The sequence below is a fragment of the Paenibacillus suaedae genome, assembly GCF_032337355.1.
GTDB classification, from domain to species: domain Bacteria; phylum Bacillota; class Bacilli; order Paenibacillales; family Paenibacillaceae; genus Paenibacillus_B; species Paenibacillus_B suaedae.
Map to the genome: position 1 here is coordinate 115,343 of NZ_JAVYAA010000001.1, position 115,343 is coordinate 230,685.

General features: G+C 47.0%; 104 protein-coding genes and 2 riboswitches (2 of these 106 running past the window's edge). Of the genes, 61 read left to right on the forward strand and 43 right to left on the reverse strand.

The annotated features are described in order from the left end of the window. The 3 genes from RQP50_RS00520 to RQP50_RS00530 form a co-directional block, all read left to right on the forward strand. Positions 1-592: the 3' portion of a methionine ABC transporter permease gene (locus tag RQP50_RS00520; protein WP_072727524.1), read on the forward strand. Its footprint begins 74 nt before the window's first position; 592 of the gene's 666 nt are visible here — the last part of the coding sequence; the start codon falls outside the window, past its left edge; it ends in the stop codon at positions 590-592. Between the two features lie 167 nt (positions 593-759). Beyond that, positions 760-1,605: a MetQ/NlpA family ABC transporter substrate-binding protein gene (locus tag RQP50_RS00525; RefSeq protein WP_315742413.1), complete on the forward strand. Its 846-nt coding sequence runs from the start codon at positions 760-762 to the stop codon at positions 1,603-1,605. A gap of 5 nt (positions 1,606-1,610) precedes the next feature. After that, the gene (locus tag RQP50_RS00530) at positions 1,611-2,708 is read left to right on the forward strand and encodes an iron-containing alcohol dehydrogenase family protein (RefSeq protein ID WP_315742415.1); all 1,098 of its coding nucleotides are present in this window, start codon (positions 1,611-1,613) and stop codon (positions 2,706-2,708) included. A gap of 112 nt (positions 2,709-2,820) precedes the next feature. Here RQP50_RS00530 and RQP50_RS00535 read toward each other — a convergent pair whose 3' ends face one another. From RQP50_RS00535 to RQP50_RS00545, 3 genes are all read right to left on the reverse strand, one after another. Further along, complete coding sequence (locus tag RQP50_RS00535; protein ID WP_315742417.1) at positions 2,821-3,993, reverse strand: YhgE/Pip domain-containing protein; 1,173 nt, start codon at positions 3,991-3,993, stop codon at positions 2,821-2,823. Positions 3,994-4,099: 106 nt separating this feature from the next. Then, positions 4,100-4,621: a TetR/AcrR family transcriptional regulator gene (locus RQP50_RS00540; protein WP_315742419.1), complete on the reverse strand. Its 522-nt coding sequence runs from the start codon at positions 4,619-4,621 to the stop codon at positions 4,100-4,102. 234 nt (positions 4,622-4,855) lie between these two features. Next, positions 4,856-6,307 carry an FAD-dependent oxidoreductase gene (locus tag RQP50_RS00545; RefSeq protein WP_315742421.1) on the reverse strand — a complete coding sequence of 484 codons (1,452 nt, stop codon included), beginning with the start codon at positions 6,305-6,307 and terminating at the stop codon, positions 4,856-4,858. A gap of 576 nt (positions 6,308-6,883) precedes the next feature. Here RQP50_RS00545 and thrS point away from each other — a divergent pair. From thrS to RQP50_RS00565, 4 genes are all read left to right on the forward strand, one after another. Continuing rightward, positions 6,884-8,797, forward strand: a complete 1,914-nt coding sequence (gene thrS / locus RQP50_RS00550) for a threonine--tRNA ligase (protein ID WP_315742423.1) — start codon at positions 6,884-6,886, stop codon at positions 8,795-8,797. A gap of 48 nt (positions 8,798-8,845) precedes the next feature. After that, entirely contained in the window at positions 8,846-9,781 is a 936-nt protein-coding gene (locus RQP50_RS00555; RefSeq protein ID WP_315742425.1) for a GNAT family N-acetyltransferase, read from the forward strand. Positions 9,782-10,048: 267 nt separating this feature from the next. Then, positions 10,049-10,636, forward strand: coding sequence for a YkoP family protein (locus tag RQP50_RS00560; protein ID WP_072727760.1), 588 nt, complete (start codon positions 10,049-10,051; stop codon positions 10,634-10,636). Between the two features lie 10 nt (positions 10,637-10,646). Next, positions 10,647-11,375: a polysaccharide deacetylase family protein gene (locus RQP50_RS00565; protein ID WP_072727516.1), complete on the forward strand. Its 729-nt coding sequence runs from the start codon at positions 10,647-10,649 to the stop codon at positions 11,373-11,375. A gap of 274 nt (positions 11,376-11,649) precedes the next feature. On the opposite strand, the gene thiE is transcribed toward RQP50_RS00565, so the two are convergent. Genes thiE through tenA form a run of 4 tightly spaced genes read right to left on the reverse strand, consistent with a single transcriptional unit; the run spans position 11,650 to position 14,688 of the window. Continuing rightward, positions 11,650-12,333 carry a thiamine phosphate synthase gene (gene thiE, locus RQP50_RS00570; protein ID WP_315742431.1) on the reverse strand — a complete coding sequence of 228 codons (684 nt, stop codon included), beginning with the start codon at positions 12,331-12,333 and terminating at the stop codon, positions 11,650-11,652. Then, on the reverse strand, positions 12,330-13,154 hold the full coding sequence (thiD, locus tag RQP50_RS00575; RefSeq protein ID WP_394358336.1) for a bifunctional hydroxymethylpyrimidine kinase/phosphomethylpyrimidine kinase: 825 nt from the start codon (positions 13,152-13,154) through the stop codon (positions 12,330-12,332). Before thiD ends, thiE begins: the two co-directional genes overlap by 4 nt. After that, on the reverse strand, positions 13,145-13,990 hold the full coding sequence (gene thiM, locus RQP50_RS00580) for a hydroxyethylthiazole kinase (RefSeq protein ID WP_072727513.1): 846 nt from the start codon (positions 13,988-13,990) through the stop codon (positions 13,145-13,147). The genes thiD and thiM overlap by 10 nt, the downstream gene beginning before the upstream one ends. Next, positions 13,987-14,688 carry a thiaminase II gene (gene tenA / locus RQP50_RS00585; protein WP_315742440.1) on the reverse strand — a complete coding sequence of 234 codons (702 nt, stop codon included), beginning with the start codon at positions 14,686-14,688 and terminating at the stop codon, positions 13,987-13,989. The genes thiM and tenA overlap by 4 nt, the downstream gene beginning before the upstream one ends. A gap of 128 nt (positions 14,689-14,816) precedes the next feature. Next, positions 14,817-14,919, reverse strand: a riboswitch (TPP riboswitch). 200 nt (positions 14,920-15,119) lie between these two features. On the opposite strand from tenA, the gene RQP50_RS00590 reads away from it, so the two are divergent. Further along, positions 15,120-16,043, forward strand: coding sequence for a MerR family transcriptional regulator (locus RQP50_RS00590; protein WP_315742442.1), 924 nt, complete (start codon positions 15,120-15,122; stop codon positions 16,041-16,043). Between the two features lie 88 nt (positions 16,044-16,131). Here RQP50_RS00590 and RQP50_RS00595 read toward each other — a convergent pair whose 3' ends face one another. The 7 genes from RQP50_RS00595 to RQP50_RS00625 form a co-directional block, all read right to left on the reverse strand. After that, positions 16,132-17,148: a histidinol phosphate phosphatase domain-containing protein gene (locus RQP50_RS00595; protein ID WP_315742444.1), complete on the reverse strand. Its 1,017-nt coding sequence runs from the start codon at positions 17,146-17,148 to the stop codon at positions 16,132-16,134. Between the two features lie 87 nt (positions 17,149-17,235). Beyond that, a complete protein-coding gene (locus tag RQP50_RS00600; protein WP_065290123.1) occupies positions 17,236-18,021 on the reverse strand; it encodes a DeoR/GlpR family DNA-binding transcription regulator in 786 nt (261 codons plus the stop codon). Beyond that, on the reverse strand, positions 18,005-19,021 hold the full coding sequence (locus tag RQP50_RS00605) for an ABC transporter ATP-binding protein (RefSeq protein ID WP_072727510.1): 1,017 nt from the start codon (positions 19,019-19,021) through the stop codon (positions 18,005-18,007). Before RQP50_RS00605 ends, RQP50_RS00600 begins: the two co-directional genes overlap by 17 nt. Next, the gene (locus tag RQP50_RS00610) at positions 19,022-19,879 is read right to left on the reverse strand and encodes an ABC transporter permease (protein WP_315742447.1); all 858 of its coding nucleotides are present in this window, start codon (positions 19,877-19,879) and stop codon (positions 19,022-19,024) included. Continuing rightward, a complete protein-coding gene (locus RQP50_RS00615) occupies positions 19,876-20,721 on the reverse strand; it encodes an ABC transporter permease (RefSeq protein WP_315742449.1) in 846 nt (281 codons plus the stop codon). Before RQP50_RS00615 ends, RQP50_RS00610 begins: the two co-directional genes overlap by 4 nt. Positions 20,722-21,053: 332 nt before the next feature. Further along, complete coding sequence (locus RQP50_RS00620) at positions 21,054-21,914, reverse strand: alkaline phosphatase family protein (RefSeq protein ID WP_315742451.1); 861 nt, start codon at positions 21,912-21,914, stop codon at positions 21,054-21,056. Further along, positions 21,904-22,998, reverse strand: coding sequence for an ABC transporter substrate-binding protein (locus RQP50_RS00625; RefSeq protein ID WP_072727506.1), 1,095 nt, complete (start codon positions 22,996-22,998; stop codon positions 21,904-21,906). Before RQP50_RS00625 ends, RQP50_RS00620 begins: the two co-directional genes overlap by 11 nt. 251 nt (positions 22,999-23,249) lie before the next feature. Between RQP50_RS00625 and RQP50_RS00630 the strand changes: the two genes are divergently transcribed. The 5 genes from RQP50_RS00630 (at position 23,250) to RQP50_RS00650 (ending at position 27,563) form a co-directional block, all read left to right on the forward strand. Next, on the forward strand, positions 23,250-23,882 hold the full coding sequence (locus RQP50_RS00630) for an NAD(P)-dependent oxidoreductase (RefSeq protein ID WP_072727505.1): 633 nt from the start codon (positions 23,250-23,252) through the stop codon (positions 23,880-23,882). A gap of 117 nt (positions 23,883-23,999) precedes the next feature. After that, complete coding sequence (locus tag RQP50_RS00635) at positions 24,000-24,929, forward strand: manganese-dependent inorganic pyrophosphatase (RefSeq protein WP_315742457.1); 930 nt, start codon at positions 24,000-24,002, stop codon at positions 24,927-24,929. A gap of 215 nt (positions 24,930-25,144) precedes the next feature. Continuing rightward, the gene (locus tag RQP50_RS00640; RefSeq protein ID WP_315742459.1) at positions 25,145-25,984 is read left to right on the forward strand and encodes a DNA alkylation repair protein; all 840 of its coding nucleotides are present in this window, start codon (positions 25,145-25,147) and stop codon (positions 25,982-25,984) included. 510 nt (positions 25,985-26,494) lie between these two features. Then, the gene (locus RQP50_RS00645; protein WP_315742461.1) at positions 26,495-26,809 is read left to right on the forward strand and encodes a DUF4870 domain-containing protein; all 315 of its coding nucleotides are present in this window, start codon (positions 26,495-26,497) and stop codon (positions 26,807-26,809) included. Positions 26,810-26,828: 19 nt separating this feature from the next. Beyond that, the gene (locus RQP50_RS00650; protein WP_315742463.1) at positions 26,829-27,563 is read left to right on the forward strand and encodes a MerR family transcriptional regulator; all 735 of its coding nucleotides are present in this window, start codon (positions 26,829-26,831) and stop codon (positions 27,561-27,563) included. A 212-nt stretch (positions 27,564-27,775) separates the two neighbouring features. Here RQP50_RS00650 and RQP50_RS00655 read toward each other — a convergent pair whose 3' ends face one another. Then, positions 27,776-28,408: an endonuclease/exonuclease/phosphatase family protein gene (locus RQP50_RS00655; RefSeq protein ID WP_315742465.1), complete on the reverse strand. Its 633-nt coding sequence runs from the start codon at positions 28,406-28,408 to the stop codon at positions 27,776-27,778. A gap of 467 nt (positions 28,409-28,875) precedes the next feature. Here RQP50_RS00655 and RQP50_RS00660 point away from each other — a divergent pair, with 467 nt between their 5' ends. From RQP50_RS00660 to RQP50_RS00685, 6 genes are all read left to right on the forward strand, one after another. After that, positions 28,876-29,889, forward strand: coding sequence for a siderophore ABC transporter substrate-binding protein (locus tag RQP50_RS00660; RefSeq protein ID WP_072727500.1), 1,014 nt, complete (start codon positions 28,876-28,878; stop codon positions 29,887-29,889). Positions 29,890-29,923: 34 nt separating this feature from the next. Continuing rightward, entirely contained in the window at positions 29,924-30,934 is a 1,011-nt protein-coding gene (locus tag RQP50_RS00665; protein ID WP_370510394.1) for an ABC transporter permease, read from the forward strand. Further along, positions 30,931-31,995 (forward strand): iron chelate uptake ABC transporter family permease subunit, encoded by a 1,065-nt coding sequence (locus tag RQP50_RS00670; protein WP_021254780.1) that lies wholly within the window; start codon positions 30,931-30,933, stop codon positions 31,993-31,995. Before RQP50_RS00665 ends, RQP50_RS00670 begins: the two co-directional genes overlap by 4 nt. Next, positions 31,992-32,744 (forward strand): iron ABC transporter ATP-binding protein, encoded by a 753-nt coding sequence (locus tag RQP50_RS00675; RefSeq protein WP_021254779.1) that lies wholly within the window; start codon positions 31,992-31,994, stop codon positions 32,742-32,744. Before RQP50_RS00670 ends, RQP50_RS00675 begins: the two co-directional genes overlap by 4 nt. A gap of 574 nt (positions 32,745-33,318) precedes the next feature. Further along, a complete protein-coding gene (locus RQP50_RS00680; RefSeq protein WP_315742470.1) occupies positions 33,319-34,782 on the forward strand; it encodes a PAS domain S-box protein in 1,464 nt (487 codons plus the stop codon). Between the two features lie 135 nt (positions 34,783-34,917). After that, on the forward strand, positions 34,918-35,283 hold the full coding sequence (locus RQP50_RS00685; protein ID WP_021254776.1) for a YybH family protein: 366 nt from the start codon (positions 34,918-34,920) through the stop codon (positions 35,281-35,283). 68 nt (positions 35,284-35,351) lie between these two features. Here the strand turns inward: RQP50_RS00685 and pepV are convergent, their stop codons facing one another. After that, positions 35,352-36,782 (reverse strand): dipeptidase PepV, encoded by a 1,431-nt coding sequence (gene pepV, locus RQP50_RS00690; RefSeq protein WP_072727497.1) that lies wholly within the window; start codon positions 36,780-36,782, stop codon positions 35,352-35,354. Positions 36,783-37,354: 572 nt separating this feature from the next. On the opposite strand from pepV, the gene RQP50_RS00695 reads away from it, so the two are divergent. Further along, positions 37,355-38,386 (forward strand): polysaccharide biosynthesis protein, encoded by a 1,032-nt coding sequence (locus tag RQP50_RS00695; RefSeq protein ID WP_072727496.1) that lies wholly within the window; start codon positions 37,355-37,357, stop codon positions 38,384-38,386. Positions 38,387-38,464: 78 nt separating this feature from the next. Here RQP50_RS00695 and RQP50_RS00700 read toward each other — a convergent pair whose 3' ends face one another. The 3 genes from RQP50_RS00700 to RQP50_RS00710 all read right to left on the reverse strand — a co-directional run bounded on the left by RQP50_RS00700 (position 38,465) and on the right by RQP50_RS00710 (position 41,189). After that, positions 38,465-39,043, reverse strand: coding sequence for a thymidine kinase (locus tag RQP50_RS00700; RefSeq protein ID WP_021254773.1), 579 nt, complete (start codon positions 39,041-39,043; stop codon positions 38,465-38,467). 90 nt (positions 39,044-39,133) lie between these two features. Then, complete coding sequence (locus tag RQP50_RS00705) at positions 39,134-40,408, reverse strand: NUDIX hydrolase N-terminal domain-containing protein (protein ID WP_072727495.1); 1,275 nt, start codon at positions 40,406-40,408, stop codon at positions 39,134-39,136. A gap of 22 nt (positions 40,409-40,430) precedes the next feature. Then, on the reverse strand, positions 40,431-41,189 hold the full coding sequence (locus tag RQP50_RS00710) for a DeoR/GlpR family DNA-binding transcription regulator (protein ID WP_315742474.1): 759 nt from the start codon (positions 41,187-41,189) through the stop codon (positions 40,431-40,433). Between the two features lie 256 nt (positions 41,190-41,445). On the opposite strand from RQP50_RS00710, the gene RQP50_RS00715 reads away from it, so the two are divergent. From RQP50_RS00715 to pstA, 7 genes are all read left to right on the forward strand, one after another. Continuing rightward, the gene (locus tag RQP50_RS00715) at positions 41,446-42,051 is read left to right on the forward strand and encodes a TetR/AcrR family transcriptional regulator (RefSeq protein ID WP_072727493.1); all 606 of its coding nucleotides are present in this window, start codon (positions 41,446-41,448) and stop codon (positions 42,049-42,051) included. A gap of 128 nt (positions 42,052-42,179) precedes the next feature. Continuing rightward, the gene (locus RQP50_RS00720; protein ID WP_072727492.1) at positions 42,180-42,809 is read left to right on the forward strand and encodes an HXXEE domain-containing protein; all 630 of its coding nucleotides are present in this window, start codon (positions 42,180-42,182) and stop codon (positions 42,807-42,809) included. A 26-nt stretch (positions 42,810-42,835) separates the two neighbouring features. After that, the gene (locus RQP50_RS00725) at positions 42,836-43,549 is read left to right on the forward strand and encodes a methyltransferase domain-containing protein (protein WP_175560585.1); all 714 of its coding nucleotides are present in this window, start codon (positions 42,836-42,838) and stop codon (positions 43,547-43,549) included. A 287-nt stretch (positions 43,550-43,836) separates the two neighbouring features. Beyond that, entirely contained in the window at positions 43,837-45,279 is a 1,443-nt protein-coding gene (locus tag RQP50_RS00730) for a stalk domain-containing protein (protein ID WP_072727491.1), read from the forward strand. A gap of 26 nt (positions 45,280-45,305) precedes the next feature. After that, positions 45,306-46,169, forward strand: a complete 864-nt coding sequence (locus RQP50_RS00735) for a phosphate ABC transporter substrate-binding protein (RefSeq protein ID WP_072727490.1) — start codon at positions 45,306-45,308, stop codon at positions 46,167-46,169. A gap of 82 nt (positions 46,170-46,251) precedes the next feature. Further along, complete coding sequence (gene pstC / locus RQP50_RS00740) at positions 46,252-47,205, forward strand: phosphate ABC transporter permease subunit PstC (RefSeq protein ID WP_065292828.1); 954 nt, start codon at positions 46,252-46,254, stop codon at positions 47,203-47,205. Further along, entirely contained in the window at positions 47,202-48,083 is an 882-nt protein-coding gene (gene pstA / locus RQP50_RS00745; protein ID WP_072727489.1) for a phosphate ABC transporter permease PstA, read from the forward strand. The genes pstC and pstA overlap by 4 nt, the downstream gene beginning before the upstream one ends. Positions 48,084-48,230: 147 nt before the next feature. Here the strand turns inward: pstA and RQP50_RS00750 are convergent, their stop codons facing one another. Together RQP50_RS00750 and RQP50_RS00755 are read right to left on the reverse strand one after the other, a co-directional pair. Continuing rightward, the gene (locus tag RQP50_RS00750; RefSeq protein ID WP_072727488.1) at positions 48,231-48,857 is read right to left on the reverse strand and encodes a nitroreductase family protein; all 627 of its coding nucleotides are present in this window, start codon (positions 48,855-48,857) and stop codon (positions 48,231-48,233) included. 267 nt (positions 48,858-49,124) lie between these two features. Next, positions 49,125-50,045 (reverse strand): aldo/keto reductase, encoded by a 921-nt coding sequence (locus RQP50_RS00755; RefSeq protein ID WP_072727487.1) that lies wholly within the window; start codon positions 50,043-50,045, stop codon positions 49,125-49,127. A gap of 252 nt (positions 50,046-50,297) precedes the next feature. On the opposite strand from RQP50_RS00755, the gene RQP50_RS00760 reads away from it, so the two are divergent. Beyond that, positions 50,298-51,257: an MraY family glycosyltransferase gene (locus tag RQP50_RS00760; RefSeq protein WP_072727486.1), complete on the forward strand. Its 960-nt coding sequence runs from the start codon at positions 50,298-50,300 to the stop codon at positions 51,255-51,257. 176 nt (positions 51,258-51,433) lie between these two features. On the opposite strand, the gene maa is transcribed toward RQP50_RS00760, so the two are convergent. Then, a complete protein-coding gene (maa, locus tag RQP50_RS00765; RefSeq protein ID WP_315744506.1) occupies positions 51,434-52,000 on the reverse strand; it encodes a maltose O-acetyltransferase in 567 nt (188 codons plus the stop codon). Between the two features lie 166 nt (positions 52,001-52,166). Here maa and RQP50_RS00770 point away from each other — a divergent pair, with 166 nt between their 5' ends. The 3 genes from RQP50_RS00770 to RQP50_RS00780 all read left to right on the forward strand — a co-directional run bounded on the left by RQP50_RS00770 (position 52,167) and on the right by RQP50_RS00780 (position 54,660). Next, positions 52,167-52,832, forward strand: a complete 666-nt coding sequence (locus tag RQP50_RS00770; RefSeq protein WP_072727485.1) for a tetratricopeptide repeat protein — start codon at positions 52,167-52,169, stop codon at positions 52,830-52,832. A 330-nt stretch (positions 52,833-53,162) separates the two neighbouring features. Next, complete coding sequence (locus RQP50_RS00775; RefSeq protein ID WP_072727484.1) at positions 53,163-54,128, forward strand: copper amine oxidase N-terminal domain-containing protein; 966 nt, start codon at positions 53,163-53,165, stop codon at positions 54,126-54,128. A 13-nt stretch (positions 54,129-54,141) separates the two neighbouring features. Beyond that, complete coding sequence (locus RQP50_RS00780) at positions 54,142-54,660, forward strand: VanZ family protein (RefSeq protein ID WP_072727483.1); 519 nt, start codon at positions 54,142-54,144, stop codon at positions 54,658-54,660. Between the two features lie 52 nt (positions 54,661-54,712). Here the strand turns inward: RQP50_RS00780 and serS are convergent, their stop codons facing one another. The 5 genes from serS to RQP50_RS00805 all read right to left on the reverse strand — a co-directional run bounded on the left by serS (position 54,713) and on the right by RQP50_RS00805 (position 59,273). Next, the gene (serS, locus tag RQP50_RS00785; protein ID WP_072727482.1) at positions 54,713-55,996 is read right to left on the reverse strand and encodes a serine--tRNA ligase; all 1,284 of its coding nucleotides are present in this window, start codon (positions 55,994-55,996) and stop codon (positions 54,713-54,715) included. A gap of 321 nt (positions 55,997-56,317) precedes the next feature. Beyond that, entirely contained in the window at positions 56,318-56,794 is a 477-nt protein-coding gene (locus RQP50_RS00790) for a MarR family winged helix-turn-helix transcriptional regulator (protein WP_083544813.1), read from the reverse strand. Between the two features lie 21 nt (positions 56,795-56,815). Then, positions 56,816-57,295 (reverse strand): glutathione peroxidase, encoded by a 480-nt coding sequence (locus tag RQP50_RS00795; protein ID WP_021254754.1) that lies wholly within the window; start codon positions 57,293-57,295, stop codon positions 56,816-56,818. Between the two features lie 422 nt (positions 57,296-57,717). Continuing rightward, positions 57,718-58,443, reverse strand: a complete 726-nt coding sequence (locus tag RQP50_RS00800) for a TraX family protein (protein WP_315742491.1) — start codon at positions 58,441-58,443, stop codon at positions 57,718-57,720. 98 nt (positions 58,444-58,541) lie between these two features. Next, the gene (locus RQP50_RS00805; protein WP_072727480.1) at positions 58,542-59,273 is read right to left on the reverse strand and encodes a TraX family protein; all 732 of its coding nucleotides are present in this window, start codon (positions 59,271-59,273) and stop codon (positions 58,542-58,544) included. A gap of 134 nt (positions 59,274-59,407) precedes the next feature. Here RQP50_RS00805 and RQP50_RS00810 point away from each other — a divergent pair, with 134 nt between their 5' ends. The 3 genes from RQP50_RS00810 (at position 59,408) to RQP50_RS00820 (ending at position 63,523) form a co-directional block, all read left to right on the forward strand. Further along, entirely contained in the window at positions 59,408-61,555 is a 2,148-nt protein-coding gene (locus RQP50_RS00810; RefSeq protein WP_315742493.1) for a DNA topoisomerase III, read from the forward strand. 391 nt (positions 61,556-61,946) lie between these two features. Then, on the forward strand, positions 61,947-62,807 hold the full coding sequence (locus RQP50_RS00815) for a polysaccharide deacetylase family protein (protein WP_021254750.1): 861 nt from the start codon (positions 61,947-61,949) through the stop codon (positions 62,805-62,807). 23 nt (positions 62,808-62,830) lie between these two features. Then, a complete protein-coding gene (locus tag RQP50_RS00820; RefSeq protein ID WP_072727478.1) occupies positions 62,831-63,523 on the forward strand; it encodes a YkyA family protein in 693 nt (230 codons plus the stop codon). Between the two features lie 183 nt (positions 63,524-63,706). Here the strand turns inward: RQP50_RS00820 and RQP50_RS00825 are convergent, their stop codons facing one another. After that, positions 63,707-63,916 carry a hypothetical protein gene (locus tag RQP50_RS00825; protein WP_021254746.1) on the reverse strand — a complete coding sequence of 70 codons (210 nt, stop codon included), beginning with the start codon at positions 63,914-63,916 and terminating at the stop codon, positions 63,707-63,709. 402 nt (positions 63,917-64,318) lie between these two features. On the opposite strand from RQP50_RS00825, the gene RQP50_RS00830 reads away from it, so the two are divergent. The 4 genes from RQP50_RS00830 (at position 64,319) to RQP50_RS00845 (ending at position 68,586) form a co-directional block, all read left to right on the forward strand. Then, entirely contained in the window at positions 64,319-65,293 is a 975-nt protein-coding gene (locus tag RQP50_RS00830) for an ROK family protein (RefSeq protein ID WP_315744508.1), read from the forward strand. Between the two features lie 51 nt (positions 65,294-65,344). After that, a complete protein-coding gene (locus RQP50_RS00835) occupies positions 65,345-66,025 on the forward strand; it encodes a bifunctional 4-hydroxy-2-oxoglutarate aldolase/2-dehydro-3-deoxy-phosphogluconate aldolase (RefSeq protein ID WP_315742499.1) in 681 nt (226 codons plus the stop codon). Positions 66,026-66,139: 114 nt separating this feature from the next. Further along, positions 66,140-67,039, forward strand: coding sequence for an alpha/beta hydrolase (locus RQP50_RS00840; RefSeq protein ID WP_315742501.1), 900 nt, complete (start codon positions 66,140-66,142; stop codon positions 67,037-67,039). Positions 67,040-67,383: 344 nt separating this feature from the next. Beyond that, a complete protein-coding gene (locus tag RQP50_RS00845; protein ID WP_315742503.1) occupies positions 67,384-68,586 on the forward strand; it encodes a transglutaminase domain-containing protein in 1,203 nt (400 codons plus the stop codon). Positions 68,587-68,794: 208 nt separating this feature from the next. On the opposite strand, the gene RQP50_RS00850 is transcribed toward RQP50_RS00845, so the two are convergent. Continuing rightward, positions 68,795-70,243: an amino acid permease gene (locus tag RQP50_RS00850; protein WP_315742505.1), complete on the reverse strand. Its 1,449-nt coding sequence runs from the start codon at positions 70,241-70,243 to the stop codon at positions 68,795-68,797. Between the two features lie 110 nt (positions 70,244-70,353). Then, a riboswitch (Lysine riboswitch) is annotated at positions 70,354-70,545 on the reverse strand. A gap of 310 nt (positions 70,546-70,855) precedes the next feature. Here RQP50_RS00850 and RQP50_RS00855 point away from each other — a divergent pair. Further along, the gene (locus RQP50_RS00855; protein ID WP_072727472.1) at positions 70,856-72,142 is read left to right on the forward strand and encodes a Gfo/Idh/MocA family protein; all 1,287 of its coding nucleotides are present in this window, start codon (positions 70,856-70,858) and stop codon (positions 72,140-72,142) included. A 31-nt stretch (positions 72,143-72,173) separates the two neighbouring features. On the opposite strand, the gene RQP50_RS00860 is transcribed toward RQP50_RS00855, so the two are convergent. From RQP50_RS00860 to RQP50_RS00890, 7 genes are all read right to left on the reverse strand, one after another. After that, positions 72,174-72,563, reverse strand: a complete 390-nt coding sequence (locus RQP50_RS00860) for a hypothetical protein (RefSeq protein WP_072727471.1) — start codon at positions 72,561-72,563, stop codon at positions 72,174-72,176. A 253-nt stretch (positions 72,564-72,816) separates the two neighbouring features. Further along, positions 72,817-73,968 (reverse strand): ABC transporter permease, encoded by a 1,152-nt coding sequence (locus RQP50_RS00865; protein ID WP_315742508.1) that lies wholly within the window; start codon positions 73,966-73,968, stop codon positions 72,817-72,819. A 57-nt stretch (positions 73,969-74,025) separates the two neighbouring features. Next, positions 74,026-74,949 (reverse strand): ABC transporter ATP-binding protein, encoded by a 924-nt coding sequence (locus RQP50_RS00870; protein ID WP_315742510.1) that lies wholly within the window; start codon positions 74,947-74,949, stop codon positions 74,026-74,028. Positions 74,950-74,969: 20 nt separating this feature from the next. Beyond that, on the reverse strand, positions 74,970-75,716 hold the full coding sequence (locus RQP50_RS00875; protein WP_315742512.1) for an ABC transporter permease subunit: 747 nt from the start codon (positions 75,714-75,716) through the stop codon (positions 74,970-74,972). Positions 75,717-75,731: 15 nt separating this feature from the next. Beyond that, complete coding sequence (locus RQP50_RS00880) at positions 75,732-76,433, reverse strand: ABC transporter ATP-binding protein (protein WP_072727467.1); 702 nt, start codon at positions 76,431-76,433, stop codon at positions 75,732-75,734. After that, positions 76,430-76,822, reverse strand: a complete 393-nt coding sequence (locus tag RQP50_RS00885) for a GntR family transcriptional regulator (protein ID WP_065293918.1) — start codon at positions 76,820-76,822, stop codon at positions 76,430-76,432. Before RQP50_RS00885 ends, RQP50_RS00880 begins: the two co-directional genes overlap by 4 nt. A gap of 299 nt (positions 76,823-77,121) precedes the next feature. Further along, on the reverse strand, positions 77,122-78,267 hold the full coding sequence (locus tag RQP50_RS00890) for a virulence factor (protein WP_072727466.1): 1,146 nt from the start codon (positions 78,265-78,267) through the stop codon (positions 77,122-77,124). Between the two features lie 458 nt (positions 78,268-78,725). On the opposite strand from RQP50_RS00890, the gene RQP50_RS00895 reads away from it, so the two are divergent. Then, entirely contained in the window at positions 78,726-79,811 is a 1,086-nt protein-coding gene (locus tag RQP50_RS00895) for an MBL fold metallo-hydrolase (RefSeq protein WP_072727465.1), read from the forward strand. 259 nt (positions 79,812-80,070) lie between these two features. Here RQP50_RS00895 and rsgA read toward each other — a convergent pair whose 3' ends face one another. Continuing rightward, positions 80,071-81,186, reverse strand: coding sequence for a ribosome small subunit-dependent GTPase A (gene rsgA, locus RQP50_RS00900; protein ID WP_315742521.1), 1,116 nt, complete (start codon positions 81,184-81,186; stop codon positions 80,071-80,073). 889 nt (positions 81,187-82,075) lie between these two features. Between rsgA and RQP50_RS00905 the strand changes: the two genes are divergently transcribed. The 17 genes from RQP50_RS00905 (at position 82,076) to RQP50_RS00985 (ending at position 100,484) form a co-directional block, all read left to right on the forward strand. Continuing rightward, entirely contained in the window at positions 82,076-83,701 is a 1,626-nt protein-coding gene (locus RQP50_RS00905) for an ABC-F family ATP-binding cassette domain-containing protein (protein WP_072727464.1), read from the forward strand. 474 nt (positions 83,702-84,175) lie between these two features. After that, entirely contained in the window at positions 84,176-84,862 is a 687-nt protein-coding gene (locus RQP50_RS00910) for a hypothetical protein (RefSeq protein ID WP_072727463.1), read from the forward strand. Beyond that, the gene (locus tag RQP50_RS00915; RefSeq protein ID WP_315742525.1) at positions 84,846-86,261 is read left to right on the forward strand and encodes a phage baseplate assembly protein V; all 1,416 of its coding nucleotides are present in this window, start codon (positions 84,846-84,848) and stop codon (positions 86,259-86,261) included. The genes RQP50_RS00910 and RQP50_RS00915 overlap by 17 nt, the downstream gene beginning before the upstream one ends. 22 nt (positions 86,262-86,283) lie before the next feature. After that, positions 86,284-87,471, forward strand: a complete 1,188-nt coding sequence (locus tag RQP50_RS00920; RefSeq protein ID WP_315742527.1) for a pentapeptide repeat-containing protein — start codon at positions 86,284-86,286, stop codon at positions 87,469-87,471. Further along, positions 87,468-87,989: a serine protease gene (locus RQP50_RS00925; RefSeq protein ID WP_315742529.1), complete on the forward strand. Its 522-nt coding sequence runs from the start codon at positions 87,468-87,470 to the stop codon at positions 87,987-87,989. The genes RQP50_RS00920 and RQP50_RS00925 overlap by 4 nt, the downstream gene beginning before the upstream one ends. 51 nt (positions 87,990-88,040) lie before the next feature. Continuing rightward, positions 88,041-88,493 carry a DUF4280 domain-containing protein gene (locus tag RQP50_RS00930; RefSeq protein ID WP_315742531.1) on the forward strand — a complete coding sequence of 151 codons (453 nt, stop codon included), beginning with the start codon at positions 88,041-88,043 and terminating at the stop codon, positions 88,491-88,493. Between the two features lie 75 nt (positions 88,494-88,568). Continuing rightward, positions 88,569-91,775, forward strand: coding sequence for a contractile injection system protein, VgrG/Pvc8 family (locus tag RQP50_RS00935; protein ID WP_315742533.1), 3,207 nt, complete (start codon positions 88,569-88,571; stop codon positions 91,773-91,775). 17 nt (positions 91,776-91,792) lie between these two features. Then, positions 91,793-92,767: a hypothetical protein gene (locus RQP50_RS00940; protein ID WP_315742535.1), complete on the forward strand. Its 975-nt coding sequence runs from the start codon at positions 91,793-91,795 to the stop codon at positions 92,765-92,767. Positions 92,768-92,781: 14 nt separating this feature from the next. Further along, positions 92,782-93,237, forward strand: coding sequence for a DUF6630 family protein (locus tag RQP50_RS00945; RefSeq protein ID WP_315742537.1), 456 nt, complete (start codon positions 92,782-92,784; stop codon positions 93,235-93,237). Between the two features lie 360 nt (positions 93,238-93,597). Then, positions 93,598-94,530, forward strand: coding sequence for a hypothetical protein (locus RQP50_RS00950; RefSeq protein WP_315742538.1), 933 nt, complete (start codon positions 93,598-93,600; stop codon positions 94,528-94,530). 146 nt (positions 94,531-94,676) lie between these two features. Beyond that, complete coding sequence (locus RQP50_RS00955; RefSeq protein WP_315742539.1) at positions 94,677-95,156, forward strand: hypothetical protein; 480 nt, start codon at positions 94,677-94,679, stop codon at positions 95,154-95,156. A gap of 323 nt (positions 95,157-95,479) precedes the next feature. Then, a complete protein-coding gene (locus RQP50_RS00960; protein WP_315742540.1) occupies positions 95,480-96,517 on the forward strand; it encodes a colicin E3/pyocin S6 family cytotoxin in 1,038 nt (345 codons plus the stop codon). A 3-nt stretch (positions 96,518-96,520) separates the two neighbouring features. Next, positions 96,521-97,075 (forward strand): hypothetical protein, encoded by a 555-nt coding sequence (locus RQP50_RS00965; RefSeq protein WP_315742541.1) that lies wholly within the window; start codon positions 96,521-96,523, stop codon positions 97,073-97,075. Positions 97,076-97,469: 394 nt separating this feature from the next. Next, complete coding sequence (locus tag RQP50_RS00970; RefSeq protein WP_315742542.1) at positions 97,470-98,057, forward strand: hypothetical protein; 588 nt, start codon at positions 97,470-97,472, stop codon at positions 98,055-98,057. 2 nt (positions 98,058-98,059) lie between these two features. Beyond that, a complete protein-coding gene (locus tag RQP50_RS00975; protein ID WP_315742544.1) occupies positions 98,060-98,584 on the forward strand; it encodes a hypothetical protein in 525 nt (174 codons plus the stop codon). 323 nt (positions 98,585-98,907) lie between these two features. After that, positions 98,908-99,903, forward strand: coding sequence for a restriction endonuclease fold toxin (locus RQP50_RS00980; RefSeq protein ID WP_315742546.1), 996 nt, complete (start codon positions 98,908-98,910; stop codon positions 99,901-99,903). A 92-nt stretch (positions 99,904-99,995) separates the two neighbouring features. Next, positions 99,996-100,484, forward strand: coding sequence for a hypothetical protein (locus tag RQP50_RS00985; protein WP_315742548.1), 489 nt, complete (start codon positions 99,996-99,998; stop codon positions 100,482-100,484). A 234-nt stretch (positions 100,485-100,718) separates the two neighbouring features. Here RQP50_RS00985 and RQP50_RS00990 read toward each other — a convergent pair whose 3' ends face one another. From RQP50_RS00990 to RQP50_RS01000, 3 genes are all read right to left on the reverse strand, one after another. Further along, a complete protein-coding gene (locus RQP50_RS00990; RefSeq protein ID WP_315742550.1) occupies positions 100,719-101,396 on the reverse strand; it encodes an ABC transporter ATP-binding protein in 678 nt (225 codons plus the stop codon). Between the two features lie 12 nt (positions 101,397-101,408). Next, positions 101,409-102,833 (reverse strand): ABC transporter permease, encoded by a 1,425-nt coding sequence (locus RQP50_RS00995; protein ID WP_315742552.1) that lies wholly within the window; start codon positions 102,831-102,833, stop codon positions 101,409-101,411. A 218-nt stretch (positions 102,834-103,051) separates the two neighbouring features. After that, on the reverse strand, positions 103,052-104,029 hold the full coding sequence (locus RQP50_RS01000; RefSeq protein WP_315742554.1) for a hypothetical protein: 978 nt from the start codon (positions 104,027-104,029) through the stop codon (positions 103,052-103,054). A 161-nt stretch (positions 104,030-104,190) separates the two neighbouring features. Between RQP50_RS01000 and RQP50_RS01005 the strand changes: the two genes are divergently transcribed. The 3 genes from RQP50_RS01005 (at position 104,191) to RQP50_RS01015 (ending at position 107,157) form a co-directional block, all read left to right on the forward strand. Next, entirely contained in the window at positions 104,191-104,856 is a 666-nt protein-coding gene (locus RQP50_RS01005) for a response regulator transcription factor (protein ID WP_175560600.1), read from the forward strand. After that, positions 104,849-106,303 (forward strand): sensor histidine kinase, encoded by a 1,455-nt coding sequence (locus RQP50_RS01010; RefSeq protein ID WP_315744510.1) that lies wholly within the window; start codon positions 104,849-104,851, stop codon positions 106,301-106,303. The genes RQP50_RS01005 and RQP50_RS01010 overlap by 8 nt, the downstream gene beginning before the upstream one ends. Positions 106,304-106,485: 182 nt before the next feature. Continuing rightward, the gene (locus tag RQP50_RS01015) at positions 106,486-107,157 is read left to right on the forward strand and encodes a response regulator transcription factor (RefSeq protein WP_072727447.1); all 672 of its coding nucleotides are present in this window, start codon (positions 106,486-106,488) and stop codon (positions 107,155-107,157) included. A gap of 110 nt (positions 107,158-107,267) precedes the next feature. Here RQP50_RS01015 and RQP50_RS01020 read toward each other — a convergent pair whose 3' ends face one another. Together RQP50_RS01020 and RQP50_RS01025 are read right to left on the reverse strand one after the other, a co-directional pair. Beyond that, on the reverse strand, positions 107,268-108,494 hold the full coding sequence (locus tag RQP50_RS01020; RefSeq protein WP_072727446.1) for an MFS transporter: 1,227 nt from the start codon (positions 108,492-108,494) through the stop codon (positions 107,268-107,270). A 260-nt stretch (positions 108,495-108,754) separates the two neighbouring features. Further along, positions 108,755-110,791, reverse strand: coding sequence for a peptidoglycan D,D-transpeptidase FtsI family protein (locus RQP50_RS01025; RefSeq protein WP_315742558.1), 2,037 nt, complete (start codon positions 110,789-110,791; stop codon positions 108,755-108,757). Between the two features lie 350 nt (positions 110,792-111,141). On the opposite strand from RQP50_RS01025, the gene RQP50_RS01030 reads away from it, so the two are divergent. Further along, positions 111,142-111,906, forward strand: coding sequence for a TrmB family transcriptional regulator (locus tag RQP50_RS01030; RefSeq protein ID WP_021259512.1), 765 nt, complete (start codon positions 111,142-111,144; stop codon positions 111,904-111,906). A gap of 107 nt (positions 111,907-112,013) precedes the next feature. Here the strand turns inward: RQP50_RS01030 and RQP50_RS01035 are convergent, their stop codons facing one another. Then, positions 112,014-115,343: the 3' portion of a S8 family serine peptidase gene (locus RQP50_RS01035; protein WP_315742562.1), read on the reverse strand. Its footprint extends 1,773 nt past the window's final position; the window shows 3,330 of its 5,103 coding nt (coding positions 1,774-5,103); its start codon lies off the right edge, out of view; it ends in the stop codon at positions 112,014-112,016.

The window sequence follows — 115,343 nt, forward strand, 5'->3', positions numbered from 1 at the left end:
AATTTCGCTGTTTGCTGCCATAATTCTGGGTCTTCCCATTGGAATTCTATTATTTGTAACCGATAAGGGGCTATTCCTCGAAAATGCGTTTACGAAAAATGTGCTAGGCTTCATCGTCAACATGATTCGCTCAATTCCGTTCATCATCTTGTTGGTGACACTGCTGCCGCTGACGAAGCTCATTGTCGGTTCAACGATAGGCCCGACGGCTGCTTCGGTATCGCTCTCGATTGCGGCAATTCCGTTCTTCGCCCGCTTGGTAGAGACGGCGCTGCGCGAGATTGACAAAGGTGTCATCGAAGCGGCAATCTCCATTGGTGCAACACCGTGGATGATCATTAAGGATGTACTTCTCCCTGAAGCGAAGCCAGGCATCATTCAAGGCGTGAACATTACGGCAATCAGTCTTGTCGCTTATTCGGCAATGGCTGGTACAGTCGGTGGAGGCGGAATCGGCGATTTGGCGATTCGGTTCGGCTACTATCGCTACGACAACACTGTAATGTTTACCACGGTAATCATTCTAATCTGCTTGGTGCAGATCATTCAGTACGGAGGAGACTTTATTGCAAAGAAAGTAGACAAGCGATAATGCATTCGTTTTTGTTCAAAAAGTCATACCTAGGAAGCAACGCGGCATCGAATCTTGCACTTACTTCGAAAGCATGGTTCGAGTTCCTGCAACCTACTTGGTGCTGAAAACCAGTCTTAATGCACCGAAATGATACAAAAATATTATCCATACGGAGGTCATCATTTATGAAGAAAGCAGCTCTCGTCCTATCTCTTATTCTAGCAATTGGCTTGCTCGCTGGATGCGGCAGCAAAGACGCATCAACGGGTTCAGGAGACGCAAAGCAGGAAGAAAGCAAAGCAATCAAGATCGGCGCAACAGCAGGCCCTTATAGCGATATGATAACGAAGGCGATTAAGCCGATATTGGAGAAGAAAGGCTATTCCATTGAGTTGGTTGAATTCGGAGATTATGTGCAGCCGAACTTGGCATTGTCGAATGGAGATTTGAATGCGAACCTGTTCCAGCACAAAATCTACATGGAGAACTTCGCGAAAGAAAATAAAATTGAGTTGTCCGAGCTTATTTCCGTACCGACGGCTCCAATGGGCATCTACTCGTCCAAGTTCAAATCTTTGGATGAAGTTGCTGACGGAAGTACAATAGCGATTGCGAACGATCCGACGAACCTGGCGCGTACATTGGGCTTGCTGCAAGATGCAGGACTCATTACCGTGAACAAGGACATCGATCCACTGCGTGTATCGGAGAAGGACGTGAAGGACAATCCGAAGCATCTTGTTCTACAGCCAATCGAGGCTGCTCAGCTTCCGCGCGCAGTAGACAGCGCTGACCTGTCTCTTGTTCCGGGGAACTTCGCACTTGCTGCGAAAATGAACCTGCTCGATGCTCTGAAGCTCGAAAATATGCCAGATGATTACCGCAATCGTGTCGTTGTGAATACAGCTGATTTGGACAAGCAATTCGCTAAGGACTTGAAGGAAGCAGTTGAATCGGCCGATTTCGAGAAAACAATAGATGAACAGTTCAAAGGCTTCGGCAAACCAGAGTGGATGCTGAAAAGGAAGTGACATCGATGACGAAGGAAGAGAAAGCTATCGTCGTTAGAGGCACACCGGCAATCTATCATTGTAAAGCGGGCATCTTGGACAAGCTAGATACATTATTGGCACCGTATCAATACAAACGAGTGATTGTCGTGCATGGTGATCGCTCCTTGGAGGCGGCGCAGCCCTATTTGCCGAAGGAGACGAACATAACGCTGATATATCTTCGCTATCAAGGAGAATGCACCTTGCAGGAAGCGCATCGGATTGCATGCTATGCACAGGCCGAACGAGCGGATGCCATTCTTGGACTCGGCGGCGGCAAGGTAATGGACTTGGTCAAGGCAGCAGGCAATACATCGGGGCTGGATACGATTCTCGTGCCGACGCTCGCCTCGAATTGCGCAGCATGGACGCCGCTCAGCGTGTTCTATAACGAAGAAGGACAATTCACACACTATACCGTTTTTCCGAAAAGCACACTTATGGTGCTGCTTGAACCACGCATAGCCTTGCATGCACCTGTTGATTATCTGCGCGCAGGGATTGCCGATACATTAGCGAAATGGTATGAGGCGGATGTACTCATTCGTGGTTTGAAGCATCGTTCAGCCGCTGTGCAGGTTGCGCATCTTACGGCTCGTCTATGCCAGACTGCACTTCTGGAACATGGACGGCAGAGCATTCACGACGCAGAGCAGAAGCAGCTATCCGATGCGTTCGTAGAGGTAGCGGAGACGATCATTATGACAGGCGGCCTTGTTGGCGGCTTCGGCGATCATCTTGGTCGAATAGCTGGAGCACACTCGGTTCATAATGGTCTCACTGCTGCGCCAGCGACACATCATTTGCTGCACGGAGACAAGGTCGCGTACGGCATCCTCGTTCAATTGGTGCTGGAGGATAATGTTGCGGAAGTGAAGAATTTGCTGCCGTTCTACGAAGATTTGGGCTTACCTTATCGACTAGGTGACCTTGGATTATCTGCGGAAGACCGTCCAACGTTGGAGAGCATTGCGCGGCAAGCGACTCTCCCACAGGAATCCATACAGCTGATGAAGCCAGAAGGCGTAACCTCGGAGGAGGTATACAAGGCAATCGTGAAGCTGGAGCAAATTGTATCGTGAGGAAGGAATAAAGCGCCATCTGTCCGTAAAAATGCGGCGGATGGCGCTTCATTGCCATGTAATGCGTATTTCGCGGTATCTCGTTGTGTCTACACATCATAAATAAGTTTGCTTACGAAGCTAGCTGTCCCTGTTCTTTAGGTTTGCGCTGCAATAACTGTACCCCTCCAACAATAACAGTCGTCAGCAGGATGACCGCAGTCAAGATAAGCAAGAGCGCATGGATTGAATCCGATATAGCTGGGCCCCCGTTCACTAGGTTCATAATGCCAGTTACGGCATAGGTGCCAGGGGAGAATTCACTGATTTTCTGATAGAAAGATGGCAGCAGTTCGCGCGGGAGCAAAGCTCCCGATGTGATCAACTGGATCGACAGCAGCGCAATATTGACCCATGCACCGGCATCGCTGAAGATGTAAAAGGACAACTGAGCGACAAATAGAAACGCGATGACGTAAGCGAGTTGGAATAGCCACATCATGCCGAAGCCTTGTTCAGAATGAACACCCATCAGTGCCACCATTCCCGTGCCGACCGTTGTAATGATCAAGGAGGCCACAATATTGAGCAGGGAGCGAGTTGTCAGGAGTGTCCATTGGCCACATTTTTGTTTAATAGCTTTGGCAGCCTTATTCATTTCCATGGTGAACTGCATGCAGCCAACGAAGGAAGCCAGCAGCAGCATCATGGGAACCATCGTCCACGAGAAGTTCGAGATGGGATGGACGTTATTCATTTCGGCTACGACGCGTGCAGACACGGATTCAGATAGGCTGCTTGCTTGCAGCTGTGGAACGTGTACCTGCTCCAGTACTTGAGTCATGCCCGTACGAACCGCATGTTCATTGATTGAAGTCGTAATTTGGCTGGAGACAGATTGCATTACACTTTTGACCATGCTTGGATTGGATTCGTTCACAGCGTACGTGATGATAGCTTTCTGTGTCAGATCCGTCAGCTGCTTAGAGAAATTTCCTGGAATATGCATCACCATTTGCACCTTCCGTTCTTCAAGCTGTGTCATCGCCTGGTTAAGACTCGATTCCTCTTTCATGTGAAATGGCAGCTTCCCCATAATCGATTGCACCGCTTGCTTGCCAACCACTTGATCCTCATTCACAACGGCAATGGCTAACCGATTCACATTATCTGTCAAATGATCATACCCCGTCAGCCAGATCAGGCTGAACAGTACTTGAAAAGTAAGCGCAGTAATAAGGCCGATAATGACCGACGGCGACTGTAACAGGTGAAGAAAAGTGGATTTAACAGACATTTTGTTCATGAATCAACACACCTCATTTATAATATTTATTTATTAATCAATAAATACGATACCAAAAAAAGTGCGACCTCAAAAAGGCAGCAGATGAATAGTGGTTTCACTATGTTTATTTAGATGGCCACGGAGATAAATTAGGCGCTTCAAGCACTTCTGACATCGTAATAATTAGACCTGAGCCGATAAACATGCTGGCTGCGAATTTGGCATTCGGAATCCCGGCTTGTTCAAAGCGCCGTATGACCGTCTGGTGTATCGCAGTGAAATGGTCGCGCACCGAATCACGAATTGCTGGCTCTGAAGTTGTAAATGCCTGCATCGTCACGAGCATCTCATCGCGATGGGTCTCAATGAGCTTCCCGAAGGCGCGTCCCATTGTCTCTACAAACTGTTCGGGAGGAGCATCCACGCTGGAGAAGGCCTCTTCAATCTTCTCTGTGGCGCGGTCGAGAACTGCGATAAACAATTCCTCTTTGGATTTAAAAAAATGAAACACATATGGCTGCGTTACACCAGCCGATTTGGCTATTTTGGCGGTTGTCGTCTTGTAAAAGCCATGCTCCGCAAAGGATGCGACAGCAGCATCAATGATTTGATCCTTGCTAGATAAAGATGGGTCTTTTGGTGACATGTTGGTTCAACACCTTGTCAGAATTTTTTTTTTTTTTTTTTTTTTTTTTTTTTTGTTATTTATTAATCAATAAATTAATGCATGAGGGTTTATTTGTCAAGTGTGTATTAACAAGCAAATCGAAGAAGGACGAACCTATAGGTAAGATCCCTTTAGTAGCTCGCCCTTCCGTTCATATAGAAGTGATAGACTCTTGTTAACTCGTAACGTAGTATCTACAGATATTCAGCCGGTTCATTTATCGAGTACAATGTGATATTTTGTCTGTAAATAATAGTGGATTCGCTTGAAATCATCAGGCGTTAGCTCAGCCAGTGGTTTACTCCTCCGTTCCTTGCCCAATATGATGCCAATCGCTTCAGCTGCAAGGGCGGTGTTGGGCATGATGCGTGCGCTGCCATAGGCTTTGATGGTGGCTCCAATATTTTTGCCCGCGACGATGACGTTGTCGTAGGACTTGAGCAGAAAGGAACGAAGCGGGATGCCATAGCGATCAGGTTGGCCGAATCCGATTCCTTCCCGAATGCGCGTTGTACCTTGCAAGTCAAGCGAGTACCCGCCGATGCTCACATTGTCCCAGAACATGTTGCCATTCAAGACGTCGTGTTCATTCAGCACATATTTAGTCTCGAATCGATTGTAATCCCGAATGTATAAATAATCAGGGAAGCCGTTCAGCTCTGCCTTCGAGAAACCCCAGATATGTTGACGCAGAAAATTCAAAATATACGGTGCTTCGGTCTTCGCCCTGTATAAGGCGGCTTGCACAGATGCCGGATTGGCAGGATCAACGTTATATACGAGCAGCGCGTTCATAATGGCCTCGCCATTACGCTGATAGACCGTGTTCATCCCACGGAGCATAAGTCCATTGTCGTGCGGCTTGTAGGTACGCATAATATTGCTGAATCCGGTAGCTTCGCTCCCATCCACATAGGTGTTTGGACCGTACTTTTTGATGAGGTTCTGGAGAGGGTAACTGGCAAGGACGGCTTGGTGAAGCATACTCCAATTCACGTGCTTGAACTTGAGCATCAGCGTAGCGGCCATGTAGTCTGGCTTATTGTTCTTGCCGTCGTACAGGCTCTCCATGCCTGGAATTCGCTTCTCGTCAAGCTTGCTGGTGAGGGCACTGAAGTCGGTGTTCTCCACCCAATATTTAGACTGAACCGTATAGATTTTTCCGTCTGCAGCAGTATAGGTGAGGGAGTGGATTGATTTTTCCTTTTTTTCCAGCTCAAATTGTACAGATTGAATCGCAATACTGCTTCGGAGAGGGATACCTTGGATGAGGTGTTCGTAATAATTCTCGAACTCCACGGGCTTGCGAATCGTGCCCTTATCGTACCCGTCGAAGAGAGTCTTAATGCTGCCTTGTACAAGGCTGTGACCATGCTTGTCGAAGGGTTCGTCGAGGAACCACATTTCCCCTTCGATGAGCTCTCCGCCTGGCTTGCTGCGGGGATCCAGGATGAGTACATTCAAGCCAAGATCATGGGCTGCCTTGGCAAGCAGAATGCCTTGAATTTCGCTGCCGATAACGACAATATCGTAGTGGCTGCATAGAGTACCGCAATGGGATTGAAAAGAGGCTTGAGCGGAAGATGCTGGGGTAATCGTGTGGGTAAAAAGAGCTGCAATCAGGATGGAAAATAAGGCGTGTATTCCCTTCTGTACGTAGTTCATGAAGGCGGGATGCCTCCTCTTCTTAAAGTGTAAAAACATGAAAAAATTACCTACGACGTCATGCTAGCACAGCCCTATATGCAGATCAATATGGTTCTTGTAGCGAAGCAGGGGAAATTTATTTCTGGGAAAATTGAACTTGACTTTTCTTCCTGAATGTGTGTAACATTATTCCCATATTCATCAGGCGATGACCAAAGACATGATTTCCAGTACGAGCTGTCCAGAGAGAGAAGCGATTGGTGCAAGCTTCTTCAGTTACGGTTGTGGAATTACCCCTTTGCAGCCGTGATGTTGAACCTGAGGGTGAGCATTTGGAAATGGTACTGGTACCATTGCAATCCGCTTCTCAGCAGTAAGCATCACCGACCCATCCTCGTTACCGGATGTCCAATGAAGGATCTTGCAATTGTAGCGAATGGCGGCTTATCCCGTTCCAACACGCAATGCAGGATTGAATTAGGGTGGAACCACGAGACAGAACGCACTCGTCCCTTTCGGGAGAGATGCGTTTTTTTGCGTTCTCTCATGGCGTTCATCATTCACTTGCGACTATGAGGAAAGGGAGGCTGAAGCATGGAGATCAAGGTAACATTTCCAGACGAATCGAACAGGGGGTATTTGCACGGCACGACCATCGAAGAAGTTGCAGCATCGATAAGCACAAGCTTGAAGAAGCAAGCACTTGCCGGGAAAATGGACGGGACGCTCGTGGATGTCGACACTGCGATCGAGCATGACAGCCTCGTCGAGATTGTCACAGCAGACAGCAAGGATGGTCTCTCCATCATTCGCCACAGTACAGCACATGTAATGGCGCAAGCCATTCAACGCATATATGGAGCCGATGCAGTCAAGCTGGGAATCGGCCCAGTCATTGAAGATGGATTCTATTACGACATTGATATCGCGAAGCCATTGTCGACAGAGGATCTGACAGCGATTGAACAAGAGATGTCGCGTGTCATCCAAGAAAATCTGCCGATTACGCGCGAGGTTGTCAGCCGGGAAGAGGCTATTCGCTTATTTACCGAGCGGGATGAGCCATTGAAGCTGGAGTTGATTCATGACCTGCCGAAGGACGCGGTTATCAGCATTTACAAGCAGGGCGAATTCGTAGATTTATGCCGAGGCCCACATGTTCCGTCCACAGGCCGCATTAAGGCCTTCAAGCTGATGAAGGTATCCGGCGCGTATTGGCGTGGGGATTCGAATAACAAAATGTTGCAGCGCGTATACGGAACTGCCTTTGCGAAGAAGGATCAACTGGAAGAATATTTGCATATGCTTGAAGAAGCGAAGAAGCGCGATCATCGCAAGCTTGGAACAGAGCTTGGACTGTTCATGTTCTCCGAGGAAGCGCCTGGTATGCCTTTCTACTTGCCGAACGGGATGACGATTCGCACAGAGCTTGAGGATTTCGCGCGCGGACTTCAACGAAGACGCGGCTATGACGAGGTGCGCACACCGCTTATGATGAACAACCGATTGTGGGAGCAGTCGGGTCACTGGGATCACTACAAGGACAATATGTATTTTACGAAAGTAGATGATACGACGTTTGCACTGAAGCCGATGAACTGCCCAGGGCATATGCTCATTTACAAAAATGGGCAGCACTCCTATCGTGAGCTTCCAATTCGACTTGGCGAGTTCGGTCAAGTACATCGGCATGAAATGTCCGGCGCCTTGAACGGTATGCTTCGGGTTCGTACGTTCTGTCAGGATGATGCTCATCTGTTCGTCCGTCCGGATCAGATCGAAGAGGAGATCGGCAAGGTTATGGCCTTAATCGATCACATCTATAAGGTGTTCGGCTTCGAGTATAAGATCGAGTTATCTACGCGGCCGGAGGATTCGATGGGCTCAGAGGAGCTGTGGAATGAGGCGGAGCAGGCATTGCAGCACGTGTTGGATAAGCGCGGCGTCGAATATCGTGTTAATGAAGGGGACGGGGCCTTCTATGGGCCGAAGATTGACTTTCACATCCTGGATGCACTCAAGCGGAGCTGGCAGTGCGGCACGATTCAGCTGGACTTCCAGATGCCGGAGAAATTCGACCTGTCCTATATCGGAGAAGATAGCCTGAAGCATCGGCCTGTTGTTATTCACCGTGCGGTGTACGGTTCGATTGATCGGTTCATTGGCATTTTGACAGAGCACTATGCAGGAGCATTCCCGACATGGCTTGCGCCCGTTCAGGTGGCGGTACTGCCTGTATCGGATCTCTTCGCCGACTACGCGTATGAAGTGAAGGAATCGCTGGAACAGGCGGGCATTCGGGTACAAGTGGATGCGCGCAATGAGCGTCTAGGCTTCAAAATACGCGAAGCGCAGCAGAGCAAAGTTCCTTACATGCTCATTGTAGGAGAGCAGGAGCAGGCGAGCGGAAGCGTGTCCGTCCGCAAGCGGGGCGAGGGTGATCTGGGAATGCAGCCAATTCAACAACTTGCTGAACTGATTGCAAAGGAAATAATATCCAAGGCGTAGAATACAATCTCATGAATTCGCATTTGAAAGCGAAGGAGATGAGTAGCCATGAATAATACAGGCTTGCGAACCTATACACAATTGGATGTTGACCAGCTTGAAGCGCTGCACAGATTGGAAGACATTTGCAATGAACACGATCAAATCATTTTGAAGTTGAACTGGGATTCACTTCGTGCACGCACGGGTGATGTCGCTAACGACTATGTGTATGTTGTAGATGGTGAGATTGTTGGATTTCTCGGTATCTATCAGTTCTGTGCATCGGAGGTAGAGATAAGCGGGATGGTGCATCCCGACTATCGGCGTCAAGGCATATTCAGTCAGCTTGTTAAGGAAGCTCAGCAGGAGTGTGGGAGACGTCAGGTGGAGAAACTTATCTTCATTTGCGCTCGACCTTCCTTATCCGGCAAGGAATATTTGGAGAGCATCGGTTCGAAGTGCAGCTTCTCCGAATATTGGATGACACTTACTGGAGAGCATGTGCAAGATGCTAGTGAACCCCCTGCGAAAATCGAATTACGTCAGGCAGAGACCAGCGATGTGGCTCTTCTCACGCGATTGAACATGGACGGATTCGATATGAATGAGGAAGATGCAAGAGGGTATGTAGAGACGGCGATGCTCTCGCAGCAGGATTATATTTTTATTGCAGACTGCCAGCAGGAGAATGGAGATTGGCTGCCTATCGGGAAGATTCATGCTATGCGAGAAGAAGGCAGTGCATTTCTATTCGGCTTCAGTGTTCAACCTGAGCACAGAGGCAGAGGATACGGACGCTGGATTCTTCGCAGTATTATTGAGCGCATGAAGGAGCAGCAGCCAACTGCCAAGATTGAATTAGAAGTTGCAGTTGAGAATGAGCGGGCACTAGGGTTATACACGTCATGTGGGTTCCACGTGCGCAATATAAATGACTATTACGTACTAGAGCTAGCGTCGGATAGAGTGGAACAAGCTGCTTCCGACAATATTGTGGTCTAATAGTCGCTGGAACCGAAGCGTAATGAAGCATTAGATAAGTTAGAGCGAAGAGATTCGTTAATTAGCATAAGCAGTGCAGCACAGAGTTTGAAGTGCTGTACTGCTTTTTTGTTGTCTAAAGGAAAGGTCTGGATATAAAGGACTCTGCTTACCTCAATTACTTAAGAAACTCGTAAGAATGGAGTAAGAAAAAAGAGAACTCCAGGCTGTACGATGAAAGTAAGTCAAGCAGATCACGATTTTCATACAGGAAGGATTTGATTGTACATGATCTCCACCTTGGGCAACAAAATGCTGCAATCACTGTGGATGACGTGGGAGGCTATATTTGAATTGATCACGCCTCTTCGAAGTGTATATCAGTCACAGTTCGGAATATGTAAAGTTGTCGTACGGACGCATCGAGGCACCTCCATTCGCTGTGAGGATGGAAGCTATATTCATAAAGGCGACTATGTATGCGAGATTCACCTTGATAATCGGGAAGTGCTGGAGCTGTCTCGCTCCGTTGGTGCGGATCGGGCTGCACTTGTTACGGCGCGCAGGCTGCGTGATGCATTGAAGCTGGTCGGCCATGCTGTGAATACGAATCCGGAATTGGCTAAGGTGAAGGCGCTGACTGGGATAACACTGCTTCATCGCGGCATCACTTATGGATTAGGCTTCGAGCTGCACCCTCTGGAGACGAAGTGGATGCAGCGAGTATCTACCATATATCTGCGTTTGCTGCTCCGCATGCTGAATCCGGAGGGAGCCAAGCGCTTGAAGCAGCAGCGATCGAAGCTGGTACCGAAGATGCTGATGATGTCTCGTGCCACGTTAATGGATCGATATGTGAATAGGGTGAAGGAGTAGGAGAGATAACATGGACAATATTATCGCAGGAATATTAATTGTACTGATCGCTATTTATATGGGGCTTCCTTTCTTATTGACCCGAATCTGCGGATGGGGCGTGTTTCGCAAGGCGAGACGGAAGCGGGCATATCGTCATGTTGCGTTTACGTTCGATGATGGACCGGATCCTGATTACACGCCTGAGCTGCTTGATTTATTGCGCGAGCGGGGCGTAAAGGCTACCTTTTTTGTTCTGGGCAGCAAGGCTGAGAAGTATCCTGAGCTTGTGAAACGCATGCATGAGGAGGGCCATCAGATTGGCATTCACAATTATACGCATATGCCGAATTGGGTCATGACGCCTCGGAACATCAGGCGCGAGCATGTGGAACGTTCTGCGGACATTATTGAACGCATTACAGGGGAGCGGCCAACCTTCTATCGTCCTCCATGGGGGATATTGAATATGGGAGATCTGTTCCTGCTGCGCAAATCGTATCGGCTCGTATTATGGTCGATTATTGCGCGGGATTGGAAGCTGGATACGGGAGAATGCAACTTGCGCAAGCTGTTGTCAGAGCGAATCGAGCCCGGATCAGTTATAGTACTGCATGACAGCGGAGATACGTTCGGCGCTGACCGAGAGGCTCCGAAGCAGATGATAATGGTGCTGAGAGACGTACTGTCCGAGACGCATCGGCGCGGATTGAAATGTGTGCGGACGGATGAGCTGATGAAGCTGGAGCATGCGGTGTAGAGGGGGGATGGGATGAAGTGCGGTATTATCACTAGATTTTGTGAATGTGAACAGGGTAAGGCCTCTTTCGATATTTCCGCGAAGCAGCTTGGTAACAAGTAGTAGAAACGCATAAAGAATCCGCTTATTCAGCGGATTCTCAGATTGTTGAGAAACCCTGTCTTTGTTAAAAGACACAGGGTTTCTCTTGTTTTTCATGTTCATCGCATAAATTTCTAGTAAAAGTGTACAATTTCGTTTTGTTGTAAGTATATGATGAGAGAGAGTGCGACACTTAGGCAAAGTTACGCGTAATCGAGTCAGTTACACGGGAAACGAGCATTTTCGCAGCTTGATACCTATCTTCCGCATGGGTAATTGCAGAGATAACAGCGATCCCGTCTGCACCAGCTCGAATCACATGTGGCGCACGCTCTGCCGTAATGCCGCCAATGCCTACGATCGGCAGTGATGTTATCTCTGTTAGCCGTTGAATGATTGCAGTGCCTTGCGGCTCTAGAGCATCCTCTTTGGAAGCAGTCGAATATATCGGCCCAACGCCGAGATAATCGGCTCCTTGTTCCTCAGCCAGCAGAGCCTCAGCTGCCGAATGAACGGACACGCCGAGTATTTTATTGCCGATGCGATCCCTGACTTGCGCTGCAGGCTCGTCGCTCTGGCCAACATGAACCCCGTCCGCATTCAAGGCAAGCGCCAGCTCTACATCATCGTTCACGAGGAAGGGGATGTCGTGTCTTCTGCACACCGACTGAATGCGCATTGCAAGTTCTTTCTTAGCTGCAGTCTTCAGCGCGTTTGCGCCCTTTTCCCTAAATTGTATCATCGTTGCCCCTCCACGAATGGCCTCTTCGACAATCGATCCAGGGTCTGCCCTGCAATTGGCGCTGCCGAGCACAAGGTACAGCCGCAAATAGGAACGCATGCGGGCATCTGCTACGCGACTCTCTACACTTGTCATCTGACCACCTCATCCATCTGCCGCCGCCGATATGCCCAGTGGTTTGTCGGGCCGTTGCCTCCGCCAAGCCCGAGTGTCTCCTCAATTGCTGCCTGAATATAATGCCGCGCAGTACGAACCGCTTCATTGGGAGCAGTGCCCTTCGCAAGTTCTGCCGTAATCGCTGCCGAGTAAGTGCAGCCCGTGCCATGAGTATGCTTGGTCATGATTCTGCGGTCTTCCAGCAGTGTGAAGCGAGTCCCATCATAGAGTAGGTCAACAGCAAGCTCGGTCGTCATGTCGTGGCCTCCCTTGATGATGACCATTTTGGCGCCGTAATCAGCAATTCTTATCGCAGCCTTGCACCGATCTTGCAGGGTGACAATCTTCATTCCTGCAAGCGCTTCTGCCTCTGGGATGTTCGGCGTGACAATCAGCGCAAGCGGCAGCAGGCGATTCTTCATGGCCTCTATGGCATCTTGCTGCAGCAGCTCTGCGCCTCCCTTGGCTATCATGACTGGGTCGACGACAACGTTGTTCAAACCGAATGCTTCAAGGCGATTCGCTACTGTCTCAATAATGCCTGCACTGAACAGCATCCCTGTTTTGACAGCATCAACCCCAATATCTTCTACGACGGCATTTATCTGTTCAGCAACGGCTTCAGGAGATAGCGGGTAAACGCCATGAACGCCAAGCGTGTTCTGTACAGTCACGGCCGTAATCGCTGACATGCCGAATACGTTCAGCTCTTGGTATGTCTTGATATCGGCTTGAATGCCGGCGCCGCCACCGCTATCGGAACCGGCAATCGTCAATGCTCGTGCAACCGTCATAGCCATACCTTCCTTCTAACGGAGGCTTGGCGAGGGGTGATCGTTGATGCTGCTGTATCGAATTGGTCGATCTCAGCCAAGGCATCAAGAAATGCGGTTTGGAAGCTGCCAGGCCCTCGGTGGCCCGCTGTTCGATAGGCATGGACGGCTGAGCACCCATAATAAGACATCGCTGCGGCTCCTGCCAGCAATAAATCAGATTCAATCGCAGCAAATGCGCCGATTACCGATGTCAGCAGGCACCCGCTTCCTGTAATGTTCGTTAACATCGGATGACCGCCCTCAATGATATAGCCGGTTGTGCCGTCCGTAATGACATCTTCTTTTCCCGAAATGGCAACGATGGTGCCGAATCGATCGGCTGCCCGCGCAGCAAGATCGAACAACGCTTCAGGGGAGCGGAGGGAACTTTCAGACTCCACGCAATCCACGCCCTTGATCTCGCCTGCTTCCCCCATAAGCTGGGCTATTTCAGCGGCGTTGCCGCGCACGATCGAGACGCGCAATTCCTTAAGCATCTTCACAGATACCTTCGTCCGATACGGCGTTGCGCCTGCGCCTACTGGATCGAGAATAACGGGAATGCCATGTACATTCGCCGACCGCCCTGCGATTAGCATAGCTTCTATCATGTCAGTATCGAGCGTGCCAAGGTTCAATACGAGCGCATCTGCTGCCTTGGCCATGTCCGCTACCTCTTCCTTGGCTGAAGCCATCACAGGGGAGGCTCCAATGGCTAGCAGACCGTTAGCGGTAAAGTTAGCGACGACGATATTCGTCATATTGTGGATGAGGGGGCGCCGTTCCTTAATACGTTGGGGGAAGAGAGGCATATCATTCATCCTTGTTTCACCTCTGTCTTCTCCGTCAAGCTTACCGGCCAGTCTTCTATTTGATAAGCCATGTCCCAAAACATATATTCCAGCTGGCAGCTGGTCAGAAAATGCTTCTTCAGCTGCTGCTTGCGTGCTTGCGACAGCGATTCTGCCCATTCATCCAGCATTCGGCGCATTTTGTCCGTAACTCCGCCGCCGAGGTCTCCATAGAAATGAATCCACTCATAGAACGGATGAGTCTCATCTGGACTTACTTCTTTGAGCAAGCGTTGTCCAATCTCCGTGTATGTCCATGGGCACGGCAGCAAAGCCGCAATAATATCTTCCAGTGTGCCCTCGTGAGCCACGGTAAGCATATGGGACACATAATGGCTCGCAGAAGGGGCGAGCGGGAAGCCTTGCAGTTCTTCGAACGTTACGCCTGCCACATTACAAAAATTATGATGGGGGTGTGTCTCGCTATTCAGTACGAATGAGATTTGCTCGTTGAAAAGAGCCATTGTCTCTCGGTTGTCGCATTTGGAAATCGCAATGCCATAAATCCGAATAAAGGCATTCAAATATTCAAAATCCTGCTTTACGTAGTGAATCAACTGTTCTTTCTTGACAGTACCCTCAGCAATACCCCGAACGAACGGATGCTCCATAATGGCATCGTATATCGGCTCCGCTTCGTGTCTCAGTTCCTCCGTAAATGTAAGCATGAACAGCACCTCCGCATGATTGGATAGGGGATGAATGCATGCTGAAATCTGGTCAGGGAGCACTTCGCGGCAGCCAAAAAAAGCCGCCCCGAAATGGAGCGGCTTCATCATGTCCATACAAAAAGACCATGAGGCCGGCTCCACTTCCCTCCGCCGGTATTACCCGGATCAGGTTCAAAGGGTCCAAGAATTCTTGTCTCAGCCGCCTATGCGGCTCCCCTAGTGGATTTCACGTCATATTCATCTTACGAACTACTTTAGCATTGATGGAGATAATTGTAAAACGTAAGTTTTCTGAACCATTCGGTCAAAACGATAATTTGTTAGTGATTGGAGCGAAGTTTCGTATTGCAATTGACGCTGCGACAACTGATACAATAACCTCATAAGGCGCCTTATGATACGTCAAGTGACAGAGGTTGATGATAGTGATGAGCAACATGATAGGAATCGATAAATTATCGCAGGAAATCGGTGTGACGAGCCGTACCCTGCGCCATTGGGAGTCGCAAGGGCTATTCGCAAGTCAGCGCGACAGTTCTGGCTGGAGGATATATGATGAACAGACCGTGCTTGCAATCCGTATTACAGCCTGGTTAAGAGGGTTCAATATTGGGATTAGAGAGATTAAAGTGGTGCTGGCGGATATGACGTTCCGAACCGCACATCAGGTAATGACTCAGTATGCACACGAGATGATTGAGCACAAAAATGAGTGCATATCGAAGGAAATAACATTGAGGAAATGGTTGGAGCAGTCGTACAAGTACCTCAATGAACCGATTACTGCTCAATTGCTGTTGCAATTAAGTCATGTACCGTCCCTACATTCAAATATGAAGCATGAGGTGACAATGCCAATGAGTAATCAGTGGAGTTATTCTCTAGCATCGATCAAATTCGTAACCCTTCCACCAATGAGAATGGCTTGCCATGTTGTCGTAAGCGCATCACCAGAAGAAGAAGCGATCGAATCATTAGCGGACTGGCTCGTGCAAGCTGAACTGCAAGGAACGGCACGGCTATTTGGAAAAAATGAAGAACCACTCCCTGACGTTGAATCGAACGTTTACGGTTATGGTGCATATGCCTCCATTCCAGAAAATATCGATATACCAAGTCATTTGGCGGAGGCTAGGTTCTCCGGCGGGGTGTATGCCATGATGGAGAGTACAGATGATATTACGGGATCGTGGCAATTATTGATGGAGAAATTGAACGAGCATCCAGACTACGAGCCTGATTCGGAGGCAAGATTCTGCTTGGAGGAGCATATACGAAATGACAGCCCGGCAGGAAGCAGCAACGCTTATTGGCTGCAGTTATTCGAACCGGTTCGAAAGAAAATAAAATAATATACATGAAATCCCCGGTGCAGTCGTTGCGCCGGGGATTGTTTTTCATGGGATAGGAGAAAGGGCAGCTCGCTTTGCGTTTTCTTTATTAAGAAGTCGAAGTTGCGAGCGGTCGCATGATGCGTTTGCGCTGATAGAATGTGGCAATTTCGGCTTGACCGCGCTGCTGAAGCATAAGGGCATTGTCCGCCACGTATTTGCCGACGTCGTCTGGAAAGTGAGAATCCGATGATAGGGTAAAGGGGACATCATGTCGAAGCAGAACATCGATAAAGGAGGAACTCGGACACATCTCCTTGACCGGGTAGCGGTAGAACAGTCCTGCATTTACCTCTGTAGCTGTATTTGTCCGTTTCAATGCTTGTGCGATTCGCTCGTAGTACGGGAGAAGCAGCTCCTCAGCTGGGCGATAATTAAATACTTTCAAATTGTCTAAATGGGCGGCAATATCGAACAGACCGCTGTTAATCATTCGTTCGACATCATCGAAAAAGCGTCCGTACAGTTCACACAGATCAACCTGCTCGAAGCGGAACTGAGTCTCGGGATTATCGAATCCCCATCCATCCACATAGTGAATCGACCCGATCACGTAGTCCCAATCCGCCATCGCAATGAATGATTCTAGGTCCTTCTCTCCACCTGCAAAATAATCCGCCTCTAATCCGAGACGGAGCTCGACACCCTGTGCGGCCCATCTCGACTTCGCAGCCTGAATGGCAGCTGCGAAATCCTCCATCCGCTCGGTGCATACTTGATGCAGCCATGTATGCTGAAGGCGACCAAGCGGGGAGTCTCCGATATCGAGGTGACGTTCGAAGTAGGGGAGCGTCTCTCGAAACCGATAGAGATGATCTACGATTCCGACCTCCCGCAGTCCTTTGCGCAGCGCTTCTTGCAAATAGAGATCGAGCCATGATTCGTCATAAGCTCCTCGCTGCAGTCTTGTATGCATACGCGCATAACTCGCTTCGAGCCATGCACGGGAATGGAGTGGTTCAGCAATTGGATGGAAGTGATCGAATGCTTGATTCGTACGATCAAGCCAGCGGAACGAATAAGGGCCTTCCTCCAAATGCATATGGTAGTCTACATAATACAGCATAATGATCGCATCCCATCCTATGTCATAGTGGCTCATTCGTGATGTATGAAGTGATGTGTTACTTCGACATATAACTTCGCTATGTTCTTATGGCTCGCAAGCCGTCGTAATCCAACCTACTTGCAATCCGCTGCGCTTCCATTTATCCGGCATTGGTGCATCGCATATGATGGCGGTGACCTTGCTCATGTCACAGATGCGGCACAGCTGTGTCTCCCCGAGCTTGGTACAATCTCCAAGCACATATGCCTGCTCGGATTGCTCAATCATTAAGGTGGAGCAGATCGATTCCTCCATGTCGTAATCACTGATTCCCGCTGGTGTCATTCCTGCGCAGGAGATGAATGCCTTATCGAAGTGGAAGCGTGTAAGCAGTTCACAGGTTAAGGCGCCTGCAATCGATTTCTGCTCTGGATGCGTAACTCCCCCGAGTACGATGACTTTGCCGTCAAATCGTTTGGCTTCCAGCCGTTCCATGAGCAGTTCGGCAGCAGGAATAGAATTCGTCACGATCGTAACGCCGACGACACCGCGTATAGCGCGAACAAGCTCAACAGTCGTCGTGCCTACATCGACCACGATCGTATCTCCGTCTTGAATGAGCGCGGCTGCAGCTTCCCCGATTGCTTTCTTTGCCGACTGCTCGATGCTTCGTTTTTTATCAAAATGAGGTTCAATCTTCACATGCGAATACGCAACCGCGCCTCCGTACACGCGCTTAAGCATCTGCTTTGCTTCCAACTCGTCGAGATCCCTGCGAATGGTCTCGGGCGTAACCGTTAACACGCTGGCGAGGGAAGCAACTTGAATTTTGCCATGTCGATTCAGCTGTTCTAAAATATGCTGTCTACGTTCTTCAGGCAGTAGCATCATGAAGCGGAATCACGTCCTTCGGATGGAGGTATACCGTCGTGGTAGAGCCGACGCTCACCCAATCGGAATTGCGATGAATCTGATCGACGACGACATGCTGACCCTGAACCGTTAGTTCCATCCGCGTAATATTGCCAAGCATGGTCACATTGCGTACCGTTCCTGTTACGGCCATGCCGCCAACGAGCGGCTGCTCGCAGAACGTCTCTGGTCGAATGGCATACAGCTTGCTGTCTGCAAGCGAGTAGTCCGGTACAATTTGCCCCAAGGCTTCGGCATTCCATACGTTATAGCTGCCAATGAATCTTGCGACGAACTCGCTGCTTGGCTGCGTATAAATCTCCTGCGGAGAGCCATGCTGCGCGATATTGCCTGCATTCATGATGTATATATGGTCGCTAACGGCCATCGCTTCTTCTTGGTCATGCGTGACAAGTACTGTTGTCATGTTCAATTCACGTTGAATGGAGCGCAGCTGCTGCTGCAGGTTTTTACGAATTTGCGCGTCAAGCGCACTAAGCGGCTCGTCCAGCAGCAATACCTTTGGCTTCGTAACAAGCGAGCGGGCAAGTGCGACACGCTGCTGCTGCCCACCAGAGAGCTCACGGGGGAAAGACTTCTCCTTGCCTTGAAGCCCGGTGAGCTCAATCATTTCGCCAACTGCCTGGCGAATCGCATCACGCGGCATCTTCTTCATCGTCAAGCCGAAGGCAATGTTGTCGGTTACCGTCATATTGGGGAACAGCGCATAGGACTGGAACACCATGCCGATCTCCCGATCCTTCGGTTCGATCCCTGTCACATCTTTACCATCAATGTGAATCGTCCCTCCATCGAGCGGAGTCAGTCCAGACAGGATGCGAAGCAATGTGCTTTTGCCGCAGCCGCTTGGGCCGAGGAGTGTCACCAGTTCGCCTTTTTGAATATGAAGATCAATGCTGTTCAGCACCTTTTGTTTATGGAACGTCTTGATTACTTGATTCATCTGTACGTAGCTCATTTAAGAAGCCTCCCTGCTCATTGCTGCTTGGGTAGTCGGAATGCTGCTGCTCACGATGTCTTCTTCAGGCTCTGCGACTGGCTTGGAAGTACGGCCCGTCAGCTTCACGATCCACGCGCTCAATATGGCCATCAGAATGAAGTAGGTTACGGTAATGGCGCTCGCGATATGGCCGCTCTTGTTCAGCTGTGCGTACAGGAAGAGCTGCATGGTCTCGAAGCGTCCTCCGACGAGAATATTAATGAGCACGAACTCTCCGAATAGAATCGAGAAGGAGAGGAGTGCGGATACAAGAATGCCCGGCATAATGTTCGGAACAATCACGCGCAGGAATGCCTTCATGCGGCTGGCTCCTAGTAACTCAGCAGCTTCCATCAATGATCCTGCCTGAACAGCGCGCAAGCTGTTGCGCGTCCCTTGATACATGAACGGCAGCATGCCGATGACATAAGCACCGAAGACGATGATAATCATGGAGAAGCCTTTGCCAGAGTAGGCGCGAATCAAGCCGACAGCCATAATAACGCCAGGAACGGCATAGGTAAGCATGACGAGCGTCTGAACCCAGCGCTCTAGCTTCGGTGCGTACAAGGAAATCGCGAACGTAGCCGGCACAATGACGATGACCGCTGTTACGGTAGCGACGCTGCTGAGCAGCAGGGAACGACCGAATGCCTGCATGAAGCGTGTATCCTGGAACAGCTCGCCGAACCATTTCAATGTTAAGCCTTCGGGTAGAATGGTTTGATTCCACGATGTCGCCAAGGAATAGAGCATGGTAGCGATGACCGGAATGAACAAATAGAGCAATACCGCTGCAAAGGCTAGTGTTGGCAGAGAATGAGTCAATCGTTTCATAGCAGATCCCTCCGAACTTTGCGCGTCAGCCATTCATTGACGAGCATGGCTGCAAGCAGCGTCAAGCCGAGCAGTACGCCCAAGGCGCTGCCGAGCTCGGGACGGGCGAAGATGTCCCCAGATACGAGTGCGCCAATACGTACGGGGACAAGGTTATAGTTGCTTCCTGTCAAGGCATAAGCTGAGGCATATGCACCCATGGCATTCGCGAACAAGATACTGAATGTACCCGCGATCCCCGGCAGAAGTACAGGCAGACCGATACGCTTCCAAAATTGAAAGGGGGATGCGCCCAGCAGGGAAGCGGCTTCCTTCCAGTTGTCTTGAATCGCATGGTACATCGGATAGAGCAGCATAATGGCCAGCGGAAGCTGGAAATACACATAAATAACGGTCAATCCCGACCATGAATACAGATTGAATGATTCCGACATGTCAATGCCGAATTGGCGGAACAGCAGCGTGAACAATCCGCTATTGCCAAGCAGGACGATGAAGGCGAAGGCGAGCGGGATGCCTGCGAAGTTCGATGTAAGGTTCGTAATGACAAGCAGCCGCTCTTGTACGCGCTTCGGAAAGCGGGTAAGGGCATACGTTGCAAATACGGCGGCAATGATGCCGATAAGGCTGGACAGCAGGGAGATGAGAATGCTGTTCTCAAATGCCTTCCAGTAATAGGGGTTCGTAAAAATTTCTTTGTATTGATTGAATGTAAATGCCCCGCCGCCATCCTCTTGAAAGCTTCCCGAAATCATCGTGAAGAGCGGGACGAACATGAATAGCGCCACAAAGATAAGCAGCGGGATAATCGTGATGTACAGCATGCTGTTGATCCGTTTCATGCGCGTACTCCTTTCCTGTAATGTTACATCCTGATTTGCTTCGTGATAAAAAAACTTCTATCGAGGTAACCCATGATGAGCGACCGCGTCTAAAGGTATGTTTTTTTCCATTCTAGAAAGCCTTCGTGCCACACTGCACGTAATCTTTCTAGAATGATCAAAAGTTCGCTTTTCAGCACCGAGAAGGTTGCATAAACTCGAAGAACGAGCAGCGGAGTGTAGGCGAGACTACATGAGCAGCGGAGTTCGAGAGTGAGTGCAAGATTCGATGTCGAGTTACCTCCTGATTTACTTCGTGATCAAAAGCGAACCGGTGAACAAAAGGCGTCCCCTTACGGAGACGCCGGCCTGAACTCCAACATAGATAGCGGCTGCATCGCTTCTGATGGGGCAATGCCAAGCAAGCGGCAGGCAAGTGGTGCCAACTGCAATTGAGGTACTTCCTGTTCATAGACGCCAGGGGTCACCAGATTGCTAATGACAAACAGTGGAACATGGCGTTCGGCGTCTGTCGTTCCGCCGTGATTGCCATCATTGTTCATGCCATGGTCAGCCGTAACAATAATCTGATAGCCTGCCTCCATCCAAGCTGGCAGCACGCTTGCAAGAATAATGTCCGCCGCCAGTGCCCGGTTGCGGTATTGCGCCGAATCTCCACTGAACTTATGTCCGTCATCATCAATGTTCATCGAATGGACATACAAGAAGTCTGGAGCATATTGCATGAGCAAGAAGTTCGCATCAGCGAACAGGTGCGAGTCAGGATAGTGATCTTCGAAGTAGAAGATGCCATGCTGAATCGGCTTGTCTGTATCGAGCTGAATGCGATCAACAGCTGGGTGGAATGGAGCTGAGTTATACAGCTCGCTTACCCAATAGTAAGAAGCAGTCGCGTTCGTAAGTCCTTGTTCCCGAGTTAAGTGGAACAGACTGCGCTCGTGCGATAACCGCACAGTCTGGTTCGTTGCAATCTCGTGGCGCCATACCGGAGTTCCGGTCATCAGCACCTCATAGAGCGGGCGAGACAGGCTTGGCAGCTCGGAGCGCACTTTGTAGCGCGCTGCCTTGCCGTATTCCACCAAGTGATGTATATACCCCATCTGCGTGACGGCGGTGTCATAGCGCAGGCCATCCAACATGATGAAGATGAGCTTATTGTGATTGGGCGAGCGGTTCGTGATGTTATTTGACATGAATGAGTACCTGCTCCTGCCACAGCTGTGGAAGCTGCTTCGTTGTTTCTTCCCATGCCTTCAAATCTTTCACAGGCTGTGCGTTTTTGTACATTTCATCCGGGAGAAGCAATGCCTTTGCATCGACAGCCAGCTTCGCGTTGGAGCGGATTGGACGAGCATAGCCACGAGCCAAGTTGGATTGTCCTTCATCGGACAAAATGTATTCACGTGCCAGCATCGCTGCATGCGGATGCTTCGAGTACTTGTTAATAACCGTTGCATAGCCGCTTGTTGCAGAAGCTTCCTGCGGGATGACAACTTCGAAGCGGTTCTTGTCGATTTTGTCACGGTAGCCTAGTGCGTTGAAGTCCCACAGGAATCCAACTTCGACTTCGCCCTTTTCCAAGTTCGCAAGACCTGCATCATTGGAAGCGAGACGGCCTTGTTTCGCCAGCTCTGCGAAGAAGTCGATGCCCGGTTGAATGTTCTTCTCGTCACCGCCGAATGCGTAAGCAGCAGCAAGAACTGCGAATTGCGCCTGGTTTGCCTTCATCACGTCGCCAACAGCGACTTTGAATGTTCCATTTTTAATGTCTGCCCAAGATTTCGGCGGGTTTGCCACTTTGTTCTTATCTGTAATGATGGACAATGTACCCGTGTAGCCCAGCAGCCAGTGTCCTTCATCATCTTTAGCCCAGTCCGGAATGTCGTTCCAGTAAGATGTTTTGTATGGCAGTGTTAGACCTTTTTGCTTCGCAAGCGGTCCGAATGCGATACCGACGTCGCCGATATCAGCGGTTGCGTCGTCTTTCTCCGACTCGAACTTCGCCAGTTCTTCAGCACTGGACATATCTGTATCCGTATGTTTCAAGCTATATTTCGTTCCTAAATCGTTCCAGGTTTGCACCCAGTTCGCCCAAGTGTCAGGCATGCCGACCGAGTTGACTTGCCCTTCTTGTTTGGCCTTTTCCACAATTTGATCCAAGGTCAGCTTGGAAGCGTCGACTGCTTCGTTCGCAGCTTGTCCAGATGAGCAGCCTGCAAGCAAAAATGCGGAAGCAAGTACGGTTGCTGTCCATTTCATGAAACGATGAGTTCGCATGAGTTCATGACTCCTTTTTCATTTAGTTTTCGTTTTGTTTTCCTTCTGTTTACGTCTCTAATCATAAACAAACAAAGTTAAACCAACATCAAGCGGGTGATAAGGTATTGTAAAGGCAGAACCGAAACAAGTTCTCGGCGTCAGAATGACATGGTGGGGGAAGTATGCACTTATATGAAAAATATGGATCGTTTTATGGGTGGACACGTATCAAAGAATATTGGCATTTCTAAGAATGGGGGAGAAGGATATTGTCTAGGCAAACGATTGCGATCGTAGGAGGAACAGGTACAGTAGGGAAGCATGTGGCTGCGACAGCAATTGAACAAGGATATACGGTTCGCATTCTAGCTCGTCGTCCAGAGCGAGTCCAATTGAAGTCACCGCACGCCATTATAATAGAAGGAAACGTATCGGACGAAACTGCAATTCGTTCTCTCCTGGCAGGCAGTAATGCTGTAGTTAATGCATTTGGTCAGCCAATGCGGGACAAGCCAATCTATAGTGAAGTGACGCTGCGCTTGTTGAAAACCATGAAGGAAGCAGGTATTCGAAGGTACATTGGGGTTGCAGGAGGATCGCTTGATATTGAAGGGGATCGCAAGTCCTGGATGAACCGAATGGGTGCACGCTTATTTCGCTTACTTTATGGGGACTTTATTCGGGACAGGCAGCGGGAGCTCGGCGTGCTTCGGGATAGCGATCTAGATTGGACGCTTGTGCGATTGCCGTTTGTGCATGAACGCGATGTCATGAAGCCAGTAAAGGTTGACCGATATGATATGCCGGGTACGAAAATATCAAATACCCATGTTGCACGGTTTCTCGTAGATCAAGTGCAAGACACTGCTTTTCTGCGCTCAACACCGTTTATTTCACAATAATATTCCTACTAATGGAATGGGATTTTACCAACATTTGCGGTATAATCTTGAATGAGGAAGACGATCTACGTTATACTCTTCTCACTACAAATCTCGTGTAAAAAGGGAGTTAGCGAAATGGAAAAGGTACTTATTTTCGGACATAAAAATCCAGACACCGATACGATTTGCTCCGCAATCGCATATGCAGACTTGAAAACACAATTGGGCCTCAACGTTGAACCCGTTCGTCTTGGCAGTGTGAACGGAGAAACACAATTTGCTTTGGATACCTTCCAAGCAGAAGCGCCTCGTCTGGTAGAGACGGTAGCGAATGAAGTAAAAGGGGTTATTCTTGTTGACCATAACGAGCGTCAGCAAAGTGCAAACGATATCGAACAAGTGGAAGTGCTTGAAGTTATCGACCACCACCGCATTGCGAACTTTGAGACAAGCGGTCCATTGTACTACCGTGCTGAGCCTGTAGGCTGCACAGCGACGATCTTGAACAAAATGTACAAAGAAAACGGCAAAACGATCAGCAAAAACATCGCTGGCTTGATGCTGTCTGCAATCATCTCGGATTCCTTGCTGTTCAAATCCCCAACTTGCACGGAGCAAGACGTAGCAGCTGCTCGCGAGTTGGCTGAGATCGCTGGTGTAGACGTTGAGAAGTACGGATTGGACATGCTCAAAGCTGGTGCTGACTTGAGCCAGAAAACAATTGCTGAGCTGATCTCTCTTGATGCGAAAGAATTCTCCATGGGCAGCTCCAAGGTTGAAATCGCACAAGTGAACGCAGTAGACGTGAACGATGTGTTGTCCCGCCAAGCTGAAGTGGAAGCGGCTTTGAACGACATTATCGCAACGAAAGGTCTTGACCTCTTCGTATTCGTGGTAACAGATATCTTGAACAGTGACTCTGTGGCGCTGGCACTTGGTTCAAAGACAGAAGCAGTTGAGAAAGCGTACAATGTTACGTTGGAAAACAATACGGCATTGCTGAAGGGCGTTGTTTCCCGTAAGAAGCAAATCGTGCCTGTACTGACAGATACGCTTAGCAAGTAATTGATGTCATTCTATATGAAGCAGATGATTTCATCTGTTATACAACGGCTGTTTCCCTGATGGGAAACGGTCGTTTTTTATTGGAGGAGGTTAGAGAGCAGAGGGAAGGGAACAGGATAGAGGGATCCATTTCCATTTGTAGAATACGTAAGGGATATGTTCTCTATGAAGATGAGTCAGATTTACCTCGTCCTGATGCAAAGGAGGAAATTGAATTGGATTGTTCCATCCCAGATACGATTATGCAGCGAAAAGGTGCAACGAAAGAAGCGAATATTCCGGTTGAAGTCCAGCAGCTATTACATTCAGGAAGGTTAGAAAGCGTGAATTTAACAGAGTGGCTTGCTGTAGATCATATGACTTTGCTGGAGCATGTATTGCCGGAAGTTGGCTTAGAGAAGAAGCTTCCCGATCTGCTTCTAGAAATAAAGGAAACGGATAGTATACGCCGCATGAAGGCGATACGGCTTATCGGGCAGCGACTATATGAATCTTGCAGCACCGAGGATGCGCCCGTCACAGATTCCAAGCCGTTTATGGCGATCGCCGAACATCGCTCGGATTCCGTTCGATGCTGGGGGGCTTACATGGCAGGCGGTGATGACTCCATGTCTATCGACGAAGCATTGTCACGTATTCACCGATTTGCGGCTGACTCCCATTTCGGCGTTAGGGAGATTGCATGGATGGCTGTGCGCGCTCATATCGAGTCGAATTTGTCGGGAGCCATATCCATCTTATCCACTTGGACATCTGATACGGATGCCAATGTACGGAGATTCGCTACGGAAGCGACGCGTCCACGAGGCGTGTGGACGAAGCATATTGAGGCATTGAAGCAGAGTCCTTGGCAGGCGCTTCCGCTGCTAGAGCCTCTCAGATCTGATCCGGCGAAGTATGTGCAGGATTCGGTTGGCAACTGGCTGAATGATGCGAGCAAGACGAATCCGGACTGGGTAAGGGAGCTGTGCGAGCGCTGGACGAATGAGTCTGACTCAAAGGCAACAGCGCGAATTGTAAGCAAGGCTCAGCGAACCTTGCAGAAGCAGGTATAGCAGACCGGAACAGCAGCAGCTTGGTCGACTTTACCGATGTCATATCTTATCCGCTGGCAGCTTCTCCAGCGGATATTTTATTTTGATCCGCTTCCCCATTCTTTCGCGACTATTTCGAATCTCTAGGTACTCGCTCGATTCGCATTTCCGTTTTCGATTCAGTTTCCCCCTTATCAATCTATCTCCGAAGCTTCCTCTGAATTTTTCTTTGTTCGGTCTGTACAGTTTTTCTTGTATCCCTCCCTCTTTTTGCGTAACTCTTTGTTTTATTTAGAGCTTTTCGTCTTCCATCGTTCTAGCATCAAGAACTCTCTCTTTATGCTTTTCCCCCCAGTCGGCGTTTTTAATATGAGCCTATCAGTTATAGATAAATTAATTCCATGAGTCCAGAAGGACTCAATGACCGTAATGTTGCTGTTGTCATACCGCTTATAGGCAAGGGGTTGAACCTCTACTCGCGTCACCTTTTATGCTAGTACTTGAGAAATTCAAGTAGAAAGGTGACAATCGATGAACAAACCAACACGCAAAGAAATTGCAATCGTCCAATTCATGCTGGCCATCTCATTAATTCTTGGCGTCCTGCCACCTCTTGTAATGTTCCTCGTGACAATAAGGACAGAATCGTATTATCGTGATGCTAGCCGCACAGCATTGAATTTTCATTTAACCATTTTGCCGTTCTTTATTGTGAGCTATGCACTGCCGCCATGGTTCAAGTACATAGTCTTACTTGTTGAAACGGTGATCATTTTATATGCAATGATAAGGATTGCTCTTAAGAAAGCCTATCGTTATCCAGCCATACCTTACCTGAAAAAGTAGACAGAATCGAGGAAACCCCATGACAACCGATATGCTGACGATCGGGCAGTTGTCTGCCCGCACAGGAATGACCATTCGAACGCTTAGATACTATGACAAGCTTGGGCTGCTAACACCAAGTGATTACAAAGAAGGCGGACACAGGCTGTACAATGCAGATGATCTCAGCCGCTTGCAGCAAATCCAAGCATTGAAGTTCATCGGTTTTTCCTTGAAAGATATCGCTGATTTATTAGACAAGCCACAGGTAGAACAAGCGCATATTCGCAGCGTGATTGCGTTCAAGAAAAAGGAGCTTATAGCGGAGCAGGAGCGGATTCAGCTCATGATAGATCAATTGGATCATATGGGGACGATCATTTCGAATCATCCTATCATTGATTTGCGGTTGTTCTGCTTTATCGTGCATTCGATTCTGTGGGAAGAAGAGCACATAGAGTCGCACAACCTAGAGGGCAATCCGATTTATAATTTTCGCAATGAAGAACGTGCAGAACTGGATCGAAAGTATTTTGCATTGCTCACGGAATTGAAACAGCTGATTGCAAGCCAGGTAAGTCCAGATTCGGGGGAAGCACAGCGTTTCATGAAGCGATTTATGGAGCTGTACGAATATACCGTTGCGAAAATAAGCCCTGCATCGGTGGCGCAGGCAGATGCACCAAAGAATCAATCAAACATCCTCATTCCATTTACAGAGGAAGAACAGGTATTTCTAATCGAAGCATTCCAAGTGATGTCTTGTAAGCAATAGAGGTCATGGATACATTAGGCTTGGCGGCGAACTGGATCTTTGCAACAAACGCTTTAAGAGAACGCAGGGATATTTCCATTCCTATGGAGCCCCGGGATTGTCACTCATCGGGCCTATCGTTAAATGGGGCTGCTCTCAATGAGATTCTATCTCTGGAGCAGCCTTTTGTTGTGCGGGTGGATGAGCGATATGAACCCTATAACGGTTCGGCGCTATAGCAGCAGCTTGGCTGCAATCGGATAATGATCCGATGCAAGTGAAGAATGAATAACCGTTCTATCTTCGATATTTCCCGATTGATGATTGACGAATATGTAATCGAGCGTCTCGACAGCATTGCCTGCAGGGAAGGTGAAGGCATCATGCTCATCTGCGAAAGCGCTGCAGAATGCTGGAGACATGCTAGCAACTTCAACAGAGTCTGGATGTGCATTGAAATCTCCCGTAATGATGCACGGTTCCATTGTATGGCTCGCGACGATGTTGATTATCTCCTTCACTTGTTCGACCCGTTCCGATTGTGCTAATCCCAAATGTGTAGTGTAGAAATGTAGATTTATTCCGTCTACATCAAGAACAGCTGCAAGCAGACCGCGCTGTTCACTCTCATCGCTGCTGAGTGGGTAATGCTGATGTGAAAGGATCTGTTCAGCGAGCACCGCGATGGTATCCTCGTAATTACTTCGAGCTGAATAATAACGGTCGACCTCTTGCAAACCGATGATGTCTGCTCCAGACGCACGAATCACTTCCACGATGCGGTTCGCAGCATACATGTGATCCATTCCTTCACCATGTCGTATGTTGTACGACATGACCGACAACGCAATCTGCGATGTGGACATGATCTCACCCCTTAATTACGCCAATCATGACGACTCTTTGATAAATTACTTTTGCAAAAACGAATATAACACACAGGCAGGCGGCAGCAATCGTTATCGCTAGATTAATAACAGCTTCTATAATCATATAAGAAATTCCCTTGGCAGTGTTATGATTTGTCCCTTATTGGTCATAGCTTTTTCGTGGGACAATCTTCTGTGATTAACTGGGCTTATATAGCCTGGTGTTCCATAAATTTATGTAAGCTGGCAATAAATAATTGACAATATATTTTGAATTGATATACTAAGTATAGTGTTGCAATTGATAATCATTATCGATACTGTTTTTATATTGTCGCTGTGCACCATAGTGAAATAGAGATAATCATAATTTAAGTCACGCATAAAAACATACATAGATAATAATTTCATCAATTCAATAATCCGTTTGACTATTAAGATTATATAAGGGGAGAGTATGGAAAATGGGAAAATTTAAAGTAACTGTTTTTTTAGCAATTTTTGTTGTAATGTTGGCAGCTTGCTCAACTTCAAGTAATGGAAATGGAAAAACGGAAACAACTGGGCAAGAAAACCAAGCTGCTAAAGCTTCAACGGTTGAAATTACTGATGCTCATGGAAAGGTTACTGTTCCTGTAAACCCTAAAAATGTAATTGCTCTGGATAGCAGAACTTTTGAAACTTTGGCTGATTGGAACATTAAATTAGCAGCTGCTCCAAAGGATGTAATGCCTAAGGAATCACCGTATGTAAAAGATGAAGCAGTTCAAAACATTGGGAATCACCGTGAACCAAATCTTGAAATTATCGCTGCTGCAAACCCTGAACTTGTCATTGTCGGTCAACGATTTGCTAACCATTATGAATCGATTAAAAAATTAGTGCCGAATGCAGTCGTTATTGATCTGAATTTTGATGTTTCTGAGAAAGCTGATAAGCCTGGGGATAACTTAGTAAAAGGACTTAAGGATTCCACAATTATTTTAGGACAAATTTTTGATAAAAATGAAGAAGCTAAACAATTGGTAGCTGATTTTGATAAATCTATCGAAGACGCTAAGTCTGCCTATAACGGAACGGCTACAGTTATGGGTGTTGAAGTTTCTGGTGGGAATATTGGCTTCTCAGCTCCACGTTTTGGACGTGTTTGGGGACCTATGTTTGAAATGTTTGGATGGAAACCAGCTTTAGAAATTGCAAATGCTACATCAGGTCATAAAGGTGATGAGATTTCTGTTGAAGCTATTGCAAAAAGTAATCCGGATTGGATTTTCGTACTAGATCGTGATGCTGCAATATCTTCTGAAAGTGAAGCTGTTCCCGCAAAAGATGTGATTAATAATTCACCTGCTCTTCAAAAAGTAACTGCTGTTTCTAAAGGACAGATTATATTTGCACCAAATGACACTTATACAAATGAATCAATCCAAACTTTCATTGAGATCTTTAAAAACATGGCAAGTACTTTAGCTAAGTAGTCTAAAGGAGCATAACATCGTGCTGAAAAAGACAATACAAAAAATTTCTGGGGTTGAGAATAATTCTCAACCCCGGCTTTATAACCATAACAAGTTATGGACAAAACCCTTTATATTTGCGATTATCGTTGTTATTATTTTAGGAATTATATCTCTATTTACCGGAGTTTATGATATACGCGGACAAGAGGATGGAATGGAGATGTTTTTCATTACTCGTGTTCCAAGAACAGCTGCATTAATGCTTACTGGGGCTGCCATGGCCATGGCAGGACTCGTTATGCAACTTATTACACAGAATCGTTTAGTTGAGCCTACCACAACAGGAACTATTGAATGGGCGGGTTTAGGACTTCTTGTTGTTTATTTATTATTTCCTGCACCAACGTTAGTTCTAAGAATGACTGGTGCAATTGTTTTTTCTTTTATAGGAACTATGATTTTCTTTTTATTTTTAAGAAGAGTGAAACTTCGTTCGTCTTTAATTGTCCCAATTATTGGGTTGATGCTTGGAGCTGTCATTTCTGCAGTTTCCACTTTTATTGGCCTCCTTTTTCAAAGTACGCAAAGTATTGAATCTTGGTTTGTAGGTTCTTTTGCGGCAGTCCAAATTGGAAGATATGAATATTTATGGATCATTGTTGTCGTTACGTTTCTTATTTTTATGTATGCGAATAGACTGACTTTAGCTGGACTAGGGGAAGATGTTGCAACAAGTCTTGGAGTCAATTACAATAGAGTCGTTCTTTTGGGTACGGGTCTTATTTCTTTAGCAGTTGGAATTGTTGCAGCTGTTATCGGAAACTTACCTTTTTTAGGCTTAATTGTCCCCAATATTGTTTCCATGTTTAGGGGAGACGATCTTAGAAGTAATTTGCCTTGGGTATGTGTGATAGGAATGGGTACAATAACGGTTTGTGACATCATTTCTCGAACAATTATCATGCCTTTTGAAGTACCTGTATCCTTAATACTCGGAATAATGGGTGCAGTCGTATTTATTGCTATTTTGTTGAGACAAAGAAAACCAAGGAGGCTAAGATGAACGCATTGGAATATAGAAATAACGACAATGTCGTTATCGATTCTAGCCTTCATAATAAAAATAGATCAGCTAGAGCTTTTCGTTCTAAGCAAGAAGAAAAACGTTATTGGATACTGCTCATAACATTACTTGTTTTGGGCCTCCTTTCTTCATATGGACTTTTAGTTTATAACAATCCAGTTCCGATAGATTCACCTTCTTTTATTCCAGTTGCTAAAAGAAGGATGGTAGCTCTTGTTGCCATGATTATTGCTGCCATTTGTCAGAGTTTATCCACTGTTGCTTTTCAATCGATTACGAATAATAGAATTATTACCCCTTCACTTTTAGGCTTTGAATCACTATACTCAACCATACATACGAGCACCATATTTTTCTTTGGTGTTGGTGCATTGGTGAATTTTACTGGTATTGTACCTTTTATCATTCAAGTTATTGTTATGGTCATGATGAGTTTGATCCTTTATGGGTGGTTGCTGTCTGGAAAGTACGGAAACTTGCAGCTTATGCTTTTGGTTGGAATTATTATCGGCACTGGGCTAAGATCTGTGTCTTCTTTTATGAGAAGACTTCTTTCGCCTTCTGAGTTTGATATTTTACAGGCTAGATTGTTTGGTTCTGTTAATCATGCAGACGCTGCCTATTTTCCTATTGTAATTCCTATAGTAATCATTGTAGCATTGTTAATTCTTGCTCATTCTAAGAATCTAAATGTATTGTCACTTGGAAAGGATGTCTCTACTTCTTTTGGAGTAAAGCATCAATCGAGTATCATTTATACGCTTATATTAGTTTCTATTTTGATGTCAATTTCAACGGCTTTGATTGGACCACTTACTTTCTATGGATTTTTAGTTGCAACTTTGACTTATCAAGCAGCGCCAACCTATGATCATAGATATGTTTTTCCAATGTCTCTTGCTATAGGGTTTTTGATAATAACCGGTGCATACTTCTTAATGTATCATGTATTCAATGCCCAAGGCGTCGTTTCCGTTATTATTGAATTATTTGGTGGAATCATATTCTTAATTGCAGTTTTAAGGAAGAGGGCTCTATGATAAAGATTGATAATGTTAGAAAATTGTATTCGGACAAGGTGAAAATAGGGCCTTTGAATATTGAAATACCAAAAGCGGGTCTCACTTCATTAATTGGACCAAATGGTGCTGGAAAGTCTACGACACTGTTGATGATTGGAAGACTTTTGGATTTGGATGAAGGCCAAATTAAGGTAGCAAATATGGATGTTACTGAATCTAAATCAAAAGACTTAGCAAAGATTTTAACGATTTTGCGTCAAGAAAATCATTTTGTAACGAGGCTTACGATTAGACAACTAGTTGGATTTGGACGTTTTCCTTATTCCAAGGGAAGATTAACGAAAGAGGATGAGGCTATTATTTCTAAATATATCGATTTTTTAGGATTGACTGATCTAGAAAATAGATATTTAGATGAGCTTTCTGGTGGTCAAAGGCAGCGGGCATATGTAGCAATGGTTCTGTGCCAAGAGACTGAATATGTACTTTTGGACGAGCCGCTGAACAATCTTGATGTTGCTCGTTCTGTTCAAATGATGGAGCATTTGAGGCTTGCTGCTAATGAATTTGGAAGAACAATTCTGACTGTTATGCATGATATTAATTTTGCAGCCAAATATTCTGATCGAATTTGTGCAATGAAGGATGGACAAATTGCCGCTTTTGGAACAGTAGAAGAGGTTATGGATCCAGAGGTTTTGACAGATATTTTTGAAACGAAAATAGAAATTATTGATGGTCCCTATGGGCCAATTGCGGTTTATTAGTTAGACGGGATTGTCAAGCAATGTGCGACAGCTCATTCATGAAAGCTTCGTTAGCAGGTATCCAACCTAGACATTTACAAGGGCGATTGCCGTTCTCATTGAAGCCTTGGTCTTCTAATTTACTACGTTCAATTATGCTAAGATGGGTGTAGCTCATGTTTGTTCTTCTGTATGAATGGGTGTATGATAACTCCCATTTTACACGAAACTGACATGAGCCTTTTTAATTGTTGCACTCAAAACGAAATACGACCTGTTGGAGCCGTAACAAAAGTTAAGCCACACTTAAGGGATGATTCCTGTATCGTTCAGGGGTCATCCTTTTTTACGCCTTTGGTTCTTGCGCAAGTCGCTAGTCCCTTGATTCCGTCCTTCTCGTAGGCTATCTTCCAACAATCTGCGCACTGATCCACTCGCTTTATGGGTACCAGTTTATATTGATGCAGGTGAGCCGGTACCTCTTTGCGCCGATTGTGGGAATTTGGCAAGATTTTAATTGATGATGATAGGAAGAGCGATTTATAATGATAAATGGGTAAATGTGGGTTTGTGATGAATTGGAGGGGAGATTTACATGCATTTGGAGCAAATTGATATGTTCGATTTAGCTTTTAACAATGCATCGATCGGGATGGCGATCGTCTCGCTGGAAGGACGATTTATGAATGCAAATCAAGCCTTATGCGATATGATCGGCTATACAGAAAGTGAATTGCTCTCTCTGGACTATCAGCATATTACCCATCCAGACGATCTGGAAGAGAGTATCCTACATATTCAGCAGCTGCTGGACAGACAGATTTCGTCTTTTCATATTGAGAAACGTTACATAGGCAAGTTAGGAGAAGTGATATGGATGCTGCTTACCGTATCGCTTGTCCTGGATAAGAGCGGCAAGCCGCTTTTCTTTTTTTCTCAATTTCAAAATATTACGGTATGCAAACAGACAGAACGAGTGCATCTGCAGACGGAAGCGATCCTGAGGGAGAAGGAGGATTCCTTCCAATCGTTATTGGAAATGCTGCCCCTCGCTGTCATCGTGACGCATAATGGAATTATACATTATATGAACCGTGCCTCGATTAATTTAATTTGTGCGGATGAAGCAGCCGGCATTCTTGGCAAGCCAGTGCTTGATATTGTTGAGCCTACGAATCACAACCTTGTGTATGAGCGAAGACGCAAGTATCGGGAGGGTATTAAGCTCGGGCCAGTAAAATATGATATCCGATGTGCAAACGGAGAGATGAAGCGGGTTGAAGGTTTCTCGCTGCCCACGACATTTCATGGGGAGAAGGCGACTATAGGGGTCTATCAAGATATAACCGATCGGAGCAAGGAAGAGGAGCGAATGCTGCAGTCCGAGAAGTTGTCCATCGTGGGGCAGCTTGCTGCCGGCATTGCGCATGAAATTCGGAATCCACTGACGTCGATTAACGGCTTCCTGAAGCTGATGCGTACGATGAAGACAGATAAGGAGCAGTATTTCGATATCGTGGAATCCGAGCTGAAGAGCATCGAAGTAATTGCCAATGAGCTGCTCATTCTCGCGAAGCCAAATGTGGTCAATAGTCGAAGGACAGATCTGATCCATCTCATGGAACAAATCATCGCCTTTATGAGTGTGCAATCCACTTTGAAGAACAGCAATATTGTAACCGATTTATCGGAAGAGGCGCTTTGGGTGGATTGTGAACCGAATCAGATTAAGCAGGTGTTCATTAATTTGATCAAAAACGCAATCGAAGCGATGTCAGGGGGAGGCAGCATTTATGTACGAGCCAAGCTGGAGGGCGACTATGCGGCTATATCCATACAGGATGAAGGCTGTGGGATTCCAGCAGATAAAGTGAGCAGACTGGGTCAGCCTTTCTATACGACGAAGGATACGGGGACAGGGCTAGGACTGATGGTGAGCTACAATATTATTGATAAGCATGGCGGCTCCATTGAGGTGGATAGTGTGATTGGTGTAGGAACCACATTCATCATTCGATTACCGCTTGTCCAAGTCAAGGATGGGGAAGACGCTGTGTAACAGCTCAGCTTATCTGACTATTTCGTTCCATTCGTATACGGTGGTGAACCCCTTCCATGAAGAATTTTGGATTGATTCCCGCGAGTTGGTTGTTGAAAATAATGGGATAAGATGAATGGGGAGGGGAACAGTTCAATGGGCTATAAGCAAGCATTGGAACGTTACATCGAAGCGACAAATACGCATCAATTCACAAATGTGCAAGCATGTTTGGATGATGGTGCAGTGTACTGGTTCTCGGATCGTACCTGCTCAACGATGGCTGAGATTAGGGCGTATTTCGAACATGCGTGGGACGTGATTCAGGATGAAGTCTATTGTGCGACAGATGTGGAGTGGATCGCCGTGGACGGACAGACGGCTGTCTGTTTGTACACGTATCAGTGGAGCGGCCTTTATCAAGGGAAGCAGGCAGCAGGGAGCGGAAGAGCGACCAATGTGTTCAAGCAAACCAGTGGCGAATGGAAGCTTGTGCATGAACATTTGAGTGCACTGAAATAAGAATGTCTTTTACGTAGAAAAGGTGTCATCCGCTGATGGTATTCAGCAGGATGACACCTCTGTTATTGTTATGCGTCCAAGTTCGCCAATTCATAAATGGCGCGGGCATAAATCGCAGTTGCTTTCAACAAATCCTCGATCTCGATGTATTCGTCTACGCGGTGAGCCATCTCTTCTCTTCCTGGGAATAAGGCGCCGAATGCGACTCCATATTCCATGAATGCAGCGTATGTACCGCCGCCTGTTGTCAGCAAGGTAGGCTCAAGCTGTGTTTCCTCCGCATAAATCTTCTGCAGCACCTTGATCATTGGATGCTCTGCATCGACATGATGCGGCTCCTTCAAGTCAGGCTCCTCTACGAGGAAGCCGAATGCATCCATCTTCGCTGCCAATGTATCCAGAATCGTCGGTAGATCCTGTGTGACTGGGAAGCGAATGTTCAGATGGAAGAATGGCTGCTTGTCCGCTCCGAATTCGAAAATACCTGCATTGACGGTTAATGGCCCTGTAATGTCATCCTCATACGCAATGCCCAGCTTGCTGCCCAAGTGATCGTCCGTCAAATAAGCATCGACGCAGCGAATGTAGCGGTCAGCATCGGCTTGGAAGGAGTACGAACGCAAAAATCCGAACAGCTTCAGTGCAGCATTGATGCCTTGATGAGGCTCCATGCCATGGGCGGATTTCCCTTTGAGGCTGAGCGTCATTTGATTGCCATTCACTTCGGATGAACCTTTCAATTGCTGCTCTGTGTAATAGCTCTCGAACTTGGCTGCCAATTCTGTAAGAGCAGTTGATTCGCCAGAGATCGTTGCTGTTGCAGATTCCGGCACCATATTCTCAACACCGCCGCCATGGAAGGATACGAGCTCTAGCTGCCCCTCTTGACGCCCGGAAGCAGAATCGTCTGGCTTCAGCAGGAAGCGGGTATTGATTTGACCCTTCTCCGCATGTGTAATGGGGAAGTCGGCATCTGGAGCGAAGCCGTATAGCGGCATTTTCTCACGCTTCGTATAGGTCTTCATGCATTCCATCCCGCTCTCTTCATCTGCACCGAAGATAACGCGCACATTGTGCTTCAATGGCAAGCCGAGTTCTTTCACAATCTTTAAGCCGTAATAAGCTGCAAGTGTAGGCCCTTTATCATCAATGGCGCCACGCGCGAACAGCTTGCCCTCACGAATGTCAGGGGAGAATGGCGGGGTTGTCCAATGTCCGGTTGCAGGGACGACGTCAACATGGCATAGTGCTGCGACATATTCGCCACTCGTCGATTCGCCATATTCGGCGTAGCCTACATATCCGTCCAGGTTCGTTACACGGTATCCGTCGCGACGGGACATGTCCAGCACATAATCAAGCGCGCGAGCTACATTTTGCCCCATAGGCTTGCCAGGTTCGCTCGTGCTGGCATCCTTCACACTTTCGATGCTGAGCAATCCCTTCAGATCCTGCAGCAGATCGTCCTTGCGCTTTAATACTTCTTCCATCCAGTTCATCAAGCCGCACTCCTTTTGTATTGAAAATTGAACATGTGTTAATAGTGGTCGTGTATATGCGACGCTCATCCATGAACATATGATTGCCGCCTTGGCATAATTATAACAGGTGAAGTCCAGTAACAACATACAGGGAGCTGGCGAATCGCAGAGATTGTAGGGTGCAGTATCCCCCAGAATATGTTCACGGGTGTTTATATAGGTGCTGAGGGCTCTGTGGTGGATGGGCGAATATCGAAGTCCAGCCGTCCTTCCAGACTATCGTTCAGCTCAACCAGTAGCGCTGCTGTTTGTACAGATATCACGCAAGATCCGCTCGATTTATCTCTCACTTTAAGGGATAGAGGTAGAGGCGGCGAACCGTTATATGGAATGGATCGATCACATGTCGACTATTGTGCGTCAAGTGAAGCAGTGGGATAAGAACAGTGTTCAATCGGTGCGAGGGGTAAGGCGGCCTATTTTCGATGCCTACCTATCGTTTGTCCAAACCCTTCTATCTATGGGTGCATTTTATAAGTAGTATAATCTTCATTTTGCACCAGCAACCTATATCTATAGGAGGGAACGGCGTGTTAGCTAATGCTACGATTCTAGTAACAGGCGGAACCGGTTCATTGGGCTACGCCCTCGTTGAACAATTATTGCTGCATCGTCCTGCTCGAATTATCGTATATTCGCGCAATGAGACGAGCCAGTTCATTATGAGCCGCAAGTTTGAGGATGCAAGACTGGCGTTCTGGATTGGCGATGTGCGCGATCAAGACTCCCTCCATCAGGCATGCCAAGGGGTCGATTATATCTTCCATCTCGCTGCGCTCACACATGTATCCTTTTGTGAGGAGCACCCGCAAGAAGCGTTGAAGACGAATGTGGTTGGCACACAATATGTGATTGAGGCCGCTATTGCGAATCAGGTTAAGGCAGTTATATTTGCATCGACGGATCAAGCCGTGGAGCCTACGAGCTGCTATGGAATGACGAAGGCGATGGGTGAGAATGTAATAATAAACGCCAACATCGTGAGCGAATCCACGAGATTTATCGCTGTTCGCAGCAGCAATGTTCTAGGAACACACGGGAGTGTACCTCATGTACTGCTGGATCAGATCAAGAATAAGAAGCTTGTTAGTATGATGGATCGGGGGAAGACCTGTTTCTTCACGCCGATGGAGCAGGCCGTCGCCTTATTGCTGAAGGCGCTGCAATCTGGAATTGGCGGCGAGCTGTACACGACGAAGATACCGTCATGCGCTCTAGTGCATATGGCTGAGGTATTTATAGAAATGTGTGGCGGGGGAGATGTACGGCTTATTTTTACAGGTTCAGCGTCGAGTGGCAAAGGGAAGATTCATGATATTCTCATCTCGGAAAGTGAGAGCCGACATACCGTGAAGGCGGATGATTCTTATTTGATCGTTCTTCCTCTATTAGGCTTGCCGAGACTGCATGAGCATTATGCGTCGTATCCTTCTATGGCTGTGGGGGAATACACATCTGCAGAGGGGGCAATGACGAAGGAAGAGATACGTGAATTGCTGTTCGATAGCGGATTGTTGTATGAGGTGCACGTATCCAAGCAAGCTCAAGGCTCGCGGGACTAATCAAGCGACATGGAAGGTTTTTTATGTATAGCACGAGAACGCCCCTGAAGCATGTGGCTTCAAGGGCGTTATAAGTTTCTAGGATTGCAATGGCGGATTTTTATGGCACTTCCGGCATACCGGATAGTACGTATCGTTACCGCCGATTACGATTTGCTCTCCCGTATAGAGAGGACGGTTATTGGCGTCAACACGCAGATTCATCGTTGCTTTGCGTTCACAGAACCAGCATATCGTTTTCATTTCCTCTATTTTATCCGCATACAGCAGCATATAACGGCTGCCCTCAAATAGCTCATTTCGGAAGTCATTCTTCAATCCGAAGCCCATAACAGGAATATCGAGTTCATCGACGATGCGGGTAAGCTGCATAATTTGAGCATGATCCAAAAATTGGACTTCATCAATCAGCACGCAGGAAATGGGTCCTTCATGATGCTGTACGATCTCAAATAAATCAGTGTCTTCATGGATCGAAATTGCCTTGCGGCGCAGACCAATGCGAGAAGATATATAACCGCTCTCGTCCCGATCATCTACAGCAGGGGTGAAGATCAATACGGACTTCTCCTGCTCTTCATAATTATGGGCAACCTTCAATATTTCAATGGATTTCCCACTATTCATTGCGCCGTATCGAAAATATAACTGAGCCAACTTCGCCACTCCGTTCCATTCTTTGTTGATGAGATTATAGAATAGCATAGGAAGCGTCTCAGGTACAGGAACAGAGAATGGATATGCTGCTTAGTCCAGGATTACGGATTGTTCGGGATGATGGTACAACTGGAACATTAAGCGCAGCTGCGCTTCCGTATTGCGTTCAGCCGACAATGTCGGCAGCGCATGTTCGGGGAAGAAGCCTACCTCGCTCGTTTCTGTGCCGCTGGCAGCCTCCCCTCCGATAATGTCACACAGGATGAATAATTTATACACATGAAACGGTTCAGGCGGGTGCTGGTGGAACCGCTTATCTAGCACGGCAAGCAGTCGGATGGCTCTTGCTTGGAAGCCGGATTCCTCTTGGATTTCCTTCACAACAACCTCAGATGGAGAGAAGCCGATATCTGCCCATCCGCCGGGAAGAGACCATGCTCCATCGGCCTTTTCCTTGACGAGCAGAAGCTCTCCATCACGGAAGATGACACCCCGGACATCTACCTTCGGCGTTGCGTAACCTGTATCGCTTGCGAAGGATAGCCGGATTTGTTCCTTATCTGCTTCAGTGCAGTTAGCCATCATATCGATACTAATGTCGCGCAATTCTTCATACCGCTCGCGGTCGTAAGCGTTTTCTGTGTACGTTAAGCCGATCTGTGCGAGAGCTTGTATCCGCTTGGCCCAATGCAGCTGTCTCCAATCGAGAGCTGGGTTTTCTACCGACTGTTCGATCAGTTCGATAAGCTCTGCCGGCTTCGAGTAGATGTCATGTGGAGCTGTCTCGAATGTGGCCGACTGAACAGTATCGAACCATTTAGCTCCTATCGTATGCACGTTAGCGGCAAGGCCGGCTTGAATATCAGCGTTGCTGTCACCGATCCAAATCGCTTCGTCGGCGCGAATATGTAATGCGTCCAGCGCCGCGTGAATGCCTTCAGGATCGGGCTTCGGCCTCGTTACTTCATCGCCTGTGATGGCGATATCCACATACTTAGTCAAGCCGAGCGCTTCACTGGAAATCTCATACGCTCGCCGCCCTTTGCCTGTAATAATGCCGATCGATATGCCATGCTCCTTCAAATGCTGCAGCATCTGAATAATTGCTGGTGAAGCATGTACAAGGCTGGGATGCCAATTGCGGTACATTTCAAAATATTCTTCGATGGCGGAAGGCAATAGACCTCTATATTTCATATTTGCAGTCAATATGCCTTCTTCCGTCGGGCCGAACATCGCAATAATTTGCTCCTTCGATACCATTCGATTGTCATATCGTTTGAATATTTCTTGAAACACATGAAGTGTTAATGGAAGGGTATCAGCTAGTGTCCCGTCAAAGTCAAACAAAACGGCTCGTATCATTGCATTCATCCTCCTTGATGGGTTAAGAGATTATGATCACTTGCACATGATTGGCCTTCATCGCATTGGCTAGCTCAGGCGACAGTGGCTGGTTCGTAATGAGAATATCGATGTCGGACAAGGATAGCCCCCGATAGTAATGGGTATGTCCGAGCTTCGTATAATCCGCAAGTACGATTGTCTGTCTTGAACGGCTAACAATTTCTCTCTTCATATATATGTCTTCTTCATAATGATAATAAATGCCTGCTTCCGAGATGCCTGCTGCGCCTAAGAACGCCTTATCGAATTGAAAATCACGCAGCTTGCCTAGTGTCGAGTAGCCAGATAAATGTCTTGTCTTCGGCTGCACGATGCCTCCTAATAGATGGGTCTGTATCGTGGCTTGCTCAGCCAACATACAAGCATTATCAATCGAATGGGTCACGGCGGTTGCGTGAGCAGGCTTTAGATGCGGTATGATGCACTGCACTGTGGTCGATACGTCCAGAAAGATCATGTCGTGATCTTGAACAAGCTTAGCGGCATGGCGTCCGATGCGCATCTTGCCGTCTGGTTCATTATGCAGTCGAGCAGCGTAGGCTTCAATCTTCTGTTCCAGCCGGGGGAGCGTAATTCCTCCATGGGTACGTGTTACGGCACCGCTTTCTGTCAGCTTCACGATGTCACGCCTTGCCGTATCTCTGGAAATGTCGAACATCGCGCAGATTTCTCCGACAGTCATCGTGTCTTGCTCTTCTAAATGCGTTAATATGCGCAGAAGGCGCTCTTCTTGGTACATATTCTCCACCTCATACTTCTGATTTTAAGTATATGTAAGTGATATTTCAAGTACATGTAAGTATTTCGCGTAAATATAAGCTCTATTTTATGTGAAAAACGTAGATATGCAACGGGGACACGCATCTGAAGACGCGAATGTGGAACTGGATCAAATTAGGGTTGATTGGATAAAACAGGAGTGGTAGTATATGGTTAAACGATGATTTAAACATTGTTTAAATCACTGTTTAAATTATGTGCGGGAGGGATTAGGAATGAAGCAACCTGATAAGTCGCTAGAGACGAAGGAGAAGATCTTGAATGCGACCCTGGATATGATCAAGGAGGAAGAATTTGAGCAGATTACGATTCGCAAAGTAGCGTCGCGCTCCAACACGAACATCGCACTAATCAACTACTACTTCGGATCGAAGGATGCTCTGATCAATGAGGCGATTAAAATATTGTTATCGGGCTTCCGCAGCTCGTTCAACATTCTTGATGATCGCAGCATAGAGCCTCTGCAACGACTGCGCTTGTTCCTGATTCAATATGTACAGGTCATTCAACAATATCCAGCGATTATCTCACGTACAATTACTGCTGGCTCTGCCATGTTTGCCTCTCAGCAAGAGTATGGACAATTTCTGCAAGCTGTCGGCTTTGACAAAGTTCAGCGTACAATTCAAGAGATTACGCGCGAGGACAATCATGAAGGATTAACAATGATGATGATGCAGCTATTCGGTGCCGTGTTTCTCCCTGTTTTAATGAAGCCTCTGCTTGAATCCGGTACGGGAGTGGCAGTTGCGTCTGTCGAAGCACAGATTGACTTGTTGTTTGCACGCTATTTCCATCGAGATTCAAGATTACAATCATGAATTTTTTGCATTTGCTCGAATGATGCCATTCCTGAAGTAACTCGTTCTTGAACCTAGCAACCTTGCAATGATGATGAAGTCCATTACACATGCAGAGGCTGTGTCCCTGCGAATAGGAGGCAATCGAGATGGATGTTCTCAGAAAGTATTGGCAGGATCTTGGAATGGTTGTTGCTGTCATGGTGTGTATCTATTTGTTGGTAAGAGGAACTGCGATTCCTGACATCACGGTGATGCTGTGGTTGAGCTTCGTGGCAATTCTGGTTCACCAATTCGAAGAATATCGGTGGCCCGGATACTTCGGGGGCTTGTTCAATGCAGTTCTATTCAAGAGCAAGCATCCTCACAATTATCCGCTGAACCCGCATTCGGCTATGATTATTAACCTGATTATTGCCTATGGGTTTTATTTGCTGCCCGTCTTGTTCCCTGAAGTGATATGGCTTGGTCTCGCTCCCATGTTCATGGGGTTCTTTCAATTAATCTGGCATGGTATTTTCGCAAATAGTAAGGCAGGATCTCTCTACAATCCCGGACTCTTCTCTGTGTTAGTCTTGCACATCCCTGTCGGGTGCTGGTATGTTTTTCATATTACAACGACAGGAATTGTCCATACATCTGATTGGATCATTGGGACGGTTTACTTCCTTGCTGCCGTATATGTCTTGATCGTTAAGGGGAATATGTGGCTCAAGAATCCGAACTCCCCATATCGCTTTACGGGCAAACAATTAGGCCCCTATTCCAAGCAGATGTAAATGAATAAAAGGTGGGAGAGATGAAGATGCCAGGGATTGAACAGAGTGACAGAGCTATGAAGCTTGATTTGGAGCGTATCGTATTTATCGGGCGAACCTACGATGAATATATCAGCATGTTCGATTTGAACATCGAAGATCTGCAAGGGAAGCGCATATTAGACTGCCCATCAGGGGCTTGTTCCTTCACCGCAGCGGCAGTTCGTCAGGGGATTGATGTTATGGCATGCGACATCGCATATGAATATGCTGCTGATGATTTGCAGCGGAAGGGAATACAGGATGTAGCGCATGCGATGGAGCAGATGGCGCATGCTGCTGAACAATACGAGTGGGGGTTCTTCGGTGATATCGATGGCTTGCGAGCCCATCGACTGCAAGCATTGCGGGACTGCTCAGTACATCGACGGGAAGAACCGCATCGGTATGTTCATGCGACTCTTCCGTCTCTCCCTTTCGAGGACGGAGAGTTTGATGTGGTTCTCTCCGCACATTTCCTCTTCATGTACGGAGATCGGCTGGATGAAGCGTTTCACCGCAATACGCTCGTTGAGCTGCTTCGTGTAGCGAAGGAGGAAGTACGAATTTTCCCGTTGATTGACTTGGCAGGGAAGCGGCCACCTCAAGTAGACATCGTGATCGAGCAGACCAAGAATCTTGGCTGTGAGGTACAGGAACGTACGGTTCCTTATGAATTCATGCGCGGCGGCAATACAATGCTGTACATCAAGAAGAAGTAGTGACACGATGAACTCGAGATATGGTTCTATCAATGGATTAATGAATAAGGGATTAGGTGTAAATCTGGCAGAGTAAGCGAACTGCAGGCAATGTATGTAGAGTGAACGAAAAACGTGAGAATTCGGAGCAGGCGGCCTTGGGTAATCAGGGCTGCTTTTTTTTGTTTGCGTAAATCCGAAAATTTACAATTCCGAAATATTACTCACGATTCCCGTTAACATTCGTATGTGAAAATACTTCCAGAAGCCTATTGCAATACCTATTGCCATGAGAAAAGGGTGAAGACATGAATCGTAACATGTTAACGGTCATCGCAACGTCGCTCGCACTATCTACGATCATTTCTACTAGTGCTGTTAGCGCAGCGGAAGCAAACAAAGGGCAAGTAAGCATCGCAGCAGTGACGAAGGAAGCAGCAAAAGCATCCAATCTGTCAATCGGGATTGATGGTGTAAGCAGCAATATTCGCACACTGAATGTCAAAGGAACGGTATTGTACTCCGTTCGCGACATCGCCAATATTTTTGGCGCAGATATCCAAGAAAGCAAGAGCGGAATTACACTCGTTGGTGGCAACCCAGCGCAGACGATTACGGTTCGAGTGAACTCGGGCGCTTATGAAGTTGATGGCGCTACGAAGAACTTCTCAGTTGCACCGTTAGAGCAAAAAGGTGTGATCTACGTGGAGCTTAACGCACTTGTTGAAGCACTTGGCGGAGAAGTATCTGGTTCCGGCAGCAAGCTGGATGTTGTTAGTGTGAAGCCTCTCGAGGGAGATTTCAGCTCCCCGCGCATGAACAGCAACGGTGAAGTGATAGCTGCTCGCGAATCTGATGGAACGGTTCAATTGTATAAATGGAATTCTACATACCGGATATACGATGCTTTGACTTCTAACGAGAACGCAGCAAACACAGCAGTATCGCCTGACCTGAAGTGGGGCGTATTTACGAATGAGTCCAGTCAATTGTACTTGATGGATCTGAGCCTTGGAACTGCACAAGCAATTGGTAAAGATACTTCCGTAAAGACCGATCTGACATGGTCCGCAGACGGTAAAAAAGTGTACTTTGTACAAGGGGACAAGCAAGAGAAAATCGCTTACGTGAACGTAGACAGCGGCAAGATTACAAGCGTGTTGGCTGATAAAGTAGAAAATAAGTCGGACATCCGCCTGTCGGCTGATGACAAGACGGTTCTGTACGCAGTTAACATTACAGGCGTAGCGAAAAATGACAAGGATAGCACAGAAGACTCCTTATCCATCGACTTCTCCGGAGCAGGCTCCCAGTTGTTCACACTGGATCTGACTGCGAAGGATGCGAAGCCGGTTCAGTTGACAACTACGTCGGACAACAAGCTGTATCCGAACCTGCTGACAGACGGAAGAGCTGTCTATGTGAGCGGTGATACAGAGGGTAAGGTTGAGAACAGCGTATTGAAGGTTGTTCAAGCGAAGGAGAAGAAGGTATCGGATCTCGTAGCTGATGTAGATGTATCCGTTGCTGTTATTTCTGCGAAGGGCCAATTGATTATCGCTGCAACAGAGAAAGACGGCAAGTCGAGCATCTATGTGGTGAAGGCAGATGGCTCCAAGTCGAAGCTGTATACAACTGAAGGTTCGATTACTGAAGTATTCCCTTCCGCAGACGGTTCTCAAGTTGCGGTTATCGAGGATGGACAAGTGAAATTGGTAGCTAATAATCAAGCGGTTACGTTAACGAAATAAACAGTTCCGAAGGGAGAGCATTAACAATGAGAAAATTAAAAATCGCATCTTTGGCAATTCTCGCATCTTTATTCCTTGTATCTTCAGCTTTTGGAGGAGCGTCTACAGCTCTGGCTAAGGACGAATTGAAAGGCAAAGTAACAATTAATGGTTCAACGGCATTGCTGCCAATGACATTGCAAGCAGCGAAGGAGTTCCAGAAGCTGCATCCAAAAGTGAAAGTTGCAGCTTCCGGTAAAGGCTCTATCACTGGTCCACAAGCTGTTAAGAAAGGCATCGCTGAAATCGGCGCATGCGACTGGGATGCAAGCATGGACGTTCCAGGATTCAAAGCATTCGAAGGTCAAGTGGCTCACAAAGTAGCGGTAATTCCATTCGCGACAATCGTGAACAAAAACGTAAAGGTAGACAACCTGACAACTGAACAGTTGAAAGGCATATACTCCGGCAAAATTACGAACTGGAAAGATGTTGGCGGCGATAACGCGGATATCGTAGTTATCACTCGTTCCTTCGGTTCCGGTACGCGCGTTAACTACCAATTGAAAGCATTGGATGGCGGCGACATTACGAAGAAGAAGGACAACTACAAAGAAGTTGGTTCCAGCGGCGACATGAAGACAGCTGTTGCAACAACGCCTAACGCAATCGGCTACATCGACCTTGTATACGTGAACAGCGATGTGAAAGCTGTTAAATTCAACGGCGTAGAAGCTTCCTCAGACAACGTAATCAATGGCAAGTACCCTGTATGGGCATATGGCTACTACATGACAAAAGGCCAACCAACAGGCGCTACGAAAGAATTCATCGAATACATTCAAAGTGCGAAGTTCCAACAAGGTTCGTTGAAAAAATTGAAATTCATTCCAATTTCCGCAATGAAGTAAGTTGAACGATTCGCTGTAAGAGATTTCATTCACGGCCAGCCCTCAGGAAGTCGGGGGCTGGTTGTTCTATGGGGGAACGAGAATGAGCACGCCTGTTCAAGAGCTGGCGCCGGTAGCCGGAGCCAATATCCTAACTACATCCAAGAAAAGCCGGTTCGATCGTTATGCACGGGTACGATTTACGAACCGCCTGTTCCAGTACTTATTCCTGCTGTGCATTTTAGCTTTATGTGTTGTGCTCGGACTGGTCATTTTCTTCATTGGCAAGACGGGAATTTTGACCTTCCGCGACATTTCGCTGTCAGATTTCTTCTTATCACTTGATTGGACGCCGGAAGATGGGAAATTCGGGGCCGGTGCATTTATCATTAACACACTACTATTAACAGGGCTAACCCTGGTGATTGCCGTTCCGATTTCTGTTGGCATGGCCGTTCTGCTTGTGGAGATCTCTCCAATGTGGTTCAAAAGGTTCGTACGACCAGTGCTCGACTTGCTGGTTGGGATTCCTTCCATTGTATATGGTTATCTTGGGTTGACAGTTTTAATACCACTTATTCGTGAATGGACAGGGGAGAACTTGGGAGACGGCTTGCTGGCAGCCGCGCTCGTTCTATCTCTTATGATATTACCGACAATATGCCGGGTCAGTGACGAAGCGATTGCAGCCGTACCGAAGAAATATCGGGAAGCGGCTTATGCGTTAGGCTCCACCCGCTTGCAGGTCATTATGAGAGTTGTACTCCCGGCTGCGAAGCGGGGGATTGTTGCAGCAATTATTCTGGGTATGACCCGTGCAATTGGAGAAACGATGGCCGTTGTTATGGTTATCGGGAATACGGCACAGCTTGCCGATTCGTTATTCACGCCAACAGCGGTTCTTACGAGCAACATCGTCATGCAAATCTCGAACGTGGAGTTCGATTCTACATGGAACTACGCGCTTCATATGATGGCATTCCTGCTTCTGCTCATCTCCTTCCTGCTGATTGTCGTTATTCGTTTCATTAGCAAGAGAGGGGGCGCTCGCGCATGAGTTCGTTCACAGCAAGCGGCCAAAACAATCGCGCCAAGCTGTATAATCAGGCGGCTACAGGGCTGTTCTATGCGTTAGGAATAGCGGTGCTGATGCTGATCTTCTGGCTGCTGTTCACCATATTGAGCAAGGGGCTGCCTGGCATCACCTTGGAATTCTTAATGAAGGTTCCGGAAGAGATGGATGCGGGGGGCGGGATCGGCACAGTATTGTTCAACTCGTTCTACATCTTGATCTTGTCCTTGCTAATCTCTGTGCCAATTGGAGTTGGGGCGGGTATCTATATGGCGGAGTATGCGCCTGCAAATCGCTTTACAGAAGGGCTTCGCATGTGCGTGGAATCCTTATCATCCGTTCCTTCGATCGTGTTCGGCTTGCTCGGACTTGCTATCTTTGCAGAGTACTTCCAGGTTGGACTCACGATACTAGGCGGGGCAGTAAGCTTGGCATTCCTTAACCTGCCTATGCTGTGCCGCGTTACGGAAGAAGCGATTCGCGATGTGCCGGCTGAGCTGCGCAATGCAGCCTATGCACTTGGCACAACGAAGTTCCAGACGATTCGTACAGTCGTTCTACCCGTAGCACTTCAAGCGATTATTACGGGCATATGCTTGGTAGCAGGTCGTGCATTCGGTGAATCAGCGGTTATTATTCTTACGGCGGGCTTGAGTACTTCCGGAGAGATGTGGGACTTCAATCTGTTCTCCCCGGGCGAAACACTTGCCGTTCATCTCTGGTATGTACAATCCGAGGCAATTGTAGAGGATGCTAGTCAGATTGCCGATAAGGCAGCAGCGGTGCTCGTCTTCGTCGTTTTATTCATCAATCTCGTGTTCCGCATTCCACTCTGGTTCAATAATCGCAAATTGAAAAAGTAAGTCCATTCATCATCCCATGTGGAAGAGCCAATAGGCTCTCCTGCATGGGATTGTTATCGTGCTGGTCGTCCACAACAATCGCAAACCTAAAAAAGCTTCCCGAGACGGCTTGTTTCGGGAAGCTTTCTTCATTATGGATTAAGGAGCTTAGAAAGATTGGAACGTAACGAATTCGTGAACAGGCTTGCGATATCCGCGTGGACGCTGGCTGGACGTATCCTCCTTGCCAATGGTGAGCATCATAACGGGGACGAGATGATCAGGGACGTTGAGCGCACTGCGAACCTTATCCGGATCATAGCCAATCATCGGGCAAGTGTCCCAGCCCTTTTCCTTGGCAATCAGCATGAACTGCATGGCAGAGAGGCTGGCATTGCGTACGGCATCTTCGTGACGGAAGGACTCCCCGCGATTAAGATAGAAGTCCGTCGTACTGCTTACGATTTGATCGTATTCCTGTTGGCTGATGACACCAAGATTGAGCAGCCCCTCATTCATGGCGGCAACATGCTTATAGGCATCCAAATCACCGAGTACAACTATGACAGCCGATGCGGTCAACACTTTATATTGTTTGAATGCAGCCTCGTACAGCATATTCATTTTGTCTTTATCCGTAACTGCCACATAATGTGTATGTTGCAGATTGAAGGCGGATGGAGCGAACTTCGTGAGCGAGAACATTTCGGTAAGTTCCTTTTCCGAGATTTCGACATCCTTCAAGAACTTGTTCGCGGAACGTCTTTGTTTAACGATCGTTTCTACATCGTGCATATGTATCATCTCCTGGTCTATTTATCATCCGTTTTAATTGGTAGTGAAAAGATCATATCACATTAACTATAATAAAGTAAGTAATTTACGAAAAAATATTAAAATGATCACACATTTTGTTGAACTGACGAACTGCCTGAAAATCGGCAAGCTGTAAAAAGCGAAGAGAGGCACATTTTAATGCATAAAAAAACGAGAGGCATGCATGCCTCTCGTCGCTGATGCTGCACGGTTCCCAGATGCGGATGGTACAGGATATTGGCAATATTAGTTCTGCCAGAGCTGCGGATGATCCGCAGATACGAGTCGTGCAGCTCTCGCATTGGCCTCGACTTGGGCTTCGTTCTTGCAGCCTGGAATGACGCTTGTAACCGCATCATGACGCAAGCACCAAGCGAGCGCCCACTCTGCTAAGCTTACTCCTTCAGGTACCTCGGACTGGCGAATGTGCTCGGCTTGCTGCAGACGGTCATCAATGAACTGCTGCTCATGGCGATGCCGCACATCATTGTCGGCGAAGGATGTGCCTGGCTTGTATTTGCCGCTTAACAAGCCGCTAGCGAGTGGAACACGTGCAAGAACGCCCAGGTTCTGCTGAGTGCAGGAAGGGAACACATCCTGCTCGGGGCCTCGATCAAGTCGGTTATAGACGACTTGAATGACGCTTGCGCCTATATCGGCTGCATTGGTAGTCTGATGCATACTGTTGCTTTTGTTCAAGGATAGACCGATATGGCGAATTTTACCCGCTTCCTTCTGCTTGTCCAGCATGGTCCAGAGCGCGTCATTGTTGAACGCCTCGTCATCGCCCGAATGGAATTGGTATAAATCGATGTACTCGGTCTTGAGTGCACGCAAGGAATCATCAAGCTGCTTCAGCACCTCTGGCGCGCCATACTGATTCGTCCGGTTCATGTGGGAATGGAAATGATGGCCGAACTTCGTTGCCACGACCCAATCCTCGCGGTTGTCCCGGCTCAAGTAATCCCCAATGAATGATTCAGACAAGTGGTCTCCGTAGCATTCAGCCGTGTCAATGAAGTTAATGCCAAGATCTTTCGCTTTATGTAGGATACGATCAACTTCTGATTGGGTATAATCATGTCCCCATTCCCCGCCGAATTGCCAAGTACCTACGCCAATCACCGACACCTTCATTCCTGTCTTGCCCAGTTTGCGATATTGCATAGAAGACTCACACCTTTCTATATTGTTCACCTATTGACTTTATGGTTGATGTGTATGCTGCTTACCGTAATGATAGCATAGGAAGCTGTGCCAAGCCTATAAACGGGAGGCTTCGGTGTGACAGGACCTAGATAAAAAAAATTTAATTTCAATATCCGCTATTATTCATGATAATATGAGTTATAGTTGCAAAGTTTGATTCAGTAAGATTACTGATTATGTCTGATTAACGCATGATTACAGGAGGAAGGTATGTATTATTTATTAGCTTTTCTGATCTCTTCATGTATCGTGATGTTTTTGATACCTCCACTGCGCAAGCTTGCATTCCGCATTGATTTTGTGGACAAGCCCATGCCGGACAATGAACGGAAAATTCATCGGGAGCCGATCCCGCTTACGGCGAGCATTGCCATATTTATCGCATTTATTGTATCCTATGTTATTTTTGTCCGGAATTCTGCGATCGAGTCCATCGCGATTATTAGCGGCGGGTTGTTGATTCTGGCAATCGGCACCGTTGATGACTGGTACAAGACGCATGGCAAGGAGTTCCCAGCACTGCCGAAGCTGCTCGTACAAATATGCGCGGCAGTTATCGTGTATCTATCAGGGATCACCTTCGAAGGCTTTACGAACCCATTCACGCATGAATTTGTAAACTTGCCAGCATGGCTGCAGTGCATTTTGACCGTTATGTGGATCTTCGGTGTGACAACCGTGATTAACTTCACGGATGGAATGGATGGTCTGGCAGGTGGATTAACGGCGATATCAGGTGGAACTTTGTTCGCAGTAGCACTTGCGCAAGGACAGAATGTATCTGCGATGATGGCCATTATTCTCGTGGGAGCATCTATTGGCTATTTACGATTTAACAAGCCGCCGGCGAAGGTGTTTATGGGGGATGCAGGTGCGACGTTCTTAGGTTTTATTCTCGGCGTAATTGCCTTGGATGGTGCCTTCAAGCAGGCGACCGTATTGTCCTTGTTCATTCCGATTTTGGCTTTAGGGGTTCCGATTCTTGATAACGTATTCGTTGTCATTCGTCGGATGCTGAATGGCCAGCCTGTTTACAAAGCCGATGCTACACAAGCTCATTACCGGCTGCTGGCAGGCGGTCTGAATCAGAAGCAGGTTGTGGCCGTGTTGTGCTTAGTTAATCTGTGCTTCGGATTAACGTCCATTATTTTGACGCTGCTTCAGGTATAAGATAATTCATACATGATGACAGAGAGCCTTTCCGTTCAGGAGAGGCTCTTTTTGCGATTTTAGCAAATGGGTTGCTGGTAAGGTGGATATATCTTTTATCGGAGCGTCCGTATGTCCTATTACAAAGCAATGAAGGCCTCGACCTTTACTGGTTCGGGACCTGTTCTATCATCATGCTAGACTTCAATATGCTTAATAATTCGTGCAGAGTTGCCAGCAACGACAACGTTGTCCGGTACATCCTTCGTAACCACTGCACCGGATGCTACAACAACATTATTGCCGATATTGACGCCTGGATTAATGACCGCGCGACCGCCAATCCATACGCGATCTCCAATTGTAACTGGCTTGCCGAATTCAACGCCAGAGATTCGCTCCATGGGATCCAATGGGTGAGTCGCAGTATAGATATGAACGCCTGGTGCGAGGAAGCAGTTGTCCCCAATGTGAATCTCGCATACATCCAGCATTACACAGTCGAAGTTCGCATAGAATCCTTTGCCAAGATAAATGTTATAGCCATAATCGCAGCGGAAGGTAGGTTCAATGTATGCGCCTTCACCAACGGCACCGAATAACTTTTGAAGTATTTCTGTTCGTTCGCTATAGTCTGTTTCGATCGTTTGGTTGTACATGCGGGTTAGGCGTCTCGCTTGTTCACGATCTCTAACTAGCTCTTCATCTGCGGCCATATACATGTCGCCTGCTATCATTTTTTCTTTCTCTGTACGTATGGTCATCATGTGTAGCTCCTCTCCATATCCCTGTAATAAGCAGGGGGTGTTGTGTAATACCGTTATTATCGATGGAGACAGCATCATTTGCAAGGAAGAGAATCTATTCTATTTTTGGTACCCCAAAATATGGTATGATAGTTGCATCCTTAGTAGAGGGTGTGAAACAACGTTGAGTAAATTACTAGCCTTCGGAATGCTTACTTGGCTGCTTGGCAATCCATTTCTTGCGATCATCGTATTGCTAATGATTGTATACTTCGTTGATCGGCAGTTCATTGGATTATCCCCGAGTATCTTCCAACCGCTTAAGAGATGGAGTCGGACTTCGAAGCTCCGGCAGCAGCTGGTGGCGAATCCCCATGATGTGTCATCCAAGCATGAACTAGCAAGGCTGCTGATGGAACGCAAACGCTATCGTGAAGCGCGCGAATATCTCGAACCATTGCAGGAGCGAATGGAGCAATCAGCAGAGTATTGGGATGATCTAGGAACCTGCTATTTACATACAGGGGACAATGAGTTGGGAGAAGCAGCTATTGTTCGCGCATTAGAATTGAATCCCCGAGTCAAATACGGGCAGCCCTATTTGCGGCTCGCTGCGATATATTCCAATTCGGATAAGGCGAAGGCTGTAGCTTACTTGCAGTCTTTTCAAGATATTCACGCTTCCTCTTGCGAAGCTTACTATCGGCTTGGTGTGTTGTATGAGCAGATGGGGCAGAAGGAAGATGCGAAGAAGGCATGGGAAGAGGGCATCCATATTTACCGGGGACTGCCTCGATATATGAAGCGCAAGGAACGCAAATGGATGCTGCGATGTGCAATGAAGAAATAGCAAGCATGGCACATGAACGATAGTGGTATGAATAACAAATTATGTTCGAACTAGCTCTGTCGAATGACAGAGCTTTTTTGGCGATGTGCTATGCAGATTTCGTTCGAAGGACATGAGCATACTATCATTGCTAGGTCATCAGAAGAAATTGAACAGTGATTGTTCATTTGCATGTTTCCTTGCAAGACATTAAATATTGCTAACATAGTAATGATTGGAGCCTCATTATACTCGTCTTTCGTCGAAATTTGAAACTTTTTCTAGCAGGGATATGTCTAAAGAAGTAGAATCCCTAAGGAAAGTAAAGATTGTGAAAGGAGCGGAACGAATATGAGAAAGTGGCTGCTCATCATGATAAGCATGTTGGTATGGTTCGGTTCCTCAATGCAGGCACAGGCCGAACAAGCAGCACCATCCGCTAAGCAGCAGACGAAGGTGTACTTCAATGGATACGATATAACGGAGTGGCGATGGGATCAGCAGCATATCGTCGTTCCGCTGTTTGCATTTGATGATTATAGCTATTTCATTCAGGATGGCAATAAAGGCATGCAGGATATCACCTACAAATGGGATTCAGCTGCCAAAACGGTATGGGTATACTCTGCCGATAAATCACGTACGATTAAGCTGGTTGCAGAACAGCCTATCGCTTGGGTAAATGGGAAAAAGGTGGCGCTTGATGCCCCTGTTCGAATAATAGAGGGCCATACTTATGTGCCGCTGCGATTCATTAGTGAAGCGCTCGGTGGCAAGGTCAAATGGGATGTGAAGAAGAGGGCCGCCATCATTCGCACACCGGAGCGGGTGAAGCGTGACGAGTTGATACGGGCGGGAGACCTGGAAACAGCCCGACAGGAAGCGCTGCGTCTGCCGCTTGTCTATCCGAACCGGGAGATCAAGCCGCGGTCAGAAGGTTTCGAGGCGAATATTGTGTTCCCAGAAGGGGAGGCGCTTCGCTACCGCTATCATATTAAGGATGTTACAAGCATCATTACGATTTCAGAGGATGGATTGGCCGAGGTCATATGGCAGGGGAGAACGGGTACGACTGCGGATAAGGTTATTGAAGAAATCGGAAGCAAGCCAGACTTCGGCTCAGCGATGGTATACTTCCGTCATTCCTTCCCCGTAGAGGATTTCGTTACGTATGGTAAAATAGACGCGCAAGGCCGTTCGACGGAGCTTGGCAAGTTCGAGGTGAAGATGAAGCTGCGATCAAATGCCGACGCAGTAATGTCTATTCGAGGAGAGAAGCGGACGGATGTGCGACCTCTCTTGGAGGAGCGCATGTAAGGAAGGAGTACACATGAAGGTACGGAATAAGCAAATGGTATGGTGGCTGCTTACCACAGTAGCATGGATGGCTTTTATTTTCTATAAGTCTTCCCAGACGTATGCGGATCAGGATCTACGGCCGACACTCGCGGCCTGGCTGCCGCTGTCGATACTGGAGCAGTGGCTGCCGCATATTGAGTTTACGTATGATGGCGGTTTGGTGACATGGAAGCAGCCTTATGATTTTGTGGAGTTTTTCATTCGCAAGGGAGCACATGTAGCGGAATATGCGATATTAGCTTTTCTTGTCATTCGAACATTGCTCGCTATGAGATGGGAACGTTGGATGGCTATTGTCATTGGCGCCGTCATTTCTGTTGCATATGCAGCATCCGATGAGTGGCATCAGAGCTTCGTCCCGAATCGAACCGGACATGCGATTGACGTCGCGGTAGACTCGATTGGGGTTGTGCTCGTCGTCTTATTGTTCCTCATCGCAGGCTTGTTCAGCCGCCGCAAGGGGAAGGGAAGAGGACTGCATTTCCCATAAGGCAAGGAAGCATGGCCGCTGGAGGTATGATCTCCAGCGGCCTTCTTGTAATTTATTGCGGCTTGATTACTTCCATACCACGCATATACGGCTGCAGGGCTTTTGGAATGCGAATGGTTCCATCAGCCTGCTGGTGATTCTCCAGTAGTGGGATAAGAATGCGTGGGCTGGCTACCGCTGTATTGTTCAGCGTATGGCAATATTGGAGATCTCCCGCTTCGTCGCGATAGCGAATGTTGCAGCGGCGAGCTTGGAAATCAAGCAAGTTCGAAGCAGAATGTGTCTCTCCAAATTGATGACGTGACGGCATCCATGTCTCGATATCATATTGCTTATGCGTCTTCTGCGACATATCCCCGGTACATACCGCCATTACACGGTAAGGAAGCTCCAACGCTTGCAGGATGGCTTCCGAGTAGCCTACCATTTCCTCCAACAGCTGATTCGACATCTCGGCATCATTCGGTGCTATGATGACTTGCTCAACCTTTGCAAATTGATGGACGCGGTATAGGCCGCGAACATCTCGGCCCGCGGAGCCTACTTCGCGCCGGAAGCAGGCAGATACGCCAGCCATGCGAATCGGCTCGGTGACGTCTACAATTTCGTTGCTATAATAGGAGACGAGGCTTACTTCCGATGTGCCGACAAGCCACAGGCCATCCTCCGGCAGGGCATAGCATTGATCCTCGCCAAGCGGGAAGAATCCGGTACCGACGAGCGCGTCCTGACGAACCATAAGTGGAACATCCATCACAGTGAACCCATGATCCATGAGCAGGTCGAGTGCGAGCTGCTGTACAGCACGATGAAGAAGCAGTCCAGCATTTTTCAGATAGTAGCCGCGAGAGCCTGCCACCTTAACCCCACGGCGAAGATCGATAAGACCTAGCTGCTCGCCAAGCTCGACATGATCAAGCAGTGGGAATTCGAAGCTGGGGATTTCCCCGACCTGTCGCACCTCTATATTATCCTCATCCGAAGCGCCGACCGGGGTATCCGCAGATGTGATGTTCGGCACCAGAAGCTGTAGGCGATTGAACTGCTGCTCAGTCTCAGTTAGCTTCGCTTCGAATTGTGCGAGCTTGTCGTTGCATTGGCGTACTTGCGCCTTCCATGTGTCAACTTCGTTCTGCTGTTCTCCTAGACGCATCGCTGCTGCGATCCGAGAGGTCAGGGTATTGCGCTCCTGTCGCAAGGCATCCGTGTTCTGCAGCAGCTCTCGGCGAAGCTGATCGCCTGCAAGCAGTTCCTGAACATTGAAGTCTATTCCTTTTTGCCGAGCTGCCAGCTGCACCTCCTCTGGATGATTGCGAACCCATTTCATATCTAGCATGTGAACCGTCTCCTTTACCGCGAGTGATGTGGTACGAATAGAAATACAAATAGCGCTCCTCATCCGATTGGGACGAGGAGCGCTAGCTCGCGGTGCCACCCAACTTGATCTTCAGCGCTGCAAGTAAGCAGACAGCACACCGGAAGCATGCTGAGGATCCTCTTGGTTCCGCGGTAACGGGCGGTGCCGGTTCACTTAGGGCACGCCGGGCAAGCCGACGCCTTGACGAGAACGCCTCCGAGTTGGATGCTCTTCATTGGCGAATAACCGTATCTAATTTGTTGATATCATTATATAGCATCTTTCCCAAAAGTCAACGCACTATTCGCCCGTATGGTTGATAGCTTGCAGATAAGCGGTAAGCTCCTGAAGATTGCGCATCAAGCTGTCAGCTGGAATATCGGCGCCAGCCGCCTTGCTGACGAGCTCCACTGGAATGCAGCTGGCAGCTGACTTCAAGTCACGTCCCTTATTCGTTAAGGTAATGAATACTTGCCGCTCGTCCTGTGCGCCCCGCTTCCGCTCAATCAACTGCTGCTGCTCCATCCGCTTGAGCATAGGTGTCAATGTTCCTGAGTCGAGGAACAGTCGCTGACCAAGCTCCTTAACGGTGACATTGTCCTGTTCCCAAAGTGCGAGCAGTGTAATGTATTGTGGATAAGTTAGCTCCAGCTTCTCCAGCATAGGCCGATAGAGCTTCGTTACTTCCTTGGATGCTGCGTAGATGGCGAAGCAGAGCTGTTGATCCAGCTTGAGCATGTCGCTAGGCTGCATGGTGTTGTCCGGCTTTGAAGTCATGGTTTCATCTCCTGTTGTGCCTTACAGCAAGGCTTCTATATCTTCCTTCAGCTTAGATGGGGACGTCTGCGGTGCATATCGCTTCACGACAATGCCCTTGCGGTCGATGAGAAACTTCGTGAAGTTCCACTTAATGTCAGTGCTTCCCAGCAGCCCCTTTTTCTCTGTCACCAAGTGTTGGAACAGTGGTTCTGCATTGTCGCCCTTCACATCTACCTTCGCAAACATAGGGAAGTTGACGCCATAATTCAATTGGCAGAACTCCATCGTCTCCTTCATGTCTCCAAACTCTTGATTGCCGAACTGGTCACAAGGGAACCCGAGAACGACCAACCCTTTGTCCTTATACTGATCATACAATTGCTGAAGCTCAGTAAATTGAGGGGTGAAGCCGCATTTGCTGGCAGTATTGACGATAAGGATCACATGACCTTCATAGCTATCCAACGATGTTACTTCTCCATTAGGCTTCTTAACGGAATAATCATATACCGTAGTCATTATTCGTTCTCTCCTTTGTTGTCATCATTGAGATGAAATGATGAATGGCAGTTTACACGTACATACACGCTTCATTCCTTCAAATCGGTCACGCCAAACATGTGACAGCTGTGAGGGAAGGGATGTGGCATAGTTGTTGTAATAGTTATAGCATGGAACACGAATAGATGCAATTGTATTTTGAAAAATTAAATTGTGTGCAATCTAATAAGGGTGGTGGTACCTCTGATTGTACATCCGCAACAACTGCACACAAGATAGCTGTGCTTTCAAAGGCGATCCAAATGGAAGGTTGCTGTCGTATTTAGGTGAAAAATCATAGTGTTTCATTGTTCACGTTATCCATCCAATCGCGTTCAACAGAAACAGGGCAGTCCCGCTCCATGCTGTTCAATAACTCTGGAGGAGATAGCCCACTCCCTTTATCCTCGAATGAGCATTCCGATTGTATATAGAATCCAAATATGCGCTGGATAGAATACATAGAACATATACTTGGACCACTTGGCATGATAACCACGTGCTCCGTTGTAGAGCAGTATCGAGATAATTGCGAATATCATCATCCACTGGTAGTTCAGGACAAATAAATTGTCATAGGAGAATACTTCTTCAGTTGGGACGCCGAGCGATCCGAGCTCTAGGGAGATAAGCAGCATTACGACTACGTATGCGAATGCCATCAGTCTCTTGCGCTCGCGGAACAGGTAGAAGATCAGTGTCATGGCCACACCAAGTATGGATGCTTCTGTAATTGATCCGCCCATAATAGCAAGAATGATGTACAAGGTTCCTAGCGCATAGTTGCGAGACTGTTTCGTCCATTCGATAGCAGTTAGAAGAAGAAGCGCCAGCAGTAGGGATAAGAAGATATTGTTCATGATGCTGACAGACTCACTTGGCAGGGAGAGCGTAAGCAGTGTGCTGCCAAGCTTGGTAATGACCGCCCATGTAAATAAGCGGAGCATGTATTTGCCTCGGTTCCGTGTGTGGAAGAAGCCTTCTACAATGAAGTAGAAGAAGATCGGAGCGACAATGCGGCCAAGCCATCCGAACCATATAGGCATATCCGGCAGAAACTGCTTCATATGGTCAAGTAGCATAAGCGTCATGCCGAGGAGTTTTAATTTGAAACCATCCAAACGCACATTGAATCCTCCAATTCTATTCTGATGTTGTTGTTCGTAGATGCCAGCTTAATTCGCTGTAGAATGGGAGCTAGTCAGCGTTGGCTCATAGATTTCCTTCATTCAAACATAATACTGCCTGCATACAGGATCCAGATATGGAGCGGGTAATACAAATAGAATCCATATTTGGCCCACATGGACTGATACCCGCGGCGCTGATTGTATAGCCCAATGGGAATAATGGCGAATACCATCATCCACTGTGAATAGGTCCACAAGTTATATTCATTGACCCACATCGCTGTCCCACCGTAAATGAACATATCGAACAAATCGAGCCCAACTGTGAACACGAGAGACGAGGCGATATATGCAATTGCCATCGCACGCTTGCATCCACGGAACAAATAGAACACGAGGGTCATGGATACGGCTAGCCAGCTGAATTCGACGCCAACAACCATAGCAGCGGCTACCGCACAACAGAGCATCCATCCTGCAGCACCGGATTCGGAACGCAGCGACCATTCATAGGATGCCAGTAGGACTAGCGCCCCGAGCATTGATAGAAAAATATTGTTCGGGATCGAGCCGCCGGGCAGCAACTGGAGGAGCAATGTGCTTCCGATAGCCATGCTGGCAGCTCCAGCAGCAAGACGGAGCATATAACGCTTCCGATTGCGGGTGTATGTATAGCCTTCGATAAGCAGGAAGAAAAAGATGGGGGCTGATATGCGGCCGAGCCAATGAAAAGCGAGAGGTACGGAGTTCGGAAAGTATGCCTGTATATGATCCAATGTCATGAGCATGGCTGCAAGCAGCTTCAGCTGAAAGGCGTTGAACGACATAACTTTAGTTTCTCCTTTCCCTACATATGCCATGCAAATTGCTAAACACAACACCCTTATCATATCAGAAGCCAGAAGTCGGTTGAAGGTCATGCTATAATAGGGGCAGCAGAATGAAGGGAAGGAATGGATGTATGAAATCACTCGTACTTGCAGAGAAGCCGTCGGTCGGTCGTGAGATTGCCCGAGTGCTTGGATGCCGCACGTCTCATAAACAATATTTTGAAGGGCCTGACTATGTTGTCACATGGGCATTAGGCCATTTGGTTGGATTGGCGGAGCCAGAAGACTATGATAAGAAGTATCAGACATGGAATCTAGAAGACTTACCGATGATCCCGCAGAAGATGAAGCTAAAGGTGCTGCGGGAGTCGTCTCATCAATTTAAGGTTGTTCAGCAGCTGTGTAAGCGACAGGATATTAAGGAACTGATCGTTGCGACAGATGCCGCCCGGGAAGGAGAACTCTTGGCGCGCTGGGTCATGGAAATGGTGAAGTGGAACAAGCCGTTCCGCCGCCTATGGATCTCGTCGCAGACGGATAAGGCGATTAAGGAAGGATTCCGCCAGCTGAAGCCAGGCAATCAATTCGATCGGCTGTATGAGTCTGCTCGCTGCCGTGCAGAGGCGGATTGGCTGATCGGCTTGAATGTGACTCGCGCCTTAACCTGCAAGTTCGAGACTCCATTATCCGCAGGGCGTGTACAGACGCCAACGCTTGCGATGATGATGTCGCGCGAACAGGAGATCAAGAATTTCCGCTCTGAAGAGTATGACACCATTCACGTCGATTGCGGCGGTTTCGAAGCGGTATGGCGCGGTGCGAATGGAGATGGCCGCATCTTCAACGAACAGTCGGCGCAGGCAACAGCAGCTAAGCTGCAGAATGGTCGGCAAGCGGTCGTGACGGAACTGAAGAAGTCTACGAAGAGTGAGCCGCACCCGCTTGCTTATGATCTAACGGAACTGCAGCGGGATGCGAACCGCCGTTATGGATTCTCAGCCAAGCAAACCTCGAATGTACTGCAGCGTCTGTATGAGCAGCATAAACTCGTCACGTATCCGCGAACGGACAGCCGGTACTTGTCCTCAGATATGGTCGGTACATTGAAGGAGCGATTGAGCGCGATGGCGATTGGTCCATATGCCGCGGTTGCGAAGTCACTCATGCGCGGCAGTCTGTCTGTTACGAAGCGTATTGTGGACGACAGCAAGGTAACGGATCACCATGCGATCATTCCAACTGATGAGCCGCTGCGGTTGTCAGCGTTGTCTACGGATGAGCGCAAGCTGTATGACCTGATCGCGCGGCGCTATCTGGCACTGTTCCTGCCCGCAGCGAAGTACGAGCAAGTCGCAGTTACCATCGAGATTGGCGGCGAACGCCTATATGCGAAGGGCCGTACGATGCTGGACAGCGGCTGGCGCCAAGCCTATGAAGGCGATTGGGATGATGCGTCCTCGAATGAGGATCAAGAGCACGACAATCAATCGGCGTGGAATAAGGATCAGCGTCTCCCGAGCTTGACGCAAGGGGATAAGCTTGCAGTCAAGCGGGTCATGACGCGCAGAGACCGCACTAAGCCGCCGGCACGCTATACGGAAGCGACATTGCTGACACAGATGGAGAAGCACGGTCTTGGTACGCCAGCAACTCGTGCGGATATTATTGAGAAGCTGGTATCTTCGGATACAATTGAGCGCCAAGGAGCTTCACTTCAACCGACTGGCAAGGGAGAGCAGTTGATTCGCCTTACCTCTGAACAGCTGCGTTCACCGGAGCTTACTGCACGATGGGAACGGGAATTGGAGCGCATTGCCCGCGGCGAAGCGCGCACATCATCGTTCATGAATCAGATTCGGGATATGACCGAGCAGTTGGTCAAAGAAGTGAAGACGAGCAGCGCCGAGTACAAACCGCATAATTTGACGAACCGTCATTGCCCGGAATGCGGTTCGCGTCTGATGGAACGGAAGTCGAAACGCGGAACACGCCTTATCTGTTCCAGCAAGTCTTGCGAATATAAGCGCTCTGACGAGAAGCAGCTATCGAATCGCCGCTGTCCGCAGTGCCATAAGAAGATGGAGTTCAAGATCGGCAAGGCAGGCAAGTATGTACAATGTCTCGCATGCAACATTACAGAGAAGCTGGAAGAGGGCGGGGGCAAGGCGCGCAAGCATGAGACACGGAATTTGATTAAGAAATACGAGAAGCAGGAGCCAATTGGAAACAGTCTAGGTGATCTGCTGAAGGCAGCGATGGCGAAGCAGGAGGAGAAGTAAAGCTGCAAGAGCATCAAGAGCAGTAAATAGATAATAGAGATCATTGTGCTTACTGTGGGACTTCGAATTGAGTCAAACAATAGCAAATGGTGTTGAACCGTAAACAGCGACATCATACTTGTAAAATGAAGCGGCTTAGGAGGGTCGTATGGCCTATATGAGCATATGCTTCATTGTCATAGATAGGCCCTCTGTACCGATTCTTCGTGGTCAGAGGGCCTTTTTGTTAACTTTTTCATAGTCTTGTAACCATTTTCTTGAAATGGTAACAACATTGTCTCTATTTTTTGATAAAATATAGTGAGTTGTAATGTTTCTGTAATGCCCTAATGGTAGATTTATATTATAGTAGTTGTCGAAACAAGTCGCTAGAAGGAAGTGGATAAGGATAATGATGGATCGAGGTGTGGTGTCGGCCGGCAACCGTCGCCGTAAAAAACGCAAAAAGTTAATTGGACGCACCGTATTGCTCATGCTTCTTGTCGCCGTCGGCGTCGGAATATACGCTGGAGCGAAGAGCTTGCTCGGATCAGACTCAGCATCTGGCAGCGAATTGATCGTGACAGAAGTCGTTCCATTTGGAACAGCAGCACAAGTATCGCAAGAGAAGGAATCACCGAAGGAGTATAACGGCTTAACGCGCAAGGTCGCTTACTTGACATTTGACGACGGGCCGAGCAAATATTCCAATGATATGATGGACTTATTGGATAAGCATAATATTAAAGCTACTTATTTTATGCTTGGCGATAACATGAGACAATACCCGGATGCCGTGAAGCGCATGATGAAAGATGGACATTACCCAGGACTTCACAGTATGACACATGATTATGCGAAGTTGTACAAGAGCGGCGGCTCCCAGAACTTCATTAATGAATTCAAGGAAGCGCAGGGAATCGTTGAAGAATTGACAGGCTTCAAGCCTACGATGATTCGTGCCCCATATGGCAGTGCTCCGCAAATTGGTGAGTCATTCCGTAAGGATATCGCAGATGCAGGGTTTAAAATGTGGGATTGGACGCTCGATTCCTGGGATTGGAAATATATCGGTCAACCAAATCGAGTACTAGAGCAAGTAAAGGCAGGTCTGACGGAAGATGTTGAAGTTATTTTGCTTCATGATCGTCAGCAGACCTTAGATGCATTGCCAGCCATTATTGATTACATTCAAAGCAAGGGCTACGAGTTCGAAGTGTACGACCCGAATGCGCATTTCGTATGCAATTTCCATCACGACAAACGATTGTAGCATAGGGATAGGAGGTTAACACATTGGCTAGTTGGAAAAAGCTAACCGCCGCTGTCGCGTTGGCATCCGTTCTGCTTATTGGCTTGACTGGATGCGGCGCTGCACCGACGACACAAATATTTGAAGGCTTCGAGAAAGCATCCGCAGCGGAAGTGGACGTTGCTGAAGCGGTGAAGACGCTAAGCACGCTGGAAGCGAAGGACAGCAAGCAATACAACAACATCCTGTCTCAGGGCAAGCAGGACAATCGCAATGTACAGACGCTGATCGACAATTCGAGCAAGTCGCTTGAAGAGCGGACACAGGCAATGGATCAACTGAAGAGCATGCTGGACGACGCTCGCAAGAAGATGGGCGAGCTCGACGGCGCAATCAGCAATTTGAAGGAAGAAGGCTTGAAGAAGCAAGCAACAGAGGCATATAACGCTTATGTGAAGCGCTACGAAACCTTCACTTCCATGTACGAGAAGTATGGGAAATGGATTCAGCAAGAGCAAGCCTTGTATAACGAGCTGAAGCAGAAGGATACGAAGCTGAAGACAATAACGAAGGCTGTATCTGATCGCAATGAGGCTTATCGCCAGGTTGAGCAGTTGAAGATCCAGTTCAATGACTATACGAAATCGTTCAATACGAAGAAGTCTGAATTCTACAAAGAGGCAGGAATGCAAGTAACTGGCACAGAGAAGAAAGAAGGCGAAGGCGCGAATTCGTAAGTTATACGAAGTGAGCCGGACATACCGTGTCAGCAAGAAGCGGGCTAACGTTATAGGAGAATCATCCGAATAGTAAAAAAGAGAAGACCGTTCTGAAGCAGCTAGACTGCTTTGGAACGGTCTTTTTGTATGGTGTAAGAGCGCCGAATTCGAACAGGTAGACACATGGAATGAGCTCTGTCTCTAGCTCCATGTTCGGTGTACGAAGTCTGCCACAATGAGAAAGATAACGTAAGAGACAAGCGCCGATGCAATATACGTTATCCCTACCTTGATTCGCTGCTGGAATAAGCGCACAACGCCAAGACTAAGCAGCGGACAGACGATGAGCAGGAAAAATAGGATCGTTACGAACAATTGTGGCGAGATTGAACTGATATCTACATACGTCATGGATATACACCTCTTTATAAGCGTTGCCATCAAGCAAGACAGTTATCGATCGTCTAGCCTGAATCATTGGTCTTCCTACCCGGCAGTGTGATAAGGATCACAGTTTCTATTATATCGATTTCACAGCCGCTCGTCTGTCATTTCGCTTCCAATATTAAGGCGATTTCAAGGCGAAATTATGACGATGGAAGGAGATGCAAGCGAGCATTGACAGGTTCGAATCACGAATTGTACGATGTGAACATATACGTGTGAACCATGATCAAATGAAAGGATATCTTCACACAAATGATGGAAGGCATCATGCTATAATCGAAATACGACATATGAGTATATTTGGTGATGTAAGCAGTTACAAAAAAACAAATAGAAAGAATGGGAAGGCGAGGAGAGCAATCAATGGTGCAGTATATGGTTGGGATTGATCTGGGCGGAACGAATATTGTATGTGGGTTGGTCAATGAGCAATATGAGCTGATAGCCAAGGTAAAGCGGCCGACAGAGGTTGATCTTGGTGTAGAGCATGTATTGAATAAAATGTCTGATATGGTTGATGAACTGTTCGTCACGGCAGGGGTGGATCGCAGTCTTCTTATAGCGGTTGGAGCTGGGATTCCGGGCTTCATTGATCCAGTGCGCGGCGTATGTGTGTTTGCATCCAACTTGAAGTGGGACAACGTAGATGTATCTGGTCGACTTGGCGCTAAGGTAGGCGTACCAGTTTTTATTGATAATGATGTGCGTATGTATGTATTTGGTGAGGCGATGAGCGGTGCAGGACGCGGTGCAGGAGTTGTACACGGGGTCACGATTGGTACGGGGCTTGCGGCTGCGACGGTTGTCAATGGAGAGCTTCACTATGGAAGTGGGTTCATGGCAGGCGAATTGGGGCATGTAGCGATTGATGGCGAGACGACGCCATGCGGTTGCGGCTTGACGGGCTGCCTAGAGACGGTTGTATCCGCCACGGGCATTGCGCGACAAGCGAAGGAAGCGCTTGAGCAGGGGCGCGAGAGCTTGCTGCGCACACCATATGAGCGCGGTGAACTGACCGCAACTCACGTCTCGCAGGCTTACGATAAGGGCGATGAGCTCGCAATCGAGATAATGACGCATACAGGACAGGTGCTGGGCAAGGGCTTGGCATATTCCATCTCGCTGCTCAGCCCGGATATGATTGTAATCGGCGGCGGCGGTGCACTCGCGGGCGAACGTATTATGAAGCCTGTACGAGACACCTTGAAGCGTTATGTATATCACGGTTATTTGGAGCGTTTGACGATACGCCAGGGCGAGCTGATTGATGACGGAGGCGTTATTGGAAGTGCAGCCTTTGCGAAAAGCCGTGCAGAGAAGCTCGGACACGTGTCGGTATAAGATCAACTAGAAAGAGAAGAGAGAGAAAAGAATCGGGAGGAACGAGTGACGATGTCGGATCGAGATATTCAGAATTTCCCCTACGGTGCTGATATCACCGAGCGAATGCTCCAAGAGCGCATTGTCGCAATATTCCGCGGCTATACAGGAGAACTTGCTAATAGAGCGGCAGAGGCGTTGGTGGCAGGGGGCATTCGATTCATGGAAGTGACGATGAATACAGAGCAAGCCACAGCGATTATCTCCCATTGGCGTGAGAGATTTGCAGGACGGGCCTATATCGGTGCAGGCACAGTGATTGATTTGGCCTCGGCTCGTGAAGCATTGGAATGCGGAGCGCAGTTCCTCATCTCTCCGAATTTGGATGAGGAAGTCATCGCATATGCAGCTGAGCGTGGAATCGATGTATGGCCTGGAGTACTAACGCCTACTGAGATTGTACGGGCGTGGAAGGCAGGGGCGAAGGCCGTCAAGCTGTTCCCGCTTGGTACATTGGGGCCCGAATATATCCGAGAGATCCGAGGTCCTCTTGATCACATTCCGATCATTGCAACGGGAGGAGTCGACTTGCATACGATATCCGCATACGGAACTGCAGGAGCATCTGCATTCGGGCTTGGTTCCAAGCTTCTTCCCAAGGAATATATGAATACGGGCAATGATGAAGCCCTCACTGCAAATGCAATTCAGTTCGTTGAAGCGGTTCGCAAGCTTGATCCCGTTCGGCGATGACCAGAAATCCACAGAGCGTGGAATGGGTGTGAAATCATGCGATTGCGTAAATGATATACATACATCCAAATTCGAATCAATTCTACGGTAATGGTGTAAAGAGAGGCGAATCCTATGGCTATGCTGTGGACATATGGAATAGGCACACTCGTGCTTGCCGGCAGTGCCGCAAGCGGTACTTGGATGCTAGCAGTGAAGAGTCAGTCCCCGCGTCCGATACCGATACATAAGGAACCGGAACGCCCCTTCGAACGAGTGGTGTTCGAAGGGACTGCATCCCTGCAAGGATGGTTCATATGGGGCAGAGGGAACTCCCCTGCGAAGCGGGCGCCGGTTATCGTAATCTCGCACGGATGGGGATCGAACCGAGCGAGGGTGATGAGGTATGCGATCCCGCTGGTAGATGCAGGTTTCAATGTATTGGTCTATGACGTGACAAGTCACGGAGAGAGCGGGGCCGTAAAGGCACCATCGGCGCTGTTATTCCGTGATGATATGCTAGCCGCAGTCCGCTACGTACGTCAACGGCCGGATGTAGATCCGGATCGGATTGCAGTCCTCGGCCATTCCTTGGGTGCCTTCGGTGCGGTTTTAGCTCTTGAGGAAGGGCTGAACGTAAGGGCAATTGTAACGGATTCCATGCCATCCCGCCCACTGTCCATGGTGGAAGCTGAGCTTAGACGGCGCAAGCTGCCGGCATTTCCGCTGGCAGTGGTTATACCTCGTATATGGCTTTATCGCTCCCGCATTCCGGTTGCAGTATATGACGGCTTGGATGTAGGTCAAATCTTAGCCGACCATCATGTGCGGACGGCAGGCAGGAACCCCATCTACATGGTTCATTCTCGACTAGATGGATTTATTCCCCCTAGTGAGCTTGAGCAGCTTGTTGAACGCTTACCGTATGAGCAGTCGCATCTCTTTGTTGATACGAATGGGCATAGCTGTTCGGAGACGGATTCACGCTTCTGGTCGGAAGTGATTCCATTCTTCAAGCGCCAATTGGATATATAGGGATAAGCAAGCCCATCTCTTCCCTCTAAGGCTTGACCTTCTGGGGAGAGGTGGGCTTGTATGTTTTCGTTACTGAGAATAACTTTTTTATATTTTTTATAGGCAAATGCTGCATCGGTTCGCTACCCCTCGTCATATTCCTCATGTTCGAATCGCTACAATCCTTCGGAATACGATGCAATTCCCGGCTCTTGCTGCCGCAGCATGTCGAGCACGACAGAAAGGCAGCGAATCCACACTTGCGATGGGCATGCTATAACTAGACAGTATTTGCGATAGCGCTATGTTACGCTACCTAGCACACATAGGCGGATGTTCTCCGCTGTTGCGAAGGTGGTGAAGGCATGTACATCGATTCACAGACTCCATCGCGCCTACAACGAGCGAGGCAGAGGCGAGCGAGGAGATGGATTCGATTCCCTAGAGTCTCTATATTCCGAATGCTGATGTTGGGAAGTGTTCTGTTAGGAATCATGGTTGGCTTCGCTTTATGGCCTACGGTAGAGGCGCGCTCATCTATGATAAAGCTGCATAGTCAATCAGAGATGAAACAATGGCTGAGCGAGCAATTCACTCGCAGAGAAGCGGCCATTTCATTTCGATACGAAGGTGACACGAAATCCTTAACAGAGATGGCAGGAAAGTCCTTGTCGGCAGCATTATACTCGGATCCGTTCATTCGGTATAACATCAGCAAGTACTCCTATCAATGGAAAGGTAGTACGGATTCTGCAGTCGTCAATGTGTATGTGGACTACCGTGAGACGTACGAACAGTCACAATATGTAAGGGAGCAAGCCAAGGAAATCGTAAGAAATATAACGAGTCTAGGACAATCCCCTCATCTCAAAGTAAAAGCAATTCATGATTATATTGTCAGTCACGTGACCTATGACGAGGGTATGACGAAATTTACTGCCTATGAGGCGCTAACGGAAGGTACAACCGTATGCCAAGGATATGCGCTGCTCATGCAGGCTATGCTGGAAGAGGCGAACATTCCATCCAAGGTTGTCGAGGGTAAGGCGGGCGGATTGCTCCATGCTTGGAACCTGATTGAACTGGATGGAAAATGGTATCATGTTGATGCGACATGGGACGACCCGCTTCCGGATCGAGGCAAGCAAGTGCGCTACACGTACTATATGCGCACCGATGCGGAGATGAGAACCGATCATGATTGGGAGGAAAGTACGGAGCTTCCGAAGGCGAACGACCCTTATGAGCATGTCTTGAATCAGATGCGCCAAGGGACGGATAAGAGCTTGCGCTCATTCGTTACTGAGTTGGAGCACGGTTGGAGTCCGGATGTACTGCTTCCAGAACGGCAGGTCAAGGACGTGAAGGGACTAGTAGAACGCTATCGGTCTGCACAGAAGGCGAACCGGGTGCAGTTCCAGATTCGCTATATAGGCAACGAGCTGGAGCTGCGTGCTGACCTGCATGATATGATGGACAAGCTAGGATTGTCTACTCCGTTCGAATACAGAGTATCGACGTTGAATAACAGTGATGACCTACTTGTCGATATTCAGCTTCAGAAATAAGGGGACAGAACATCAGCATAAGAGCTGGTGTGGGAATTCGGAACTCACATTAGGAATTCACATCACGAATGAATCCAGAGGAATGAATACAGGAGTTCCACTACCCGGAAAAAGCGATGGAACCACGTAACAAAGGCCCTGCTTTACGCAACTAAATGCGTGAAGCAGGGCCTTATTTTATTTACTTCATAGACAATATAGAGATTGATTATTTATGATCGAACTTGCATTCTTCAAGTGGAATGACCTTCGTCCGATGCTTGAACTTGTAGCCGAACCATATGATCAGGAAGAGCGGAAGACCAATGTAGGTCATCAACAGCCCTTGCCAGTCGATCGCTTCTCCGAGGAAGGCTTGATAATTCTGGCCAAGCACGACGAACATACAGAGCACGAAGGCGAATATCGGGCCGAACGGGAAGAAGCGGGCACGATAAGGCAGCTCCTTCAGGTCATGGCCTTGCTTGTTGAATGCTCGTCGGAATCGGTAATGACTGACTGCAATGCCTAGCCAAGCAATGAATCCACACATGCCGGATGCACTCAGCAGCCACGTATAGACAATCCCATCTCCGAAAAAGCTGGCTAGGAATGCCATCATGCCGATGATGCTGGTCATAATAAGCGCATTGACCGGTACGCCGCGCTTGTTCAGCTTGCCAAGGAACTTCGGCGCCTTGCCTTCCTTCGCAAGCACCCAGAGCACGCGTGTTGAGGCGTACATGCCAGAGTTACCCGCGGACAGCACGGAGGACAAGATGACTGCATTCATAACTGAAGCGGCGAATGCGAAGCCGGCCTTTTCGAATACGAGCGTGAATGGGCTCGCATTAATATTATTAACCTCGCTCGATAGCAAGCTTGGATGTGTATATGGAATGATCATTGCGATAACGAATATCGCCAGAACATAGAAAAGCAAAATGCGCCAGAATACTTGGCGAATCGCTCGCGGTACACTCTCGCTTGGATTTTCGCTTTCGCCGGCGGCAACACCGACAAGCTCCGTACCTTGGAACGAGTACCCAGCAACCATAAATACACCAAGAATCGCAAAGAATCCGCCATGGAATGGCGCATCTCCGATATGGAAGTTCTCAAATCCGATACGTTCTCCGCCGATGATGCCGAATATCATCAATACACCTGTAACTAGGAAGATGATGACGGTTGAGATTTTAATAATTGCGAACCAATACTCAGACTCTCCGTACCCTTTAACAGAGATAAAATTCAACAAAAAGATGATGCTCAAGAACAGGAAGCTCCATATGAAAGAGTTGCTGTCCGGGAACCAATATTTAATGATAAGCGTAGCTGCGACTAATTCCGATGCGATCGTGATTGCCCAGTTGAACCAGAAGTTCCAGCCAAGCGCGAATCCGAATGCAGGATCTACGAATCGCGAAGCATATGTGCTGAATGAGCCGGAATCCGGCATGTAGGTCGCCAGCTCGCCAAGACTTGTCATTAAGAAATATACCATGATGCCGACTGCAGCATATGCGAGAAGCGCACCTCCAGGCCCAGCCTGTGCAATGGCGCCGCCGCTGGCAAGGAACAATCCAGTACCAATGGAGCCGCCAAGCGCAATCATGGTGAGGTGGCGTGTCTTCAGGCTTCTGCGAAGCCCTTGCTCGTTGTGTTGCTTACTCATGTTGCTCACTCCTGTTCTAATCTTAGTATTACCGGAAAGGAGCGGAGAACATAAAAAAACCGCTGAAGCGTATACGTTCAAACGGTTTGACCGTCCCCATCATACCCTTCCTTGAAGATAGCGCATCATGCGTAGACGGGTAATCTGCGTATGACAGTGTCGTGCCTATTCGACAGCGACCCCAGCACGCGTCCCGGAAGCGGGTTACGCGAACTTCGGCGGTTATTCCTTCCCATTCGAATCATTGGCTTCTTCCAGCCTCCGCGAATGTACTCTTAACAACCGCAACCTCTACCTCATCGTGGAATAGGATGAGGATTTGTTGCACTATGAAGATGGCCAAGCCATCATTGTTACTTATATTTGCTAAGTATAAATGAAACGAAGCGGTAAGTTCAATGTTAAAAAGTAGAAATCTGATCCATGAAGTTTGTGTACGAATTTAAACATTTGAGCTGAATCATCCAAAAATATTTTTAAAAAAGGAATTTTACTCCTTGCAAGCGGTTTCTTGCATGGTATAAGATGGATGAAAAGAGAGTGCAAGTTGGGAAACATCTATACGAAGCAAATACGAACCAATAGAGACAGACATTTAGGGAGGCATGGGAAATGAAGAAGGTTACTGTAGCATTGCTTGGAGCCGGTCAACGCGGGGAAATCTATACGGATTATGCGATTGGCCGTTCGTATGAGATGGAAGTTGTCGCTGTGGCAGATCCGAGTGCAGCCCGCCGTCAGCGTATTGCCGATAAGCACGGCATTCCTGCAGAACGCCAATTTTCCTCTTGGGAAGAATTATTCTCTCAGCCGAAGCTTGCTGACGCTGTGTTTATTTGTACACAAGATAAGATGCACTATGAACCTACGATGGCAGCGCTAGGAGCAGGCTATCATGTGATGCTGGAGAAGCCCATGTCTCCAGAGCCAGTAGAGTGTATTAAGATGGGGCAGGAAGCGAAGAAGAGAGGCCTTGTCTTCTCAATCTGTCATGTACTGCGTTACACGAATTTCTTCGCTACACTCAAGCAGATGTTGGAAGAGGGAAGAATCGGCCGCCTTATGTCCATACAGCATAATGAAAATGTTGCTTACTGGCATCAGGCGCACAGCTTCGTGCGCGGCAATTGGAGCAATTCGGCACAGTCCTCTCCAATGATTCTGCAAAAGTCCTGTCATGATATGGACATCCTGTTGTGGCTTGCTGGTGCCGAGTGTACCCATATTTCTTCCTTCGGCACATTGTCGCACTTCCGCCCAGAAGGTGCGCCGGAAGGCGCAACGAAGCGCTGTTTGGATGGGTGCCCTGTCGCTGATGAGTGCCCATACTATGCGCCGAAGTGGTATTTGACGGATGATATAGGCTGGCCGACATCGGTTATTGCGGATGATATGAGCTATGAATCTCGCCTTCAGGCCTTGAAGGTAGGCCCATATGGCCGCTGCGTATACCACTGCGACAATGATGTGGTTGACCATCAAGTGGTGAACATGGAATTCGCGAACGAGGTAACCGCGGTATTCACTATGACGGCGTTCACTTACGACTCCGGTCGTACGTTGAAGTTGATGGGAACGACTGGGGAAATTCGTGCTCACATGGAGAAGAATGAGATTGAAATCATTCATTTCAAAAATGGCTTTAGAGAGCTGCTCAGCCTGCAAGCACCAGGCGGACATGTTGGACATGGCGGCGGTGACCAAGGTCTCGTGAAGGACTTCCTGAGGCTGGTAGAAGCGGACGGTGCATTGCAAGGACGTACATCCGCTGATATATCTGTTCAAAGCCATATGATGTCATTTGCGGCGGAGAAGGCGCGCATAGAGAAGCGTACTATCTCTATTGAAGAGTTCGTCCGTGAGCAATTGGCAAGCGAAGCAGAGCCTGCAATGAACTAATTCTATTTGTAAATGTCAGAAGCTCTCCGGGTTACTCACGGAGAGCTTTTTCTAATGTAAGAGTTTCTTGTTGATGATCCCATTCTAGTCGAATACGAATAGGTTCTTGAAGTTGTTTTAACCCTTTAATCCGGTATTCGTAATGTGCGGCATAATGTGAAGAGTTAAGATCAGATATAGAATCAGAACGTTCAAAATCCGGATTTGTGAGACGGAATGATAAATCCTGTATATGCTGTTCTGGTCCATGATACTTCATATCCAGCGTAAATGATTCCGTATCTGTTGGTTGAGAAAGCTGCACGTCCCAATCCAGGCTTGCTGCCTTATAAATGGTGGTCTCTTTCGTGCATCCGACTAGTGCAGGGAGTATGCATCCGAGTAGCATAATGGAAATGAATCTTCGTCGTAGATGTATCATGACAGACCTACCTTTCATTGTTGTTAAATGAGAAGGGCAAGGGGAAGGAGTGTTATTCGAGTCAGAATATGAATGCACCTCCTATCATATGGAATATATTATACCATAATGGACAGTAATGCCGATGTATTCGAGGCAATAAAAAGGCTGACTCTGTACTCTGTACCTAACAGAATCAGCCTTTATAGGGCTGTTGTATAAGTGGAAAAGCTATTACGAGTAATTCAGGATTGTCCCGCGATTTGACCTAAACTTAACCGATCGACTGCTTCATAAAGCGTGGGTATTGTACCCATGCGAGTACAAGTGCAGCGATTCCGATACCGAGCAGAATGACTGCATTCAGCCACACATCCTGTACATGAGCGCCGTGGGAAATGATGCGCTTCAGTGCATCCTGCGCCCAATATTGAGGAAGCAATTGGCCGATCGTCTGCATGAACTTCGGCATCATTTCATGCGGGAACCACAGTCCGCCAATCATCGCACCGCCAAGCGCGATCAATTGGGTAATGGCAAGCCCTTGATTCTCGCCCTTAGCGATAAGGGAGATGAAGAGGCCAAGACCCGTTACACAGATACCAAGTGCTGCGACGACTAATGCGATAGCGAGCACATCACCGAGCTGCATGCCATAAACGAAGTGTCCGAACGCCAGCAGTACCGCGCTTTGGAAGAGAACAACGATAATATAAGGAACCCACATGCCGACTAAATAGTTGAGCGGCTTCATTGGTGTGCTGCACAGGCGCGCCGTCATCCCGCTTTCTTTGTCCCGAATGAAGCGGCGAACCATCGAGATAATAATGAAGAACACGAACATAACGGTATAACCAGGAACGACTTGACTAACCATATCAACAGGAACAACGTTCTCCATCTGCTCCTTAACTACGAATGGCGGGGTGAAGATTTGCTTCATCTCTTCGCCCTGAATTCCTTTGGCTGCAAGCTGCTCCGCAGCGCTTACCTGACGCTGCTCATCGACGATTCGTCCAAGCACGGCTTTGATTGGAGCCGTTGAGGTGTTGTCGTTCTCGTCGCGATAGAGTGTCATTTCAGCAGAGCCTTTGCCTGATTTCATGCTGGCTTCAAATCCTTGCGGAATGAGCAGGAGGGAGGATTGCTTGCCATCACGTATACTTGTAATTTGTTGATCAAGCGTGCGTTCTGTGTCTTCCTTCAGTTGGAAACCTTGCACTTTGGCTAACGATGCAACAATCGCTTTCGAAGCAGGAGACTTATCCTGATCGACATAATTTAACGTGATGCTGGAGTTCCCCATATTGCCGAACACAGAGGCAAACACCACGATGAAGATGATAGGCATAAGGATGAGCCAGAAGAAGGTTCCCTTTTCCTTGAGCAGCAATTGAATTTCCTTGCGTGTGAAGCTGGTAATCATTCGAATTCTCCTCCTTGAATCGTACTCTTGCGAATACTTTGCGCTCCAAAGCGCCTATTACGCATCCCGCAGGGATGTACCGGTTAAGTTCAAGAACACCGTTTCTAATGAAGGCTGCACGATTTCGAGACGAGTAACCTTCGCTTGCTGCTGCAGGCAAAGTTCAGATACGCGGTTCATCGTTGTCAGCGTATCGTCGGTATCAATAATCCAGCCCTCTTCATGGGCAGTCACTGTGCCAGGAATCGAATCGAAGGAAATTGCAGTCTGCTTATCCGCTTCGACATATACGGAATTCGTGCCATGCTGCGCGAGCAGTTCATGCAGGACGCCTTGGGCAATGACCGAGCCGTGGTCGATGATGGCGAGTTCCTCGCAGAGTGTTTCGACTTCTTCCATATAGTGAGTCGAGTAGATGATGGATACCCCTTCTTGCTTCAGCTTGCGAATCATCTCGAAGATATGATTGCGCGATTGTGGGTCAATGCCGACTGTAGGTTCATCCAGCACAAGCAGTTTCGGACGGTGGAGGAGTGCAGCAGCGATGTTCACGCGGCGCATCATGCCGCCAGAGAAGGTGCCAACGGCATCCTTAGCGCGATCCAGAAGCCCGACCTGTGTTAGTACGGTTGAGATGCGTTCCTTCAACTGGCTTCCTCTTAAGCCATACATTTCTCCAAAAAACTTCAAATTATCGTACGCACTGAGCTTCTCATACAAGGTGATGCCTTGGGGGACATAGCCGATTATGTTCCGCACCTTGGCGGCTTCTTTTACGGCATCTATCCCAAATACACGTAGCACACCACTATTCGGTTGGAGAATGCCGGAGATGATCTTCATCGTCGTCGATTTGCCAGCTCCGTTCGGGCCAAGCAGGCCGAAGCATATTCCCGGACGGACTTGGAATGAAATACTGTTCAGTGCGGTGTGATTTCCATACTTTTTATGCAAATTCGATACATCAATAGCCAATGTCATCTTCATTGAACCTCCTTGAGTTAACCCTCCACTTGTTTGTTCATCAGAACGGTTGCTGCGCTTATGAGAATTCCAGACAAGAGAATAATGCCGAGCGCAATCCACCCGAATTCATGAGACTGAACGGTAAATATCTCATTCGGATTCTGCGCAATTTGGAGCTTGTTGATATGTGGTGATTCCAAGATCCAGAACAGGGAATTCCCCGAAAGACCGTATATGATCCACAGCATCGGCGTTAACGGCTTCAAGCGAGAACGACTGACCACTCCTGTAAGCGTACCGAAAGCTGCCATGAACGGAATGACCATCATGATTACGCCGTACCAGATCGCTGATGTCTGCATGAAGGCGGCGAGACTGTGAAAATCGAAGTTTCCTTTTAAGATTAACGCATAGGCAACGAACAGCTGGGCACCGACCCAGAAGATAATATGCATGATAACTGCTGTACAAATGCTAGCTGCATACTTTGATAGGATAAGCGATCGCCTTGGATAAGGGAGTGTCAGCCACCATCCGGCAGTACCGTTTTTCCATTCCCGTATAACGATGCCAAATGCAATGATGAATGTAATGTACGGGAAGCCGAAGGACATAAACATGATCGAGTATGGATCAAGATTGTCGGCAAATACAGCTGCAAAAATGAGTCCGATGAGGATGCCTGCTGCAACATAGAACATCCACCATTTGTTCGAGTGTTTGGCCGAGTTTCTGCGGCGGAATTCATCTTTCACTAAAAATAAAAAGGTGCTTGTATTCATCCGTATTCTCCTCTCTTAGCGGTATAGGGTGCGGTAGACGGATTCCATCGAGCCTTGTTCACTGCGCAGTTGCTCGACGTCGCCCTCCAGCACCACTTGACCGTTATCCATGAAAACCACATAGTCGAACAAGCTTTCCGCCTCGTGTATTTCATGTGTACTGATTAACACGGTCTGCTCACGTTCTGCCAAGTTATCGATGATCGCTGAAATAATGCGTTCTCGCGATATGAGATCGATACCGGAGAACGGTTCATCCAGCACGAGGAGAGGAACATTCCGTGCCATACACATGCTTAGCATAAGCCTTGCTTCTTGTCCCTTGGACATGCCCTGCACAGGCATATCGGACTGTAATTTCATGAAGGAGATGAGTTCCTCTGCCCGCTTCCGGTCGAAGCCAGGCCATAGGTGCTCTGCCCAATCCAGTGCTTGTTTGACCGAATGTTTTTCGAACCAGCGCGCCCGGTCAGGCAAATAAGCGATGTCCTTGTTCGTCTCCCAGCTTGGCTTGCGCCCGAGCACCTCAACCGTTCCTTGCTCTGGTTGAACCATGCCTGCGATCATACGGAACAAGGTGGACTTGCCTGCACCATTCGCTCCTAGAATTCCGACAACCTTACCTGTTGGGACTTCAAGAGAAAAGTCGTGGAGGGCGAGCTTCTTCCCGTAGCGTTTCGTAATATTCTCGACTCGTATCGCTGTGGACTGACTCATACTTCCTTTCCTCCCTCATGATTTAATAGGTGTTGAATATCGTCCAGTGTATATCCTATGCTGTACATTTTCGTTAAAAACTCCTGTATCGCCTCTTCCGCCAAAGAGGTTCGTATACTCACCACAGCCTCGGCGTTCGACGTAATAAACGTTCCTTGTCCTCGGCGTGTCTCTGTGAGCTGATCCCGTTCGAGCTCTTGGTAAGCGCGCATGACCGTATTCGGTGTGATTTTGAGCGATTGCGCAAGTTCCCTTACCGAAGGAATTTTCTCACCCAATGCGATTTCTCCTTTCGCGATGGAGCTTCGGATTTGATTAAGTACTTGTTCGTAGAGTGGTTTGCTTAAGTCCAACGTGAATCGCATTCCGCCAACCATCACGTCATTCAATGAGCTCCCTCCTTTGGTGTATCATTTGTATATAGTGTATTATATCACTTGATACACTTAATACAATAGGAAAAATGAAAAAAATAGAAATAAATTTATGATCTGATGATTTCTTGCGTCGAGGGCGGCTCTGATGATAGTGGGGAACGTTGAATAGACACGAAAAACACAGATGGTGTCATGCAATTTAGATAGGTGCGCATCAAATGGATAGTTCTACAAAATGAAAAAGGATCGTAAAAAAGAGCAGCGTCCCATTGCTTGCGCATGGACTGCTGCTCTTTCTATTGGTTTTCCTTTTACGATTGATCGCCTTGCCCGCGCAGACGGGCCATTTGCTGCCAGACTGTTCCGACAGCTTCTTCACCGGAACGGATGCGTTCAATTGCCATGCGTGCTTGCAAGGCAACCTCGAATTCGGGATCTTGAGCGGCGTGCTCAAGTGCTGTCAGCGCACGGTCATCGCCAGCTTCATAGAGGAAGCGGGCTGCGCGCCAGCGCACGAGCTTATTCTTATCTTGGAGAGCTTCGATCATCGGCTCGATCGCAATCGGATCACCGATATCGGATAGCGTATCTCCGGCTGTACGGCGAACACTAACGGAAGTGTCCTTGAGCGCTTCAATGAGAAGCGGCATACATTCATCGGTTTTGATTTCTCCTAAATACACGACAGCAAGGCGGCGCATCTGGCTCTGCTCATCATGAAGCGCCTTCGCAATGAGTTCCAGCCGTTCTGGCGTCGGTTCCATTCGATCCAGAGCTGCGTAACGAACACGCCAATCTGGATTATTCAGATGCTGCTTCAGTTCTTCTTCTGACCATTCCCGGCGCTCTTCAATAAATGGCTCGTCTGTGCGGCCCTTCGCGATGGCTTGCTGCACAAGGGAAGCTACACGTTCTTCGGTGTAGGCAGCCTCCAGTTCCTGCTCAACCTCGCGTGCAATGTCCGCAAGCTCTCCGTAACGAATTCCGTAGTCGCTGAGCTTGCGTTCCTTGATTAGGGTGGCGCTCGCTACTTCCGTTACTGCACGAACAAAGCGATCGGAGAGACCGACGCGCTCTTCTTGTCCATTTGCCTGCACTCGAATTTGCATCGGGATGCTACGGAAGTATTGCACATATACCTGTGCCTCACCGAATGATGTCCAAGAAGCCAGATCCTCCTCTTGGGTGCTCTCTGCTTGCGATTGTCCGAACAGGCCGCGAACCTCATCAAGGATACGAGCCCAGTCTGCGTTCGGGAAGCGGTCTAGCGCGATAAAATCAGCGGTATGGAATACGCTCTTCACGCCCTCGATGTCGAGCAAGCTAGCGATCAGCGGGGGAGCAGAGCGTCGATTGTCTTCTGAATAGGTACGGCGAATGCCGGCAGGCAATGTTTCGTCCAAGTGGAGCTTCATGGAATTCGGACTTGGCGTCGGTTCAATTGTGATTAAGTTCATTGACATACACCTCCGTTGGCGTGTGGTTTGCTTCTATTGTATCTTATCGGAGAGTGGGGAACAATGAAGGCAACATGCTTGCAGCTGTCAGGCATTTCATTATTGCTCGGTGAAGGGGATTAGGCTGCAGTCTGCAAGGTGGTTGGATCATCTCATTTTGTGTAATACATAGTAATGAGGGATTCGACCAAAGCAGAAGAGCATGCATAGGATGGAAGGACGTCAGCAGCTGTGAATGGCGTCATTCAAATGGAAAGATATTAAGAATTGAGATAGGTGTTAAAGATGGCAGCCATCAGATGGCGCGCAGTTAGGAAGCTGAAGTCGAATTGGTGATGGAGACAAGGTTCTGGTATGCTAAAGATTAGGAGACAGTATTTGTCATTCGTCCCGTTTTGCAAGGGAGCAGGGCAGCCCTTGTCATTCGATCCGAATTTTTCGCAAATGAGGTGGTGCTTATGAAGCGCTATTACGTCAATATGGACGATGTGACAACGGTTAAAGCATGGAATCAATTTCGGCGTTGGCAAGCAGAGCGCAAAGAACGATTAAAGACGAAGGATTATTCCTATGTCGTACCAAATGTAAAGCCGGATATTGCTCGTTTGAACGCTAATCGAACAGAGACAACGATAACGTGGATCGGTCATTCGACCTTCCTGTTACAAATAGGTGGATTAAACATTGTCACAGATCCGGTATGGGCTGCAAGAATGGCGACACAAGCTAGGCTTGCTCCGCCAGGTATTCCGATTGAGGAAATGCCCCCAGTCGATGTTGTTCTCATCTCGCATTCTCATTACGATCATCTGCATATACGGTCATTACGGCGATTGGTAGGGCCGAACACGATGCTGATTGTACCTGACGGGCTGCTTAGTAAGCTTAGACGCAAAGGATTTTCCATTATACATGAACTGGCCTGGTGGGAGCATATAACCGTGGCGGATCGGGTGAAAATTACGTTTGTACCGGCACAGCACTGGACGCGTCGGACGTTGATAGATATGAATCGTTCCCATTGGGGCGGCTATGTTATTGAGCACGTTGCACAAGCGAAAAAGACATCCGGAGGTTCGGATTCAGCCGGCACGCCAACAGGCGAAGGCTCTCCAGCGAATCAATCGAGTCAGGAGACCATAGGTGAGACGATATACTTTGCGGGCGATAGCGGATATTTCCGTGGGTTTGAGCTTATCGGCCAGCGCTTTCACATTGATGTAGCCCTATTGCCGATTGGCGCATACGAGCCGGAATGGTTCATGTCGCAGCAGCATGTTACCCCAGAGGAAGCATTGCAGGCATTTGAAGATGTGAAGGCAAAAGTGATGATCCCGATGCATTATGGAGCGTTTAAGCTAGCTGACGATACACCGCGGGAGGCACTTGATCGGCTGGAAGCGGATCGGGTGAAGCGGGGAATTGCGCGCGAGCGAATTCATATTTTAGCGCATGGTGAATTATGGAGCTATGCAGAAGCATTTGGTCAATCCATTCAACATGCTCAAGCTGCGTCACCTAAGGCACGAATGAAGTCGCAATAAGCTCCATGCGAGGCATACACAAAGATACACGTGAAAAAGTAAAAGCGGAATAACGTATAGAAGGGCTGTCCCAAAAAGGTAGAAACTAATGGGTCAGACTCATAAGAAATGCAAAGACGCCTCCAACTCCACGGAAGAAGTGGGGATGGAGGCGTCTTTCTTAAAGATGTCTCATACGAATGTGGGGCACCCGAATTTAATAGTAGCGTCTGGGATAGCCCCCGTTCGTGTTAGAGATATCGGATGGTACGGGCTAAGCTTATCTACGCTTGCTCGGTCGGCTGCTCATCTTCGATAGTTTTTTGTTGTTCTGTACGTGTTGCCGGGCAAGCTGCGCATTCTCCGAACGACGCATGTATGCAATTTCACGTTGGAGCTTTTGATAGCCGCGTAGTCTGCTGGAATCCAGCTCGCCTGTATGAATAGCCTCACGTACAGCACATCCAGGTTCTCGCTCATGCTTGCAGTCGCTAAATCGGCATTGCTCTGCAAGGCTTTCAATATCCTCGAAGGTATTCGACAAGCCTTCACTATCAATAGCGGTCATGCCGACTTCTCTCATGCCCGGCGTATCAATGAGCCATGCCCCGCCCTGCAGACGGAGAAGCTCGCGATGCGTCGTAGTGTGGCGGCCGCGGTCATCATCTGAGCGAGCAGCTTGTGTCAGCATTTGCTCGGTACCCGTAAGTGCATTCGCCAGCGTGGACTTGCCAACGCCAGAAGAGCCGACGAGCACGACGGTCATGCCCGGGGCAATGCGTGCGCGCAATTCGTCCATGCCTTCACCGGTCATTGCGGATACCCGGTACACGTCGACGCCAGGAACGGCTTGCATCGCTTGTGCCTCGAACAGCTCTGGGTCGTCCGCCTCATCAGCCTTTGTCAGCACAACGGCCGGCATGGCGCCGCTATCCCATGCAAGGGCGGCATATCGCTCTAAGCGACGCGGCTCGAAGTCGCGTGACATCGACGTAACGAGCAGCGCAATGTCTGCGTTCGCTGCGACGATTTGAGTGTCGCGGCGACCTCCCGCTACCTTGCGTCCGAAGGTGCTGCGGCGAGGCAGTACGCCCACAATCGTAGCTCGTCCTTCTGCTTGTCTAGGTGCCACGGCCACCCAATCGCCGACTGTCGGCCAATCGCTAAGCAGTGCCATTCCGGCCCGTGCCTGTCCAGACAGCTCGGCCAGCCATTCTCCCTCCGCGCTAACGACGCGATACAGATGCTTATGTGCCAGCGCTACGCGTGCAGGAACTAGCTGGCTTGCGTATCGGCGTGCGGTAGACTCTTGAAGCTCTTGCATCCAAGACTCCCAAGTGCTTGACCACGCTTCATCGAAGCCAAGATCCTGCAAATCTTGCACAGTACGATCCAATTGTTCTCCCATGCTCAATGTATTGCTTTCAATTATAGTTTCTTGCACGGAGCAAGTATCTGATAATAGAGGTGAATCATGCTTACCTTCATTATGGTTGCTTGAATTTTGATTATTTGTAGTCAAATCTGAATTCTCCCTTGTTATGCGGCGGGCAGCCGCTTCATAGTGAACTTGGTCTTACCTGCGAATGAACGACATTGCGGCACGGTCAAGTTCGGGAGAGACAGACGTTTCAGTCGACACTAGCGTCGTTAACAGCTTACTGGTATTTCATGAATTGTACGATGCGCTAGGCGCTGAAATGTTCCTCCCGAACGTTATATACAATGCTGTTTACCATATAACATCCCTCGCTTTCTTTTTTAGAGGTCGATTTTGATCACGAAGCTGTACAGGGAGCATCTCGGCTTCGAATCTTGCATTCAATCTCGAAGTCCAGTGCTCATGTAGTCCCGCCTACACTCCGCGCTTCCTTCTTCGATTTCAAGCAACCTTCTCGGTGCTGAAAATCGACTTGAGGTAGTTCAAAACGGGCGCTTTTGATCATTCCAGAGGCATGCGTGCTGAGTTAAGCAAAGCGGCTTTCTGGAATGGAAAAAAACATACCTTAGACCGCGGTCGCACCTCTTGGAATTTCTTCGATAAGAGTTTTTCTTATCACGAAGCCCTTGTGAACCACTTTAATAATGGGGTGTCTCCGTCATTCGCAAGGAATAGGGGACACCTTCATTTTGATAAAGATGGAAATATTATATACATAAAATGCCGGATTGGATATGTGTAACTCTCCAAAGATCATGGTAAAAATGTTCAATCGTCGCATTATACTGATCCTTATGCTATAATAACAGTTTGAAACCAATAATAGGCAAAGGACGGGAATGCCATGATTAGTACAACCGGCGTTACGCTCCGCTACGGGAAACGAGCGCTTTTCGAGGACGTGAACATTAAGTTTACACCAGGGAACTGCTACGGCTTGATTGGCGCGAACGGTGCGGGCAAATCGACATTTCTTAAAATATTGTCTGGTGAAGTTGAACAGACAAATGGTCAAGTAAACATTACTCCTGGAGACCGTCTATCGGTCTTGAAGCAGGATCATTATGCATATGAAGAATTCAAGGTTCTCGATACAGTAATTATGGGTCATGAGCGCTTGTATTCCATTATGAAAGAGAAGGATGCCCTCTATGCGAAGGCAGACTTCACGGAAGAAGACGGCATGCGCGCAGGCGAGCTGGAAGGCGAATTCGCTGAGCTCGACGGCTGGGAAGCTGAATCGAGCGCAGGCGAGATGCTTATCGGTCTTGGAATCACTAGAGATCTTCATGATAAGCTGATGTCTGAGCTTGACGGCAACCAGAAGGTACGCGTATTGCTTGCACAAGCATTGTTCGGCAGACCGAACATCTTGCTGCTCGATGAGCCTACCAACCACTTGGATCTCGAATCGATCAACTGGCTCGAGAGCTTCCTGATGGATTATGAAGGCACAGTTATCGTCGTATCTCACGATCGTCACTTCCTGAACAAGGTATGTACGCACATTGCAGATATCGACTTCGGTAAAATTCAGCTGTACTCAGGTAACTATGATTTCTGGTACCAGTCCAGCCAATTGGCGCAAACGATGATGCGCGATCAGAACAAGAAGAAGGAAGAGAAGATCAAGGAACTTCAAGCCTTCATTCAGCGCTTCAGCGCGAACGCGTCCAAGTCGAAGCAGGCGACTTCACGTAAGAAGATGCTCGATAAGATTACGCTCGACGACATTCGTCCATCGAACCGTAAATATCCGTTCATCAACTTCAAGCCTGAGCGTGAAGCGGGCAAGCAATTGCTGACGATCGAAGGCTTGACGAAGACAGTGGAAGGCGAAAAAGTATTCGAAAATCTACACCTTGTTGTGAATAAAGGCGACAAGATCGCACTCGTTGGTCCGAATGGATTGGCGAAGACAACGTTGATGCAAGTTCTGATGGGTGAGATTGAGCCTGATGCAGGAACATTCAGCTGGGGCGTTACGACGACACAAGCTTACTTCCCGAAAGACAACTCCGCATACTTCGATGGGGTTGAGGATACCTTGGTTGACTGGCTGCGCCAATACTCCAAGGATCAAGACGAGACATTCCTTCGCGGCTTCTTGGGCCGCATGCTCTTCTCTGGGGAAGAAGCATTGAAGAAGGCAAGCGTATTGTCCGGGGGAGAGAAGGTTCGCTGCATGCTCTCCAAGATGATGATGAGCGGCGCGAACGTGCTGTTGCTTGATGAACCGACGAACCACTTGGATCTCGAGTCCATCACAGCGCTCAACAACGGCTTGACTGACTTCGACGGCACAATGCTGTTCACGTCCCATGACCATCAGTTCATTGAGACGATTGCGAACCGCATTATCGAGATTACGCCGAATGGCATCATCGATCGTGTATGCACGTACGATGAATATCTCGAGAATGAAGAAGTGAAAGAGCTGCGCAAGAAGCTGTATCCAGAAGAGAGCTAATAGCATCTGAATAGAAGCAAGAGGTTTGAGTAGCCAAATGGCTGTTCAAACCTCTTTTTGTATGTTTAAAGGCTGTCCCATGGATTAGTTTTTTGCTTTAGCGATAAACTGCCTCTTTCTTGAAAGCAGGATAGAGCAAGGAGCGTTGGTTCGTTCCCGAATTCGATCCTTTCTACTGGATGTGCACGAATCAGGCTTGAAGTTGCCCAAATGTGCAGCACTCGTTTTCCTCGCTTTGCCCCGTTTTCCCCCTAAATATTGTTGTACCTGTACAATCAGACATCCTCTCTTATTTGCATCTTTAGAAATATTAACATCTATTTTTTCCATTTCTATCAAATCAGATTGTATTCTTGCCGTTATAATATAATAGGAAAATATATCTAAATAAGGTGGGTTGTTCCGCCTATTCTGATGCTAAAGCCTAGGACTTCAGAAAGAACTCGGAGTATAGGGATAAAGGGGGTAGGCTTGGTGCAGCATTTGGATGAAAAAATTTTGGCTATGAGAATGGAACTGGAGGAAGAACGACAGGAACGTGACGGCGAGATGAGGGAAGAAGATGGGGGAGAAGGCAGCAAAAGAGGGGGTAACGTTAAGCGAGAGTCTATCGATCTCAATCATCCGCTAATAAGCGTCAACGGACAAATGATTCCGCTAACGGATCGGACTTTGCTGGCGGGCAAGCTTCACGTAAGGATGCCGAAAACTTGGCGCCTCATGACTCAGCAGGAGGCTGCGATCAAATATCCTTCGGTATATCGTCCATTCCTAATTTATACGAACAATGAAGGTACCGTGAACTTAACGATCAACCTCACAGAAGATCCGCTTGAAGAAGAGGGGCTTGCTGTTTATACGGAGACGATGGCTCGCATGATTCGCTTGGTACAGCCTATCCGTTCCTGGATCGATGAAGGCATGATGGATTCTGATGAAGGGGAGCGCGCAGGGTACTGTGAATTCACCGCTTCCGTATTAGACGGGACGCTGTACTATTACATGATGTTCAAGGAGCTGGAAGGAAGCGCGCTACTTGTTTCTTTCTCATGCAGTGCAATGGACATGCGGAACTGGAAGCCAGTGGCCCATGCGATGATGCGGGCGATACAAACCCTCGGCAGTGAGAAAGGGGAGAAACGAAGTGAGTCTTACTTATGAGAATTTGAGCATTCATCCATACCAATTAGTCCACCTGCAGGAACTGACCCTGACGAAGCAGCTCAACGAGCATGCGCGGCTGCGCTTCACGGGGATTGTGTCCGAGGAAAAGAGCAAGCTTTATGTGGATATGACCGATACGGACACCTCTATTGAATTGAATCAAATGGATACGGACGGTGGGAGCAAACCACTGTTCCGGGGAATCGCACTTTCTATCGAAATCCAAGTCGTGCAGGGCGTTCACTATTTGGAAGTGGAGGCGATATCCCATACCTACGTCATGGATGTGAAGACCAAGACGAGATCTTTCCAGAATGTAAAGATGACGATTCCTCAACTTCTTGAACATATAGGCAAGGAATACCCGGGACTTGACGTGATGGATGAAGCAACTGCCGGGGCTAAGCTGCAGCGAATGGCTTTGCAGTATGAGGAGACGGATTGGGCGTTTTTACGGAGAATGGCCTCTCGATACCATACCAGTCTAGTTCCAGCAGCTCAATTCCATGAACCCAAGTTCTATTTCGGTATTCCTGATGGTTCAAGAGTGATTCGGTTGGAGCAAATGAATTATACCGTTAGCAAGCGAATGGCGCCGTTCCGATATTTCGTAGAAAATGAAGCCGCATCTGTCGGCGAAAACGATTTTATTACCTATGACATCGAAACGGATGAGGTATTCGACTTAGGCAGTCATATTCAATTTCAAGGAGAAAGTCTCTTTGTGCGTGAAGCGCAGACGAAGATGCAAGGCGGCATGCTGAAGCATCGGTATGTGCTCTGCTCTCACAAAGGATTGCGGCAGAAGGAGTATGGCCTTGAGCGCTTGATCGGTGCATCCATTTGCGGAAAAGTGATAGATGTGGCAGGGGACAAGGTAAAAGTTCACTTTGAATGTGATCATGAGCAAAAGAAAGAGGAAGCGCGCTGGTTTCGATATTCGACCGCTTATTCGGCGGAAGGCAGCACCGGATGGTACGTCATGCCGGAGATTGGCGATCCAGTAGCCGTTTATTTCCCTGGAAAGAAGGAAGAGGAGGGCATCGCTGGCGGTGCGGTACGCCAGAATGCTGAACCGAGCGGGCGCAATAAGCTAAGCAATCCCGATGTGAAAATATTCCGTACGCCATCCGGCAAAGAAATCAAGCTTGCTCCGGATGAAATCGTCATTACCGGGAAGGATGGCGCCATTTATATTCAACTGAACGATGATGAGGGCATTTACATTGCCAGCAGCAAAGGAGTCAGCATCACTGCGGATGGGGATATCTCCATGAATGCCGGACGCAAGATGGTGTTGTCTGCAGGCAGTGAAATGAATATGAGCTGCAAGGGCAGCCAGCTTCATTTGGGACGTCAGGCGCGCTTAACGGGCAGCAAAGTGAAGTCGAACTAGGCATGCGGAAGAGGAGGTTGTCATGAACAGCGAAGCAGCGTTAACCCATTTCATTCAGGAAGCAGTACCTCGCGAGAGGAGCGAGATGCTCGCTGCAATCGGACAAGAATGGGATGAAGCCAAGCAAGAATGGGTGCAAGAATTTGTCGATGGCTTCCGGCAATGGTGCAAGGTCATTCGTGAACAGCAGCTCTCCGGGAAAAAAGGAAGCCTTGGATTCATCACCTACTCTATGCTGAGAACGGACATTGCGCAGGGACGAGCTCGCTATCTCGTACAAGCGTCCGACAGCTCGTGGCTGTTCGACGCCGAACCGGTTGAAGGCTACTATGACGGCTTGTGGGCTTATCGCTACTTGGATTTGCTGGCAGACAGATTGAAGTTGGCCAGCCGCGAATATAAGGGGGCCGTTCATTCCGCACATCTGGAGCGCATTCGTCTGCGCGAGGCCGTTCACATACACCGCGTCGTGGTCAGCCTGATTCGGCTGGCGATGCAGGAAGCTTCCCAATCGCCGGAGTTCCAAGCTGTGGAGAAGGCAGAAGTATTCGAGGTTCGGGTAGGAGAATATTTGGATCAAAGCGAGGGCGTGTTCCGGCTGGACTTGAGCAAGCGCGCTGCAGAGGAAGTGCGGTCATGGCTGCGAGAGGGAAATGAAGAGGATTACGCATATGAAGCTTTTCACGCTATGGATTTGTCGGAGGGAGATTGGGCGGGGATTGATCTTCGGTACAGCGCATTTCGAGACTGCTGCTTGTCGAACAGCCGTTTTCTTGATGGCGTTCTGATCGGTACGCTGTGGCAGGAATGCCGGTTGGATGGCGCCAACTTTGCCTATAGTCTTATTAGCGGTGCGAACTATAGCGGGTGCTCCATGCCGTTGGCGGTGTTCCGGGGCGTCCAGGGCAAGCGGGGCGTGCTGCCATTCGACGGATTTTCACCCATATTTGAAGGGGTTCAATTCGCTAAGGCCAACTTGACGGGTGCTGATTTTACCCGAGCCAACCTCCCTGGCGCAGTGTTCACTGGAGCCACGCTGAAGAATGCCGTCTTCCGCGGAGCAAATCTCAAGGGGGCGCGCTTCGATAAGGCGGATTTGACGGGAGCTGATTTTCAAGACGCGGATGTAACGGAGGTCAACTGGAATGATGCACATTGGGATGATGAGGATCACCGCCTGCTATCGCGGGAAATGGGAGGACGGCCATGAATCGGTTATTCAGACTTGTTGCGGATGAACGGATTGCGAATCGGGCAGAGCCGAATATGATGACGCCCGGAATCGTGAGCCGACTAGAGGAAGAAGCCGGCGTGGAAGAGCAGCCGCTTGTCTTCCCGATACGGGAACGGAATGCCGTCGAATATGTCGATTATTTGGATCGGCCCATGCCCTTGTTATCGGATTGCGTTAAGCGGTTGATAGAGCTGTACATGCCTGAATTGCGTTGGCGTCCTGTTATTTTGACTGATATGAAAAGGGAACGGCAGGAAGTCTATTGGATGACGTCGCTGCCTCGCCTATGCTGCCTCTCGCCTGATAGCGAATTCCACAAGGATGGGGGCTTGAAGCGGCTTGTGTTGGAAGGAAAGCACAACTATCGGCCACTGTTCCAGGTGGATGGAATTCGCGAGAGAGTATGGATCGCCAATCTGGCGCTTGCCGAGAGTCTGCTTCGGCGGGATGTATATGGGGTTCATTTTGCTGAGGTTGAAATGGATCAAGAGTGAGAGTTCGTTTAAGCGGTGTAGGAAACGACTCTGCTTGAGCATGATCTCAGAATGAAAGAAAGGGGATTAGAGCGATTGGGGAAGCAACAGGAGGATATCCGCGTTCAACCGGGAAAAGGGCGCAAAGGTAGCTATGTTGTCGCCGGTGCTATTCTTAGCTGCAGCTTCGGCACTCAGCCGACCCGGCTCACAATGCCGGAATGCCACGGTACATACGTGAAGGGCAAGGCTCAGATGAACGTTGGGGATTTCGTGCCGGGCGTGAACATCTCTTCTTTTGGCAATTGTTCTTGTTCGATGAATCCGGCCGTACAGAGCAGTAATTTGGTTGATATTTATGGGGTGAAGAAAGCTCCCTGCATTCCGGTTATGACCATTCCTTGGTTGAACGGCAAACATGATGTGCATGTGGCGGGACAACCAGCTTTGCTTAGTGGTTGTACGCACCAATGCCTTTATGGCGGTGTCATTCGCATTGAGGACGACGGACAGGAACTGGATTGATGGGGAATACGCGCATAGACGATAGAACAATACATTCCCGTTTCCAGTAATCAAATCATGCAAGGAGGGGAGAAGTTGGAGAAGAGTATGCTAAGCGCAGAAAATGCGGCAGGCTACGGTCATATCCGTGTGGTGTGGGCGCATGATATACAGCGAATCCATGAGCTGCGAATCGAGAAGCGAGTGAATGAGCATGCCCGGCTGCATATGCGCGCCCTGCTGGCGGAGGAGCGTGGCGATCGGGATATTGAGGCGTATGATTATGGCAAGTCCGTAAAGGTAGAACAGCTAGGAGATGACGGTTCCGTAGTCCGAACGTTGTTTTGTGGTCAGGTGATGACTCGTACCATACAGGCGGAGCGCAGTGTATATGTCTTGACTTTAGAAGCGATTTCCTGGAGCTATGAGCTGGATGTACGACCTAAGAGCCGTTCATTCCAGCCGGAGCATACGACTTATGAGGATGTCCTGGAACGAGTACTGAAGGACTATGCGCGTTCGGATTCAATCGATACAGCAAGCGAAGGTAGCACGTTGGGATCTTTTACCTTACAATATGAGGAGACGGACTGGTCGTTTTTGAAGCGGATGGCCTCACGGCTTGGCACGGTGTTAGTGCCGGAAATTACCGCAGAATCTCCGAAGCTGTTCTTCGGCTTACCGTCCGGAAAGCATTGGAGGCTGGATGAACAAGAGCCGTATCGGGTTCGAAAGAGCTTTCGTTCTTTGCTGGGGCATGAAGAGCAGAAGTTGCTATTCGGGAATGGGTTCGGTTCGTCGTCCTCAACCGTGTATTCGCTAGAGAGCGGAAGATGCTTCGTTCTGGGTGATCGCGTTAGCCTGCCAAGCGGCCTAAAGACGGTTGTAACCGAAATCGTAAGCGAGATGAAGAGCGGGCTTCTATTGCACACCTATCAACTTTGTGCCGAGGAAGATGTTATCTGTCAGCGTACAGAGAATTGGCAGGCGACAGGCGCTGTGCTCAGCGGGATTGTTATCGGGGTGCAGCGGGATCGGGTAAGGCTGCGGTTGGATATGGATGGCAAGGATGCTGTTTCGGAAGGCTGTTGGTTCCCGTATGTAACAAGCTACGCAGCTGAGGGAAACAGCGGCTTGTATTGGATGCCGGAGCCGGGAGATCGAGCGCAGTTATATTTGCCTTCGGCACATGAGGCAGAAGCCGTAGTACGGGGCTCACTGCGTCAGCATGCTGACGTTGATAAACCCGATGAGAAAGTATGGAGCAGCAAGCGTGGCAAGCGGATCAGCATGGGAAGTACTGAATTGAAGCTGGAAGCGGGCGGCGGCTTGAATATCCGCTTGAATGAAGGCAACGGCGTACATATTCATAGCACGAATAGTCTTGCAATAAGCGGCCGGGACATTATGGTCAAGGCAGGCCAGCAAGTAAGCATGAAAGCAGGGCATTCGCTCTATTTGCGCGGAGGCGAGAGCAGTCTTATTTTGGACGGCGATTCGGATATTCGCTCAGATCTTCTGCATCAGGAAGGCACTGCGAGGTCGCCGGTGCATGTGACCCCGCTTACACCAGTGCCGGAGCCACCGCTGATGACGGTGGAAGTCTATGAGGCCGGGCAAGCTGCGAAGATGGCGGCAGCCGAATCGCAAGGCGTTACTGGGGCTCAAATCGGGTTGCTGGCAGGTGCGGCGCTCAGTCTGCTGGGCATGATTCCGGTAGCGGGAGTGGTTGGCTCGCTAGTAGGCTCGGCACTAAGTGTTCTCGGCATGATGTCCTCTTCCAGCGGCTTCCGGATCGGGTTGCCGTCAGGCGGAGGCGGGGGGACGGCAACAGGCCTGCTCAGTGAGGAAGAAATGGTTCAGCTGGAAATGCAAAGGGAGTTTGCGATACTGCTTGGCAAAGTATTCACCGATGCGAGAGGCTGGAGAAACCCGGAGACCAAAGAATCATTAGTACGATTCTTGCTGACTCTCAACAAAGGGATGGAGATGGCGTCGAGCAAGATCCCGCAAGACGTCCGAGTAGCAAATCGTAATTTATCGAAGGCGCTGGATTTCTACAGTTCCATAGATAGATGGGATCTGCCTAATCGTTTTCGAGTTCAAGATATTGATCCAGTCTTATTTGACCATCAAATAATTGATATAAAACAATATAATGCATGGGAAGATCAGCATTTAACACCACAGCAGAAAAATGATATCGCAAAGCTCATATATGAAAGATTCAAGGATGACACAGATATAGCGACTCAGAACTACTTCTTTGTCGTGGAGCGTACCAGTGAAGGGGTTGATGCACTAGCTGGTGCTATTGGCGCTAGAGCTGTGCGCAGTCGTAATCCACAACCGCCAATCAAGCCGCAAGGAATATCGAAAGGAAGCAATATTAAGGGAATTAAGGTAAACTGGGGTCAAGCGACGACGTTTATCAATGATAGACTTGAAGCTTTACAAAAGTCTGTTGGGCAATTGCCTAAGAATAAGCTGGCGTACGATGGGCCAAATGTGAACTATAAATCGTCAACGCAGAAGCCTCTAGAGCCGACCAAGAATCAGATCGAGGTGCGAAAATACTATCCGGGAACCGAGCCGGAGAATTCAGCGTCAGGATCTGCGTCGGGCAAAAATAAGAATTCAAGTGGTAAGGAGAAGGGAAAAGGTGGCTCGGGTAGTAACAATTCCAACGTTATCTCAAAAGAAATTAAAAAGATAGATGAAGAAATAGAAAGGTTGAAAAAAGAAGGAAACGACAAAGAAGTCAAAAGATTAACGCGGGAAAGAAATAAATTGGCTAACAAGTTGGATACGAAAGATGATATTACTAATCATTATGACTTGGGGGCTGCAAAGGAGTACGAAAGGAAAATCGATAATTCTAAACATTTCTCTCATGATAAAGGTAACTTTGGGGAAGAAGTAACAAAAATCGTCGCTAGAGACAGTAGTTTAGGCCAAGACGTTTCTAATCTGTTCCAAGTGGGCAGGAATGGTATAGACGCAGCTTTCCTATCGAAAGGGCCGCCGCCAAAGTTAACGATTATTGAATCGAAGGCATCAGATTCAGCTAGTTTTAGTTACTCAGATAAACAGAAAAAGGGCGGAGATAAGTACTTCCAAGGCATGATTAACAGCGATGATCCTAGATATGCAGATTTTTCAAAGAAATTAAGGAAATTAAAAAAGGAAAATCCAGGACTCGAGTTTGATTTCATTAGGGTGGAAACAGATATTAAGATCACGAAGACCGGATTCGGTGTTGATGAAGTAAAGGTTAAAGATTGGAATAAGGAAATTGATTAATTGATAGGGAGGACATAATGATAAACCCTAAAAAATTTGAGATGGCGTTTAAAAGATATCACAAGAATTTTGTTGATGGTATTAAATTTGAAGATGTAAAAGAAGAGTATGATGAATGCAAGAGCGAAGTTATTGATATTGTTGAAGAAAGTGACGTAGAAAAGGATCATATTTTATTAATTAATTTGTCCTCAATTTTTTCTTACTCCTTATCACAATGGAAACACGATGTATTGATCAACGGCGGAAACAATCCAGAAGGATTAAAGAACATGCAAAAGGTCGTGTTTTATCAATGTATGGGGCAGGATCTGTATACAACAAGGTACCCTCATATGACATTAGAATATACATTTAGAGAAGTCGTAATCACATTGATCCATTTTGCGATGTATGGATGGGAGAAAGAAGAAAATATATTATATGATTTTATCGTTTCTCACTTCGGCGGACATTTAATGGATGTCAATGAAGAGAACAGACATATTTGGTTTTTGCTTGAGTTGTACCTGCAGTATAGAAACAAAACCATCATGGGAACGAATAACAAATTGCATCTAGCTGTGAAAAATAGATTAAAGGAGGATGGACAGCGATGCGGCTCAATCCCTGATGATCTAGACATTTATGATGAAGTGCTTGACCGATGGTTCACTAGTGATCTACTTGAAATAGATCATCTATTTTCGAAAATGTCCCTTTATCATTCTATTTTAGCTTCTGAAATCGGTCAGCTGGACGAATTTGGTGACTTCAGATATGGATTTTATCCATTTGAAATCTTATTCTTGATCCATGCAAGAGAAAAACTTGGGTTACCCGTTCCCGAACACCTTGACGATTTGTTGATGAATACCCCCGAAGCAAAAATGGTGTTTGAAGACCCTGAACCATACCCTGAATGGGACCCTGCACTTCAGATGATCGATCAATTTTATCGTAAAAACTATCCCGAATATATTCCTAACCAGCATGGGGAGTTGTTTCAATAAAGGGGGAAACAAGTATGCAAGATCAAGAAGTAGCACAGCTCATCTTCCCTATTAAAAAGGATCTGGAACAGTTTTTGAAGGATGAAGGAAGTTATGACATACATGATGATCTGTTAAAATTCGGGTTAAAAACAAAACGGTTTTTATACGTTGACTATAAAGGTGAGCAGCATCAAGAGATCGTCAATTTTATTCTGGATTATGAATTTGCCCATCACATTGAATTAGCAGCAAAGGAAGAACTTGAGCAATTAGAAGCGTATGACTACGAATTTTTACCTGATAAGATCAGAGAGGCTAACAAAATACTGTCACCAAAGGGGTATGGACTATTTTTATATCCAAATTCGGGCGACTTTTATGCACTATTCATTGCAAAATTAGAGAATATAACAAAATTACTGCAAAAAGAATTGCTGCTCGATGATAGGATCCCTTCCCAAGAAAGGTGTATCAAGTATTATAGATAGCGTTTATAGCCTTCAGGGCTTAATTTTGTACGTCTTCGAGATCCTGTTTAAATTTTGTGAAAACCCGTATCTCGTATACAGCCCCGAAATACAACTAACAAATCAAACACTTGATATACTTTTAAGCTCTTTCCCACTTGAATCATGAGTAGGAATGAGCTTCTTTGCATGCTCAAATCAAAGTAGGATGAAACGAAATTATGCATTATAAAACAAATTACCACTAAGGACAAACAACATTTAATTTCAAGAAGACTTATTCCAACTTGAAGAGAAAAGATGGAATAGGCTATTTGTGTAAACATTAATAAATCCCGCACAGAAGCGCTGGATTTCTACAGTTCCATCGATAGATGGGATTTGCCTAATCGTTTTCGAGTTCAAGATATTGATCCTGTCTTATTCGACCATCAAATAATTGATATAAAACAATATAATGCATGGGAAGATCAGCATTTAACACCACAGCAGAAAAATGATATCGCGAAGCTCATATATGAAAGATTCAAGGATGACACAGATATAGCGACTCAGAACTACTTCTTTGTCGTGGAGCGTACCAGTGAAGGGGTTGATGCACTAGCTGGTGCTATTGGCGCTAGAGCTGCCCGCAGTCGTAATCCACAACTGCCAATCAAGCCGCAAGGAATATCGAAAGGAAGCAATATTAAGGGAATTAAGGTAAACTGGGGTCAAGCGACGACGTTTATCAATGATAGATTTGAAGCTTTACAAAAGTCTGTTGGGCAATTGCCTAAGAATAAGCTGGCGTACGATGGACCAGATGTAAACTATAAATCGTCAACACAGAAGCCTCTTGAACCGACCAAGAATCAGATTGAGGTGCGAAAATACTATCCGGGAACCGAGCCGGAGAATTCAGCATCGGGATCTACGTCGGGAAAAAATAAGAACTCAAGCGGTGAGGGGACGCCAAAAGCTTCGAATGTTGGAAATGTAGTTAAGGACGGAAATAAAACGAAATATACGAACCCAGCAGGGAATGAATTAACCTGGGTTGATCAACACCCGAAAAATATTAGCCGTGATATCGAAACATTTCTTAATAGTCCTAATACTGGTAAAGCAACTGAGGGTAAAGTTGCTAAATTTGTTTCAGAGCAAAAAGAAGTTATAGGTTTTGGACAAAAAGTCCAGAGGGCTGATAAAACACCAGCCGGGGATTTTGATGTATTAACAAAAAATGAAATTATAGAAGTAAAAGCTTCTGCTAGTGCCTTGAAAGTTGACCAAATCGAAAAGTATACAAACAAAAATCATAAAGATTTTTGAATCCAGAGAACAGAAAAGTGATTGTATACATTGAAGAGCCGCTAGTTAATCTAGCCCCTGAGCAATTACAAAAACTGAATAAGATTAAGGATATGGGGGCGATTGTAGTAAACTCATTAGGAGAATTGAAAGGAGTTTTAAAGTAAATGGGGACTTCATCATTTTTTTTAGTTGAAAGAGACAAATATTCACCAGACAACTTACTATCATCAGTAATGGTAGCTGCATTTCATTCTGACGCTATGCTTTACTACAGAAATGAAAAGTATTTTACAGAAGAAAACCACTTCAAATATACAACTATAAGTATTATGCAGGATCTCGATATTGATGAGAATATGTTCTTAATATACATTGATGGAGAAAAGAATGATGGGCTTGAGTTTTATAATAATGGACAGTATCTAGGGTTGGATTCATCCCTTTCCTTATATCAAGTTGGTTGTATCGAGGATGTATACGATAACGAGAAGTTGCTTTTAAGTTTCGTTTATGAATACTTAAAATTAAATCCTATGCAATATTATTGGTTGGGAGATTACAATTGGGTTTATAGTTGGGAAGATATGCGAAAATTGAAATCGTTGCCCTATGACCCTAATTGGTGTTATAAGAATCCAAAATGATTTAGACTTTAAAAGAGCCATGCTCTCAGGAAAGACGATTATAATGTTAACTAGTGTGAAGAATTTAGATTTAGAGTTCAGGAAAAATAAAGAATAATTTAATAACAAGCTCAATGAGATTTTGATAAATAACTTAAACGGCCTATTCCAGTTTGAAGCGAGGAGATGGAATAGGCTTTTTTATGTGTATTATTGATTCCGCCCCAGAATTTAGGCTTGCGATACTGCTTGGCAAAGTATCCACCGATGCGAGAGGCTGGAGAAACCCAGAGACCAAAGAATCATTAGTACGATTCTTGCTGACTCTCAACAAAGGGATGGAGATGGCAGCGAGCAAGATCCCGCAAGATGTCCGAGTAGCAAATCGTAATTTATCGAAGGCGCTGGATTTCTACAGTTCCATAGATAGATGGGATCTGCCTAATCGTTTTCGAGTTCAAGATATTGATCCAGTCTTATTTGACCATCAAATAATTGATATAAAACAATATAATGCATGGGAAGATCAGCATTTAACACCACAGCAGAAAAATGATATCGCAAAGCTCATATATGAAAGATTCAAGGATGACACAGATATAGCGACTCAGAACTACTTCTTTGTCGTGGAGCGTACCAGTGAAGGGGTTGATGCACTAGCTGGTGCTATTGGCGCTAGAGCTGTGCGCAGTCGTAATCCACAACCGCCAATCAAGCTGCAAGGAATATCGAAAGGAAGCAATATTAAGGGAATTAAGGTAAACTGGGGTCAAGCGACGACGTTTATCAATGATAGACTTGAAGCTTTACAAAGGTCTGTTGGGCAATTGCCTAAGAATAAGCTGGCGTACGATGGACCAGATGTGAACTATAAATCGTCTACGCAGAAACCTCTTGAACCGACCAAGAATCAGATTGAGGTGCGGAAATATTATCCGGGGAGTAATCCAGGAGGTTCTTCATCGGGCACGGCGAGGTTGATTAGTAAGAACGGAAGTAGTAGTGAGAAGACAGGTAAACCTAACATTTCTCAAAAACACGATGAAATAGCTCATGATGGATATTATGGAAGGAAACAAGGGAGAACGGATGAGTATAATACCTCTATTTCTGATCGAAACAAGATTATAGGGGATAATACAAATGGTTACAGATTAACGGAACCTACAAAGTGGATGGAGAACATGGGGATGACCCAAATAAAAGAGAGATTAAAAAGGAAATCATGGACTGATAAAGAAGGGAATAATTGGCAGTGGGATTCGCAGCATGGAAAATTAGAAAAGTGGAATCGTAGAAGAACAGAGCACTTGGGTGAATATGATCCTGTAACCGGGAAACAAACTAAAGATGGGGAACCTTCAAGAAGATGGGATGGTTAAATTATGGAGCATGGAAAAAGATTCGTTGATGAATATCCTGAGATTGGGGGAGTAATTGAACGAATTTTTATTAAACGAGAACTAGATGAATGGTATAAAGAGAAATGTATGGAAGAGATACTGGCGCCAGGTGAGTTTAATGAAATCCGTTCATTAAAGAATATTGAAGTCAAAAATTCCGTTAACCCCTCTTCGGAAATATTAATTCAACTAGAAGACATAAAAGGTGAAGAAGGCTTTTTATTAGGGCAACAAATAAATATCAAAATTTCAAAACTTGCTCCAGTTTATATCGTAGATTTTAGTTATAAACTTAGACATAACTTGATAGATGGTATTTATGAGATAGTGGGAATGGCTGAATCTTTAGAATTAATACAAGGAGCTACTCTAATCAGAAGAATTATGGAGGAAAAAGGTTATATTGAGCTGAGTTATCTTTATGATTTTTACGATACTGTTTACGAGTGGCATGAATTACAAGATATTCAGCCGTTTAATAGGCGATTTACTTTGGGAGAAGCTTTATTTACAGATGTATTGGAATTATGTTACTGACAGGTTAAATAGTTACGTATAGAATTAATCGAATTTATGTAGAAACATAGCTCGCTTTTCAAACAAAAAACAACTTAACGAACAATCTGTTCAAAGCTTATTCCAACTTAAATCAATAGAAGGAATAAGCTTTTTTGTTACTTTAAGCATTTATCGGACAATGGAGTAATGCAAAGAAAAATGAGATAGTGCAAGACTGATTTATGAGGGTTCTATCCGCAGTCGTAATCCACAACCGCCAATCAAGCCGCAAGGAATATCGAAAGGAAGCAATATTAAGGGAATTAAGGTAAACTGGGGTCAAGCGACGACGTTTATCAATAAAAGATTTGAAGCCATACAAAAGTCTGTTGGGCAATTCCCTAAGAATAAGCTGGCGTACGATGGGCCAAATGTGAACTATAAATCGTCAACACAGAAGCCTCTTGAGCCTACGAAGAATCAGATCGAGGTTCGGAAATACTATCCTGGGACCGAGCCGGAGAGTTCAGCGGCGGGATCTGCGTCGGGCAAAGTCAAGAAGGCAAGTGGTGAGGGGACGAGAAAACTTGATGAAAGTAATAGGCTAAATGTAGGTGCAGGAGATAACCCTCGACCAGGATACCGGAATGGGGATATTAATCCACGAGCTGAGGGTGTTGAGGTAATGGATGCCAATAACCTAGTTGGAATTAAAACAGGTTCACAGGCAGAGGTAATTGTGCAAAACCCACATGGTTATAATGCTCTTGAAGGTGATATTCCACGGGTAATCGAGCCAGGAGGCTCACTGAAAATAGCAGGTGGGGAGAAAAACCCCTATTTCAGCAAAATATATAAAATGAATGATGAGGAGCTTTCGAGATACGGTTTTAGATTGGTGAACAAAGGAAAGGCCTCGGATGATTTGATGTTTGGAACTCAGAAAACAACTAGCGGCGATGCTTTCAGTGAGAAGGCATTAAGTAAACAATTAGAAGTAATTTTAAGGAGGTTGGAATAGACTTGATATTAGATATTTCTAATGAAAAATTTGAGTTGATATATTTAAGTGAGTCCACAATAAACATTGATTATAATTCAATGTCTTCTACTAAGTTGGTACTAGATGTATGGGGGGTAACTCTACCTATTAGTGTATATGGTTTAGAAGCGTATGGATTAACTGAACATACCAAACCATTCAATGATGATATCTACGTCTCTGGTTACTCTAGGCTCACATTTCATGATGTTACTGGTGGAAACATCGAGGTGGAATTATATAGTAAGGAACCTCCTTACTCTAAACTAAGTTGGCCTGATAATAGCTTGATGAAAATAAATAAAACATGGGGGGAAGTATATCAGGAAGATGAAAGAAATATTTATGAGGTAGAGGGGACTCTAGGATGGCCCTATGGAAGATGTGATTTGTCTGTAGTAACCAGATCGAATGTATCTATCGAGTTAAATAGTACTAATTTTATACCTGTCAAAGAGTATATGCTTAACACAAAAAAGTACGGATGGAGTAGAATTTTCACTTAATATCAATGTCGGAAGAAGATTTTTTAGTTAAACTTGTTTTACAATCCCAAGAACAAGATCGTGCAATAACAACCAACGAACTAAATGATGATAATCTTGATAAATATACATAACAAACTAACTTTCAAAGGCTTATTCCAACTTAAAGAGAAAAGATGGAATAGGTTTTTTTTGTGTAAACAATAATGATTCCCGCACAGAAGATAGGTTTACAGTTTGCGATACTGCTTGGCAAAGGATTCACCGATGCGAGAGGATGGAGAAACCCAGAGACCAAAGAATCATTAGTACGATTCTTGCTGACTCTCAACAAAGGGATGGAGATGGCGGCGAGCAAGATCCCGCAAGATGTCCGAGTAGCAAATCGTAATTTATCGAAGGCGCTGGATTTCTACAGTTCAATAGACAGATGGGATTTGCCTAATCGTTTTCGAGTTCAAGATATTGATCCAGTCTTATTTGACCATCAAATAATTGATATAAAACAATATAATGCATGGGAAGATCAGCATTTAACACCACAGCAGAAAAATGATATCGCAAAGCTCATATATGAAAGATTCAAGGATGACACAGATATAGCGACTCAGAACTACTTCTTTGTCGTGGAGCATACGAGTGAAGGGGTTGACGCATTAGCTGGTGCTATTGGCGCTAGAGCTGTCCGCAGTCGTAATCCACAACCGCCAATCAAGCCGCAAGGAATATCGAAAGGAAGCAATATTAAGGGAATTAAGGTAAACTGGGGTCAAGCAACGACGTTTATCAATGAAAGATTTGAAGCCTTACAAAAGTCTGTTGGGCAATTGCCTAAGAATAAGCTGGCGTATGATGGGCCAAATGTGAACTATAAATCGTCTACGCAGAAGCCTCTTGAGCCGACGAAGAATCAGATCGAGGTTCGGAAATACTATCCTGGAACCGAGCCGGAGAGTTCAGCGTCGGGATCTGCATCGGGAAAAAATAAGAATTCAGCCGGTGAGGGGACACCAAAAGCTAGTGGGCAATATTCAGGAGAACTAGTAAAGGTTCCTAAAGAAGATGAAGCAGCCGATATGTTGGCTAAAAAACTAGATGGTGAGTCCAGAGTTAAACTCAAGAATGATCCTAATGGACGCGAATTTGATACAATTAGCGATCAGTATGTTGCGCAAACCAAGCCACCATTGAAAAGTTTAGATAAGCAATTCAGAAAACAGGCAAAAGCCACAATAGAAGCTGCTAATGAGACAGACAGGAAAGCGTATTTTCATTTTGAAGGAGAACCCGATAATAGAGTACTGCGGCAACTCAATGAGTATGCTGCAAGATACGTTTGACGTAGTAACTAAGAATATTGGAAATTATTAAATCTAAAGGTGTTACTATTGTAAATTCTATAGATGAACTCTAGGAGGTATTTAAAGTAAAGATGGGAACCCCAGCTGTTATTTTAACGAAAAAAGAGAGATATTCTCCTGAGAAGCTGTTAGCAGATACTATAGTTGCAGCCTTTCATTCGGATGCATCTCTCTATTTCTACAACAATAAAAATTGCTCAGATGAAGTGGAGTTTTCGTATACAACGCTAAATATTAATAGTAGATCATTTGCAGGGAACAATGAATGCTCATTCATCTTTTATATTCATGGTATCAATAGTTCGAGTATTGATTTTTACTATCACGAAGATTTAGGTCTAGATACAAATTTATTGCTATGTCAAGTTGGGCATATTGAGGATATCTATGGTGTTCAAGAGTTAATATTCAATTTTATTTACGAATACCTCAAGCTAAATCCTGATGATTATTTTTGGATTGCAGATTATGATTGGGTTTACAGCTGGGAAGACATACAAAAATTAAAATTGTTAACGTATGACCCAGATTGGTGTTATAAGAATCCTAAAATGATTTAGACTTTAGTAGGGCTTATTCCAGTTTGAACCGAGGAGATGGAATAGGCTTTCTCTAAGAAAATAATAATGTTGGGCTATGTAAAATTGTTTGTGTAAAAATGAACTCCCCATATAGGAAGTTCATCTTTACGTTTTGACAAACCCTAATCAATAAGAATCATTCGTTTTCACTAGTCGAAATTAAATTACTCTTTTCCACATAATTCTGATTCCTTTCGTTTTCAAAATGTATCACTACATATGTTTGATTATTAAATCTTTTTGTTCTAGAAATACCGCTGTATCTGATTGCCTAGCCACGTCTGGAGAGTGGGTGACGACTATGATGCATTTATTTTCTTTATGGGCAAGCTCTTTGAATAACTCGATAATGTCAAAGGCAGTTGCTTGATCTAGATTTCCGGTAGGCTCATCGGCAATCAATAAATCCACGTTGCAAGATAGGGCACGGGCAATCGCCACGCGCTGCTGTTGTCCACCGCTAAGCTGCAATACCTTTCTTTTGGCTTCTATTTCTGTTAACCCTACCTTTTTTAATAATTCAAGCGCTCTTTCCTTTTTGTCTTCCACATCGACTCCCGTTATCTCCATGGCTGTTACTACATTTTGAAGCGCTGTCATATACGTAATAAGGTTGTAGGATTGAAAGATAATCGAGACATGTTTGTTTCGATAGGAATCAAGCCCTATCTTCCGTATATCTGTTCCTTTGAATAAGACAGACCCGCTCCTAGGAATATCTAATCCGCTTGCTAAACTAAGAGTCGTTGTTTTTCCTGATCCCGATGGTCCTAAAATCGTATAAAAGTGACCGGCTTGAAACGAAAAATTGACGTTATCTAAAATCGTGTATTTTTTATTATTGCTTTTATAATGGTAATTCAGATTTTGGAACTGCAATATAGCGTCCATATAAATCATCCTCTATTCATGTTTTAATAAAATATCTTTTGGGTTCAATCGAAGAATCGATAATGCTGGGAGAATGGTTGATAAGATTGCGATGACTAGTCCCAACATGCCTAACTTCAACATATCCTCGGAGGTTACTCGCACATCAATATCATGAATCGGCTCCACATCCTGAGCTTGGTCAGGTTTCATTCCAAACGAGAATCCAGGATTATTTTCCGCCTGCTCATCCTGATCATAAGAAGCAACTTCATTCTGCAATAAGCTGTCTCCCATTTTTTGAGACACGGTCCCGCCTGTAAAGACAGAGAGGCTGAATGCTAGGGCAGCGATACACAATACTTCTACTAATAGTTGTCCGATCAATTTTCCTTTTTTCTCGCCAATCGCGAGCAGAATTCCTAATTCCTTCCTTCGTTCCTTTATGGCCAATGTAATAATAAGTCCTAAGATAATGGCTCCCGCAAAAGAGACCAGATATATGATCCATTTCGAGGTCGATGCTACGTTCTCAATGGGGCCCACCATTTTTCGATATAATGCATCATGGGCATCGAGCTTAAATAGATCGAAGTCAATGCCTGTTTTCTTGCCTTCTGCTTTGAAATCCCCAATATGGTTCGGATCATTCAAGTAATATATGGCTTGATCAATGGGGCTCCCTTTCGTTTCCTTATTTTCTGAAAATTCCTTTAACGATCCGTACGAGACATATACTTTGTTCGACGGATGAAACAGCGGCGGTGCCGATTCCATGTTACTGTCTATCGTGGATATTTCGTAAATTCCGATAATCTCTAAATCTATTGTCGATGTTTCATCTTGTGCTTGAATCTTTAACTGATCGCCAACTTGCAGATTGTTTTGTTCAGCCAATTGTTTTTCGACGAGGGCTACTTTCTGATCCTTGTCCTCCGGTGTTATGGAACGGCCATCGATCATTTTATTCGTTTCGTCCGCAAATTCTTTTAGCAAATCAGAAATTCGAACGCCTTGAATGAGCGTGTTTGGCATTTTCATGTTCCCTTGGCTTCCGCCTACGGAACCGCCTACCGCGTTATCTCCTTGATCGGCATTAATGGGGGTATAGCCATCGGCTACGCCTTGACTGTCTTTTACATAGTTGAACTCTTTTACATATGGAGATTCGGCTAACTTATCTGCTTCCTCTGTAGAGATTTCCGGACGATGTATTCTTTCATTTGGATTCTCAAGTCTCTGTTTTTGTACGTACTTTTGAAACTTTTCTCCATCTAATCCTAGTGTCACATCCACTCCTAACTTTTTCCTGGCTAGATCATTCGCTGTCTTTGTGACATTCTGTATGGCGAATCCCGCTAATACTAAATTAGTAAGCACTAAAAAAACGGCGAATAAGATCAAGGACTTACCCTTTCTTGCTTGCACACTTAAACATGCACGTTTGATAAAATTCATAAATGGTAACCTCCTTTTTCATATTTTTAATGTAAAGGACTCATCTGGAGTCTAGATGGAGCCAGCAAGGATTTTATCTAGAGATCGTGGAGGTCTTATCTGGAAAAGAGTTTAATGTTAACATACAAAACCCGTGAGGCTGCCGAATAGCAATCTCACGGGTCGTGTTTATCTTTTGGACATCTCTACGTAGCTTGAGAACCAGGATTTTTTTTTGATTATTTTTCTACATGGATATCAAGGGTTTGGACACCAAGAACTTCATCGAGTTGTTTTTTCATTTGCTCCTTCGTGATTGTACCTGCTTTTGATTGATCAAAGAGGGCTTTTACCTTTTGTTGGGTAGCATCATCGAAGTGAATTGCTTTTGTTTCTTTCTTCATGTTGTGAGCCGGGCTGAAATCCATATTTAATTCGATGCCAAGTTCTTGCAGCTGTGATTTAGCCTGCTCTTTGCTAAGCTCTCCTGTTCTCACTTGCTCAAGAATAGCTTTTGCCTTTTTTCCTTTGGCAGCACCGTCAAAGTTATCGGATTTTGACGCATCCATCTTTACCATAACGCCATGAGCTGCTTTACTGAAATTCACATCCATGTCAATGCCAAGCTCTTGCAGCTGAGCTTTCACCTGTTCTTTTGTAAGGGAGCCGGCTTGGGCTTGCTCAAGAATAGCTTTTGCCTTTTCCTTGGCAGCATCGTCAAGGTTACCGAATTTTGACTCATCCATCTTTACCGTAACGCGATGAGTTGTTTTGCTGAAATCCACATCCAAGTCGATGCCGAGCTCTTGCAGCTGAGATTTAGCTTGCTCTTTCGTGAGTGTACCAGCTTGAGCTTGGTCAAGAATGGCTTTTGCTTTTTCGTTGGTAGCGTCATCGAAGCTAACGGAAGTCACTTTGCCCTTGAACATGATACCGTCATGAGCCGCGTTGAAATCAAAGTCTACATCGAGGCCAAGTTCTTGCAGCTGAGGTTTGGCTTGTTCTTTCGTAAGCGTCCCTTTCTTCACTTGATCGAAAATGGCTTTCACTTTGCTTTGAGTTGCTTCATCGAGATTACTTGCTGCCGTTACCGTAACAGCCGTTGTCAGTTGTCCATTCCCGATAGATTGTGCAGGAACCTCGGCAGCGAATGCGGATCCCAAAGAGGTGAGTGTGAGTACAGCTCCTAAAGCAGTTGTAGCGAGTGTCTTTTTCATAATTGTCAATCTCCTTCGTGAATGTATTTTTGTTTACGACCTCATTGTAGGACCCTTATCTGGAGTTGCTATGAAGATCATGTAGAGTTTTGGTGGGGATTTTTCGGTCTCTCCATATAAACTCCAGATAGCACGGCTATACTAATTCAAGAGGTGATATCATAATGAACTATCAGATTCTTGTGGTAGAAGATGATCAAGAGATTCGGGAGCTAATCAAACAGTTTTTGATGACCCAACACTATAGCGTTGAAGTTGCATCCGATGGAATAGAGGGCATGAAACAATTCAATAAGCAATCCTTCGATTTAATTCTATTGGATGTCATGATGCCTAACCTTAACGGATTCGAAGTTGCCAAGATGATTAGGAGTGAGTCCAATGTTCCCATCATTTTGCTAACTGCTTTAGAGGAAGAACAGGATCAATTAAAAGGCTTCGATCTTGGAATCGACGATTATATTACGAAGCCTTTTTCCTTTCATGTATTGATACGGAGAGTCGAAGCCGTACTAAGAAGAAGCAAGGATCAAGGAACGAATAATAGACTGGTGTTCAAGGAGGTTCAAGTAGATTGCGATGCCTATAAAGTATACGTCAACGAAGTTGAAATCCCATTAACGACCAAAGAATTTGAAATCGTACAGCTGCTTGTTCAAAATGAGAAAAAAGTGCTTACCCGAGAAAGCATCGTCGAGAAAGTATGGGGGTACGATTATTATGGAGAGACGAGGGTCATCGATACGCATATCAAAAATATTAGAAAGAAGTTAGATATACCTTACATTAAAACGGTAAAGGGGATCGGTTACAAAATTGATGAGTAAATGGTTGGACATGCTGAAGATGAAGCGCATTACCTATAAGCTTTTCGTGACTACGTCCCTTATTCTGTTAGCCTTTGCCGTCCTAATTTATGTATCGCTGTACTTCTTTCTCCCTACCTTTTATGAGCAATACAAGACGAATCAGCTTCAGACAGGAATCGAAGAAATCATAACGAAATCGAAGGATCTTGATTTGCAATATGGCGTGCTTCTTCTTGATGACTTCTCCAAAAAAAATAACGCAATCGTCTATCTTCAAAATAAAGAAGGAGCCATCATTTACTCTCCTTTTTTTTCTGCGGTTCGCAAAGGTTATTCATATTCACTATCGACGGAAGTGAGAGTCGAAAGAGCAAAACCAATCGTGAATTCAAACTCTTTTGATGTCGCCGTGCCCATTCGGTTTTTGGATGCGAATCTAACGCTCGTCGTGTCCGCTACCTTTCAACCAATAGATGAGGCCTCACAGGTGTTGGCGCTTTTTCTCCCTTATTTAAGCGTTATCGTTATTGTGATTGGCATAGGCAGTGCTTACTTGTATTCGAGGTTTATTACGAAGCCGCTTCTGTACATTAATCAAGGTGCGCAGAAGATGGCGAACTTGGATTTCTCCGAACCAATCGAGGTTCGTTCTACGGATGAATTAGGGGAGTTATCCACCAGCCTAAATGAACTGTCCGTGAATCTGCAGCAAACGATGCAAGAATTGCACAATGCGAACCGGCAGTTAAAAAGCGATATCGAAAAAGAAAGAGAAGCGGAAACAAAACGGAGGGAATTTTTCGCGATTGCAGCGCATGAACTAAAAACCCCTCTTACTGTGATGAAAGGGTATCTGGAAGGAATGATTTATCATATCGGTCCATATCGTGATCGCGATCAATATTTGCAGAAAAATCATCAGATTGTCGAGGGAATGGAGCAGTTGGTTCGTGAGATTTTAAGCATGTCGAAGTTGGAGCGCGATACATTCAAGCTGCAGCTGGAAGAAGTCAATCTTTCGCAGCTCGTGGATAAAATAACTGCGGATCTTGAATATTTTGCGGCTCAGCGGGAGATTCAGCTTATGAAGCATATTGCTTCCAATGTAACGATCCAGACGGATCGTCTGATGCTGGAAAAAGCGTGCAAAAATATCATCCATAATGCGATTATGTATTCTCCGCAGGGAGAAAAAGTATTTATTCAGCTAACCCAGGATGTGCAGGAAGGCAGTATACAATTTCAAGTCATTAATACGGGGGTGAACATTAAAGAGGAGGACATGCAGCAGATTTTCGAACCTTTCTATCGAGTTGAAAAGTCGAGAAATCGCAACACAGGGGGGAGCGGACTGGGACTATATATTGTTAAGCAGATTTTCGATGCTCTGGGCATCACGTACTCTATGCATAACATCGAGCAGGGCGTACAATTTGCAGCTATCATTCCGAAATCACGACAGTGAGCGTTTACAAGGGGCGGGCAATAAAATGGCCGTGCAGGGTATGATGAGAAGAGAGCGAGTAACGCAAACAGGGTCAGAATAGACGTATTGGCGGCACTTGGCGTATATGCGGGAATTGCCGGGGGAATGATGGATGCAGGGATTAGAGCGGATAAGATGGGTAATAGGACGGGAATCACGCTATGAAAAAGGTATTAATTATCGAAGGTGATGAGCTCCTGCGGGAATCAATGGCTCATGATTTCAAGCAGGATAGATACATTGCTTACACAGCCGAGGATGGACGGCAAGGGTTGGAACTATTTGCAGAGCAGGATATCGACCTTGTCATACTGGATGTCATGCTTCCGGAACTGGATAGTTGGGATGTATGCCGCCGTATCCGTGATGTGTCCAAGGTTCCCATTATTTTAGTTACGGCAAGTAGTGATGAGGAGGATACACTCCTTGGCTTTGACTTGGGCGCTGACGACTATGTAACGAAACCCTTCAAGCCTGCGGTTCTCATGGCACGAGCTAGGAGATTGCTGAAGTCTGCGAGTCAGGACGAGCAGCAAGACGATATTATCTTGTGCGGCATTCATATGAATAAGTCTGCCCACAAGGTGTCAATTGAAGGGAAGCCAATCAATTTAACTCATACGGAATATACGATCTTGTTGAGTCTTATGGAACATAAGGAGCAAGTAATTACTCGAGACACGCTCATTACAACGATATGGGGATATGAGCAAGGCGGAGGCGACAAGGCGCTGAACACACATATTCGCAACCTCCGATACAAGCTGGGGGATAAAGCTAAGCATATTACAACGGTCGTGCGGGTTGGATATAAATTTGAGGTTGATAAATGACGGGTATTGGGTTAAGAAGCTGCTATGAAAAAAACAGCACCAGCGTCTCTCTACGATCAGGAGAGGACTGGTGCTGTCGCTATTTTATTGCGTGTAATAAGTTTGCTATCTTACTCTTCCAGCTCCTTGCCCTTCGTTTCCGTACCAAGCCAGAGGACGGCAACCGCACCGATTACAATGGTGACGAAGAACAGCCAGAAGATCGCACTAATCGCAACTTGGCGAGCGACGAGCATGCCGACTAGGTACGGAGCGATAATGCCGCCAACTCTGCCGAAGGATGCGGCAAGACCAACGCCAGTTGAGCGAACTCTGGTCGGGTACAGTTCGGGCGTATACGCGTACATGCCTCCCCATGCTCCAAGGTTGAAGAACGATAAGCAAATTCCGGCTGCAATCAGCATGCCTTCCGTTGTCGCACTGCCGAACCAAGCTGCACTGCCTGCGGTAAGCAGCAAGTACAAGACGAGGACGAACTTGCGCCCGAACTTCTCGATGAGGTAAGCGGCGGTGAAGTATCCGGGCAGCTGTGCGAGTGTCATGATGAGCACGTATTCGAAGCTTTTGACCAAGCTGAAGCCCTTCAGCATCATAACAGAAGGCAGCCAGAGGAACATGCCATAATAGGAGAAGACCACGGTAAACCACAATACCCACAGCATAATCGTAGAGCGGCGGTGCGGCCCAGACCATACTGCGACAAAGCGCTCGCGGAACGACAGCTTCTGCTGTTCTGATTGCTTCGCCTGCTGAGTAAAGCGCGGCGGATCTTGAATTGCCTTTCTCAAGTAAAGTGCGTATAGTGCTGGAACGGCACAGATTAGAAATGCCGCTTGCCATCCGTATGTAGGAATCACGAAGTAAGCAATCAGTGCAGAAGCAATCCAGCCCGCTGCCCAGAAGCTTTCCAACAGGACAACGGCACGTCCACGTTCCTTGGCAGGAACGGATTCAGAGACAAGGGTTGACGCGACGGGCAGTTCGCCACCTAGACCCGCTCCGGCGATGAAGCGCAATATGCACAGCATCGTGAAGCTCGTTGCTGCTGCGGATAATCCGCTGGCAATCGAGAAGATGACCAGCGTCCAGAGCAGAACCGACTTACGGCCGTATTTGTCCGCTAATGCTCCTGCGAGCAGCGCGCCTACTGCCATGCCAATCGAATTAATGCTTGTAAAGAGTCCCGTCTGCTGCGGGGTTAAGCTCCATTCGGCTGCGAGTGCCGCCGCGATAAAGGAGATGATGCCGATATCCATCGCGTCGAACATCCAGCTCATTCCGGCACTCCATAGCAGCTTGCGCTGCTTCGGCTTATCCAACGTTTTCGCCGTATTCATTTCAGTCTCTGCCTCCACTTGATATGTGTTTGGATATAGTTTGTTCAGAAGGTCACATGCGAGCTTTAGAACAAGCTTCAATAAGGCGCAACTTGCTCTCTGATGTGATACCATTCATCAGTATGGACTTTATCATAACAAATAAAGCTAATTTTGGTTATATAAATTCACGAAAAATAGGCAAGGTTATTCAGCTAGTGAGTCTTAGCCTAATCAAAAAAGCGATGACCCCCATTTAATCGAAGGCCATCGCTTGTCATTTAATTTTTAAATTGCTGATCTGTAGAAGTGTGGCGCGGCGTGCCCGTAAGCCCAACAGCCTCGTCGTACGCATCGAATATCGCTCGCGCGATTGGCGCTGCGCTATAAGCCCCGTAATTGCCTTCCGGAACGACCACCGCGACTGCCAAGGTCGGATTTTGCGCGGGAGCGTACGCAATGAACACTCCATTTTCTACTATGATGCCTTTTGCGACTTCCTGTTCGGATGTTCCCGTTTTCCGATAATAGTCATAATTGAACCCTTCAAATCCCTGTACCTTCACTCGGCTCATGCCAAGCTCAATCAAGTCCCAATAGGCTTTATCGAACTTTGCTTCGTTCAGCATCTCCGGCTTAAACTCTTTTACTACCTTTCCGTCCGGATCCGTAATTTTGCTGACGAACTGCGGCTTCATTCGCTTGCCATGCGAAGCCAGCGTAGCCGCATACTGGGCGAGCTGAAGCGTTGTATACTTGCCCTGCTGGCCGAACGAGGCGTATGCAAGAGCGGATTGCGCGCTGGCGCGCACGGCTTCGCTCATGTAGTCCTTTAGGCCGGCTATCTCTCCAGGCAGTCCGCTGCCGGTCTTTACACCAAGTCCGAACATTTCCATATATTTGTCCCATGTCTTCAGTCCGTTCACATCCGTTCGGGAATATAAACGTTTGCCGATCAAATCGATCATAAAGGCATTGGAGGAGAATTCCAGCGCTTTTGCGGCATCGATGCGACCATGCGACTTGTTGTTCGCATTCCGGATTTTCCTTTTTTCGAGTCCGATTTCGGCATAGCCGATGTCAGGATAATCATCGTACACGCCGAACAGCTTTTCCTTCAAACCGATAAGGACGGACAACGGCTTGATTGTAGAGCCAAGGTACACGATAGAGTTCGGGTGCTTGTTCATTTCTTTTTCGTCGTATGGGCCGTAGGCTGCTTTTATCGTGCCGTTATTCATAAAGGATTTATTTTTTTCGTAATCCTCAACGCTGATGGAGCCGTTCTTCCATACGTTGCTGTCATAGTCCGGCATACTGGCCATGGCGACGACATTGCCCGTCTTCACTTCCATGGCGACGGCATAGCCCGTACGTGCGTTAGGCGCTTGCTCTACGGGATTGGAGGAGTTTTGTATTTTCTGCAGCGTCTGCATAATCGCAGCTTCTGTTTTCATCTGAATGCTTTTATGAATGGTCAGGTGAAGATTGTTGCCCCGCTCAGGTTTGGTCAATTCCATGGGGCCCATAATTCGTCCCGCTACGTTAACCGGGAATTTCTTGAGTCCGTTTTTGCCGCGGAGCTCTTCCTGGTACATGAACTCCAGCCCGTCAACACCGACATCCTCATAATCGAGGTATCTGAGCTCCTCGTGCCGGGAATTTCTATTTTCGTATATCTCCTTATAATAATCGTAGGACTCTCTGACCCCTCTGAACTTTTTCAGATAGCCGATTGTTTGCACCGCGACTGTATCCTGATCATAGTTCCTGACGCTGTCTTCTATAATCTCAAGATCTTTATATTCGGACTTATGCTCCAAAAAGTAAGCAATATCCTTCGAGGATAAATCCGTTTTGATCAAGCGGGGGACATATACGGGATTAACATTGGCATTCAAATCCATACGCTTCACTATGTCCTCGACCGATTGTTCCTCTCCCGTCTTGGTATTGCTTTTAAATCTCTCGGCGAGCTTTTCAGCGAGCTTCTTGGCTTCCGCCATGTTTTCTTTATTCTTGTAGTTTTTGTTCACGTTAAAGTAAAGTGATTGTGTCGATGTGGAATAAGCGATCTTGTGATTGCTAGCATCATAGATGATCCCGCGAATCGGTGCGATAGCTGTAGTCCGGTAGCCCAATGAAGTTTCTTTTTGCTTGAGGGCAGGGCCATCTACGAATTGCAGCAACGCCAAGCGTATAATAAGTATGGCGAATAAGGCGAATATAATAAAGAAAAATCCAGTCAAACGGACAGAAAATTTGCGTTCATTGTCTGATTTGTGTTTGTTTGCGTGAGTTTCCTTAGATAGATTCAAAGCACTATTTCCTTTCTGCATCTGCGTATCATATTCCGTTTACCAGGTTCGTCATTCCTTTGATACAAGTACACCTCGATTTTATTAAAATTGATCATATATTCATATAGTTACAAGCTCTTTTAATCATCCAATTCAGACTCCATATGAGAAAAGGCAGACTTGTACACTTATTAGATGCAGCAACGGTTGCGATAGTTTCTTGAAAAATATTACAAAATAATGCAAGTGTGCTTCGGCTTCGCTTCATGCTCGACTTTTCATTTTGAATCGGCTGGAGTAAGATAATCCTAACATCATCATGATGCGGACAAGTTCCGATACGGCTGCAGGATAGAGAAGGAGGAGCTATGCTTCAGAAATTCGGTTTTTCACAATATGAGAGCAAAGTATACGAGACGTTGGTGGCAGGAGACGGCCCTATGGATGCAACGAGTGTGGTCAAGCACTCAGGCGTGCCGAAGGCGAAAATATATGAGGTGCTGTCGCGTCTTATTGATAAGGGATTAATATCGGATTCCATATCCGAAAAGAAAAAGACCTATTTGGCGCTGCCGCTTCAGGTTGTTATCGAGAAGCTGTCCAAGGAATTCGAACAGAGCATTGAACAGTTGAAGCAAATGAATGAGCGCAAAATCGCAGCGGACAATCATGTGTGGAGCTTGAAATCGGAAGCTTCGATCATGGCGTATTGCCAGCATCTGATTGAAGAGGCGCAGGACACGATTATCGTCTCGATGTGGAGCGATGAATTTCGGAAATATGTGCCGCTGCTGGAGAAGAAGGAGCGGGAAGGCGTACGAGTGGAGGCATTTGTAACGGGGACAGATGTGCCGAAAGCCCGAGTGTCGAAGCTGAATACGTTATCGCCGACGGAAGAGCATCATACGCTGGAGAGATTCATGCTGGTTGCAGCCGACTCATCCCAAATTATGTTCGCGGGGATGGAGCAAGGGGAATGGCAGGCAATGCGCACCGGGGCGCAGCCATTCGTAAAATTCTTTATTGAGTTCTTTTACCATGATGTTGCCTTGGCGAGAATTTCACAAAAATATAATGCAGAGCTCATGGCGGACGAGGAAATGAAGTCACTGCTGATGCGGCTTCGTTATTAAAGAGGGTTAAACTGTTGCATGAAGAGCCTCAAGTGAAAGGAAGTAAAAAGCAGGCCTCCGAAGAGGTCTGCTTTTTTTCATCCTATGGAACTGATTACTTATTGAAATTAAATTTTGCCCGAGAGTTTCATCAAACGATAGAGAATAGAAGCCACTTGTGCGCGAGTAGAGCTTTGATCAGGAGCGAACGTGTTGTTAGACATGCCATTGATCAACCCTTTATCCACAGCATAAGCTACAGCGGCTTGGGCGCTCGCCGAAATCCGATCCTTATCTTTGAAGTTTAATTGCGCTTTCTCACCCTTCAGATCGACATTCATCGCATTGACCATTCGTACGACCATTTCTTCGCGACCTAGAATATCATTTGCCCCTGCCATCGCAACGTAATGACTCCATTCTTTCTCTTGGCCAAGAATACGATCCAAGTGCGCCACGAATTCTGCGCGCGTTATCGTATCGTTCGGAACGAATTTGGATTCGCTTTTCCCTTTGGTTACGTGTTGAGCCGCAATAACTTCGATTTCATGTTTTGCCCAATGGGTCTGAATATCGTCGAATGAAATGTGAATCTCCATCAGCTCGAAGGTGCCGAGCGTAGAGGTTGTAAGTTGAATATTCCCCGGCTGATGCACGGCATTGTAACCCACATATACCCATTTACCGTTTTCATCTTGCTGGTAAACGCCAACTTTTTGCAAATCAATTACTTTGTTAGCCGGCTTAAGCTCGATCTTAATCGGATGACTCAATTTTCCTGTATCGTTGCCGATCGTGACGATCTGCGATACGACGGTTGTTTGATTTGCCGAATGGATGTTAACTTCACCATTGTCAGAATCTTTTGCCGATAAGCTTGCTTTAAATCCATTTGTACCAATAAAATCAGCCAATGCATCCGCAGGAATTCGGATGGTAAATCCATTGCCGGTAAGGATCAATCCTTTGCCGGATGCCAGTAGTTTGTCAGCCGTTGCTTTATTAAAGATTACATTCGCACTGCTGTAGTCGTTGAAGCTAATATCGGTAAGATCCAGCGTGGCGTCAGTCGCTTTCGAATCTTTCAGCTGGGCGATCAAGGCCTCACTCGATACGCTTATCGTTGCGATAGTCGCACCCTTAACGTTTTTCGTCGTAGTGAGCGTGCCTGCTTTTACTTTCTTGCCTATTGGTGCTGGAGTCGATGGTGGGCTTGGTGTGTAAGTCGATGGCGAGCTTGGAGAAGTCGGTGTCGTTGTGCTAGAATCCTTGGTTACGGTGACTGATACCTCATGAGATTTGCCTTCGTAAGATACAGTGATCGTCGTTTTCCCTGCTCCAACGGCTGTCACCTTGCCGGTATTGCTTACTGTAACAATGTTCGTACCAGGAACGCTATACTTTGCATCCTTTGTTACGTCTTTCTTGCTTCCATCGGTATACGCCGCGGTGACCGTAAGCTGAGCATCCTTCCCAACTTTAAGATCTACGCTGTCCGACGATACCGAAATCGACGTTACTTTGACTGGGGTTGTCGTTTCTTCTGTAATGGTAACAGGTACCGCGTAGGTTTTACCTTCGTAAGCTACGGTTACTGTCGTTTCACCTTTTCCAACGGCTGTCACCTTGCCGGTATCGCTTACCGCAGCAATGCTTGGGTTAGCTGTACGATAATCTGCCTCGCTTGTAACGTCTTTCTTGCTTCCGTCGCTATACATCGCGGTGACCGCAAGTTGAGCATCCTTCCCAACTTTTAGAGCTGCGCTGTCCGGCGATACCGAAATCGACGTTAATACAGGATCGACTGGGGTCGTAGTGACAGTGACGGGTACTGAAGCCGATTTCCCTTCATAAGCTACCGTTATCGTCGTACTGCCTTCTCCTAGCGCCGTTACTTTACCATAGACAACGTCTATAACACTCAGATCGTAATCGGTATAGGTGGCCCCATACGTAACGTCACTAACACTTACCGGGAATGGCTTGCCGTCCGCGTCAACATATTGAGCCGTTACTGTAAGATCCACAGTGGAACCGACAGCTAAGGTTAAAGCCTCTGGCTGTACTTTAATTCCGCTTAACACAGGATCTGCGCTAGTAATCGTAACGACTTTCTCCGCATGATTACCTGCCGCGTCGTCTACGAGCAATTTCAGCTTATTCGCTCCGGTCGTTAAACCGCTTAACGTGATATCGAACTTGCCATTTTGATCGAGCTTTACAGGTTGCGAGGAAATCAAGTTGTCATCGCTGTCCAATAGTTCGTATTTCACATGCAAGTTGTCGTTAACGTTGTAGGCCAAGCCCAATTCTTCTTCAACGACTGGTCCGAATTTCACGTATGAATCGTCGATCGAGCCGGAGAACTGCACATTCGAACCCGTAACATGTAAACTGTCGGGAGAAACGAATTTTGGCTTGCTCGTCTTGACATACACCGGAATCCAATCCCCTGTCACTGCTCCTGTTGAAGAGGATTGCCCTACAATCTCCATGGCATAGGCGCCTTCTGGAACAGCTGTGTTCAGCGTCGTTCCCGGCTGACCCCATTGATGATACTTACCGTTAAAGGTTAACGCCTTTGCTCCCGTTGTCACGCTGCCGTTCATAATCCATCCGATAGTACCGTCTCCGTAATATCCGCCGCTCATATTGTTTAGATCATAAAGTTGAATGTATGAAGTTCCTTGCCTATCGTGGAATTCATATCTCACAGTTGTGCTGTCCAGCTTGCCATCCCCGTTCGGAGAGATATGGTTGCTGTCGATCGTAAAGGTCTTCAATCCCGTCGGTGGGGCGAAATTCGCCGCGAAGGGAAGAATTAGATTTGTCGTACCGTTTGTAATCTTTACGTAACCCAGCATTTCGTTACCGTTTGCTCCAGTCCCTTTCGGGACATTTAGCGTCACGGTCAAATTTTGTTCATCGTTTAACGTAAAGCTGGACTTGTCGACTGTCACGTTTGAGCTCGCAAGCGTACCTGTCGCCGCTTTCGTCGTTTGGACGGATACCGTATAGTCGCTTGGGCTCCCCGTTACATTTTTAACAAGAATAGACCGTGATACCGTTGTTGGATTGTTCGTACTCGGAGATACATTGCCGAAGGTGATTGTGCCCTTGGAGTAGTCATAAGTCTTATTGGAGAAAGTGGTTTTATCCAATTCATACGCAAGCGCTTCAGTCGTCGCTGCTTTAAGCGGCTGAATACGTCCCGGACCTTGAGAGAAGACGTCGTATTTCGTTACATCCAGTTGCTTGGCTGTATTCGAAATCGCGACTTTAATATCGAACGGAGTCCAATCCGGATGCTGCGATTTAAGCAAAGCCGCAACCCCCGCTACGTGCGGAGCCGCCATACTCGTTCCTGTATAACGGTCGTAGGATTCGGAATAGTCAGGGTAGTCAGGCAGAGGCTGTCCTTGATTATCGAGATGATCTTTGCCATAGGCAGGAACCGA

Bases quoted from the DNA above. Each gene is read 5' to 3' on its own strand.
- RQP50_RS00890 (WP_072727466.1), bottom strand. From the start codon at position 78,267: ATGAACTTAATCACAATTGAACCGACGCCAAGTCCGAATTCCATGAAG.
- RQP50_RS00850 (WP_315742505.1), bottom strand. From the start codon at position 70,243: ATGAGTAAGCAACACAACGAGCAAGGGCTTCGCAGAAGCCTGAAGACA.
- RQP50_RS00705 (WP_072727495.1), bottom strand. From the start codon at position 40,408: ATGATACGAGCCGTTTTGTTTGACTTTGACGGGACACTAGCTGATACC.
- RQP50_RS00620 (WP_315742451.1), bottom strand. From the start codon at position 21,914: ATGTCAAATAACATCACGAACCGCTCGCCCAATCACAATAAGCTCATC.
- RQP50_RS01015 (WP_072727447.1), top strand. From the start codon at position 106,486: ATGAAAAAGGTATTAATTATCGAAGGTGATGAGCTCCTGCGGGAATCA.
- RQP50_RS01030 (WP_021259512.1), top strand. From the start codon at position 111,142: ATGCTTCAGAAATTCGGTTTTTCACAATATGAGAGCAAAGTATACGAG.
- RQP50_RS00920 (WP_315742527.1), top strand. From the start codon at position 86,284: ATGAACAGCGAAGCAGCGTTAACCCATTTCATTCAGGAAGCAGTACCT.
- RQP50_RS00530 (WP_315742415.1), top strand. From the start codon at position 1,611: ATGACGAAGGAAGAGAAAGCTATCGTCGTTAGAGGCACACCGGCAATC.
- RQP50_RS00990 (WP_315742550.1), bottom strand. From the start codon at position 101,396: ATGGACGCTATATTGCAGTTCCAAAATCTGAATTACCATTATAAAAGC.
- RQP50_RS00660 (WP_072727500.1), top strand. From the start codon at position 28,876: ATGGGAAAATTTAAAGTAACTGTTTTTTTAGCAATTTTTGTTGTAATG.
- RQP50_RS00835 (WP_315742499.1), top strand. From the start codon at position 65,345: ATGTCGGATCGAGATATTCAGAATTTCCCCTACGGTGCTGATATCACC.
- RQP50_RS01000 (WP_315742554.1), bottom strand. From the start codon at position 104,029: ATGAAAAAGACACTCGCTACAACTGCTTTAGGAGCTGTACTCACACTC.
- RQP50_RS00945 (WP_315742537.1), top strand. From the start codon at position 92,782: ATGCAAGATCAAGAAGTAGCACAGCTCATCTTCCCTATTAAAAAGGAT.
- RQP50_RS00995 (WP_315742552.1), bottom strand. From the start codon at position 102,833: ATGAATTTTATCAAACGTGCATGTTTAAGTGTGCAAGCAAGAAAGGGT.
- RQP50_RS00985 (WP_315742548.1), top strand. From the start codon at position 99,996: ATGGGAACCCCAGCTGTTATTTTAACGAAAAAAGAGAGATATTCTCCT.
- RQP50_RS00775 (WP_072727484.1), top strand. From the start codon at position 53,163: ATGAGAAAGTGGCTGCTCATCATGATAAGCATGTTGGTATGGTTCGGT.
- RQP50_RS00870 (WP_315742510.1), bottom strand. From the start codon at position 74,949: ATGACATTGGCTATTGATGTATCGAATTTGCATAAAAAGTATGGAAAT.
- RQP50_RS00980 (WP_315742546.1), top strand. From the start codon at position 98,908: ATGGCGGCGAGCAAGATCCCGCAAGATGTCCGAGTAGCAAATCGTAAT.
- RQP50_RS00925 (WP_315742529.1), top strand. From the start codon at position 87,468: ATGAATCGGTTATTCAGACTTGTTGCGGATGAACGGATTGCGAATCGG.
- RQP50_RS00680 (WP_315742470.1), top strand. From the start codon at position 33,319: ATGCATTTGGAGCAAATTGATATGTTCGATTTAGCTTTTAACAATGCA.
- RQP50_RS00730 (WP_072727491.1), top strand. From the start codon at position 43,837: ATGAATCGTAACATGTTAACGGTCATCGCAACGTCGCTCGCACTATCT.
- thiE (WP_315742431.1), bottom strand. From the start codon at position 12,333: ATGACAAGTGTAGAGAGTCGCGTAGCAGATGCCCGCATGCGTTCCTAT.
- RQP50_RS00565 (WP_072727516.1), top strand. From the start codon at position 10,647: ATGGACAATATTATCGCAGGAATATTAATTGTACTGATCGCTATTTAT.
- pstC (WP_065292828.1), top strand. From the start codon at position 46,252: ATGAGCACGCCTGTTCAAGAGCTGGCGCCGGTAGCCGGAGCCAATATC.
- RQP50_RS00905 (WP_072727464.1), top strand. From the start codon at position 82,076: ATGATTAGTACAACCGGCGTTACGCTCCGCTACGGGAAACGAGCGCTT.
- RQP50_RS00655 (WP_315742465.1), bottom strand. From the start codon at position 28,408: ATGTCCACATCGCAGATTGCGTTGTCGGTCATGTCGTACAACATACGA.
- RQP50_RS00815 (WP_021254750.1), top strand. From the start codon at position 61,947: ATGATGGATCGAGGTGTGGTGTCGGCCGGCAACCGTCGCCGTAAAAAA.
- RQP50_RS00795 (WP_021254754.1), bottom strand. From the start codon at position 57,295: ATGACTACGGTATATGATTATTCCGTTAAGAAGCCTAATGGAGAAGTA.
- RQP50_RS00555 (WP_315742425.1), top strand. From the start codon at position 8,846: ATGAATAATACAGGCTTGCGAACCTATACACAATTGGATGTTGACCAG.
- RQP50_RS00650 (WP_315742463.1), top strand. From the start codon at position 26,829: ATGACAACCGATATGCTGACGATCGGGCAGTTGTCTGCCCGCACAGGA.
- RQP50_RS00540 (WP_315742419.1), bottom strand. From the start codon at position 4,621: ATGTCACCAAAAGACCCATCTTTATCTAGCAAGGATCAAATCATTGAT.
- RQP50_RS00865 (WP_315742508.1), bottom strand. From the start codon at position 73,968: ATGATTACCAGCTTCACACGCAAGGAAATTCAATTGCTGCTCAAGGAA.
- pepV (WP_072727497.1), bottom strand. From the start codon at position 36,782: ATGAACTGGATGGAAGAAGTATTAAAGCGCAAGGACGATCTGCTGCAG.
- RQP50_RS00895 (WP_072727465.1), top strand. From the start codon at position 78,726: ATGAAGCGCTATTACGTCAATATGGACGATGTGACAACGGTTAAAGCA.
- RQP50_RS00875 (WP_315742512.1), bottom strand. From the start codon at position 75,716: ATGAATACAAGCACCTTTTTATTTTTAGTGAAAGATGAATTCCGCCGC.
- RQP50_RS00855 (WP_072727472.1), top strand. From the start codon at position 70,856: ATGAAGAAGGTTACTGTAGCATTGCTTGGAGCCGGTCAACGCGGGGAA.
- RQP50_RS00625 (WP_072727506.1), bottom strand. From the start codon at position 22,998: ATGCGAACTCATCGTTTCATGAAATGGACAGCAACCGTACTTGCTTCC.
- RQP50_RS00940 (WP_315742535.1), top strand. From the start codon at position 91,793: ATGATAAACCCTAAAAAATTTGAGATGGCGTTTAAAAGATATCACAAG.
- RQP50_RS00735 (WP_072727490.1), top strand. From the start codon at position 45,306: ATGAGAAAATTAAAAATCGCATCTTTGGCAATTCTCGCATCTTTATTC.
- RQP50_RS00930 (WP_315742531.1), top strand. From the start codon at position 88,041: ATGAAAGAAAGGGGATTAGAGCGATTGGGGAAGCAACAGGAGGATATC.
- serS (WP_072727482.1), bottom strand. From the start codon at position 55,996: ATGCTAGATATGAAATGGGTTCGCAATCATCCAGAGGAGGTGCAGCTG.
- RQP50_RS00760 (WP_072727486.1), top strand. From the start codon at position 50,298: ATGTATTATTTATTAGCTTTTCTGATCTCTTCATGTATCGTGATGTTT.
- RQP50_RS00600 (WP_065290123.1), bottom strand. From the start codon at position 18,021: ATGATGCTACTGCCTGAAGAACGTAGACAGCATATTTTAGAACAGCTG.
- RQP50_RS00790 (WP_083544813.1), bottom strand. From the start codon at position 56,794: ATGACTTCAAAGCCGGACAACACCATGCAGCCTAGCGACATGCTCAAG.
- maa (WP_315744506.1), bottom strand. From the start codon at position 52,000: ATGACCATACGTACAGAGAAAGAAAAAATGATAGCAGGCGACATGTAT.
- RQP50_RS00720 (WP_072727492.1), top strand. From the start codon at position 42,180: ATGGATGTTCTCAGAAAGTATTGGCAGGATCTTGGAATGGTTGTTGCT.
- RQP50_RS00845 (WP_315742503.1), top strand. From the start codon at position 67,384: ATGTACATCGATTCACAGACTCCATCGCGCCTACAACGAGCGAGGCAG.
- RQP50_RS00960 (WP_315742540.1), top strand. From the start codon at position 95,480: ATGGCAGCGAGCAAGATCCCGCAAGATGTCCGAGTAGCAAATCGTAAT.
- RQP50_RS00545 (WP_315742421.1), bottom strand. From the start codon at position 6,307: ATGAACTACGTACAGAAGGGAATACACGCCTTATTTTCCATCCTGATT.
- RQP50_RS00710 (WP_315742474.1), bottom strand. From the start codon at position 41,189: ATGTACCAAGAAGAGCGCCTTCTGCGCATATTAACGCATTTAGAAGAG.
- RQP50_RS00525 (WP_315742413.1), top strand. From the start codon at position 760: ATGAAGAAAGCAGCTCTCGTCCTATCTCTTATTCTAGCAATTGGCTTG.
- thiM (WP_072727513.1), bottom strand. From the start codon at position 13,990: ATGAATGATATGCCTCTCTTCCCCCAACGTATTAAGGAACGGCGCCCC.
- RQP50_RS00965 (WP_315742541.1), top strand. From the start codon at position 96,521: ATGGAGCATGGAAAAAGATTCGTTGATGAATATCCTGAGATTGGGGGA.
- RQP50_RS00715 (WP_072727493.1), top strand. From the start codon at position 41,446: ATGAAGCAACCTGATAAGTCGCTAGAGACGAAGGAGAAGATCTTGAAT.
- tenA (WP_315742440.1), bottom strand. From the start codon at position 14,688: ATGCTTACATTTACGGAGGAACTGAGACACGAAGCGGAGCCGATATAC.
- RQP50_RS00810 (WP_315742493.1), top strand. From the start codon at position 59,408: ATGAAATCACTCGTACTTGCAGAGAAGCCGTCGGTCGGTCGTGAGATT.
- RQP50_RS01010 (WP_315744510.1), top strand. From the start codon at position 104,849: ATGAGTAAATGGTTGGACATGCTGAAGATGAAGCGCATTACCTATAAG.
- pstA (WP_072727489.1), top strand. From the start codon at position 47,202: ATGAGTTCGTTCACAGCAAGCGGCCAAAACAATCGCGCCAAGCTGTAT.
- RQP50_RS00725 (WP_175560585.1), top strand. From the start codon at position 42,836: ATGCCAGGGATTGAACAGAGTGACAGAGCTATGAAGCTTGATTTGGAG.
- RQP50_RS00675 (WP_021254779.1), top strand. From the start codon at position 31,992: ATGATAAAGATTGATAATGTTAGAAAATTGTATTCGGACAAGGTGAAA.
- RQP50_RS00635 (WP_315742457.1), top strand. From the start codon at position 24,000: ATGGAAAAGGTACTTATTTTCGGACATAAAAATCCAGACACCGATACG.
- RQP50_RS00615 (WP_315742449.1), bottom strand. From the start codon at position 20,721: ATGAAACGGATCAACAGCATGCTGTACATCACGATTATCCCGCTGCTT.
- RQP50_RS00860 (WP_072727471.1), bottom strand. From the start codon at position 72,563: ATGATACATCTACGACGAAGATTCATTTCCATTATGCTACTCGGATGC.
- RQP50_RS00840 (WP_315742501.1), top strand. From the start codon at position 66,140: ATGGCTATGCTGTGGACATATGGAATAGGCACACTCGTGCTTGCCGGC.
- RQP50_RS00805 (WP_072727480.1), bottom strand. From the start codon at position 59,273: ATGTCGTTCAACGCCTTTCAGCTGAAGCTGCTTGCAGCCATGCTCATG.
- thiD (WP_394358336.1), bottom strand. From the start codon at position 13,154: ATGGCTATGACGGTTGCACGAGCATTGACGATTGCCGGTTCCGATAGC.
- RQP50_RS00780 (WP_072727483.1), top strand. From the start codon at position 54,142: ATGAAGGTACGGAATAAGCAAATGGTATGGTGGCTGCTTACCACAGTA.
- RQP50_RS00535 (WP_315742417.1), bottom strand. From the start codon at position 3,993: ATGAACAAAATGTCTGTTAAATCCACTTTTCTTCACCTGTTACAGTCG.
- RQP50_RS00645 (WP_315742461.1), top strand. From the start codon at position 26,495: ATGAACAAACCAACACGCAAAGAAATTGCAATCGTCCAATTCATGCTG.
- RQP50_RS00750 (WP_072727488.1), bottom strand. From the start codon at position 48,857: ATGCACGATGTAGAAACGATCGTTAAACAAAGACGTTCCGCGAACAAG.
- RQP50_RS00825 (WP_021254746.1), bottom strand. From the start codon at position 63,916: ATGACGTATGTAGATATCAGTTCAATCTCGCCACAATTGTTCGTAACG.
- RQP50_RS00605 (WP_072727510.1), bottom strand. From the start codon at position 19,021: ATGAGCTACGTACAGATGAATCAAGTAATCAAGACGTTCCATAAACAA.
- RQP50_RS00590 (WP_315742442.1), top strand. From the start codon at position 15,120: ATGAGCAACATGATAGGAATCGATAAATTATCGCAGGAAATCGGTGTG.
- RQP50_RS00685 (WP_021254776.1), top strand. From the start codon at position 34,918: ATGGGCTATAAGCAAGCATTGGAACGTTACATCGAAGCGACAAATACG.
- RQP50_RS00880 (WP_072727467.1), bottom strand. From the start codon at position 76,433: ATGAGTCAGTCCACAGCGATACGAGTCGAGAATATTACGAAACGCTAC.
- RQP50_RS01020 (WP_072727446.1), bottom strand. From the start codon at position 108,494: ATGAATACGGCGAAAACGTTGGATAAGCCGAAGCAGCGCAAGCTGCTA.
- thrS (WP_315742423.1), top strand. From the start codon at position 6,884: ATGGAGATCAAGGTAACATTTCCAGACGAATCGAACAGGGGGTATTTG.
- RQP50_RS00670 (WP_021254780.1), top strand. From the start codon at position 30,931: ATGAACGCATTGGAATATAGAAATAACGACAATGTCGTTATCGATTCT.
- RQP50_RS00755 (WP_072727487.1), bottom strand. From the start codon at position 50,045: ATGCAATATCGCAAACTGGGCAAGACAGGAATGAAGGTGTCGGTGATT.
- RQP50_RS00955 (WP_315742539.1), top strand. From the start codon at position 94,677: ATGGGGACTTCATCATTTTTTTTAGTTGAAAGAGACAAATATTCACCA.
- RQP50_RS00560 (WP_072727760.1), top strand. From the start codon at position 10,049: ATGATCTCCACCTTGGGCAACAAAATGCTGCAATCACTGTGGATGACG.
- RQP50_RS00610 (WP_315742447.1), bottom strand. From the start codon at position 19,879: ATGAAACGATTGACTCATTCTCTGCCAACACTAGCCTTTGCAGCGGTA.
- RQP50_RS00595 (WP_315742444.1), bottom strand. From the start codon at position 17,148: ATGCTGTATTATGTAGACTACCATATGCATTTGGAGGAAGGCCCTTAT.